This is a genomic window from Streptomyces sp. NPDC001108 (genome assembly GCF_053598535.1).
Window position 1 is genome coordinate 1 of sequence record NZ_JBSFKL010000002.1, and the last position, 114777, is coordinate 114777.

Genomic DNA, 114777 nt, shown 5'->3' on the forward strand with positions numbered 1-114777 from the left:
ATCGCCAAGGGCGCCGGCTCCGGACTCTCCAAGATCGGTGACATCACCAAGGGCCTCAAGGGCATCTCCAACATCGAGATCCCCAAACTCCCGGATGGATCGGTGCAGTTGCCCGACGGGCGACTCCTGGAACCGAACGGCAACCTGGTCGCCCCGAACGGCGTGGTCGAGACGACTCCGATCCCGCACGAAACGGTCCCGGGCACCTCGGGCCTGCCGAAGTCCTGGCAGCTCCAGCAGCCCGTCCCGGCGGGCGTGCACGCGGGGCACGGCATCCCCGACATGCCGTCGTACCCGCCCGGCGGCGGATTCGACAACGCCTCGTACGGCCCCGGGAGCCACGTCCCGGGCGGCAATCACGTTCCCGGCGGCGGATTCGACAACGCCTCGTACAGCCCGGGGAACCACGTCCCGGGCGGCGTCACCAGCCACGTCCCCACCGACCACTTCCCCACCGCCCCCGGGCACAACCTGCCGCCGAACGGGTTCCACGCCCCCGGCCACGATCTGCCCGGCACCCCGCACACGCCGGACACCCCGCACGCCACGTCCCACGACGGCCCCGGCGCGCACGGACAGGACGGCCCCTCCGGCGGAGGCCCGCACAACGACGGACCGCACAACGGCGGGCACGACAACGGGCACGGCGGGCACGCGGACGACGCGGCCGGCCACACCGACGACGCGGCGCACACCGGCGACCACGGAACCCCCGGCGGCCACCCCGACCCGCACGGCACCCCCGACGACCTCGTCCACGGCGCCGACGACGCCACCACCCCGCCCGGCGCCCACAACGGCCCGGGCGGCGCGGCGCACGGCGGCGCGGGCGACGACTTCACGTACCGGCCGCATGTGTCGGAAGCCGATTTCGACGCCCTCTCCACCGCCGAGAAGCACCGGGTGGCCGCAGCCGAACTCACGGACGGCACCGTGCCGTTCGCCGACGACTTCGACGCGGTCCAGTACGGCCGGGACTACTGGAACGACTACGTCGACAACCTGGACCCCTCCGCGCAGCAGGCACTGCGCGACTACACGGGCGACTCGTTCCCCTCGTACAAGGACATGAACGGCTACCTGCGGAACGATCCCTACTACGGCCCCAGGCCGGAGGTGCTGCACGACATCGCCGAGATGGACCGGGTGATGTCGACCCGTCCGGTGCCGGAGGACGTCATGGTGGTGCGCGGTACGGGCATCGGACACCTGGACCTCGACTCGCCCCTCGAAATGATGGGCGGCACGTTCGGTGACGAGGGCTATCTGTCCACCTCGCTCGGCAACCATCCCGTGCCCAGCTTCGCGGGGAAGGACGCCATCCTCCACCTGCGCGTCCCGAAGGGGACGCCCGCTCTGTGGCTGGAGAAGGTCAGCCATTACGGCGTGACCGAGCGTGAGATCCTTCTCGGGCGCGGCTCGGAGTACCGGGTGACCCGGGTCTTCGTGGACGAGGCCGGGCAGGCCCAGGTGTACGGCGAGATCCTGCCGAAGTGACAGAGGAAGAGTTCATGACCAGAGAAGAGCGTCCCAATCCTCGCTTCGAGGAAGACATGCAGCTCAAGCGGGTCGCCGGACCTCCCCGCTACAACCGCGTCGCGCAGGGCCCCGTGCAGTACGTGCAGATCGCCGACGATGACGGCGGGGTGATCGGCTACGTGTGGGCCAATGACGAGGACGACGCCGCCGGCTGGGTGACACCGCAGGGGCTGGGGGCCGCCGCGATCAACGCTGGAGCCGCATGGCTCAGGAAGCTCAGGGACGCGAAGGCCCGCGGGATCGCCCCCACCGCCCTGCTCGCCGAGCTGGTCCGGGACACGAGTGACATCCGGGGCAGCGGTGTCGTGCCCGGCTCACGGTCCGAGTCCCCGTCGCTCGCCGAGTTCAAGGAGATGGTGACCGGGGGCTGACGGTCCCGCACCGGACCTCGTGCGGTGGGACCGGCGAAGCAACTCACCGGCCCACAGCCGTCCGACGGCCGGAATGGTCCTGAGCAGGAATCCGAGGCAGGAACGAGTGCGGGTGAACAGGGCTGACGCGGTGCGCTACCGCAGTACGACCGACGGTCCCGTCCGGTACCTCACCGTCGTCGACGACGAGGGCGAGGTCATGGGCTACCCCTGGGGTGCCGACGCGGACGATGCCGCCGGCTGGCTGCTGCGGCCCGCCGGGGACGCGGCCGGGGACCGGGCGGGGCTCGCCTGGGCCTCGTGGTTCGCGGACGCCAAGGCGCGCGGGCTGGCGCCCTCGGCTGCGCTCGCCGGGGCGGCGGGCGGGCCCGCGCCGGGGGACGTCGGCCGGATCGTGCCCGGTCTGCCGGGCGCGGCCCCGTCCCTGGAGGCGCTCAAGGGGCTGACCAGTGCCGTCACCGCGGGCGACGACCGGCGGCTGCTGGCCGGGCTCGACCGGGAGAACGCCGACGCGTGGCGGGAGCTGGCGGCGGCGCACGCCGGGCTCGCGGACGCGGACCGCGAGGTGCGGTGGTCCGGGAGCGGCCGGCAGCCGGACGGCACCCTGCGGATCGGCCACCCGGTCCACGGCACACCCCTGCTGCGGCTGGTCCGCGCGCTGTCCGGGGTCGGCGCCGTGACCCTCTCCTATCTGTGGATGCGCAATCCGCCGCCGGCCGTACCCGCCGGGGGACGGCTCGCTCCGGCCGACGCGGTACGGGCGGCCACGGCCGTGGTGCGCGGGGAGCGGTTCGCCGACGGGACGATCGCGCAGGCGGCGGCGAGCGGTCTGCTCGATGCCGTGGCCGAGTCGTTGTGCGCCTGGTACGAAGCGGTGACGGGCAGCCCGCAGGCTCCTTCCTGACGTGCGCGGAAGGCCGTTCGCGAGGGGTGCCCACGGTTCGGCCCCGGCTGTACCGCCCCTCGCGCATGCTCTATGTTTCAGGAGTCAATCAGGGGGATTCCCGTAGTGTGCCGCCGACCGGACGACCGGGGCCGGCACCGCGTACGACCGAAGCGACGCACGACCGAGGCGACGCACGACCGAGGCAACGGACGACGAGACGAATGGCACGGGATTACGACAGCCAACTCCTGGAGTCGGTGGCGGTACGCCGGCGCAGGATGCGTGACGCGCTGCTGTTCGGCGCGCAACGGGCCCGGCGTACCGCCGACGAGCGGCTGGGAAAGGTGTTCGCAGGGATCGCCATCGCCGCCGTGCTGTGCGCGGGGTGTGTGGGATGGTCCTTCGTCCAGAACATGCTGGAGAAGCAGAAGGCCGAACAGCAGAAGCAGCAGCGTCAGGAACAGCAGTACCAGCAGCCGGCGAAAACGGCGCAACCGGATAAGACCGGGGAATCGACGAAGAATCCCCAATAGGTCGGCAACTCTCCAGAATTCCATGAGGATTTCCCCGTGATCGGGGATCGAAAGGCGCCGGTGGCATCGGCACACGGCGCCCGACTCCTCACAACGTCGCGATGATAGGTTCCCGTAAAGTGGTGAGCACAGCAACGACTTCCCGAGCGCAGCTCAGCCGGGTGACTCTGGTCGGTGAGCGGCGCCGGGCCGATATCGTCCTGCCGTCCGACACCCCGATCGGGCAACTGCTGCCGGACATCCTCCAATTGCTGGACGACCGGGCCGCCGCGCGGCCGATGACCCGGCAGTTGATCACCTCGGACGGCTCCGCGCTCCCGCACGACTCCACGCTGTCCTCGGTGGGCATCGCGGACGGTGCGGTGCTCCGGCTGGTGCGGGCCCACTCCGCTCCCCCGGCGCCGGTCGTGCACGACGTCACCGATCTGGTCGCCGACGACCTCGATCTGCAGACCTGGCGCTGGCGTCCCTCCGCGCGGCGGACGAGCGCGGGTGTCGGGTCGGTGGCCTTCGCGGTGGTCGCCGCGCTGCTCGCCCGGCGCGAGTTCGCCCTGGACGCGCTGACCGGCGTGCTCGCCGTCGTCACGCTCCTCCTGATGGCGGCCGGTGCGCTCATCGCGAAGATCGGGCAGGGCAACCGGGGGCTGGCGACCGCGCTGCTGCTGGGCTCCGGCAGCGTCGGGGTGCTCGCCGCCTGGACCGCCGCGGACGCGTACGACTGGCCGGGGACCGCGCGGCTGGCCGCCGTGGCCGCCGCGCTGGTCCTGACGCTGGTGCTGCTCGGCTACTTCTCCCCGTTGGGCCGGGGCGGGCTCATCGGGGCCGCCGCCATCACCGCGATCACGCTGGTGTGGGAGGCGGTCGCCGCCGTCCAGGACGACCTGGCCCGGCTCGGTGCCGTGATGGCCGTCTTCTCCGTCGTCCTGCTGGGGCTGCTGCCCCGGCTGGCGCTGGCGGCGTCCGGGCTCACCGCGCTCGACGACCGCCGCTCCGCCGGTACTTCCGTCAGCCGCCACCAGGTGGGCAACGCGCTGGCCGCCACCCACCGGGGTCTCGCCCTGGCGACGGTGGTCACCGCAGTCTCCGCGGCGGCCGGTGGCTGGCTGCTCACCCTGGCGGACAAGCCGTCCGTGTGGACCGTGGCGCTGCCCTCGCTGGTGGCGCTGGTGCTGCTCTCCCGGGCGCGGGCCTTCCCGCTGGTCGCCGAGGTCGTGGCGCTCTTCGCCGCCGCGGCCGTCCTGACCGTGCGTCTGGTGGTGCTGTGGACGGAACACGCCGGAGGTGCCGGGCCGCTCGCCCTGCTGGTGGTGGCCTCGGTGCTGCCGTTGCTCGTCCTGGCGGTGCAGCCGCCCGAGCATGTGCAGGTCCGGCTGCGACGGATGGCCGACCTGGTCGAATCCATCGGTGTGGTGGGGCTCTTCCCGCTGGCCGTCGGTGTGTTCGGCGTGTACGGACAGCTGCTCAACAAGTTCTGAGTCGACGCGCAGGTGCTCCGGGCGGGGCAGCGGGGCGCAAGAGAAGGGCCGACATGCCGAACGAAGAAAACTGGCAGGGCGATGTGCTGCGCGCCATGAGGAACGGCGCCGCCCAGGAGAACGCGCGGGGCCCCGAGGCCCAGGGGTACGCGGCTCCCGAGCAGGACCAGGGGTACGCCGCCCCCGCGCAGGGACAGCAGCAGCCCTATGCCGTGCCCGCGCAGCAGCAGGCGTACGGCGTGCCGCAGCAGCAGGCCGAGTACGCGGCACAGCAGGAGCAGTACGCGCAGTACGCCGCACAGCAGGAGCAGTACGCCCAGTACGCCGCACAGCAGGAGCAGTACCAGCAGCACCCCGGGTACCAGGAGCAGCACGTGGTGGCCGCCCCGGTCGTCGCTCAGCCCCCGCACCAGCAACCCCAGCCCCAGGCACAACCCCAGCCCCACCAGCCGCAACCACAACAGCAGCCGCTCGCCGAGTACACCCCCTCCACCCGTGCGCCCCACCGCGCCCCCGACTCCCGGCCCGTGGTGGACCGGGGGCTGGCCGGGGTCGGGCGGAAGGCGCGGCGCGGGGAGCCGTTCGCCGCGCGGGCCGCGCGGGCGCTGCGGGTGAGCGTGTCCTCCTCGGCGGCGCGCGAGGTGGCCCGGACCACCGCCACCGCCGAGACGCTCCAGCAGCCGGTGACCACCGGCCGGCAGATCGCCGTGACGTCCATCCGGGGCGGCGCGGGCAAGACGACGGTGGCCGCCCTGCTGGGCGCCACGTACGCGCACTACCGGCAGGACCCGGTGCTCCTCGTCGAGGCCGACCCGGCGCTCGGCTCGCTGCCACTGCGGCTGGGCGCCGAGTCGCTGCGGTGGACCACCGGCGACCTGGCGGGGATCATCGAGCCGCAGATGTCGCTGCTGGACATCACCGGCTATCTGGTGCAGCTCCCGGGCAACGCCTGGCTGCTGCCCGGCAGTCAGGGCCAGATCGGCGCGATGCTGGACAGCCGGGCGTACGAGCGGGTGATGGTGTCGCTGCGCCGCTACTTCGGCGTCACGGTCGTCGACTGCGAGACGCTGCCCGCCGAGGTCGCCCGGGTCGCGCTCTCCGCCGCGCAGGCCCGGGTGCTGACCGCCCCCGCCACGCTGGAGGGCATCACCAGCACGTACGCGGTCCTGACGTGGATGCAGTCGCTGCCCCGGCAGGTGATCGCCGGGACGGTCGTGGTGCTCAGCGAGCTGGTGCCGCACTCCGGGCTCGACCTCGACCAGGCCGCCCAGAAGCTGACGGCCACCGGTGCGAGCGTCCAGATCCTGCCGTACGACCGGCATCTGGCGGCCGGCGGGGAGATCCGTACCGAGCTGCTGGCGCACACGACGCGGGAGGCGGCCACCCGGCTCGCCGCCGACGTGTTCCGGCTGTCGCAGCAGTACCACTGACCGCCTGGCCGCCGGCCGGCCCGATCCCACCGATGCCCCGCCCGACCCCGAGTGACGGACGACGATGAGTACCCGACTGATCCACCGCCCGGCCCGGACCACCCGGCCGCCGGCCGCCTCCGAGGCGCGCACCATCGAGGCGCCGCCGAACCTGCCCGAGGGCAAGTCGGGCAACATCGCCATGTCGCTGTTGCCCGTCGCCGGGGTGATGTCCTCCGTCGTGATGATGACGGTGGTGCGCAACAGCCAGTTCGCCGGGCTCGGGGCGATCATCCTCGTCGTCACCGTGATCGGCTCCCTCACGCTGGTCTTCTCGCAGCGCGGCAAGGCGCAGCGCACCCGCCGCACCCAGCGCGAGGCGTATCTGGCGTACCTGGAGGACCTGCGCGAGAAGCTGTCCGTCGAGGAGCGCGAGCGGGCCGAGCGGGCCGCCGTCCTCAACCCGCCGCCGCACGCCCTGTACGACATAGTCCGCGACCCGGCCCGGCTCTGGGAGCGGCGCCGGACGGACGGCGACTTCCTGCGGGTGCGGGTCGGCACGGGCGAGATGCCGGTCCGTGACCTGACCGTCGCGCAGCAGGGTTCGTCGGTCCTGTCGCCGCCCGACACCTTCATGCTCAACGAGGCGTCCGCGCTGATGGACCGGTTCCGCACCGGGACCGAGCTCCCGCTGACCGTCCCGCTGGACCGGGTCGGCAACATCAGCGTCATCGGGCCGCGCGAGGACGGGCTGCGCGTCGCGCGCGCCCTGCTCGTGCAGACCGCCGCCACGCACGCCCCGGACGACGTGGCGATGGCGCTCGCGGTGCCGGGCGACCGGCTGGCGGAGTGGGAGTGGGCCAAGTGGATGCCGCATCTGCTGGACCCGGACCAGTTCGACGGGCCGGTCGCCGCCCGGCGGATCGCCCCGTCGGCGCCGCAGCTGGCCCGTCAGATCGGTGCGGAGCTGCGCCGCCGGGCCTCGTACGCGGCGGAGGTGCGGCGCGGGCTGTCCGGCAAGGACGCGCTGGCCATGACCTCCCGGCTGCTCGTCGTGACCGACGGGCACGGCGAGGACGCGGTGGAGCTGCCGCGGCCGGACGACGCGGTCGGGCTGCGCGAGATGGGCGTCACCGTGCTGCACCTGCTGGAGCACCGGGTCCAGGAGCCGGGGCACGTCAGCGTCCGGATCACCGTGGACGGCGACGCGGTCGTCATCGAGGACCTGCGCGAGCAGGAGCCGATCAGCGCGCACGGCACGGTGGACGAGGTGTCCATCCCGTTCGCCGAGGGGTTCGCCCGGATGCTGGCGCCGATGCGGCTGTCCGCGGAGTCGATGGTGGACGCGCCGCTGTCCGGTCCGGTCGACTTCGCGGATCTGCTCGGCATCGACGACGTGGCGCAGCTCGACCTGTCGTACCTGTGGGCGCCGCGCGGCGAACGTGCCTTCCTGCGGGTGCCGATCGGTATCAGCGACTCCCACCAGCCGGTGCTGCTGGACCTGAAGGAGTCCTCCGAGCTGGGCATGGGCCCGCACGGGCTCTGTGTCGGGGCCACCGGTTCCGGCAAGTCGGAGCTGCTGCGCACCCTGGTCCTGGCGCTGGTGGCCACCCATCCGCCGGAGGACCTGGCGCTGGTCCTGGTCGACTACAAGGGCGGTGCGACCTTCGCCCCGTTCGCCGAACTGCCGCACGTGGCCGGGGTGATCACCAACCTGGAGAACCAGGCGGGGCTGGTCGAGCGGGTGCACGCCTCGCTCGCCGGTGAGGTCAAGCGCCGCCAGCAGGTGCTGAAGGACGCGGGGAACGTCGCGGACATCGGCCACTACGCGGCGCTGCGCGCGGAGCGGCGGCCCGATCTGGACCCGCTGCCGCACCTCTTCGTGGTGATCGACGAATTCGGGGAACTCCTCACCGCAAAGCCGGACTTCATCGACCTGTTCCTCTCCATCGGCCGGATCGGCCGCTCCATCGGGGTGCATCTGCTGCTGTCCAGCCAGCGCATCGAGGGCGGCAAGCTCAAGGGCCTGGACACCTATCTGTCGTACCGGCTCGGGCTGCGGACGTTCTCCGCCGACGAGTCGCGGACGGTCCTGGACACCACGGACGCCTTCCATCTGCCGCCGCTGCCCGGTTTCGGCTATCTGAAGGTCGACACCAGCCACTACGAGCGGTTCAAGGCGAGCTATGTCTCCGGCGCGTACCGGGGCCCGGTCCAGCGCGACCAGGAGGAGGACACCGGTCCGCTCGCCCTGGAGTACGAGGCGTTCAACACCCTGGCCGAGCCGGAGCGCGCGGAGGAGGAGCCGAAGGTGCGGCGCCGGGAGACCGGGCCGACCGAGATGGGTGTCGTCGTCGACCAGCTGCGCGAGGCGGCCGGTCCGGTGCGCCGGATCTGGCTGCCGCCGCTGCCGCAGGCCGTCGCCCTGGACCGGGTGGCGGGGCCGCTGGACGTGGGGCCGCGCGGGATGCAGCTGGCGAAGCGGCGCGGCCCGCTCCAGGTGCCGCTCGGGCTGCTCGACGACCCGACCCGGCAGTGGCAGGGCGAGTGGTACCTGGACCTCACGGTGGCGGGCGGCCACGCCGCGGTCATCGGCGGTCCGCAGTCCGGCAAGACGACGCTGCTGCGCACCCTGGCGCTCTCCCTGGCGCTGACCCACACCCCGCAGGAGGTCGGTGTCTACGGGCTCGACCTGGTCGGCGGCGGGCTCCAGGCGGTCTCCGGGCTGCCGCACGTCGGCGGCGTCGCGGGCCGCGCGGACCGGGAACGGGCCGGGCGCACCGTCGAGGAGGTGCGCGGGATGCTCGCGGTCCGCGAGGACCTCTTCCGCGAGCACGGCATCGACTCGGTGGAGCAGCTGCGTTCGCTGCACGCGGCGGGCCGGCTGCCGCAGCTGGCGTCCGCGGAGATCGTGCTGGTCATCGACGGTTTCGGGGCGCTGCGCGACGACTTCGACGAGCTGGACGACGCGGTCGTGGACATCCTCAAGCGCGGGGGCGGCTACGGCATCCACGTGGTGGCGGGCATGCTCCGCTGGAACGACGTGCGCATCGCCACCCAGTCGAACTTCGGCACCCGGGTGGAGCTGCGGCTGAACGACCCGAGCGAGTCGAGCATCGACCGGAAGCTGGCGCAGACCCTGTCGCCGGACGAGCCGGGCCGCATCCTCACCGACGGCAAGCTCTTCGCCCAGGTCGCGCTACCGCGTACGGACGGGCTGGGGGACGCGTCGGACCTGGGCTCGGTGCTGGAGCACACCGCCCGTACCGTCCGGGCCACCTGGAGCGGCGAGGTCGCCCAGCCGGTGCGGGTCCTGCCGCACCTGCTGGAGCCGCGGCTGCTGCCCGGCCCGGTCGCCGAGCCCAAGCGGGTGCCGATCGGCCTGGACCAGACGGCGCTGGCGCCCGCGCTGCTCGACCTGTTCCACCACGACCAGCACCTGTTGATCCTCGGCGACAGCGAGTGTGGCAAGACGAACCTGCTGAAGACCGTGGCGCAGGGGTTGATCGAGCGGTACGGCGAGGAGGAGCTGGTCTTCGCCGTCATGGACCCGCGGCGCGGGCTGCGCGGCGCGATCCCGGAGGAGTTCCGCGGCGGGTACGCGTACAACCCGAAGATGTGCGCCGGGCTGTCCGCCGGGATCGCGACCGAGCTGGAGAAGCGGCTGCCGGACGAGCGGACGGACACCGAGGACCTGGAGCCCGGCAGCTGGGGCAGCGGTCCGCGGATCGTGATCCTGGTCGACGACTACGACGTGCTGACCACGGCCGGGCAGTCGCCGCTGGAGCCGTTCCTGCCGTACATCCCCTCCGCCGTCGACATCGGGCTGCACTTCGTGCTGACCCGGCGGGTGGCGGGTGCCTCGCGCGGCATGTACGACCCGCTGGTGCTGGGGCTGCGCGAGTCGGGGGCGTCGGCGCTCCTGATGGCGGGCGACCGCAGCGAGGGCCAGCTCTTCCCCGGCGTGTACGCGTCCCAGCAGCCGCCGGGGCGCGGGGTGTTCATCCGCAGGGGCCAGCCCCACCGCCTGATCCAGACCGTGTACACCGCGGAGTGACGCACCGGGGGCGGCCCGTATCCCGGGCCGCCCCACCGCGCTTCCGCACCCCGGACGAAGAAGGAACGGCCGACCACATGACCAAGGACGTCATCGCCCTCACCTCGCGCATGCCCGATCCGCTGACGGTGCTCGCCGCACTACTTGCGGGCGGCCCGGACAAGCTGGTGGGGACGGCCGGCGAGGAGGCCGTCGTGCAGCTCTGCGACGACCAGGGCCGGCCGCTGGTCTCGATCGAGGCGCCGCTGCTGGTGCAGGTGGCGGGCGAGGCGGAGCGGCTGCTCGGGGCGACCGCGCCGCCGGTCCCGTTCTGGTGGACGGAGGCGCGGGCGACGACGGGCGTCGCGGAGGCCGAGGCGCTCGCGGGCACCTTCGCGGCCCGGGTGGCGCTGCTGGCGGAGGGGTCCGCCTGGCCGCCGGAGGCCGCCCGTTCCGTCGCTGTGGTGAAGACCGACCAGGTGAGCGTGGCGCCCACGCCCGCCGCCGCGCAGCCCGCCGTCGACGTGCTCACCGACAAGGTGGCCGTCATCATCCAGGACCGTCCGGTGATCGCCATGACGGCCTGGCTGTCGGACGCGTTCCGGGCCGCCGCCAACGCGGAGCTGGGCCTCCAGATCGTCACCTCGCCCGGCACCACCCTCTCCCCCGCGGTCCGCAACAGCCTGAGCGGCTGGCCCTCCCGCTGGGTGGTGCAGGACGAGAAGGACGGCTACTACGACGGTCTGTCCGGCGCCGTACTGCGGTGGCAGAACGGGCTGTTCGCCACCGTCGAGTCGCCCGACGCCACCCCCGACGACCCGCGCACGCCGGTGGCCGACGCCTACCGGCGGATCGTGGACGGCGGCGAGCGGCAGCTGGCGATCTCGTACCGCACGGTCCACCCGGCCGACGACCGGCTGGTGCTGGGCGGGGCCCTGGAGACGGTGTGGCAGGAGCTGACGGGGCAGCCGCCGGCCGGGTGGGGCACCTCCGAACCTGCCAACCTGCCGTGGTCGCTGCGCAGGTTGACCGATGTCGCCTTCGACCGGGCGCCCGAACCGACCTGGTTCGTGGTGGTCGGCTCCCCGGACCGGCCGGGGCTGGCCACGGTGCGGATCAGCCGGACGAAGGCGGGCGTGGAGGAGGACGTCACCCTCGCGTTCGGCTACGGGCGGGACGAGGAACCCCCGGTGGAGGCGTTGGAGAAGGTGGCGGAGGCGCTGGTGACCCGCCATCACCTCCAGTCGATGCTGGTCCAGCTCCGCCGAGCCCGCCGGGACCTGGCGGTGCCACCGCACTTCGAGGGGCCGGGGGTGCCGCTGGCCTTCGTGCTCGGCGCGGAGGAGGTCCGCGAGATGCCGGGCGACCGCGCCCGGCGCACCCCGCTGGCGCAGCCGCCGGTGCAGCTCGGCCCGAAGTCCCGTCCGGCGCTCTACTATCCGTTCCCGGGTGACCCCTCCGACCTGTCGGGCTGGCAGGAGTTCGAGCGGCTGATGCGGCATCTGAAGGGCGCGTGAAGCGGGGCGGCGCGGCCTGAGCGCGCGCACCGCCCCGGGGCCCCGCCTCCGAACGGCCCCGTACCGGACCCACCGGACGGGGCCGTCGCCGTGTCCGTACGCGCGACCCGCGCCCGCGGACGCGGACGTGCCGTCCCGGACCGGGAACGCGACAAGGGCTCAATAGCTGATCAAAAGATGGGCACTTGTTCCCGACGATCAAGCACTTTCGGTCACAAATGCCTTCCCTATGACCGGTACAGGGGGTTGACTAGGTGTGACGCATGGTGATGTCGCCGCCCCGCACCGAGGGCGGACACCACCACGGGCCCCTGGGCCCGGCCCCGACGCCCCCGGCTTCCGGCGAAGGAGAGTGAGCAGGAAGTGTCCGTCCCGTCCCGCACGACGCATCTGGCCCCGCGCCTGCGCCCGCGCCCGGTGGACGCGAACCGCCCGACCCGGGGGACTCACCCGATCGGCGCAATCGAATCCGGCCGGATACCCATGCGCCCGCGCATCCGAACCGTTTTGACGAGGGGTATCAATGAGCCAGATCGCGCTGCCGGATTTTCATATGCCGTTCCCGAGCGCCGGCTGCAATCCAGGGATCGCACGGACCAGGGAGGCCGTGTGGGAATGGGCGGACTCCCATGATCTCTCCCTATCCCCCGCGGCCCGGAAGAAGATGATCCGGACCAGGCCCGAGCTCTGGATCTCCCTGATCTTCCCCACCGCCCCACAGCACCATCTCGACCTCTTCTGCCAGTGGCTCTTCTGGGCGTTCCTCGTCGACGACGAGTTCGACGACGGGCCCGCCGGGCGGGATCCGCGCCTGTGCGAGCCGGCGATCGACCGGCTGGTGGCCGTCCTCGACGGCGAGGAGCCGCGCGGCGCCATGGAGCGGTCCCTGGCCGAGCTGCGGAGCCGGACGTACCGGGACCGCCCGGCGCACTGGATCCGGCAGTTCCGCCGGGACACCGTCTCCTGGCTGTGGACCTATTACGCGGAGGCCGTGGACCGGGCCACCGGGCATGTCCCCAGCCGCGCCGAATACATCACGCACCGCCGGGAGTCGGTGGCCATGCAGCCCTTCCTCGACCTCCACGAGATCACCGCCGGGATCGACCTGCCCGAGTCGGCCCGGAGCCTCCCCTCGTACATCGCGCTGCGCCACGCCGTCACCGACCACTCCGGGCTCTGCAACGACATCTGCTCCTTCGAGAAGGAGGCGCTGCTCGGCTACGGGCACAACGCGGTGGCCCTCATCCAGCGCGAGCGCGGCTGCTCGCTCCAGGAGGCCGTCGACGAGGCGGGCGCCGAGCTCGCCCGGATCGCCCGGCGGGTGCGCAGCGCGGAGCGGGAGCTGTTAGAGGAGATCGGGGCGGCCGGCATCGAGGGGCAGACCCGGACCGCGCTGGAGCGGTGCGCGCGGGACTACCGGGGCCTGGTCCGCGGGGACTTCGACTACCACGCGCGGGCGGAGCGCTACACCCGCCCCGATCTCGTCGAGATCGACGACCGCGAGTCCCTGTCGGAGCACTTCGCGGCCTGATCCGCCGCCCCTTCCCCGGTCCCCCGGCCCGAAAGCGGGTACATATCGGTCATCGGCCCCGATGAGGCGCCGCAGAACCGAAGAGGCGCGAAGGCGCAGGCCCCCGGCGCCTCGGAGCCGAGGAAGGGCTGGCCGCATGGACGCCGTACCCGCCGCGATATCCGCCCCGCCGTCCGGGGCACCGCCCCTGGCCGCCACCACCCACGGGAGGGTGCGCGGCGTCTGGGAACAGGGGGTCGCCGTCTTCCGCGGCATCCCGTACGCCGCCCCGCCGGTCGGCCCCCTGCGGTTCGGGGCGCCCGCGCCGCCCGAGCCGTGGGAGGGGGTGCGGGAGGCCGTGGCGTTCGGGCCGACCGCACCCAAACGGCCGTACGCCCCGCCGCTGGACCGGCTGCTGCCGGACCCCGGGGTGCCGGGCGACGGCTGCCTCAACCTCAATGTGTGGACGCCGTCCCCGGGCCGCGACCGGCTGCCGGTGATCGTCTGGATCCACGGCGGGGCGCTGCTGCACGGCTCCTCCGCCGTGGAGCTGTACGACGGGACGGCGTTCGCCCGGGACGGGGTGGTGCTGGTCTCGGTCAACTACCGGCTCGGTGTGGAGGGTTTCGGGGTGTTCCCGGACGCGCCCGCCAACCGGGGGCTGCTCGACCAGATCGCCGCGCTGACCTGGGTGCGGGAGAACATCGCGGGATTCGGCGGCGATCCCGGCCTGGTGACGGTGTGCGGGGAGTCCGCCGGGGCGGTCAGCATCGGCGCGCTGCTGGCGGCGCCGGGGGCCGGGGGGCTGTTCCGGCGGGCGGTGCTGCAGAGCGGTGCGCCGGGTGCGCTGCCGCCGGGCCGGGCGGCCCGCCGCACCACGGAGCTCATCGCCCGGCGGCTCGGGGTGGCGGCGACGGCCGGGGCGCTGGCCGAGGTCCCTCCGCGTGCCCTGCTGGACGCGCAGACCGCGGTCACCGCGGGCGGCTCCCCGCTGACCGGCGGCCACTCCTTCCAGCTGGTGGTGGACGGCGAACTGCTGCCCCGCGATCCGCTGGCGGCGCTGCTGGACGGCGCCTCGGCCGGCGTCGACCTGCTGATGGGGTCGACCACCGAGGAGTACCGGCTCTGGTTCGTCCCCAGCGGGCTGACCGAACGGATCTCCGCCCTCGGGCTCGGGCTCGCCCGCCGGAGGTTCCGGGTGCCGGGCGCCACCGTGCGCACGTACCGGGCGAACCGGCCGGGGGCCACCCCGGGCGAGCTGCTCGGCGCGCTCGCCACCGACCTGCTGCTGCGGGTCCCGCTGAACCGGCTGGCCGACGCCCGGGCCGGGGCGGCGGGGACCACCCGGCTCTACGAGTTCGGCTGGCCGTCGCCGGTGCTGGGGCTCGGGGCCTGTCACGCGCTGGAGATCGCCTTCGTCTTCGACACCCTGGACCGGCCGGACGCGGTGGCACTGGCCGGGGCCGACGCGCCCCGGGAGCTGGCCGCCGCGATGCACGCCGCGTGGGTGGCGTTCGCCTGCACCGGCGACCCCGGCTGGCCCGCCTGGGACGCCTCACGACCGGTGATGGCCTTCGGCCCCGGCGAACCGCGCCTGGTCCGGGCCCCGCGCGACGACGAGCTGCGCGGCTGGCCCCCGTACCGCCGCTCCCGCACGGGTTAGGGTCGAGGGACGATCGAGAGCGGGGGGTACGGGTGGACGGCGCGCTGGCGCGGATTCTGGCGGACGCGGCACAGGGGCGGTTCCCGCCGGCGGACGGCGGGACGACGGTGGTGCGGCAGCCCGGCGCCCGGGACGCGGGCGTGCTGGCGTTCACCGCGCATTCGGTGGTCTTCCTCGACGAGGACCCCGGCTGGGTGCGCTCCGTGCTGGCCGGCACCCCCGGCGACCCGCTCGCCGCGACGATGAACCCGCACTTCCTGGGTGCCCTGCTGGCCCGTACCGGCCGTCACATGAACACCATCGACCTGCTGACGGTCGCCGGTGCGCTGCCCGGGGAGCCGGAGATCGCGCTGCGGGAGATCGAGGACCCGGAGCACCCGAGGGTGGCGCGGGCGCTGGAGTACCGCGACGGCGTACGGGTCTGGGCGGCCGACGGCGGGGTGGTGGTCCTCGGCCGGGGCGTCGCGGGCCGCTGGGAGACCGCCGTCGAGGTGGACGAGGAGGCACGCGGCCGGGGGCTGGGCGTACGGCTGGCACGGGCGGCCCGGCACCTGGTGCCGGACGCGGTGGTGTGGGCCCAGCAGTCGCCCGGGAACGCCCGCAGTGTGCGGACCTTCCAGGCGGCGGGGTACCGGCCGGTGGGCTCGGAGGCCCTGCTGGTCGCACGGTGAGCGGCCGGCCGGGCCCCGGGCCGCTCCGTCAGCGGAAGACCCCGGTGTGGCCGAGCGAGTACCGGCCGGGCTGCGGGTAGACGGCCAGTCCGTGCGGGCCGCTGCCGACCGGGATGCGGGCGAGCTGTTTGCCGGTGGCGGTGTCGATCGCGTACACCTCGGCGTTGTAACGGCCGCTCAGCCAGAGGACCTTGCCGTCGGCCGACACCCCGCCCATGTCGGGGCTGCCGCCGCCGGGCAGGTGCCACTTCTTCACCAGCTTGCGGCCGGCGAAGTCGAAGACGGAGACGGAGCCCTCGCCCCGGTTGGAGATGTACATCTCCTTGGAGTCGCGGCTGACGTAGAGGCCGTGGGCGCCCTTGCCGGTGGGCAGCAGCTTCGGGGTGGTGAACTTCTTCCCGTCCAGCACCCAGACCCCGTCGGCCATCATGTCCGCGATGTAGAAGGTGCTGCCGTCCGGCGACAGTTTGACGTCCTGCGGCATCGCCCCCTTGAGCGGCAGTTTCTGCTGGGCGACGACCTTCTGCGCGGCGGTGTCGACCTTGAGGAGTTCGCCGGAGAACTCGCAGGAGACGATGAAGTAGCGGCCGTCGGTGGTGAAGTCGGCGTGGTTGACGCCCTCGCAGTCGACCGGGACGGCCTTGACCGTCTTCATGGTGTGGGCGTCGCGGAAGACCAGTTGCTTGTCCATCGAGGCCATCACCACGGCGTACTTGCCGTCCGGGGTGAAGTAGAGGTTGTACGGGTCGGAGACCGGTACGGTGCGGCCGGTCTTCCCGGTGGCCGGGTCGATGGCCGTGAGGCTGTCCCCGAGGTCGTTGTTGACCCAGAGGGTCTTCAGGTCCCAGGACGGCACGACGTGCTGCGGCTGCCGGCCGACCTTGATCGTTCGAATGACCTTGTACGTGGCGGGGTCGATCACGGTCACCGTGTCGGAGTTGGTGTTGGGGACGTAGATCCGGGCCGGGAAGTCCTTGACCACCGGCGAGAGTTCGCCCCGGTCGGCCGAGTAGACGTCCTTGGTGTCGAGCACCGGGGGCATCCCGGGGAGCCCGGGCGGCACGGCCGACCGGTCGTGGGCGGACCCGGTGGGCGGATCGGCGGCCTCGCTGCCGACGGCCTGGACGTTGCTCGGGCCGCCGGAGGCGGTGCAGCCGGTGAGTACGGCCAGCAGCACGCCCCCGAGCAGGGCCGCGGTGCGCTTGGTGGTGGGAGGCATCAGGTCAGCAACTCCGTGGTCGTCACCGCACGCAGTCCGCGGCGGTCGATTTCGGTGAGGAGGAGGGGCAGCGCGGCGACCGTGTCCGCGTAGCCGAAATGCAGGCTCACCACCGATCCGTTGCGGATCTCCCCGGTCACCTTGCGGGTGACGGACGCGGCGCCGGGGGAGGTGAAGTCGAGGGAGTCCACGTCGTACGAGAGGACGTGCGGGTAGCCCGCCCGGGCGGCGAGCCGCTGGACGAGCGGGGTGGCGTCCCGGGCCCGCGAGGGCCGGAACCAGGTGCCGATGGAGCCGGTGAGCCGGCGCAGCCGCCGGGCGCAGTCGTCGATCTCGGCGTACGCCCCGGCCTCGTCCCTCGTGGAGATGTCGATGTGGTGCTGGGTGTGGTTGCCGAGTTCGTGGCCGCCGTCGAGGATGCGCCGGGCCAGCTCGGGGTGTTCGTCGAGCCAGGTGCCGACGGCGAGGACGGTGATCCGGGCGTGGGCGCGTTCGGCCTCGGTGAGCAGGGCGCGGGCGATGGCCGGGTCGCCCTGGCCGTGGAAGGTGAGCGCGACCCGGGGGCGGTCGCGCGGGCCGTGGTCGATCTGGACCGGCAGGCCGGGGAAGCGGCGCGGTCCGGGCGCGGGGTGCGGGGACGGGGAGCGGGCGGCCCCGGCGGGGTTCCCCGGGCTCGCCGGGTCCGCCCGGGGGACGGCCCCGCGGGCGGCGGTGTCATGGTCCGCGCATCCGGCGGCGAGGGCACCGGCGAGGACGGCCCCCGCTCCCGCGCGCAGCGCGCCGCGGCGGGGCACCGGAGTGTCGGAGGCGTTCATGTTCAGCCACGCTAGGCGCGGAACAAGAAGAAGATGACATTATGGGCATATGGGTGAAGCAGAGGAATCATTCACTCAACCCCATAGATATTCATGATTTTGCAGGCAAGTGACCCATGCCACCTACGATTCTTCCGGCGAATGTCCTTCTATGTCCACCAATGGGCTATTTGCACTTTTGGTGGAGAGGTCGCCCGTCTGCCATAGTCGGTACCACGACCGCATGACCCGAGCCCGGTCGTCACCAGCGGCCGTGAACACACCCCCCATTTCACGGTCCCCACACAGCAGCCCCCGCAGCGCCGCACCACGGCGGATCCCGGGGGCTGCGGTGCGTCCGGGGGCGGGTCGCCGGAACCGGGAGGACGCCCCGGCCGGGTCAGCGGTCGGAGATCCGCATCTCGAACCAGGTGGTCTTGCCGCGCGGCAGCAGATCCACGCCCCAGCGGTCGGAGAGCTTGTCGACGAGGAAGAGCCCCCGCCCGCTCACATCCATCTCCTGGACCGGCATCAGACAGGGCAGCCCGCGCGAGGGGTCGCGCACCTCGATCCGGACCCAGCCCCGGCGGCGCATCATCCGCAGCCCGAAGACCCGGGCGCCGGTGTGCCGTACCGCGTTGCCGACCAGCTCGGAGACGAGCAGCACGGCGTACTCGGCGATCTGCGGGGAGAGCGCCCACTGCCGCAGCACCACGCAGGAGGTGAGCCGCCGGGCGGTCGCCGCGGACTCCGGCCGGGACGGCAGCCGGACCTCGCCCTCCGCCGGGTTCCCGAACAACTCCAGCGCCTTGAAAGCCTGTTCGTCCTCGAATACCGGCTTACAGCGCGCCGCTGTCGCACCACTGTGCGGTCGCGGCCGATCCACACCCTCCAGGCCCGCCATGAGCACCATCATGGCCGCAAGACCGTCCCCCCGGGGCCGTTCCGAAGGAATACGCCCCCCGTGCGCAACCCCCCGGTCCAGTCGCCCGACATATTCCTGTGGCATGAAACGGCCAGAAAAAGCCCCCCTGACCTGCACCGACATCACGCCCTGTGCGGACCGGGGGGCCACATGCGGAACCGGTCCCCGAGATGCCCCCGGGACCCGGCCAATCCGCCCGCACGGATGAACCGGCGGCAATCTGTACCCAACTTGCGTTCGGTCAGAGGAATTTGGCCTTGCCCGGTCCCTCCTCGACGAAACTGCGCATTCCGCGCTCCCGGTCCTCGGTGGCGAACAGCCCCGCGAACCAGTTCCGCTCGATGGTGAGCCCGGTGTCGAGGTCGGTCTCCAGGCCGGCGTCGATGGACTCCTTGGCGGCCCGCAGCGCCATGGCCGGGCCCTTCGCCAGCGCGGCGGCCCAGGCGTACGCCTGCTCGTACACCTCGGCGGCGGGCACCACCCGGTCCACCAGACCGATCGTCAGCGCCTCCTCGGCGCGGACGTGACGGCCGGTGAAGATCAGGTCCTTGGCCCGGGAGGGGCCGACCAGCCGGGAGAGGCGCTGGGTGCCGCCAGCGCCGGGGATCAGCCCGAGCAGGATCTCGGGCTGGCCCAGCTTGGCGTTGTCGGCGGCGATCCGGAAGTCGGCGCAGAGCGCCAGCTCGCAGCCGCCGCCCAGGGCGTAGCCGGTGACGGCGGCGACGACGGGCTTGGGAATGCGGGCCACGGCGGTGAAGGAGTCCTGGAGCGCCTTGGACCGTACGACCATCGCCGCGTGGTCCATCACCTGCATCTCCTTGATGTCCGCGCCGGCCGCGAACACCTTCTCGCCGCCGTAGAGGACCACGGCGCGCACGTCCTCGCGCCGGGTCGCCTCCTCGGCGAGCTCGCGCAGCCGGTCCTGGGTGGCGACGTCCAGGGCGTTCATGGGCGGGCGGTCCAGCCGGATCGTGCCGACTCCGTCGCGTACTTCGAGATTCGCTGTCATGGAAGGCAGGTTAACCGCCGCTAACGGGGCTGGGGCCCGTGCGGTCGGTCACACGGCGACGGGCCCGGTGCCGCTCGTCGCGGCGCCGGGCCCGTCGTCGTACCGCCGGTATGCGGCTCCAAGGCCTTTCGTTTCGATCATGCCGGGCTCGCGGGGTCCGGCCTGATCCAAACGAGAGACCTAGCGGGTCACTTGGTCCACTCGGCCCAGGACATGTTCCAGCCGTTGAGGCCGTTGTCCGGCTGGATCGTCTTGTCCTTCGAGTTCTTCACGACCACGACGTCGCCGATGAGCGAGTTGTTGAAGAACCAGGCGGCCGGGGTGTCCTTGCTCCAGGCGCCGCGCACGTCCTGGAGACCGACGCAGCCGTGGCTGGTGTTGGTCGTCCCGAAGATGCCGGAGCCGCCCCAGTAGTTGCCGTGGATGAAGGTACCCGAGGTGGAGAGCCGCATGGCGTGCGGCACGTCCTTGATGTCGTACTCGCCGCCGAAGCCGACGGTGTCACCGTTCATCCGGGTCACCTTGAGCTTCTCGCTGATGACCATCTGACCGTTGTACGTGGTGGTCGCCGGGGCGCCCGCGGAGATCGGGATGTCCTTGATCTGTCGGTCGTCGCGGACGACCTTCATCCGGTGGCTGCTCGCGTCGACCGTGCTGACCTGCTTGCGGCCGATGGTGAAGGAGATCGTCTTGGCCTGCTTGCCGTAGACCCCGGGCCGCCCCTCGACGCCGTCGAGGTTGAGCTTGACGGTCACCTTGGTGCCGGCGGCCCAGTAGTCCTCGGGGCGGAAGTCGAGGCGGTCGTTGCCGAACCAGTGGCCCTCGACCGGGACGGACGGCTCGGCCGTCACCTTGATGGCCTTCTCGACCGCTTCGGGGTCGGTGATGCCGCGGGTGAAGTGGATCGAGACCGGCATGCCGACGCCGACCGTGGAACCGTCCTCCGGGGTGTACTGCCCGATGAAGGTGTTCTGCGGGACGAGCGTGGTGAAGGTGGTGTCCTTCGCCGACTCACGGCCCTTGGAGTCCTTGGCGATCGCGTGGACCTTGTACTTCGTCGCCGCGGCCAGGTGCTGGTCCGGGGCCCAGCTCGCGCCGTCGGCCGCGATCTTCCCCTCGACCTCGGCGCCCTTGGGGTCGGAGACCTTGACCGTGGTCAGCTTCCCCTCCGCGGCCGAGATCTTCAGTGCGCCGCTGGTCGCGACGGACTCGGCGCCGTCCTTGGGCGCCACGGTCACCACGGCCGTCGAGGCGGAGGTGTCCCCCGCCTTGCCGCCGCCCTTCCCGGCGCCGCCCGCCTCGTCCTCCCCGCCGCAGGCCGTCACCATCAGCAGCAACGCACCCGTCATCAGGGCCAGTCCGGCGGTCCGCCGCCTGCCCCGCATGCCGTTCGCCCCGGCCGATGTCCCCGATATCGGCTGCCCGTTCAATGTGGTCTTCTCCCCTCACACGGCCTGGCCCCGCCATGGCCCCGGGAACCTCGGTTCCCTCCCCCGCGCGCTGCATGTGCACGCTCGGTGAAAGATAATCACACCGGCTATCGGGAAATGACCCCGCGCATGTCACCGTTCCGTACCAAGGTGGACACCGGCTCAGGTACCAATCCGGGCCGGGGCGCGGGCCCGCTCCGGGCGCCGTGCGGAGGCCCGGTCAGCCGAGGATGCCCCGGTCGTAGCCGATGGCCACGGCGGCGGCGCGGTCCTTGGCGCCGAGCTTGGCGAAGACATGGGTGAGGTGCGTCTTCACCGTGGCCTCGCTGATGAAGAGTTCGGTGGCGATCTCCCGGTTGGAGGTCCCCTTCGCCACGAGTTCGAGCACCTCGCGCTCGCGCGCCGAGAGGGTTTCGCCGCCCGTCACCGGGGTGCGCACCCGGGAGATCAGCCGGGAGGCGACGGCGGGCGAGAGGACGGTGCGCCCGTCGGCGGCGGCCCGGACGGCGGTGAACAGCTCGTCGCGCGGGGCGTCCTTGAGCAGATAGCCGGTGGCGCCCGCCTCGATCGCGGGCAGGGTGTCGGAGTCGGTGTCGTACGTGGTGAGCACGAGGACCCTGGAGCGGGCTCCGCGCCGGGTCAGCTCGGCGATGGCGGCGACCCCGCCGCCGCCCGGCATCCGGAGGTCCATCAGGACGACGTCCGGGTCGAGCCGGGCCGCCAGCTCGACACCCTCCACCCCGTTCGCCGCCTCGCCGAGGACCTCGAAGCCGGGGGACGAGTCGAACATGCCGCGCAGACCGTCCCGTACGACCGGGTGGTCGTCGACGACGACGAGCGTGATGACGCGTGCGGAATCCTGAACCATGGCAGGACAACCGTACGGGTCAGGCGGCGGTGCGGACCAGGGGGACCCGTGCGCTGACCGCCGTGCCCCGGCCCGGCTCCGTCTCCACCTCCACGGTGCCCGCGACGCGTTCGGCGCGGGCCCGCATCCCGCCGAGCCCGAAACCGCCCGCCCCGCTGTACGGAGGCAGCGCGTCCGGGTCGAAGCCGCACCCGTCGTCCCGTACGTCCAGGGTGAGTTCGTCGTCCATGAACGACAGGGTGACGCCGACCCGGGAGGCGTCTGCGTGGCGGGCGGCGTTGGCGAGGGCCTCCTCGCCGATCCGCAGGAGGGTGGCGGCGATCTCGTCGTGGACCGGTTCGACGGTGCCGGTGACGGTGAACCCGGCCCGGACACCGTGGCGTTCCCCCCATCCGGCGACCGTGCGCTTCAGCGCGCCCGGCAGGTCGTCGTGGGCCAGCGCGGCGGGGACCAGGTCGTGGACCGAGCGGCGGGCCTCGCCGAGGCTGTGCCGGGCGAGGGCGGCGGCCCGGTCCAGATGCGTACGGGCCAGCTCCGGGTCGGTGTCGCCGATCGAGGAGACCACCTGGAGCTGGGCGATGATCCCGGTCAGCCCCTGGGCCAGGGTGTCGTGGATCTCGGCGGCGAGTCTGCGGCGCTCGTCGGCCACACCCGCCTCGCGGGCCTGGACGAGGAGTTGGGCGTGGAGTCCGGCGTTCTCCGCGAGGGCCTGTTCGAGGCGGGCGTTGGCCGACTCCAGATCGGTGATGGTGGTCGCCTGGACCCGGGCGTGGTCGGCCTCCCGGTCGCCGATGTTGGCGAAGGTCATGGTGATGGTGGCGTGCAGGACGAACAGGGCACCGAAGGCGATCCAGTTCATCGTGGAGGCGGGCGGCAGACCGCTGCCGGACTGCGCCGCGGCCAGGATGACGGCGGTGGCCAGCAGCCCGGGGCGCACGGCCCGGCCGGGGAGCAACCGGGCGGCGTCGAAGTACCCGAGGCTCGCGAACACCGAGAAGAACGGATTGCACCAGGTCAGGGCGAAGGCGAGCACGGTACGGACGGTGAAGTAGCAGCGCGCCGCCCATCCCTTGTCGGGTGCCCCCGGCCCGCTCCGGCCCCACCAGAGCAGGAGCGCGAGCGTCACCGGGACCAGCACCGCGGCATTGCGCAGGTCGGCGCGGTTCATCAGGAGCGGGGCGCTCAGGGCGGCCAGGGCGGTGCCCAGGCCGAGCATCCCGTAGGGCCCGTACCGGAAGAACCGGTCCCAGCCCACGTCGGGGCTCTTCCCGCACGCCCGTCCGGCCCGTCCCACCACGGGTGCGTTCCCCTCGTCCATGACGGCAGTCTGCCCGGCCTCCCCGGGTCCGGTCACTCCCAGCGGAAGAGCCGGGTCGCGAGGAAAGCCACCAGGGCCGCCCAGAGCGCGGTCACCCCGAGCTGGGTCAGCTCGGGCCAACTGCCGGAGGCCGCCCGGTTCAGCGCCTCGGAAGCGGCGCCGAACGGGGTGAACCGGACGATGGTGCGCAGGGTGTCGGGCATGCTCTGGACCGGGATCCAGACCCCGGCGGTGAACATCGTGACCAGGTAGACGACCGAGCCGAGCGCGGCGGACGCCTTGGCCGTACGGGCGAGGGCGCAGAGCAGCGAGCCGAGCGCCAGCACGCTCGCCACGGCCAGCAGCAGCGCCACGGCGTACCCGGCCGGCTGTCCGGGCAGCGCGACGCCGAAGCCGATCCGGCCGACCGCCATGGCCAGTACGGCGGAGCCGAGCGCGGCGACGGCGTGCAGCGCGATCTGCGCGGTGAGCAGCGCGGAGGGGCGTACCGGGGTGGTGGACATCCGGCGCAGGATGCCGCGTTCGCGGTAGCCGGTGAGGACGGGCGGCATGGCCTGGAGCCCGGCCATGATCATGCCGAGCAGCACCGCCACCGGTACGTAGAGGTCGATGACGCGCCTGCCGCCGAGGTCGTCGGAGTGCTCCCGGAAGGAGGGGACGAGGCCGAGGATCACCAGGAGCACGCTCGGGAAGACCATGATCCAGAAGAGGCTGCCGGGTTCGCGGAGGAAGAGCCGGGTCTCGGCGCGGAGCACCGCCCGGTGCGCGGAGGCCGGGGCCGGGGCCGAAGGCGCGGTGGCGGGGGCCGGGTTCGCGGTGGTCATCTCAGGCCGCCTGTTCCGTCTGGTCGGTGAGGTCGAGGAAGGCGTCGTCGAGCGTGGCCTCCGAGACGCGGAGCCGCTGGGCGGTGATGCCGTGCCGGGCCAGCAGCGAGATGACCGCGTTGACGGTCGTGTCGTCGCCGCCGATGACGATCCGCTCGCCGCCGTCCTCGCGCCGGACGGAGACCGCGCCGGGCAGGGCGGCCAGGTCGGTGTCGTCGAGCGGCCGCGAGGGGGTGAAGGAGATGACCGTGGAGCCGTCGGCCCGGCCGATCAGCCCGGACGGGGTGTCGAGGGCGACGATCCGGCCCTTGTCGATCACGGCGATCCGGTCGCAGAGCTGCTGGGCCTCCTCCATGAAGTGGGTGACCAGCAGGACGGTGACGCCGCCCGCGCGCACGTCCTCGATCAGCTGCCAGGTGTCCCGGCGGGCCCGCGGGTCCAGCCCGGTGGTCAGCTCGTCGAGGATCACCACCCGGGGGTTGCCGACCAGGGCGAGCGCGATGGACAGCCGCTGCTTCTGTCCGCCGGACAGCTTGGCGAACCGGGTGCCGTACTTGGTGTGCAGGCCGAGCCGTTCGGCGAGCTGCCGCCAGTCGGCGGGGTCCGGGTAGAAGGCGCTGTACAGCTCCAGCGCCTCGGCCACGGTGATCTTGGGCTGGAGCTCGCTCTCCTGGAGCTGGGCGCCGAGCAGCCGGGTGACCCGGGCGCGGTCGGCGGCGGGGTCGAACCCGGCGACCCGGATCGTCCCGGCGTCGGGGGCGCGCAGTCCCCCGACGCACTCCACCGTGGTGGTCTTGCCCGCACCGTTGGGGCCGAGGATCCCGAAGATCTCCCCCTCGTCGACGGCGAAGCTCACGCCGTCGACCACGGTGCGCCCGGCGTACGCCTTGCGCACCCCGTTCGCTTCGATGATTGCCATGGCTCCGAGCATCGTGAAGCGCGCGCCGGCGCACCATCGTCCATCGCGCTCGAACCGGCATCGGCCGATCGGTTGATACCGGCTACGACCAGCGCTCCTCCACAATCGCGCGTGCTCGGAGCCGGTGGAAAACCACATGAGCGATGTCAGGGGCGAACCGTAGTCTCGACTGTGATGCCCGAAGAACATGCAGTGACCAAGGAACGGTCCACCGCGCAGTCCCTGATGCGCTTGTGGCCCTACGTGAAACCGGTACGGAAGCGGCTTTCCGGTGCCGCGCTGGTCGCGATCGCCGCGTCCTGCGTCGGCCTGGTGATCCCGCTCGTCCTGAAGTGGATGGTCGACGGTCCGGTGGCGGACCGCGACCCCGGCGGCGTCTGGCTCGGCGCCCTGTATCTGCTGCTGCTCGGCGTGGCCGAGGCGGGGCTCTTCGGGGTGCGGCGGTGGATGGTGGCGCGGCCGCTGGCCGGGGTCGAGGCGGAGATGCGGTCGGATCTGTACCGCCGTCTCCAGCGGCTCCCGGTCTCCTTCCACGACCGCTGGCCCTCGGGGCAGCTGCTCTCCCGCGCGACCACGGATCTGATGCTGCTGCGGATGTTCCTGGCGTTCCCGCTGACCTTCCTGCTGGTCAACGGCGCCACGATCGTGGTCGGTTTCGTCATTCTGCTGGCACAGCAGTGGACGCTGGGACTGATCCTGCTCATCCCGGTCGTGCCGCTGATGATCATCTGCTCGGCCTTCGAGAGCAAGTTCGCCACCGTGGCCCGCCGGGCCCAGGACCAGGTCGGCGATCTGACCACGGTCGTCGAGGAGAGCGTGCTCGGCATCCGGATCGTCAAGGGCTTCGGCCGCCACCGCAGCCAGGCCCTCGCCTTCCGCGCGCTCACGGAGCGGCTGCGGACCATGGAGCTGGAGAAGGCCCGGCTCCTGGCGGGCATCTGGTCGGCCATCACCCTGATCCCGGAGCTGGCGATCGGTGCGGCGCTGGTGCTCGGCACGGTCCAGGTCGCGGACGGCGGTCTGTCGGCGGGCACCCTGGTCGCGTTCCTCTCCACGGCGCTGGCCCTGCGGTGGCCGGTCGAGTCGATCGGCTTCCTGCTGGCGATGTGCCAGGAGGCGGCGACGGCGGCCGACCGCTTCTTCGAGGTGATGGACGAGCCCGAGGAGGCGGACGCGGACACAGCCGCCGCACACGTCCCCGCGACCGGCGGCGAGGACGGCCCGGCCCGCGGCGAGATGGTCTTCGAGGGCGTCGAGTTCCGCTATCCCGACGCGGAGCCGGGCTCCGAGCCCGTACTGTCCCGGATCGATTTGCGCGTCCGCCCCGGCGAGACGATGGCCCTGGTCGGCGGGACGGGCTCCGGGAAGACGACGCTCACCGCGCTGGTCCCCCGGCTGTACGACGTCACCGCCGGGCGGATCACCCTGGACGGCACGGACATCGCCGCCATGCCCCGGGAGCGGCTGCGCGAGCTGGTCTCGGTGGCCTTCGAGGAGCCGACGCTCTTCTCGGCGAGCGTCGGGGAGAACGTGCTGATGGGCGCCGAGGGGGCCGGGGAGGAGGAGCTGCGCAGGGCGCTCTCCATCGCCCAGGCCGACTTCGTGCACGAGCTGCCCGAGGGCGTCGGCACCCAGGTCGGCGAGCAGGGGCTCAGCCTCTCCGGCGGGCAGCGGCAACGGCTCGCGCTGGCCCGCGCGGTGGTCGGCCGGCCGCGCTTCCTGGTCCTCGACGACCCGCTTTCCGCGCTCGACGTGCACACGGAGGCGCTGGTGGAGGCCGCCCTGCGCAAGGTCCTGGCCGAGACCACGGCGATCGTGGTCGCGCACCGGCCGTCCACCGTGATGCTCGCGGACCGGGTGGCGCTGCTCTCCGGGGGCCGGATCACCGCCGTGGGCACCCATCAGGAACTGCTGCGCGACAGCGCCGAGTACGCCTGGCTGATGTCGGGCGCCTCGCGGATACCGGACGGGGTCGGCCCGGACGCATTCCCCGAGCCGTCCCCCGCCGGTGCCCCGTTCGCCCCGGACCTCCCCGCCGAGAAGGGCCTCACCCGATGACCAGTACGACGACGCCCGCCGGGAGTCCGGCGGCCCCGGCGAACGCGGCGGAGCCCGGCGCGGAGGACGGCTTCGACCAGGACGATCTGCCCACCCCGCCCGGGGCGACCGGCACGCTGCTCAGGTCGCTGCTGCGGCCGATGCGGAGCCGGGTGGCGCTGGTCGCGCTGCTCCTCGTGGTCCAGCAGGCGGCGATGCAGGCGGGCCCGCTGCTCGTCGCGTACGCCATCGACAGGGGGGTGCCCGCGTTCCGGGACGCGGAGTACGGAGCGCTGGTCGCGGTGGCGGTCGGGTACGCGCTCTGCTCGGTGGTGTCCGGGGCCACGCAGTACGGGTTCGTCCGGCTGTCCGGCCTGATCAGCCAGAACGCGCTGCTCGACCTGCGGGGCCGGATCTTCCGCCACGCCCAGGAACTCAGCGTGGACTTCCACGATCGCTACACCTCGGGCCGGCTGATCTCCCGTTCCACCACGGACGTGGAGTCGCTGCGGGAGTTGCTGGAGGAGGGGCTCCAGGAACTGATCGGCGTGGTGCTCTCCTTCGTCACCATCTCGCTGATGCTGCTGTGGCTGGATCTCGGGCTGGGGGCGGTCGCCGTGCTGTCGTTCGTCCCGCTGTACCTGCTGGTGCGGCAGTTCCAGCGGCGGGCCGGGGAGATGTACGGCGCGAAGTCCACGGCGACCGCCGGGGTCATCGTGAAGTTCGCCGAGACGATGAACGGCATCCGTCCCGTCCAGGCGTTCCGCCGCGAGCGGGCCAACGAGGCGCGCTTCGAGGAGCTGAACCACACCCACCGCTGGTACAACGGCAGCGCCATGCTGGAGATGGCCCGCTATGTCGTCGGCTCGCGGCTGGTCGCCAACACCGCCGTCGCCGGGATCGTGCTCTGGGGCGCGTACCGGGTGGCCTCGGGGACGCTGGCGCTCGGTGTGCTGGCGGCGGCGGTGCTGTACCTGCGCCGGCTGTACGACCCGATCGACCGGCTCGGCATGTTCCTCAACTCGTACCAGTCGGCGGCCGCCTCGCTGAAGAAGATCGCGGGGCTGCTGGCCCAGACCCCGTCCGTGCCGGAGCCCCCGGCCCCCCGGGAGCTGCCCGCCCGCACCGGCGAGGCCCCGGGCCGGGAGGTCGTCTTCGACGGGGTGCGGTTCGCGTACCGGACGGGCGGCGAGGTACTGCCCCGGTTCGATCTGACGATCCCGGCCGGGCAGACCGTCGCCGTGGTCGGCTCGACCGGCGCGGGCAAGTCGACGCTGGCGAAGCTGCTGGCCCGGTTCTACGACCCGACGGAGGGCCGGGTGCTGCTCGACGGCACGGACCTGCGGGACCTGGCCGTACCGGAACTGCGGCGCGGGGTGGTGATGGTGACGCAGGAGGCGTTCCTGTTCTCCGGGACGGTCGCGGAGAACATCGCGATCGGCAGCCCGGACGCGAGCCGCGCGGACATCGAGCGGGCCGCGAAGGCGATCGGGGCGCACGAGTTCATCAGCGCCCTGCCCGACGGCTACGACACCGACGTGCGCAAGCGGGGCGGCCGGATCTCGGCCGGCCAGCGCCAGCTCGTCGGCTTCGCCCGCGCCCTGCTCGCCGACCCGGCGGTGCTGATCCTCGACGAGGCGACCAGCTCGCTGGACATCCCCGGCGAGCGCGCGGTGCAGCAGGCGATGGACACGGTGCTGCACGGTCGGACCGCGGTGGTGATCGCCCACCGGCTGTCCACGGTGGAGATCGCGGACCGGGTCCTGGTGATGGAGCACGGCCGCGTCGTGGAGGACGGCACCCCCGCCGAACTCATCGCCGCCACCGGCCGCTTCGCGGGCCTGCACCGGGCGTGGCGGGACAGTCTGACGTAGCGGCCGGGGCACCGGCCGGTCCGGCGCGGCGTGTCAGGGACGCGCCGGCGCCGGGTCCGGGCTCTCCCCGGCCCCCGTCCCCGTTCGCGGGTCCGGGACCGTGCCGTGGCCGGCCGTCCGGAGGTCGTCGAGCGCGTCGCGCCAGCGCGCGGGGAGCGTGGCCAGGCCGGGCAGGCCCGATTCCGTCACGAAGCACGCCACCGAGGTCCCGCCGTGGGTGATCATCAGCACGGTGAAGGGAAATCCCTGCGGCAGACACATCAGGGGGTCGATCCGCACCACCTCGGCGCCCAGCACCGCCAGCGGATGACGGAGCGTCAGGTTCGACACGATCGGCATGGTCCGGGACGGGGTGCCGAGCGACCTGAGCTGGAGGGCGGCGAGCCGGTGGGGCATGATCCCGCCGAACCGGTCGAGCAGGAACCGTACGGCGGGGTCGCGCAACGCCCGGGTGGCGGAACGCACCGGCGCCGGGCGCCCGGCCGGGGGCGCGGGCACCCGCACCGGCGCGAGCACCAGCGGGTTGCCGGGCCGGTCGAGATCCCGGTCCGTGCGCAGGTTGGCGGGGACCAGCATGGAGACCTCGCCCCGGCGCACCGGTCCCGCGCCGGACGCGGCGGCCCAGTTCCGTACCGCCCGTGCCGTCGCGGCGAGGAACACGTCGTTGCGGGAACCGCCCTCCCCGTCGGGCGGGTTGAGCCAGTCGGCCGGGACGGCGACGCAGTCGAGATCCCGGGTGGTGGAGAAGCGGTACTCCGGGGCCTGCCACGCCCGGCACCGTCCGAGGAGCCGCAGCGTCAGGGCCCCGGCCCGCAGCCAGTCCCCCGGCCGGGACAGCCGGACCCCCTGGGCCTTCCGGTACACGGCCGACGACTCCTGCGGCGCGACGGGCTCCGCCGAGAACAGCTCCTCCAGCGTGTGCAGCATGCCCGCACCGTCCTGGACGGCGTGGTGGACCCGGTACACCAGGGCGCAGCGGCCGGACTCCTCCTCGCGGAGGAGCGCCATCAGCCAAGGGGGAACGTCCCCGGGGAGCGGCGTCCGCAGGACCTCCCGCGCCGCGTCGCGCAGGGCGTCGTCCCCGGGCGGCACCAACAACTCCTGCACGTGCAGGGCGAGGTCGGGGTCCTTGGTGTGCCAGCGGCCGGTCCGGGCGTCCAGCACGGTGCGCAGGCCGGGGAGCCGGGCGAGCCGCTCCTCCAGGTGGCGGCGGAGGCCGTCGGCGTCCGGCGGGGTCCCGCGCAGATGGAGCACGCACCCGAAGTGCGAGTGGGCGTCGGTTCCGTCCTGCACCGGATACGCCTGGATGGCATGGTCCAGCGGGGTCGCCCGCTTCCGGTCCCGCATCTTCCGCTCCCTACAGACAGTCCACGGTCGCATGTCGATGGGCCATCCTGGCGTCGGCCGCCGGTGCCCGGGGCCGGTTGTCCCGGCGTCACCTGAACGAGGGACTGTCTACCCACGGGACCGGGGGGCTACGGGCGCACGCCGGGAAAGTCCCGGAACGCGGACCGGGCGTGCCCGACCATCGCGCGCACCGCCGGGTTGTGGGCGCTCCTCCAGACCAGGGCCAGCAGCCCCGGCGTCTCGACGTCGACGAGGGTGCGGGCGGTGAGCCGGTCCCGGTGGGCCTCGGCCATGGAACCGCTGAGGACGGCGACGCCGAGGCCCCGGGCGGCGAGGTCGGCCAGTGCCTCCGCCGCGCTGGCCTGCAACGCGATCACGGGCCGGAGGCCCTGTGCGGCGCAGGCCAGGTCGAACACCGCGCGCAGGCCGGTCCCGGGCGGCATGCAGACGATCGGATGGGCCATCAGGTCACCCAGGACGACCCGCCGTCGCCGGGCCAGGGGGTGCCCGGCCGGGACCGCCGCGACGAGCCGTTCGCCGAGGACGGTCAGCGTCTCCAGCCCCTCGTGGGCGGCGGTCGCGGTGCCGACGAGCGCCAGGTCGACGGCGCCGGCGCGTACGTCGTCGAGGAGCCGGTCGGACCGGTCCTCCAGCAGCGAGAGCTCCACGCCCGGGTGCTCCTCGTGGAAGGCGGCGAGGGCGTCGAAGAGCGGGGTGAGGGTGCAGCCCACGACCATCCCCACGGTCAGCGCGCCACGGATCAGGCCGGTCACCTCCCCCACCGCCTGCCCGACCGCTCCGGCCGCGGCGAGCGCGGCACGGGCGTGTTCGAGAACGGCCTTCCCGGCGACGGTGAGCATGACGGTGCGGGCCGACCGGTCGAACAGCTCGGCGCCCAGCTCCCGTTCGAGCCGTCCGATCTGCGCGCTGACACCGGACTGGCTGATGTGCACCCGCTCCGCGGCGCGGGTGAAGTTCCGTTCCTCGGCGACCGCGACGAAGTACTCCAACTGCCTCAGATCCATGACCAGAGATTCTAGTTCTCAGCATTTCCATCTGTTGGACTTCTGATCACCGGGCCACCACCCTGGAAGGACCGAAGCGGCACCGCGGCGGTGCCGATGCCCGACAGCAGGAGGAACCCGTGCCGGAGTACGAGAAGGCCATGCGCCCCGAGGACATCACCCGTCTGTTCGTGGAGCGGTCCAATGCCGGGGACGCGGCCGGGGTCGCCGCGCTCTACGAGGAGGACGCGGTGCTCGCCTATCCTCCCGGCCGGCTGACGGTCGGCCGGGAGGCGATCCGTGAGCTGTGGGCAAAGGTGCTGGCCCACGCCCCGCGTTTCGCGCCGGAGCAGCCGCTGCCCACCCTGGTCAGCGGCGACATCGCGCTCACCTCGACCCCGCCGAAGGACGGCACCGGGGCCCGTGCGCAGGTCGTCCGCCGCCAGCCCGACGGAAGCTGGCTGCGCCTGCTCGACCAGCCGGAGTTCCTGCCCGCCCCGGCCTCCTGAGCCCCAATAAAACGGAATCCGACCTGATGGCGTCCTACAGTCGCGGCACCGGCCGGGGTACGGGACCCCGGCGGGTGACCAAGGGGGCGCCATGCTGCGAGGACTGACCACCGTCAGCTTCTGGACCACGGACCTGACGGCGGCGAAGGAGTGGTACACGGAACTGCTGGGCGTCGAGCCGTACTTCGAGCGCCCCGGGTACGCGGAGTTCCGGATCGGCGACCACCAGCACGAGCTGGGGCTGATCGACAGCCGCTACGCGCCCGCCGGCGCGGAGGCAGGTCCGGGCGGCGCGATCGTGTACTGGCACGTCGACGACGTGCCCGCGACGCTGGAACGGCTGCTGTCCCTGGGGGCGAAGGAGTACGAACCGCTCATGGAGCGCGGCCCCGGCTTCGTCACCGCCTCCGTGACCGATCCCTTCGGGAACGTCCTGGGCGTGATGTACAACCGGCACTACCTCGACATGCTCGACGCACGCCCGTAGACCCTGCCTTCAGACCGCCGCCTCGATGTGGGCGAGCTGGGCGGCGAGGATCTCCTCGAACGCCTCGCGGCGCTCCACCCCGAGGGGGCGGATGTCGCGCGCGAAGTGGGCCAGGGCCGGGAAGCGAGGACGGCTGAGTAGGGCTGATCGCGGCAACGGCGTTGTCGGAGGCGGACGCTAACGTCACGTCCATGAGTTCTCCGATGATCCGGGCCGTCGAGGCGACCGGGAAGACCTGGGACGACCCGTCCGAGGAGGCCCTGCACGACCTCCTGGCCGACATGAGCCTCACCTGGCGGTTCGTCGTCGTGAACCGGCTCGGCGCGGAGCCGGCCGGCCAGCACTACATCCAGGTCTATCTCAACGACGACATGAGTTACCAGGTGGAGTACCGCGAGGGCGGGCCCGACCGGCACTTCCAGGCGACCGTCCCCCGCGACCAGGGCCCCTTCTCGGTGGAGCCGGTGGCCAGGGTGGTCCAGGACTGGGCGGCCGGGCGCCCCGGCTGGCGCGAGGCCCTGCCCTGGGCGCCGTGGTCGCCGTAGCGCCTGTCCTCGAAGCACCACCTGCCGTGCGGGGGGACGTGTACGGGGATACGGCCCGTCGCGGCACGGCATCCGGCCGGCCGGGCATCGGCGTCCCGGACCGGCCGGCCCTCGGGAGCGGCCCCCGGACCGGGCTCTTCCGGTCCGGCGGCCGCTCCCGATGTCCAACGCCCTCAGTCCGGCGGCATGGGGACGACGGGCAGGAGGATGCCCTGGCTCGCACCGGCGACGGTTCGCGCCACGGCGGCTTCGTGGTGGCGGTAGGCCAGGGGGTCGAGGCTGTGCTTCTCCAGCCAGAACTGCTCGGCGGTCCGCCAGGCGACCTCGCGGGCCTCGGAGATGGAGAAGGCGCTGATGGCGTGCTTCAGCGCCTCCGCGTCCCGGGTCGCCAGCTTGGCGATCCTGGGCTCGTACTCGGCACGCACCTCGGCCTCGACGGAGGCGAGGAGGTCGTTGACCTTCTCGTAGTCGTGGTGGACCGGCGGGGTGTCGGGGGTGGTGCGGCGCTCGGCGCAGGTGTCGACGACGGCGACGGGCAGGTCGTGGTTGATGTGGGCGTTCATCCCGGCCAGCGCGAACTGGAGGGGCCAGATGATCCGGTTGTCGCGGGCGGCGAACAGCGGGGCCCAGGCCGTGTCGACCGGATGCCCCGCGTTGTCGGCATCGATGTTGCGCAGGTAGAGACCCGCGAAGATGACGTCCATCCTCTCCAGGAACGCGCTGTCGCCGAAGGTGCCGGCGGTGATGTTCTCCTTCACCAGCTTGGTGACCTTCAGATACATGTGGTTGAAACAGGCGACCCCGTCGCGGGGGTCGAGTTCGGTGTCGATCTGCTCCATGCGGGCGATGACATCGTCGATGGTGGTGAGCAGCGGCTCGGCCGTCGCCATGGTCGTGACTCTCCCAAGTCGATTGGCGGGGCGAGGGGTCCGGGGGCGGGCGGTCGTCGTGGGGGCGGAACGACGCAGCGCTTCCGCCCGGCCCTGGAGCCGAACGGAAGCGCCGGTGTCATGCGGTGTGTTTCGTGTGTCGTGCGGGGTATGGAGGTCTAGTCGTTGTTCCAGGTGGCGCCGGAGCCGTTGAACGAACCGGAGACACCGTTCGCGTCCGACCAGATCCAGAAGCCGGCGTGGCTGACGCCGTCCGCCGCCACGGACGACTGGGCGCTCTCGACGCCCGCACCGTCCTGGTTGACGATGAACTGGCCCTGGCCCCAGTTCGCGTCGGGCCCTTCCTGGGCGCAGGCGGCGCCTGCCGCACCGATCAGGCCGGCCGTAGCGAGGGTGAGAGCGGCGAGTGCCGTCCGAATACGCATAGAGTCTCCCGAGAGGTGATGGTCGGGCCGCCGGGTCGCGACCCGCTCCGGCCGGAAGCTGCCCAGCTCAGCCAGGTGGCGCACCCTCGGAACACGCACGAGTGAATCAGTCACCCGTCTGGCCGTACCGAGGACCTGCCGGGTTGTCGTTCCGCCGGGTTCGGGACGGCTGGGCGTGGGGGCGCCGACGTCGGCGCCCCCGGGTGGGCGGGGGAACACATGGATGAGGGCGCGCTCGACGGTCGCCTCGCAGCGGCGGTACGGGCAGGGGACGCCGGGACCGTTCGGGCTCTGCTGGACGAGGGCGCGCGTCCCGACGCGGTGGACGCGGACGGGCTGCCGTTGCTGTGCTCGGCCGTGGCCGCCTACGACGCCCCGGTGGCCGAGGCGTTGGTGGAGGGCGGCGCGGACCCCGACCGGATGCTCCCCGACGGGACCACCCCGCTGTGGCGGGCCGTCGACGGCGGCTCCCCGGCGGGCTTCTCGGCGGTGCTGGGCGACGAGCCCCGGCTACGGCTGCCGCGGGACACGCGCGAGGCGCTGCTCGCCCTGGCCCGGCGTTGGTACGAGACGGGTGCCCCGGAAGAGCTGCGGCGCCGGACCGGTGCGCCGGGCCCCGCCGTGGCGGTCCCGGTCCAGGACGGCGTGTACTCCTGGGAAACGGTCGGCCAGGTCTCCTTGGGCGGCCTCGTCGCACGGGCCGGGCACGGCGCGATCCTGACGGCGCTGGAGTGGGCCTTCCGCGTCCTCACCCCGGTGGACGAGCTGATCGCCCGCGCCGCGGGGCGGCCGGACGAGGACCAGGCGACCTGGTGGCAGGTCTGCTGGGTCCTCTGCCGGCGCCGCAGCCCCGAGACCTGGTCGGCCCTGGTCGCCCACCGGCACCACCCCGACCCCGAGCACCGCAGCGTCGTCGCGCGCTGTCTGTGGATGCGGAGCATCACCGATTCCACCCCGTCCTTCTTGACGGAGGCGAGCGATCTGCTGGCCGTCTGGGCGGCCGAGGAGACGGACAGGGAGGTGCTGGCGCACGTGCTCGAAGCCTTCACCCAGTACGAGCACCCCGACCTGGAGGCGATCGGGCTCCGCTACGCCGACCATCCCGACCCCCGCGTACGCCGCGAGGTCCCCGCCGCCTTCGTCGGCGACGGTGTTCCCCTCACCGACGCGGCCAGGACCGCACTGGCCGCCCTCGTCCGCGATCCGGACGCCATGGTGAGGATGAACGCGTGCCGGGCGGGCACGGGCGACCCGGTCCTCCTCCCTCGGATCACCGGGGCGCTGTCCCCGTCCGCGACTCGAAGAACCCGGGTGGTCCGGTGCTGAGCGTTCCCGCTTCGTCGTTCGTGGCGGGCGTGAAGGCGGGGGAGTTCGGCACCGTCTGACCCGGCAGATCACCCTGCGGGGGTGCTCGCTCTCCGCCGCTTCCAGTCCCACAGGGCGTTGGCGCGGTGATCGGGATCGAAGCGATTGAGAGGACCGAGCCGGTCGATGGCGTCGGCGGTGCGGGGGTCGTCGCGCAGGGCGAGGCCGTAGGCGGCTTCCAGGCGGGTGATCGGGTCGTCCTCGTCGAGCAGCGTCCACAGGGCGTCGGCGACGGCGGGGCTCCGGTCCGGGGAGGCGGCCAGTCCGGTCGCCGCCGTACCGCGCAGGGCGGTGTCCGGGTCCCCGGCCAGGATCAGGACCACGCCATGCGGGGCGATCAGGTTGGCGGCGACCTGGACGCACTGGCCCCCGTTGCTGGCTCGGCGGGCAGGCGTTGTGGATCGCGGACCGGCTCGACCTCGACACGGGCTGCGGGCACCTCGCCGACCTCCGCGCCTGGTACGAGGACCGGCGCAGCCAGCGCGCCGCACACGAACTCCTCAGGGACGGGTCCCCGTTGCTCGTCGTGGTCCCCGACGCCGACTGCACGTACACCCTGTCGGTACGCTCCACGGAACGCGCTTCGGCGGGCGTGCTCGACCGACTCCAGGGGGAGGGGCTCCGATGCGAGAGCGGCCAGGGCGGCACGGCGAGCGGGGCGTACGGCCGCCCGATCTCCGGGGACCCCTTCGGTATCTGTGGTGGCTGATCGTCTGCCAGCGCCGCCGGGTCGCGGCGGGTTCGGTGCTGGGCAGTGCGTGGATGGTCTGTCTGGCGCTGCCGCCCTATCTGCTCTCCCGGGCGATCGACGACGGTCTGCGGCCGGGGAGTTGGCCCGCGCTGGGCGGGTGGGTCGCGGCGCTGCTGGGGGTGGGGGTGCTGAACGCCTGGCTGGCGATCATGCGGCACCGCACGATGACCCGGGTGCGGCTGGACGCCGTCCTCCGGTCGGTGCGGGCCGTCGTCGCACAGGCGACCCGGCTGGGTGGCGAGCTGCCGCGCAAGGTCACCGCCGGGGAGGTCGTCACCATCGGGTTCGGTGACGTCGCCATGATCGCGAACACACTGACCATCACCGGCCCCGGGGTGGGCACGGTGCTCGCCTTCGTCGTGGTGGCCGGGCTGCTGCTGGCGGTCGATCCGCTGCTCGCCGTCGTGGTGCTGGTCGGGGTGCCGTTGCTGATGGTGCTGGTGGGGCCGTTGCTGGGGCGGTTGCAGGGGGTGGAGGCGGCGTACCGGGAGCGGCAGGGGCTGCTCGCGGGCCGGTTCGAGGACATGGTCGGGGGGCTGCGGGTGCTCAACGGCATCGGCGGCAAGGAGGTGTACGCCGAGCGTTTCCGGCGCTCCTCGCGGGAGCTGTGCGAGGAGGGGTACCGGGTCGGCGCGGTGACGAGCTGGATACGGGCGCTCGGGGTGGGTCTGCCGACCCTGTTCCTCGGGGTGGTGACCTGGCTGGCGGCCCGGATGGCGGCCGAAGGAACCATCAGCGTGGGCGAGTTGGTCGCGGTGTACGGGTACGCGGCGGTGCTGGTGGTGCCGGTCGAGTTCTTCATCGAGGGCGGTTACGACCTGAGCCGGGGGCTGGTCGCCGCCCGCCGGGTCGTCCGCTTCCTGTCCCTGGGGCCCGGCGCGGGGAGCGGGGACGGGATCGGGGCGGACCCGCCCGCCGGGCCCGCCGTGCTGCGTGACCCGGAGTCCGGGGTGGAGGTGGTGCCGGGGCGGCTGACCGCGCTGGCCGGTGCCCGGCCGGGCCGGTCGGCGGCGGTGGTCGAGCGGCTGGGGCGGTTCACCGATTCGGCGGTGACCTGGGGGGACGTACGGCTGGACGAGGTCGATCCGGCGCGGGTGCGGAGCCGGATCCTGGTCGCGGACAACGACGCCGAACTGTTCGCCGGGCCGCTGCGCGAGGTGCTCGGCGGTGCCCGGGACCGGGACGCGGAGGCCATCGAGCGCGCCCTGTACGCGGCCGTGGCCGAGGACATCGTGCGCGGGCTGCCGGACGGGCTGGACGCGCCGGTGGACGCGCGGGGCGGCAATCTCTCCGGGGGCCAGCGCCAGCGGATCCGGCTGGCGCGGGCACTGCTGGCCGATCCCGAGGTGCTGCTGGCGGTGGAGCCCACCTCGGCGGTGGACGCGCACACCGAGGCGGCCGTGGCGGACCGGCTGCGGGCCGCCCGGGCGGGCCGCACCACGCTCGTCACCAGCACCTCGCCGCTCGTGCTGGACCGGGCGGACACCGTGCACTACCTGGTCGAGGGCCGGGTCGCGGCCACCGGGAGCCACCACGAGCTGCTGGAACGGGAGCCCGGCTACCGGCGCCTGGTGTCCCGGGGCACGGACGACGACCCGGTCGGCGGGCCGCCCGGCGCACCGTACGAGGAGGGCGTGCGATGAGCACCGTGACCGGGCGGGAATCCCGGGGGCTGCCCGTCGCCGGGCCGTCCCGTACGTTCCGGGCGGCGGTGCGGCTGGTCCGGCTGGACGGTCGCGCCTTCGCCGCGATGATCGGGCTCAACGCGCTGGCCGCCGGGGCCGGTCTGGTCGGCCCGTGGCTGCTCGGGCGGATCGTCGACGAGGTCGTGGCCGGCGGCGGGGCGGCCGCGGTGGACCGGCTGGCGCTCGCCCTGCTCGGCTTCGCCGTGGCGCAGTTGCTGCTGGTCCGCTGGGCCGGTTCGGTGGGGCACCGCTTCGGCGAACGGGCCCTGGCGCGCATCCGCGAGGAGTTCACCGAACGGACGCTGGCGCTGCCCGCCCGGGTGGCGGAGCGGGCCGGTACGGGCGATCTGCTGACCCGGGGCACGACTGATGTAGCCCTGGTCGGCGCCACGCTGCGGGACGCCGGTCCGGAGGTGCTGATCTCCTCGGTGCAGGCGCTGTTCATCGTCGGCGCGGTCGTCGCGCTCGATCCGCTGCTCGGTGTCTGCGGGGTGCTGGGGCTGACCGGGATCTGGTTCGCCGCGCGCTGGTACCTGCGCCGGGCACCGGCCGCGTACCTGGCCGAGGGGCGTGCCAACTCCGCGCTCGCCCAGCAGCTCGCGGAGACGGCGCGGGGCGCCCGTACCGTCGAGGCGCTCGGGCTCCAGGAGCGGCGGATCGCGGCCTGCGGGGCGGCGGCCGAGGAGTGCCTGCGGACCAGGACGCGGACGTTGTTCCTGCGCAGTGTGCTCTTCCCGGCGATCGACGTCTCGTACGTGGTGCCGGTGGCCGGGGTGCTGCTGCTCGGCGGGGCGCTGCACGCGCGGGGTGCGGTGAGCATCGGTGCGGTGGTGGCCGCGGCGCTGTATCTGCGGCAGCTCTCCCAGCCGCTGGACACGGTCCTCCAGCGGCTGGAGCAGCTCCAGAGCAGCGGGGCCTCCTTCGCCCGGGTCGAGGGCGTGGGCTCCACGGCGCAGGTGCCGGCGCCCTCCCCCGTCCCGGTCCCCGAAGCGGCCTCCGTACCGGCCGACGGCCGGATCGAGGTGCGGGGCGTGTCGTACGCGTACGACGGCGGGGACGACGTGCTGCGCGGGGTCGATCTGACGGTCCGTCCCGGGGAGCGGCTCGCGGTCGTGGGCCCCTCCGGGGCGGGCAAGACGACGCTGGGCAGGCTGCTGGCCGGGCTGGACGCGCCCCGGACCGGGTCGGTGACGGTGGGGCGGGCGCCGGTCGCCGGGCCGGCCGCCGAACGGCCGCGCCGCCAGGTCGTCCTGGTCACCCAGGAGCAGCACGTCTTCCTCGGCACGCTCCGGGACAACCTGAGGATCGCCGCGCCGGACGCCGACGACGCCGAACTGCGCGCCGCGCTGGCCGCGGTGGGCGTCGACGACGGGGCCGAGTGGCTGCCGGACGGGCTCGACACCGACCTGGGCCCCGGGGCGCACCGGCCGGACGGCGCGCGGGCCCAGCAGCTCGCCCTGGCGCGGGTGGTGCTGGCCGATCCGCACGCGCTGGTCCTCGACGAGGCGACGGCGCTGCTGGACCCGGGGACGGCCCGGCACACGGAGCGGGCGCTGGCGGCGGTGCTGGCGGGCCGGACCGTCGTCGCCGTGGCGCACCGGCTCCAGACGGCGCAGGACGCGGACCGGGTGGCCGTGATGGAGAGCGGCCGGATCACGGAACTGGGCACCCATGACGAGCTCGTGGCGGCCGGTGGGACGTACGCGGCGCTCTGGCGGTCCTGGCACGGCGGGGGCGGTCCGTCGCCGGCGGCCTGACCCGGGGGCCGCGCCACGGCATCCCGGCAGCCGGGGCGCGCCAGGCCCGCACCCGCACCTTCACGAACCCGAACCCGGCACCCGGCACCCGGACCGGATCCGCCGGACGCTCCGTGCGTCACGCGCGTCCGCACGGGCCCGAGCTGGTCTACTGGGGCCGGACGGTTCGACGACCCGTCCCAGGGGGGCCCGTTCGCAGATGCCCCCGGAGGGTCGGATGAGCAGCGTTCCCCGTGTGTACCGAGTCGCGCAGGCGGCCGCCGCCGGCGGCCCCCTCGAAGTCGTCGAGCGGGTGGTGTCCGAGCCCGGCCCGGGGCAGGTCCGGGTGGCGGTGGAGGCCTGCGGGATCTGCCACAGCGACACCCTGTTCGTGGAGGACCTGGTGCCGGGGGTGCGGTTCCCGGTGGTGCCGGGGCACGAGATCGCCGGGCGGATCGCGGAGCTGGGCGCGGGCACGGAGGACGCCTGGCAGGTGGGCGACCGGGTGGCGGTGGGCTGGTTCGGCGGGAGCTGCGGGCACTGCGTCCCGTGCCGCCGGGGCGACTTCGTGGTGTGCGTGAACCTGAAGGTGCCCGGGTGGGCGTACGACGGAGGGTACGCGCAGAGCGTGACGGTTCCGGCGGACGCCCTGGCCCGGATCCCGGACGCGCTGACGGCGGCCGACGCGGCGCCGATGGCCTGCGCCGGGGTGACCACGTACAACGGGCTGCGGCGCAGTGCCGCCCGGCCCGGGGACCTGGTCGCGGTGCTCGGGATCGGCGGTCTGGGCCATCTGGGGGTGCAGTACGCGGCGGCGATGGGCTTCGAGACGGTGGCGATCGCACGCGGCGGTGCCAAGGCCGGGTTCGCGCGGGAGCTGGGCGCGCACCACTACGTCGACAGCACGGCGGACATCGCCGTGGCGGACGCGCTCCAGTCCCTGGGCGGGGCCCGGGTCGTCCTGGCCACCGCCGCCAGCTCCGAGGCGATCACGGCGACCGTGGACGGGCTGGCCCCGCGCGGCGAGCTGGTGGTGATCGGGGCGGACGCGGAGCCGCTGGGGATCAGCCCCAACCAGTTGCTGATGTCCGGCCGGGTCGTCCGGGGCCATCCCTCCGGCACCGCGCAGGACGTGCAGGACACCCTCGCGTTCAGCGCCCTGCACGGCATCCGTCCGATGACCGAGACGGTTCCGCTGGACGGGGCCGAGGAGGCGTACCGCAAGATGCTCTCCGGCACCGCCCGCTTCCGGATGGTGCTCACGATCTGACGCCTCCCCCGCCCGCGGCCGGCGTCGCCCCCACCGAGGGGCGGCGCCGGCCGCCGCCGTGTGCCCGGGGAAGCGTGTTGGGGGACGTACACCGCGGAGCGGACGGTGGGAATTCAGCCACATCCGTAGCCCATCTCGGCCAGCCCCGAACTCCTCTTCCCGTGAAGCCTGTTCGAATGCGACGCCCGTGAGCCCACCTCGGCTCCCGCCACCGGACCCGGCCCGTATGTGAGAGCCGCACCGCCCCGGTGGTGATCCGCGAAACGTCCGCTTAACGAACATGACCTTTCCGGCAACGAACGAGTTCCGGCCAAGTTGTTGACGCGCTCCTGACAGGAACGGCCCGCGGCTGACAACCTTCACCCCGTTCTGCGCACTTCTCGCTCACCCCGGACGGCTCGTCTGAGCCGCCGGTACCCCCCTCGCAGAAGGAGTCCGCGTGAGATCCACGCACAGCCGTCGTGCCACCGCGACCGGCGCTCTGATCGCCGCAGCAGCCCTCCTCGCCGTCGGTGTCCAGACCGGCACCGCCACCGCCACCCCCACCGGCTCCGCCGCGGCACAGGCGACCGTCGGGGCCCGGACCGGGGCCCTGCCCAAGCAGCTCTCGCCCTCCCAGCGGGCCGAGCTGATCCGCGAGGCCGACGCGACCAAGGCGGCCACGGCCAAGGGCCTCGGCCTCGGCGCCCAGGAGAAGCTCGTCGTCAAGGACGTCATCCAGGACAACGACGGCACCACGCACACGCGTTACGAGCGCACCTTCGCGGGCCTGCCGGTGCTCGGCGGCGACATGGTCGTCGAGGAGAGCAAGGCCGGCAAGACGCTGGGCGTCACCAAGGCGTCCCGGGTGACCAGCACGGAGCTGAAGGCCGTGGACCTGAAGGCGGACATCGCGCCCGCCAAGGCCGAGAGCCAGGCCCTGGGCCTCGCCAAGGCCGACGGGTCGAAGAAGACCGAGGCCAGCCAGGCTCCCCGCAAGGTCGTCTGGATGGCGCAGGGCAAGCCGCAGCTCGCCTACGAGACCGTCGTCGGCGGCCTCCAGGACGACGGCACCCCCAACGAGCTCCACGTCGTCACCGACGCGGCCACCGGGGCGAAGCTGTTCGAGTGGCAGGGTGTCGAGAAGGGCGTCGGCAACACCGAGTACAGCGGCAAGGTGACCCTGGGCACCGCCCCGTCGTACACGCTGACCGACACCGGCCGCGGCAACCACAAGACGTACAACCTGAACCACGGTACGTCCGGCACCGGGACGCTGTTCACCAACTCCACGGACACCTGGGGCGACGGCACCCCGACGAACGCCGAGACGGCGGGCGCGGACGCCCACTACGGCGCCGCGGAGACCTGGGACTACTACAAGAACGTCCAGGGCCGCACCGGCATCCGGGGCGACGGCGTCGGCGCGTACTCCCGCGTCCACTACGGCAACAACTACGTCAACGCGTTCTGGCAGGACAGCTGCTTCTGCATGACGTACGGCGACGGCTCGGGCAACACCCACCCGCTGACCGCCCTCGACGTCGCGGCGCACGAGATGTCGCACGGTGTCACCGCGTCCACCGCCAACCTGGTGTACAGCGGCGAGTCCGGCGGCCTCAACGAGGCCACCAGCGACATCTTCGCGAGCGCGGTCGAGTTCTACTCGAACACCAGCGCCGACCCGGGCGACTACCTCATCGGCGAGAAGATCGACATCAACGGTGACGGCTCGCCGCTGCGTTACATGGACAAGCCGAGCAAGGACGGCGCGTCCAAGGACTCCTGGTACTCGGGTGTCGGCAACGTCGACGTCCACTACTCCTCGGGCATCGCCAACCACTTCTTCTACCTGCTCGCCGAGGGCAGCGGCGCGAAGGTCGTCAACGGGGTCTCCTACAACTCCCCGACCTCCGACGGCCTGCCGGTGACCGGCATCTCCCTGGCCAAGGCCGAGAAGATCTGGTTCAAGGCGCTCACCACCAAGTTCACCTCCACCACCAACTACGCGGCGGCCCGCACCGGCACGCTCGCGGCGGCCGCCGACCTGTACGGCGCCACCAGCGCCGAGTACAAGGCGGTGGGCGACGCCTGGGCGGCCGTCAACGTCGGCACCCGTGACGGCGGCGGCAACCCGAACCCGGGTACGGTCTTCGAGAGCACCACCTCGGTCGCCATTCCGGACCACGGCGCGGCCGTCACCAGCTCGGTCAACGTCACCGGTGTCACCGGCAACGCGCCGAGCGCCCTCAAGGTCACGGTGGACATCACCCACAGCTGGCGCGGTGACCTGAACATCGACCTGGTCGGCCCGAACGGCACCTCGTACCGGCTGAAGAGCGCCTCGATCAGCGACTCCGCGGCCGACGTCAAGGAGACGTACACCGTCGACGCCTCGGCGCAGGTCGCCAACGGCACCTGGAAGCTCAAGGTCCAGGACATGTACACCGGCGACAGCGGCAAGATCAACGGTTTCAAGCTCACCTTCTGAGCCCGCACCGGTCAGGCACCGGTGACCACCGCCCGGCGGGAGTCCACGCTCCCGCCGGGCGGTTCCGCGTTCCGGCCGGTCAGCGCATCGGCCCGCCGGCCGCCCCGTCGCCCTCCCCCGCCGCCTTCTCCGGGGGCAGCGCCACCAGGCCCAGCTCCGCCCCGGACGCCAGCAGCGGATGGGCCGGGAGCACCCGCACCGTGTAGCCGTACGGGCCGGTGCGGTCCAGGGCGAGCGGCCCCTCGTACAGCCAGCGGCCCTCCAGGTCCTGGCCGCCGGCCGGTTTCAGCGGGAAGACCTGGGCGTCGGAGATGCCGTCCGCCGTGTCCACCCGGCCCGCCACCGCCTGCACCTCCACGTCGCCCGGGTCCAGCTCCCCGAGGGCGGCCCGGACCCGCAGGGTCAGGGTGGCGCCCAGCTCGGCGGAGCCGTCCGCCGCGGTGGACGGCTCGGCCTCCACATGGTCGACGGCCACCTGCGGCCAGGCGGCGCGGACCTTGGCCTTCCACTCCGCCAGGCGGCGGGCCGTCCCGGCGTCCAGGGCGCGTCCGGCGCGTGCGGCGGGCCCGTACAGCCGCTCCACGTACTCCCCCACCATCCGCCCGGCCAGCACCTTCGGCCCGAGCACGCCGAGGGTGCGACGGACCATCTCGATCCAGCGCTCCGGCAGCCCCTCCCCGCCCCGGTCGTAGAAGCGCGGCGCGATGCGGTCCTCGATCAGTTCGTAGAGCGCGGCCGCCTCCAGGTCGTCGCGGCGCTCCTCGTCCACGACCGGTCCGTCGGCGGTGGGAATCGCCCAGCCGAAGTCCGGCTCGTACCACTCGTCCCACCAGCCGTCGCGCACCGACAGGTTGAGGCAGCCGTTGAGCGCGGCCTTCATCCCGCTGGTGCCGCACGCCTCCAGCGGGCGCAGCGGGTTGTTCAGCCACACGTCGCAGCCCGGGTAGAGCCGCTGGGCCATGGCCATGCCGTAGTCCGGCAGGAAGACCACCCGGTGGCGCACCCGGGGGTCGTCGGAGAACCGGACCAGCTCCTGGACCAGCCGCTTCCCGCCGTCGTCGGCCGGGTGGGCCTTGCCCGCGACGACGATCTGGACCGGGCGGTCCGGGTGGAGCAGCAGCCCGGTCAGCCGCTCCCGGTCGCGGAGCATCAGCGTCAGCCGCTTGTACGAGGGGACGCGGCGGGCGAAGCCGATCGTCAGGACGTCCGGGTCGAGCACCCCGTCGATCCAGCCGAGTTCGGCGGGGGCGGCGCCCCGTTCCAGCCAGGAGGCGCGCAGCCGGTGGCGGACCTCGGTGACGAGCCGGGCGCGCAGCGAGCGGCGCAGCTCCCACAGCTCCCGGTCGGGGATCTCGGCGGCGGTGTCCCAGCGGCCGGGGGCGGCGCCGTGTCGGGCGCGGAGCCGGAGGATCTCGGGCGCCACCCAGGTGGGCGCGTGCACCCCGTTGGTGACGGAGGTGAGGGGCACCTCGGCGGCGTCGAAGCCCGGCCACAGCCCGGCGAACATGCGGCGGCCGACCGCGCCGTGGAGGGTGGAGACGCCGTTGGCCCGCTGGGCGAGCCGCAGGCCCATCACCGCCATGTTGAAGACGCCCGGGTCGCCGCCGGGCCAGGTCTCGGTGCCCAGCTCCAGGACGCGTTCGGCGGGGACGCCGGGGAGTGCGCCGTCGTCGCCGAAGTACCGGGCGACGAGGTCGCGTTCGAAGCGGTCGATGCCGGCGGGCACCGGGGTGTGGGTGGTGAAGACGGTGCCGGCCCGTACGGTCTCCGTCGCGGCGTCGAGGCCGAGGCAGGTTCCGGAGAGTTCCCGGACGCGTTCGAGCCCGAGGAAGCCGGCGTGGCCCTCGTTGGTGTGGAAGACCTCGGGCGCCGGATGGCCGGTGAGGCGGCAGTACGCCCGTACCGCGCGGACGCCGCCGATGCCGAGGAGCATCTCCTGGAGGAGCCGGTGCTCGCTGCCGCCGCCGTACAGCCGGTCGGTGACCTCGCGTTCGCCCGGCGCGTTCTCCTCCACGCCGGAGTCGAGCATCAGCAGCGGGACCCGGCCGACCTGGGCCTGCCAGATCCGGGCGTGCAGCGAACGGCCGCCGGGCAGGTCCAGCACCACCCGGCTCGGGGTGCCGTCGGGCTCCCGCAGCAGGGCGAGCGGCAGCTCGTTCGGGTCGAGGACCGGGTAGTGCTCCTGCTGCCAGCCGTCGCGCGACAGGCTCTGGCGGAAGTAGCCGTGCCGGTAGAGCAGGCCGACGCCGATGAGGGGGACGCCGAGGTCGCTGGCGGCCTTGAGGTGGTCCCCGGCGAGGATGCCGAGCCCGCCGGAGTACTGGGGCAGTGCGGCGGTCACCCCGAACTCGGGCGAGAAGTAGGCGACGGCGTCGGGGAGTTCGGCGCCGCGCGCCAGCTGCTCCTGGTACCAGCGGGGCCGCTCCAGGTAGTCCTGGAGGTCCTGGGCGGCCGCGGCCAGCCGGTGCAGGAACGGTTCGTCCCGGGCCAGCTCGCCGAGCCGTCCGGCGGTGACGGCGCCGAGCAGCCGGACCGGGTCGCACTCCCGCGCCGGGTCGTCCTCCTCGGCCTCCGGGGCCACGGCCCGGAACAGTTCTCTGGTCCCGGCGTGCCAGGACCAGCGCAGGTTGCGGGCGAGCTCGCTGAGCGGTCGGAGGGGTTCGGGCAGGACGGGGCGCACGGTGAACCGACGGATGGCCTTCACGCCCTCCACCTTGACAGGGGAGGTACGGATCCCGGCGGACGCGGCACGGGGTGCGTCGCGGCGTACTCCGTCCGGGCGGGCGCCGTTTTCCCTTCCCGCGCCGGGGCCCGCGGCTGCCAGTCGGGTGAAGCGGACGGGTGCGGCCCCGGCCACGCCCTGCCGACCGGCCGCGAAGCGGTTAGAAAGGAGCGAAACCCGTCGGCAGCGGTGCGCGTGTCCCGCGTTCCGCCACCGCGCCACGCCCCCACCACCGGCCCGAGGCCCTGTCCCAGGTGAGTCCATTGATCGGTCGCATCCCCGTGCTCGACGTCCGCCCGCTCGTCGACTGCGGCCAAAGGCCCGCCAAGGCGGTCGTCGGTGAGACCTTCCTGATCACCGCGACGGTCTTCCGCGAGGGCCATGAGGCGGTGGCCGCCAATGTGGTGCTGGTGGGGCCGGACGGGCGGCCCGGCCCGTGGCTCCCGATGCGGGAGCTGGCCCCCGGCACCGACCGGTGGGGCGCCGAGGTCACCCCGGAGGCGGAGGGCCGTTGGACGTACGCGGTGGAGGGCTGGGGCGACCCGGTCACCACCTGGCTGCGCCACGCCGCGATCAAGATCCCGGCGGACCTCGACACCGCGCTGGTCCTGGCCGAGGGCGCCGAGCTGTACGAGCGGGCGGCCGAGGGGGTGCCGAAGCGGGACGGCCGGGAGGCGGTGCTGGCGGCGGCCGACGCGCTCCGTGACACCTCCCGCCCGGCGGCCGCCCGGCTGGCGGCGGCGCTCGTCCCCGAGGCGCGGGCCGCGCTGGAGCGGTACCCGCTGCGCGAACCGGTCTCCTCGTCCGGTCCGCTGCCGCTGGTGGTGGAGCGGCGCCGGGCACTGTTCGGCTCCTGGTACGAGCTGTTCCCCCGCTCGGAGGGGGCCCGGGTGGAGCCGGGGCGCGGCGGGCGGCCCGGCCGGGTGGTGAGCGGCACCTTCCGCACGGCCGCCGAGCGGCTTCCGGGGGTCGCCGCGATGGGCTTCGACGTGGTGTACCTGCCGCCCGTGCACCCGATCGGGACCACCCACCGCAAGGGCCGCAACAACAGCCTGGTGGCCGGTCCGCAGGACGTGGGGGTGCCCTGGGCGGTCGGCTCCGCCGAGGGCGGCCACGACGCGGTCCACCCGGACCTCGGCACGCTGGAGGACTTCGACCACTTCGTGGCGGTGGCCCACGGGCTGCGGATGGAGGTGGCGCTCGACTTCGCGCTCCAGTGCTCCCCCGACCACCCCTGGGTCCAGCGGCATCCGGAGTGGTTCCACCACCGGGCGGACGGGTCGATCGCGTACGCCGAGAACCCGCCGAAGAAGTACCAGGACATCTACCCGATCGCCTTCGACCGGGACATGGACGGGCTGGTCGCCGAGTCGGTGCGCGTTCTGCGGTTCTGGATGGGCCACGGGGTGCGGATCTTCCGGGTCGACAACCCGCACACCAAACCCGTGGTCTTCTGGGAGCGGGTGATCGGGGAGATCAACGGGACCGATCCCGACGTGGTCTTCCTCGCCGAGGCGTTCACCCGGCCGGCGATGATGAAGGCCCTCGCCGCGGTCGGCTTCCAGCAGTCGTACACGTACTTCACCTGGCGCGAGACCCGGCAGGAGATCACCGACTACGTCACGGAGCTGGCGGGCGAGTCCGCCGCGTACATGCGGCCCAACTTCTTCGTGAACACACCGGACATCCTCCCCGGCCACCTCCAGGCCGGCGGCCGGCCGGCCTTCGAGGCGCGGGCCGTGCTGGCCGCGACGCTCTCCCCGTCCTGGGGCGTGTACGCGGGCTTCGAACTGTGCGAGAACACCCCGGCCGGGCCCGACTGCGAGGAGTACCTCGACTCGGAGAAGTACGAGATCCGGCCCCGGGACTGGGCGGCGGCGGAGCGCGAGGGCCGTTCGCTGGCCCCGCTGATCACCGCCCTCAACCGGATCCGCCGCCGCAACCCCGCGCTCCAGCAGCTCCGCGACGTCCACTTCCACCCCACCGACGACGAGGCGGTGATCGCGTACAGCAAACGCTCGGGTTCGAACACCGTTCTGGTGGTCGTCAACCTCGACCCGCACCACACCCACGAGGCCACGGTCTCGTTGGACATGCCGCGACTCGGCCTCGACCGGCACGAGTCCGTGCCGGTGCGCGACGAGCTCACCGGCGACACCTATCACTGGGGCAGGACCTTCTATGTGCGTCTGGAGCCAGACGTCACGCCCGCGCACATCGTCGTCCTGCGACCGTTTCCGTCGACCGGAGGGTCACCCACACCATGATCGTCAATGAGCCCGTCCCCGACATGTTCGAGGACACCCCCGCCAAGGACCGCGATCCCGACTGGTTCAAGCGCGCCGTCTTCTACGAGGTGCTCGTCAGGTCCTTCCAGGACTCCAACGGCGACGGCATCGGCGACCTCAAGGGCATCACCGCCAAGCTGGACTACCTCCAGTGGCTCGGCGTCGACTGCCTCTGGCTGCCGCCGTTCTTCAAGTCCCCGCTGCGCGACGGCGGTTACGACGTCTCCGACTACACGGCGGTGCTGCCGGAATTCGGCGACCTGGCCGACTTCGTGGAGTTCGTCGACGCCGCGCACCAGCGCGGGATGCGCGTGATCATCGACTTCGTGATGAACCACACGAGCGACCAGCACGAGTGGTTCCAGCAGTCCCGCAAGGACCCGGACGGGCCGTACGGCGACTACTACGTCTGGGCCGACGACGACAAGCAGTTCCCGGACGCCCGGATCATCTTCGTCGACACCGAGACGTCCAACTGGACCTACGACCCGGTGCGCGGCCAGTACTACTGGCACCGGTTCTTCTCCCACCAGCCGGACCTCAACTACGAGAACCCGGCGGTGCAGGAGGAGATCGTCTCCGCGCTCCGCTTCTGGCTGGACCTCGGCATCGACGGCTTCCGGCTGGACGCCGTGCCCTACCTGTACCAGCGCGAGGGCACCAACTGCGAGAACCTGCCCGAGACCCACTCCTTCCTCAAGCGGGTCCGCGCGGAGATCGACGCGCACTACCCGGACACCGTGCTGCTCGCCGAGGCCAACCAGTGGCCGGAGGACGTCGTCGACTACTTCGGCGACTACGAGGCGGGCGGCGACGAGTGCCACATGGCGTTCCACTTCCCGGTGATGCCGCGGATCTTCATGGCCGTACGGCGGGAGAGCCGCTACCCCGTCTCCGAAGTGCTGGCCAAGACCCCGGCGATCCCGGGGAACTGCCAGTGGGGCATCTTCCTGCGCAACCACGACGAGCTCACCCTCGAAATGGTCACGGACGAAGAGCGCGACTACATGTACGCGGAGTACGCCAAGGACCCGCGGATGCGGGCCAACATCGGCATCCGGCGCCGGCTCGCCCCGCTGCTGGACAACGACCGCAACCAGATCGAGCTGTTCACCGCGCTGCTGCTGTCGCTGCCCGGCTCCCCGATCCTCTACTACGGGGACGAGATCGGGATGGGCGACAACATCTGGCTGGGCGACCGGGACGGCGTCCGCACCCCGATGCAGTGGACCCCCGACCGCAACGCCGGATTCTCCTCCAGCGACCCCGGCCGCCTCTACCTGCCGACGATCATGGATCCGGTCTACGGCTACCAGGTCACCAACGTGGAGGCGTCGATGTCGTCGCCGTCCTCGCTGCTGCACTGGACGCGGCGGATGATCGAGATCCGCAAGCAGAACCCCGCCTTCGGCCTCGGCTCCTACGACGAACTGCCCTCGTCCAACCCGGCGGTGCTCGCCTTCACCCGGGAGCACGGCGACGACCTGGTGCTCTGCGTGCACAACTTCTCCCGGTTCCCGCAGCCGACCGAGCTGGACCTCGGCTCCTTCACCGGCCGCCGTCCGGTGGAGCTGATCGGCGGGGTGCGGTTCCCGGCGATCGGGCAGCTTCCGTACCTGCTGACGCTGGCCGGGCACGGTTTCTACTGGTTCCGGCTGCACGCGGACGCGGCGGCGGGCTGATCCCGAGGACACCGGCCCGCCCGCACCGGGCGGGCCGTACGGACCAACCCGCCCCGACACGTTCCGCACAGAAGGACATCGACCACAGCAATCCAGGACACTCTCCGCATCCTGTGGTGTGCCCGGGGAAAGGATTCGACGCCATGTCGGAGGCTGTATCCACACGGGCCGCCACGCCGCGCGGCACCGGTCTGCTCCCGTCGCTCGCCCCGCTGCTGCACGGCTGGCTGCCCCGGCAGCGCTGGTTCGCCGGGAAGGGGCGGCCGGTCACCGGCTTCTCGCTGGTGTCGGCGACCGAGATCCTGCCGGTGGGCACCGGGACCGGCGCCGGGCTGCTCCATCTGCTGGTCCGGGTCCACCAGCCGGCCGCCCCCGGGCACTTGCCGGACGACTGCTACCAACTGCTCCTCGGGGTGCGGTCCGTGCTGCCGACCCGGCTCGCCCCCGCGCTCATCGGCCGGGTGCGGGAGGGGCCGCTCGCCGGGCACACCGTCTACGAGGGGCTGCACGACCCGCACCTGGCCGGAGTGCTGCTGGAACGATTCCGTACCCCCGGCACCCTGGGCGACCTGCGCTTCGACGGGAGCGGCCCGGCCGTCCCCGCCCGGCTCGCCCCCCGCCCGCTGGAGACCGAGCAGTCCAACACCTCGCTCGTCTACGGCGACACCTACATCCTCAAGATCTTCCGGCGGCTCTTCCCGGGCACCAACCCCGACCTGGAGCTGCCGCTGGCGCTGGCCCGGGAGGGGTGCGGCCGGGTGCCCGCCCCGGTCGCCTGGTTCGAGGCCCGCACACCCGGACAGCTCACCCTCGGCGTGCTCCAGCCGTTCCTGGGCGGCGCCGAGGACGGCTGGGGGCTCGCGCTGCGCGCCCTCGCGGAGGGCCGGGACTTCGCCGCCGAGGCCCGCGCCCTGGGCCGGGCCACCGCCGAGGTGCACACCGCGCTCGCCGCCGCCCTGCCGACACCCGCCCTGCACCGGGACCAGACCGAGCGGCTGGCCGCCGCGATGGTGCGCCGGCTGGAGTCCGCCGCGCAGGCGGTGCCGGCGCTCGTCCCGTACGTCCCCGGGCTGCGCACCGCCTTCGACGCGGTGGCCGCGCTGGGCGACCGGGGCCGGGGCTGGGCGGCCCAGCGGGTCCACGGCGACCTCCATCTCGGCCAGACCCTCCGCGCCGCCGACGGCTTCTGGTCGCTGATCGACTTCGAGGGCGAACCGGCCCGGCCGCTGCACGAGCGCCGCCGCCCGCAGCTCCCGGTCCGGGACATCGCCGGGATGCTCCGCTCCTTCGACTACGCGGCCCGCTCGCACCGCCCGTGGAACGACGCCTGGGCGGCCCGCTGCCGTACCGCCTACTGCGAGGGGTACGCCGAGACCGCGGGCACCGACCCGCGCGGCGAACCGGAGCTGCTGCGCGCCCACGAGACCGACAAGGCGGTCTACGAGGTGCTGTACGAGGCCCGGCACCGGCCCGACTGGCTGCCGGTCCCGATGGCCGCGATCCACCGCCTGGCCGCCGCCGAGGACTGAGACCCGCACCACGCCCCCCCGGCCGCCGAGGACCGAAGGACCGTTTCGCCCCGACCCGACTCGACCCGCCGAGGAGACCCGCCCCCGTGACCGCCGCCCGCAAGCCCGCCCGCCCCGCGTCCGCCCGGCCCGCCGCCGGGGCGTCCGGCACCGCTCCCTCCCGGCCCGCCGCCCGGTCGTCCCGGGCCGAGCCGGCGCGCCCCCGCCGGGGTGGCCCGCGCGCCGTACGCTCCCTCGACGGCGCCGACCGCGCCCGGCTGCTCGCCGGTGAGCACCACGCCCCGCACGACCTGCTCGGCGCCCATCCGGTGCGGGGCGGGGTGGAGCTGCGGGTGCTGCGCCCGTACGCCCGGTCGGTGACGGTGCTCGCGGACGGGGCGCGGACGCCGCTGCGCGACGACGGCGACGGCTTCTTCTCCGTCCTGCTTCCGGTGGCCGCCCCGCCGGAGTACCGGCTGCTGGTCGCCTACCCGGACGCCGAGGTGGAGACGGACGACCCGTACCGCTTCCTGCCCGCGCTCGGCGAGCTGGATCTGCATCTGATCGGCGAAGGCCGGCACGAGGAGCTGTGGACCGCGCTCGGGGCCCGGCCCATGGAGCACCAGGGGGTGGCGGGCACCCGGTTCACCGTGTGGGCGCCGAACGCGCGCGGGGTGCGGGTGGCAGGGGACTTCAACCACTGGGACGGCACCGCGTACCCGATGCGTTCGCTCGGCTCGACCGGGGTGTGGGAGCTGTTCCTGCCCGGGGTCGGGGACGGGGCGCTCTACAAGTTCGACGTCTGCCGCCCGGACGGTTCGCACACGCTGCGCGCCGACCCGATGGCCCGGCGGACCGAGGTGCCGCCCGCCAACGCCTCGGTCGTGACGGCCTCGCACCACGTCTGGCGGGACCAGGAGTGGATGGCCCACCGGGGCGACGTACCGGCGCACGAGGCGCCGATGTCGGTGTACGAGGTGCATCTGCCGTCCTGGCGGCCGGGGCTCGGCTACCGCCAGCTGGCCGCGCAGCTCCCGGCGTACGTGCGGGCCCTGGGCTTCACCCATGTGGAGCTGATGCCGGTCGCGGAGCATCCGTTCGGCGGCTCCTGGGGCTACCAGGTCACCGGTTTCTACGCCCCGACCTCCCGCCTCGGCTCCCCCGACGACTTCCGCTTCCTGGTCGACTCGCTGCACCGGGCCGGGATCGGCGTGATCGTCGACTGGGTGCCCGCGCACTTCCCGCGCGACGAGTGGGCGCTGGCCGAGTTCGACGGCCGGCCGCTGTACGAGCACCCCGACCCGGCGCGGGCGGCGCATCCCGACTGGGGCACGCTGGAGTTCGACTACGGCCGCCGCGAGGTGCGCAACTTCCTCGTCTCCAACGCGACTTACTGGTGCGAGGAGTTCCATGTCGACGGGCTGCGGGTGGACGCCGTCGCCTCGATGCTGTATCTCGACTACTCGCGCGAGGACGGCCAGTGGACGCCGAACGAGCACGGCGGCCGGGAGAACCCGGACGCGGTCTCCTTCCTCCAGGAGATGAACGCCACCGTCTACCGGCGCAGTCCGGGGGTGGCGACCATCGCGGAGGAGTCCACCGCCTGGGACGGTGTCACCCGCGCCACGGACCTGGGCGGGCTCGGCTTCGGCCTGAAGTGGAACATGGGCTGGATGCACGACTCCCTGGAGTACATGACGAAGGAGCCGGTGCACCGCAAGTACCACCACGACGAGATGACGTTCTCGATGGTGTACGCGTACAGCGAGAACTACGTCCTGCCGATCTCGCACGACGAGGTGGTGCACGGCAAGCGGGCGCTGGTCTCCAAGATGCCCGGCGACTGGTGGCAGCAGCGCGCCAACCACCGTGCCTACCTCGGTTTCATGTGGGCCCACCCGGGCAAGCAACTCCTCTTCATGGGCCAGGAGTTCGCCCAGGGCGCGGAGTGGTCGGAGGGGCACGGCCCGGACTGGTGGCTGCTCGACCCCTCGTACGCGGCACAGAGCGACCACCGGGGGGTGCGCGCCCTGGTCGGCGACCTGAACCGGGTGTACGGGGAGACGCCCGCGCTCTGGCAGCTCGACACCGTCCCGGAAGGGTTCGCCTGGGTGGACGGCGGGGCGGCCGAGGACAACGTCTTCGCCTTCCTCCGCTTCGACCGGCACGGCTCGCCGCTGCTGGCGGTCAGCAACTTCTCCCCGGTGGTGCGGGAGGACTACCGCCTGGGCGTGCCGGAGGTGTCCGGGGACCGGGTGGCCTGGGCCGAGGTGCTCAACACCGATGCGGCCCGGTACGGCGGTGGCGGCGTCGGCACGTCCGGCCCGCTGAAGCCCGAGCCGGTCCCGGCCCACGGCAGGAGCACCAGCATCGCGCTGGCGCTCCCGCCGCTGGCGACGGTGTGGCTGCGTCCGGTCTGACTCAGCCGCCGCAGGTGGTGAACGCGGGCGCGGTCTTCGCCAGGTAGACGCTGGCGTGGCCCTGGTCGTCGCTGACCAGCGGGACGGTGACGGTGTCGTGCGCCTTCCACGGGTAGCCGTTGGCGTCGAAGGTCCAGTCACCGGTGACCTTGGTGGCGAGCTTCGACAGCGCGACCCAGCCGTACTGCTGCTGCGGGACGGTGATGGTCAGGCTGTTGCCCAGCGTCTGGCTCAGGTCGTACGTCACGCTGCCGGAGATGGTGAGGGAGACGCTCGTCTGGACGGGGCTCGCCGCCCCCGTGCCCAGAGTCGACGTGAAGGACACCCCGAGCGTGCTGGACCATCCGCTGGTGGTGGTCAGCGTGAACGTCCACGGCACCGGCGCGCCCGTGCCGTTGTACCAGACGGGCGAGACGCACTCGACGGGCAGCGGCTCGGCCGGGGCCTGGGTCCCCTTCGTCCAGGAGCAGCTGCTCGCGTCCTGCTGGCAGCGCTTGGAGGCGTACTCCACGGCGGCGGCCATCGCGTCGCCCGAGGAGGCGGCCGGAATCCGCCACTGCTGGGCGGCGGAGCCGTTGCAGCCGTAGGTCTGGGTCCACGCGTCGTCGTACTGGGCGTTCAGCACGATGTCGATGCAGCTGTTGTTACCGGCGTTGCGGATCATGAAGGTGTTGGCCGCGCCGGTGACGGGCTGGAAGTACCACCGCTGCGCGGCGGCGCCGGAACAGGACTGCTGCCGCAGCGGCAGCCCGGTCGCCACGCACTTCCCGGTGAAGTCGTTGGCCAGGGTGAACGAGCCGTCGGCCTGCTTGCTGGCGGTCCACTGCTGGTGGTAGCCGGGCGCGGAATTGGTGACGACGTAGACGCCGTCGCCGGTGTTGCCGTTCTGCACGTCCAGGTTGCGGTTGTTGCCGGCGGAGCTGAACGTCAGTCCGGCGAGCCCGGACGTCTCGGCCGCCCGTGCCGTCCCGGTCTGCGCGGTCAGCCCGAGTACGACGGCCAGCGCGGCCACGAGAGCGGCCAGCGCCCTGGGTAAGGCGCCTCTTGCGCGTGAGGTCATGACTGTTCCCCCTGTGCGATCATCGGATTGCGCGGAGTAATGGCGCCGGTCACTTTAGTGCGTCCGTACCCGTCGGTTGGGCCGTTGCGCACGATTCCCCTCCAGGCCCCGCGTCCGCCGGAAGGCGCCCGGGAGGAAACTGTGGGGAACCCGGGAGGAATAGGGCGCTGTGAGGAGAACCGGCTGTGGCTGAGGGCTTGATCGATGTGGTGATCGCGGACGACCAGGAGCTGGTGCGCACCGGATTCGAGATGATTCTGGACGCCCAGCCCGGAATCCGGGTGGTGGGCACGGCCAGCGACGGCGCCGAGTGCGTCGAGCTGGCGCGGCGGCTGCGCCCGGACGTGGTGCTGGTCGATGTCCGGATGCCGCGCCTGGACGGCCTGGAGGTCACCCGTGTGCTGGCGGGCCCGGACGCCGATCCCCGGATGAACGTCGTGGTGATCACGACGTTCGACCAGGACGACTACGTGCGCGACGCCCTGCGGTTCGGCGCGTGCGGCTTCCTGCTCAAGGACGCCACACCCGCGCTGCTGGTGGAGGCGGTACGGGCCGCCGCACGTGGTGACGCGCTCGTGTCGTCGGCGGTGACGGTGCGCCTGCTGCGTCAGCTCGGCGCCGGACCGGAGGCGGGCGGCGGCCGGGCAGGGGCAAAGACGGCGGGGCTGAGCAGCCGGGAGGTGGAGATCGTGCGGCTCGTCGCGGTCGGCCGCACCAACCAGGAGATCTGCGACGAGCTGTTCCTGTCCCTGTCGTCGGTGAAGACGTATCTGGGCCGCATCCAGGCCAAGCTCGGTGTACGGAACCGGGTCGAGGCGGCGGCCTGGGCGTGGGAGCACGGCGTGGTCACGTCGCGGCCGTGACCAGGGGCCGCGGATGCCGGTGCCCCGGGTTCACGTGCCGGGCTGGGGGTGGCGGGGCAGTGCGGCGGAGACCTGCCAGTGCCCGGTGCCGCTGGGCCCGGCCCGGAACGTGCCGTCCAGGGCTTCGACGCGTTCCCGCAGACCGACGAGGCCCAGGCCGCCCTGGCCCCCGGCCGGGCGGGCCGGCTGGTGGCGCGGGACGGTGTTGGTGACCGTGACGTACAGCCAGTCGGCGACGGCGTCCAGGTGGACGGTGGCGCGTTCACCGGGGGCGTGGCGGCGGATGTTGGTGAGGGCTTCCTGCACGACCCGGTAGACGGAGGTCTCGACCTCGGGACTGAAGCGGGTGCTGCGGGCGGCGGCGGTGAACTCCAGCCGGAGCGGCGGCCCGCCGGGGTCGCGACGGGTGAACTCCGCGGTCAGGTCGCCGAGTTCGGCCAGCAGGTCACCGGGGCGCAGGGGGGTGTGGTTCTCCTCGCGCAGGACCCGGACCAGTCGGCGCATGGACTCCAGGGTCTCGGTTCCGGCGAGGGCGATCGCCTCCAGGATCGGTTCGACCTTGTCGGGGGCGGCGGCGTGGATGGTGCGGGCCGCGTTGGCCTGGACGATGATGCCGGTCATGTGATGGGCGACCAGGTCGTGCAGGTCGCGGGCGAGCGCGAGCCGTTCGGCCTGGCGGACGTCCTGCACGGCGCGCCGCCGACGGACCTCCTGGGCGCGGAGCGCGGTGCCGAGGATCACGCAGGCGGTCAGGGCGACAGTGATCATGTAGACGGCGCCCACGGCGGTGTCCGGGTTCCCGTCGCGCAGCGGCATGACGAGCAGCGCGACGACGAGGGCGGCGGCGGTCCAGCCCACGCTCCGTGCGGGACGGACCTGGGCGAGGACCCGGATGACCAGGGCCAGCAGCGCCGTCATCTCCAGGAAGCCCCAGCCGGGCCAGTGCTGCGGGAAGAAGAGGCATACGCAGCTGAGGGCCACGGACATGAGGGCCACGAGCGCGGCGCGCCGGGCGGGGGAGGGCAGCCACCGGTTGTCGGGCAGGGCCAGGACGAGGAGCCTGTCTAACTGATCGTTTCAGAATGACTCCGGCTGAGAGCAGCAGCCCCGTTGGCACTTGTGCAGCTGAGTTGACACCTTGGCCCATGGCCTTGTGCATGCGGCCTGAGCAACAGAAGCAGATTTCGGACCGGTCGGACGTAGGAGTGGGTGGATGGGCGCGGATGCGGAGCGGGAGTGCTGGGAGCTGCGTTCGGGAGTCGGTGCGGGTCCGTTGCAGTTCGGGATGTCTCCAGCCGACGTCGCCCAGGCGCTTCTGGTCTCTGGACCGCAGGAACGGGTTGGTGGTCCCTATGCGCAGGAGGACTTCCCGGATGGGGTGAAAGCGTTCTACGACGCGGGCAAGCTCGCCTGCGTCGCGCTGGATGCGGTCACCGGTCCGCAGGTCTTCCTGTCCGACTTCCCGCTGGCGGGAAGCGATCCGGAGCAGGGCCAGCAGTTCCTGCTGGACCACGCTGCGGAGCATGGGAACTGGGTGCTCTACACACCCGATGACTCGCTTTCCCTGACTGATCTCGGGGTTCTTCTGCGCTCGCAGCAGGTCGGGACAGCGCGCCTGACACGTCCGCTCTTCGTGAAGGAGGAGTGGTTGGATTCGCAGTACTTCCGGGACCACCTTCCGCTGGAGGGTGCCTCAGGCTGAGCGCTCGATCTGGCGAACGACGCCAGGCCCTGCGCTCGAATCGCGATGAGATGTCGCTGGCTCTTGCACTTGACGATCTTGGTCGGCAAGGTGTCCGGGTGCGTGCTGATCTTGTTCCGGACGACTTGTGGGAGCGGGTGGCCCCGTTGTTGCCACCCGCTCCCGAACGACGCGCCGATCTCCACCACGGGCTGCTCGAACTGGCCTGCAGCCTGATACGCCTCCGTCGGCTCCAGCGAACCCAGACGCGAGATCAGTAGCGGAGGCGAGCCTCGGACCCATTGATACGCACCATGCAGTTCTTGAAGAATTGCAACGGAGGCTGCCGACCGTCAACCAGAGCCAGGGTGAGCTCCAAGTCCTGCAACGGCTTGGCCAGGGCGACTAGCCTGGCCCCATCCGGATCCGGGCCTCTGAAGGCCGCCCAGGCATCGAACAACGACCTCACGCCCTCCCAGCCCGGACCTGGGGTGAAACGCGCCAGGAAGAACGGCTGATCACAACCGTACTCACTGAGCTCACCGACCAGGACATCTCCTCGCAAGAGCCGCCACTGCGTCATCTGGTGCCCCCGTCCTCCAGCGTTTGGTCGAGGTCGCATCTTCGCAGCACACATCCGTCTGACCAAGCGCGTCATTCTGAAACGATCAGTAAGGCACCGGTCACCAGGAGGGGCCAATCCCAGAAGGCCGGTCCGCGCCAAGAGCCGATCATCTCCGGCACACCGGGCCCGGCGGATAGAGTCACGCATGACGGCTCCTGGGGTCCGAATCACCCCAGGAGCCGTTCCAAACGCTCCCCGTCACCTACCGGAGCTTGTACCGCCCCCGGGCCGCGCGGCCTTCACCTCGGCCCATACGAATTTCCCCATCGGCCGCTCCCCCAGCCCCCAGGTGGCCAGGGCCTGCACGATGAGCAGCCCACGCCCACGCTCACACTCACGTGAGACGTTCCCCGATCTCCGACGCGGCCGCCGCCGCACTGTGTCGTGCACCTCGACCCGCGTACGCGTGGCATCGGCGTCGAGCGTGAGGAGTACGAAGTCGCCGGGTTCCGTCCCATAGCGAACGGCGTTCGTGACCAACTCCGAGACGACCAGTAGGACATCGTCCACATGGCCTGGCTCCGCGTCGGGCCGGTGGTGGTTCATGAACTGATGTGCGTAGGCACGCGCCCTCCGCACCGAACTGCTGATGCCGTCCAGGACGAGTTGCGGGGGTGGTGGCTCCAGTAACCGACTTTCGCTCGCTGCGCGGTGAGTGGTGCTCGCTTCCTTCATGACCTTCCCCTTACGAGTTCGGACAGCCCTCCCCTCGGGGCGGCGCTGTCGCGGAGATAGGTGAGCTCTGCGAAGCAGCTTGCTCGCATCGAGCTAGACAGTGCAAGCCTCGTAAGGGTGAATTGAGAATTTGCACGATAGATGCAGCAGTGGTGAGTGATGCGGTACGCCATGTGACAGCCCCGGCGTCGGCGCGGCAGACTGGTTGCCGAGCACGATCAGGGAGGGACCAGTGAGCGCGCCCACCGTGCGCCGACGCAGACTCGGCGCGAAACTCCGCGCACTGCGGGGCGAGATGAATCTCGAAGAGGTCGCGGACAAGTCGGGCGGTGTTTTCACGCTCTCCAAGTTGTCGCGGCTGGAGACAGCCAAGAGCGCCGCCAAGCAGGCAGACATCGGACTTCTCCTCGACCTCTACGTGAAGCTCGGCCGAGACATCGACGATGAACTGCGCGCGGCCCTGCTGACCTTGACCAAGGAGGGCTCCCAGCGGGGATGGTGGCACTCCTACCGCGGAGTCCTCACCCCCGTCCACGAGGACCTCATCAGCCTTGAGGCCGAGGCGACCGCAGTCATGACCTGGCAGCTCGGCGCCGTACCCGGGTTGCTCCACACGTCTGAGTACGCACGGGCCATCATCAGCGCCACCGCGATGTCCGAAGCGGTCGAAGCGAGAGTGGACGCACTGGTCGAAGTACGGCTCGCCCGACAGGCGGTGCTCACCCGGGACGAGCCTCTCGCGCTGTGGGCGGTGATCGCGGAAGGGGCCCTGCGGACGAAGGGCGTGGACGAGAGCGTCATGGACGAGCAGCTCGCGCGTCTGCTGACCATGGGGAAGCGTCCCAACGTGAACATCCAGGTATTGAGGTCCGACGCCCCGTTCCACGTGGGCCAACTCGGCTCGTTCAACATCCTGTCGTTCGGTGATCACGCGGACCTCGACGTCGTCCACACTGAGAACCTCACGTCCGCCGTCTACGTCGAGCAGCGTGACCAGGTGTCCATGTACCGCGAAGCCGCACGGAGGCTAGCCTCCGCTGCGGAGTCGGTCGAAGCATCGGCGGAACTGATCACGAAGATAAGGAAGTTGCTATGAACCATGTCGATGACGCGTCCACCCTCCCCGTGGCTTGGTGGAAGTCGTCCCGCTCCGACACCGGGGCCCAGTGCGTCGAGTGCGGCATCGTGAGCGCCGACGAACGGCGCGTCGCCGTCCGGGACAGCAAGAACCCCAACGGCCCGGCGCTGCTGCTCTCCTACACCGCACTCGGCGGACTGGTCACCGCACTTCGGAACGGCGACCTGGGATAACCCCTGTCGCGAGGCCGCTGCGTGGGCGTGGGATGTCCCGCTCACGCAGTGGCGGGCAGCGGTGTGGTCTGCCGGCTGGCCGAGCCATGGAATGCACTGTGTCGGCATACCCCTCGTCTTCGCAGGGTGTCCCGATTGCCCGCGCGGGCGAGATCCGGATCTCGTCTCCGACCGAGGCCGAGGCCGGTGGGCGGACAATCGACCGCAGTGGGTGTCAGGAGCTGACCCATGATCACTCCGATACGGGCAGACACTCGGCCAGCAGGTCGACGATGTCGCGCCAGGCCCGCTGCGCGTGCCGGGGGTGGTGGCCGACGCCTGGAGGCGTGGCGTGGTCGACCGGTGGGTGATGGAAGGCGTGCAGGGCTCCGCCGTAGACCGTGAGGCGCCAGTCGACGCCCGCGGCCCGCATCTCGGCGGTGAACGCCTCCCGCTGCGCGGGCGGCATGATCGGGTCCTCCGACCCGACCCCGGCCCACACCGGGCAGCGAATGCGGGCCGCCTCGCCCGGTCGGCCCGTGATCAGGCCGTTGACCGTCCCGATCGCGCGCAGGTCGACGCCGTCGCGACCGAGTTCCAGTGCGACCGCGCCCCCGGTGCCGTAGCCGATCGCGGCGGTCCGCTCGGGGTCGGCCCGTGGTTCGGCACGCAGTACGTCGAGCGCGGCGTGCCCGATTCCGCGCATCCGGTCGGGATCGGCGAGCAGCGGCAGGCAACGGGCCAGCATGTCCTGCGGGTCCTCGAAATAGCGCCCGCCGTGGAGGTCGAAGGCCAACGCCACGTACCCGGACTCGGCCAGGGCGTCGGCCCGTCGCCGCTCGACATCGCTGAGCCCCATCCCCTCGGGTCCGATCAGGACCGCGGGCCGGCGCCCGGCACCGGCGGGGAGCGCGAGGTGGCCGACCATGGTCAGGCCGTCGGCCGGGTACGTGACCGTACGCGTGGTGACTGTGGTCATGGAACGGGACGGTAGTGAACGCCGAGCCCGACCGGGGCGGTGTTCACCGCCGGCGGACGGTGATCCGCCCCAGCGCTCCAGCCCGGCGAAGCGGCCGTCACGCCGGAGCGGGCCGACGTGCGGCTGCCCCGATCCGGCGGGCCGACGTCTCCGGGCTGGAACCAGTCGGGTCAGGCCGACCTGAAGGCCACCAACCACGCACGCATCTCCTCGGGGGAGTCGCGGTCGAGAAGCCCGTTGATCTCCGCGATGAGCGCCTTGTCACCGTTCTTCTGCGCCCCGGCGAGAATGGTGACGATGGCGACCCGGTCGTCCTCGGCCTGGGCGAGCCGGTATCCCGTCTCCAGCCAAGCGCGCATCTCCTCCGGGGAGTTACGGTCGAGCAGGCCGTTGATCTCGGAGATGACCCGCTTGTCACCGTTCTTCTGCGCCCCGTTGAGAATGGTGAAGATCGCGACCCGGTCGTCCTCGGCCTGGGCGAGGCGATACCCCGTCTCCAGCCAAGCGCGCATCTCCTCCGGGGAGTCGCGGTCGAGCAGGCCGTTGATCTCGGAGATGACCCGCTTGTCACCGTTCTTCTGCGCCCCGTTGAGAATGGTGAGGATGGCGACCCGGTCGTCCTCGGCCTGCGCCAGCCGGTAACCCGTCTTCAAGAAGGCACGCATGTCGTCCACGGTGCCGTTGAGGGCCTCATTGGCCTCTCGGACGACCCCCTTGCCGCTCTTCTCGTCCACCAGGATGGCGGCGATCGCGGCGCGCAGTTCGTCCTCCGACATCTCGTCCACCGGCTTGTCGGACGTCGCCGCGATCGTCGACGTGGCCGCGGGCGCGGCCGTCGAACCGGCGGCGAACGCCGGGGTGGTGAAGAGAAGGGCCGGTGTCAGAGCTGCGGCTACGACGAGCAGGCTTGCGCGGTGCTGTCTCACGGGTGGGCCTCCATGGTCTTGTTGAGAACGTCAGGATTCTCGCCGTTGAGCGCTGCGAAATGCACTGCCGGAAGCGGGCAGTCTTCGTCGACCGCCGTTGCCGTCCGCGCACATCCCGTGCGGGCGACCGGTCAGATCAGGACGATCGGGTTGGTGAGTGCGGCGATGTGGCCGTGGGGATGGCGGACCTCGATGCGGACGAACATCGATTCCTCCGCCGTCGTGTGCCACCGCACCGCGCCTGCCCCGTCACCGGGAAGCGACGCGCGGTGGACCTTCCCGCCATCGGTGTGGAAGCTGATGTCCGCCGCCGGTACGCCACGTACTGCCGCCCGCACTTCGACGCGCCCGCCGTGAGTCGCGAGCTGTTCGCCCACCCCGGCGACACGGCCATCGGCACGGGCGGTGAACGACACGTCCACCTCCGCCGACTCGGCGATCCAGCTGCGGCCCGAGCCGATCCCGGCGAGGATCGCCCGGGTACTCAGCTCCTCGGAGAGGACCACGGTGTGCGGGGTGCCCATCTGCCCCTCCAGGTGTGTGTCGCTGTTGCCCATCGCCGGCCGCCAGGAACCCGTCCGGACGTCCGCGGCGAGGCTCCGCCCCCACTCGGCCAGGGCGGCCTCGTTGTCGGCGTTCCAGGGCCGGTCCGAAGTCCACAGCCCGTTCCACACCTCCACCACGTCGAAACCCCGGAAGGAGAACATGAAGTCGCCCGACGGGTAGGGCGCGTGGGGATGCGCGGCCACGCACAGGCCCCCCATTCGATGGACCTGATCCAGGCACCGGTCGATCCGCCCGTCCCTGACCTGGTGGTTCCAGTCGACGACGTGACCGGGGCCGGTACCGAGCGCAAGCCAGTGCCCGGTCCTCGTGGTCACTTCCTCGCCCAGCACGATCAGGAAGTCGTCGGCAGCCAGGTGCGCCCAGACATCGGGGGCCGCGGCAGCGTTGTGCTCCGTCGTCGCGATGAAGTCGAGCCCGGCGGTCCGGGCCCGCAGTACCAACTCCTCGGGCGTGAGCTCTCCGTCCGAGTGGACGGAGTGGACATGGCAGTCCCCGCGGTACCAGCCCGCCCCGCGCCCCAGTGCCCGTACCGGTGGGAAGCTCGAACTCGACAAGGTACTCCTCGGTCGAAGGTCTGCCGAGCGGACTGCCGCGCGGCGAAGCCGCTCCGTGACACCACCGGGCACCGCCCCCGCGCGAGGCACCAGGCTCTCGTTCCGGCGTCGTCAGCAGCTCCTGTCGCACCGTTCCGGCAGGGACGGGGAGGCTGGCATGATGACCTTCATGACCGTATACCGAAAGGCCGATGCCGCGTAGACGGCCGGGCACGTTGCGTGCCCAACGATGTGGCCCTCGCGTCTGGGAGGAGCTGTCCCCGGACCGGCTCACCGGGTTCTCGGCCCGCACCAGCCTCGCGATCCACCGGGTGGAGTGGGCTTCCGACGAGTACTACGTCTACCCCGGTGCCACGGAACACGCGTTGCGACGGTACCGGGCGTTCCTGGCACGGCCGGGACGCGGCGCTCTCTACCCGCGATACGCGCGGTGCTCGTGTGCCGGGTGTTCCTTCGACGACGTGCGCCACGCACGCGATGTGCTCGAACTGGTCCTGCGGAGACTGCCGGACCGCCCCCGGGTGGAGCTGGGACACCGCGTGGCGTCCCTGGACGCCGGTTACCTCCGGCGTACCCTGCCCGATCCCTTCGCCCGTCATCGGCAGTGGCGCTCCGACCTGTGGTGGCGTCGCCGTCTCGCCGACGGGGAGGAGGGCGGCTGACGACCGCGGGCGCGGGCGGATCACGGGGGGGCGGGACCGGGCCGGGAAGCGGCCCGGTCCGCGGTGACGGTCCCGCTCAGCCCGCCCCGTCGAGCACCTGCTCCAGTTCCGTCAGGAGCTTGCGCCGGGGGCGGGCGCCGACCATCTGCTGTACGGGTTCGCCGTCGCGGAAGACGATCAAGGTGGGCGCCGACAGGACGGCGTACCGGGCGGCGGTGGCGGGGCTGGTGTCGATGTCGAGCTGGACGATCTCCATCCGCCCGGCCAGTTCGGCGGCGACGGCCGAGAGCACCGGGGCCAACTGGCGGCACGGGCCGCACCAGTCGGCGGTGAACTCCACCAGGACGGGGAGCCCGGCCGCGAGCACCCGCTCCTCGAATGTGGCGTCGGTGACCTCCGCGACGCCCTGTGCGGTGTGGATCATCTGTCATCCTCCAAGTTCACAACGGGGTTCCGGTCCGCCGGGCAGCTCGGCGGAGGCTTCCAGCTCGGCGCGGGCGAGCTGCGCGCCCACCTGGTCTCGGACGGTGCGGAGCTGCTCGATCAGCGCGTCCAGTTCGCCGAGCTTGCTGCGGTAGACGGCGAGCGAGGCGGGGCAGGCGTCACCGGCCGGGTGGCCGGCGCGCAGGCACTCGACGAACGGCCGGGTCTCCTCCAGCCCGAACCCGAAGTCCTGGAGGGTCCGGATCTGCTGGACGAGCCTGAGGTCGTCCTCCCCGTAGTCGCGGTAGCCGTTGCCGGCGCGGCGCGCGGGCAGCAGCCCGCGCGACTCGTAGTAGCGCAGCGTCCGCGTGGTCGTACCGGCCCGTTCGGCGAGTTCCCCGATTCGCATGTCGTGAACGGTAGACCTTGACGTCGGCGTCAAGGCAAACGACAGCGGCCGGGGCCGGCACGGAAGCGTCCGTGGCGGCCCCGGCCGTCGTGGTCCGGGAGGCGGCTACGCCTTGGCCGTGGCGGCCTCGGCATCGCGGGGCGCCGGTACGTCGGCGGCGTCGGCCCCGTCCTCCTGGGCGAGCATCTGCTCGTTCCAGGGGAGGGCGCCGGAGAGGACCTGGTCCACCCGCTCCTTGTCGATCTCCTTGGTCCAGGTGCCGACCAGGACGGTGGCCACGGCGTTGCCCGCGAAGTTCGTCAGGGCGCGGGCCTCGCTCATGAAGCGGTCGATGCCGACGATCAGGCCGACGCCGTCGACCAGGCCGGGGCGGTGCGACTGGAGGCCGCCCGCGAGGGTGGCCAGGCCCGCGCCGGTGACCCCGGCGGCGCCCTTCGAGGCGACGATCATGAAGAGCAGCAGCGAGATCTGCTCACCGGCGCTCAGCGGGTCGCCCATCGCGTTGGCGATGAAGAGCGAGGACATCGTGAGGTAGATCGCGGTGCCGTCGAGGTTGAAGGAGTAGCCGGTCGGCACGGTGATGCCGACGACCGGGCGGCTGACTCCCAGGTGCTCCATCTTCGCGATGAGCCGCGGCAGGGCGGACTCGGAGGAGGACGTGGAGAGGATCAGCAGGAACTCGCGGCCCAGGTACTTCAGCAGGGAGATCAGGTTGACCCCGGCGACCAGCCGCAGGATGGTGCCGAGCACCACGAAGACGAAGATCGCACAGGTGAGGTAGAAGCCCACCATGATGATGGCGAGGGACTTCAGCGCGTCGACACCGGTCTCGCCGACCACCGCGGCCATCGCGCCGAAGGCGCCGACCGGGGCCGCCCACATGATCATGGCGAGGATGCGGAAGACCAGGCGCTGGATGTGGCCGATGCCGCGCAGCACCGGCTCACCGGCCGTGCCCATGGCCTGGAGCGCGAAGCCCGCGAGCAGGGCGACCAGCAGGGTCTGGAGGACCTCGCCCTGGGTGAAGGCGGAGACGATCGTGGTCGGGATGATGCCGAGCAGGAAGTCGGCGGTGGACTCGCTCGCCCCGGCCGCCTGCTTCTCGCCCGCGGCGCGCACGGCCTCGGTGAGGTGGAGGCCCTGGCCGGGCTCCAGGAGGTTGCCGACGAGCAGGCCGATGCCGAGCGCGACGGTCGACATCACCAGGAAGTAGCCGAGGGCGAGGCCGCCGACCGCGCCGACCTTGGCGGCCTTGCGGACCGAGCCGACGCCCAGCACGATCGTGCAGAAGATGATCGGCGAGATCATCATCTTGATCAGGTTCACGAAGCCGGTACCGATCGGCTTCAGCTCGACGGCGACACCCGGGGCCGCGAAGCCCACCAGGATGCCGAGCGCCACGGCCGCGATCACGGCCAGATACAGATAGTGCGTGCGGTCCCGCCTGGCGGCTGCCACTCCCACGGGAATTCTCCTCGGCTCGTCCGGGTCACTCCCCCGTCCCTGGGGGCGCAAGGGCTGCTCCGACGGTCCGGGCCGGAAAAACCCCCGGCGAATATCTCGCTCTCTGTGACGCCGGTCACCGTTGCGTGCATTTAGTTCACCGGTTTTCGGCCAGGCACACTGGGGCCATGCGTCTCCCCCGTACCCGTCCGCGCAGCCTCGCCGGTCAGCTCTTCGCCATGCAGGTGGTGCTGATGACGGCGGTGGTGGCGGGGTGCGCGTTCTTCGCGTACGCCTCCGGCAGCGGGCAGGCGAAGGAGACGGCGGCCAAGCAGGTGCGGGCGGCCGCGCTGTCGGTCGCCGACTCGCCGTCCGTACGGGAGGCGATCGGCACCCCGGACCCGTCCGCCGTGCTCCAGCCGTACGCGGAGCGGGTCCGCGCGGACACCGGGATCGCGTTCGTCACGATCATGTCCCCGGACCGGGTCCGCTGGACGCACCCGGACGCCGACCGGATCGGCGAGAAGTTCCTCGGGCACACCGCACGGGCGCTGCGCGGCGAGACGTTCACCGAGACGTACACCGGCACGCTCGGCCCGTCGATCCGGGTCGTCACGCCGGTCCGGGACGGTGACCGGGTCGTCGGCCTGGTCAGCGCGGGCATCACCGTGGACCGGGTCTCCTCGCAGGTGCGGGACCAGCTCGGGGCGCTGGCGCTGGCGGCGGGCGGGGCGCTCGCCCTCGGCGGGATCGGCACGTACGTGATCAACGCCCGGCTGCGGCGCCACACCCACGGGATGAACGCCGCCGAGCTGAGCCGGCTGCACGACTACCACCAGGCCACCCTGCACGCGGTCCGTGAGGGGCTGCTGATGCTCGACGGGCGGCGCCGGATCGCGCTGATCAACGACGCGGGCCGGGAGCTGCTGGGGCTGGCTCCGGGGGCGGTGGGTCGGCGGGTCGACGAGCTGGCGCTGCCCGCCCCGCTGACCGGGGCGCTGCTGGCGGACGGGGAGCGGGTCGACGAGCTGCATCTCACGGCGGACCGGGTGATCGTGGTCAACACCCGCCCGGTGGTCGGCGGGGAGCAGCGCGGCACCGTCGTGACCCTGCGCGACCACACCGAACTCCAGGCGTTGTCCGGCGAGTTGGACTCCGAGCGGGGGTTCACCCAGGCGCTGCGCTCGCAGGCCCACGAGGCGGCGAACCGGCTGCACACCGTCGTCTCGCTGATCGAACTGGGCCGGGCCGAGGAGGCGGTGGGCTTCGCCACCGCCGAACTGGAGCTGGCCCAGGCGCTCACCGACCGGGTGGTGGGCGCGGTCGGTGAACCGGTGCTGGCCGCACTGCTGCTCGGCAAGGCGGCCCAGGCCAACGAGCGCGGGGTGGAGCTGGTGCTCGCCGACGACAGCCTGATCGACGACGGCGCGCTGCCCGCGACGCTCCCGCAGCGGGACCTGGTGACGGTCCTCGGCAACCTGATCGACAACGCGGTGGACGCGGCCTCGGAGGCGGCGACCGGCACGCACGGCGCCGTACCCGCCCAGCGCGGGCCGGACGGCGGTGGCGGCCGGGCCGGACGTGCCCGGGTCACCGTCACCGCGCTCACCGGGGAGGGCGAGCTGCTGCTGCGGGTCGCCGACACCGGGGCCGGGATCGCCCCCGAGGACGCCGCCGAGGTGTTCGACCGGGGCTGGTCGACGCACGGCACCGGCCGGGGCATCGGCCTCGCGCTCGTCCGGCAGGCGGTGCACCGCAACGGCGGGACGGTGGTGCTGGACGCGGGACCGGACGGCGGGGCGCGGTTCACCATACGGCTGCCACTGACCGGCACGGCCCGCCCCGCACCCGCACCGGACACGAAGGAGGCCACGGCATGATCCGGGTACTGGTCGTCGAGGACGATCCGGTGGCGGCTGACGCCCACCGGATGTACGTGGAGCGGGTCCCCGGCTTCGCGGTGGCCGCCGTCGCGCGCTCCCGGGCGGAGGCGGTACGGGCACTGGAGCGCACCCCGGTGGACCTGCTGCTGCTCGATCTGTACCTGCCCGACGGACACGGCCTCCAGCTGCTGCGCGCGCTGCGGGCGGCCGGGCACGCGGCGGACGTCATCGCGGTGACCTCGGCACGGGATCTGGCGGTGGTCCGGGAGGGGGTGTCGCTGGGGGTCGTCCAGTACGTGCTGAAGCCGTTCACCTTCGCGACCCTGCGCGACCGGCTGGTGCGGTACGCGGAGTTCCGGGCGGCGGCCGGGGAGGCGAGCGGCCAGGACGAGGTGGACCGGGCCCTGGGCGTCCTGCGCTCCCCCGAACCGGCCCGGCTGCCGAAGGGGCTGAGCGGCCCCACCCTGGAGGCGGTGACCCGCGCCCTGCGGGCCGCCCCGGACGGGGTGACGGCCCGGGCGGCCGGGGAGGAGCTGGGCATCTCCCGGATCACCGCCCGCCGCTATCTGGAGCATCTGGTGACGGCGGGGCGCGCGGTGCGCAGCCCGCACTACGGGCAGGTCGGCCGCCCCGAGCTGTACTACCGCTGGGTGAGCCGGGACCGCTGAACGGAGCGGGACAACCGGCCGGATTCCCGGGACACCCGGCGTTCCCGGAAGTCTCCACCGAATTCCTAGGATGTTCCTACGATTCCTGGATATCGGTGGAACACACCGTAGTCAGGCAACGCCTTGACTCCTACCGTGGGGCCGTGCCTCCCTCCCCGCCGTTCAACGCCCCCGCCGCGCGCCGGCTGCGCGAGGCCCTGGGGATGCTTCCCGGCCATGTCGCGTACGGCCTCGCGGCCCAGTACGGGCTCCGGATCGAGACCGGGACGGTGGTCGCCTGGGAACGCGGCGAGGCCGCGCCCAGCGCGTACGAACTCACGGCGCTGGCCGGGGTGTTGTGGTGCTCCCCGGACGAACTCCTCACCGCCGCGCGCACCCTGCGCGAGCACCGGACGGCGCGGCGGCTGAGCGCGGAGGAGCTGGCCCGGCTGGTGGGGGTGGGCACCTCCGCGTATCTGCGGATGGAGGAGGCCGGGCGCTGGCGCGGCAACGAACGCCAGTCGGCGGCGCTCACCGAGGCGCTGGGGCTGACACCGGCCGGTTTCGTATCGGTGTGCGGCCGGGACGAGGAGCTGGCCCAGGCGCTGCGGGCCGCGGTGACCACGCGCTGGCAGGCGCAGCTGCGGGCGGTGGCGAAGCTGGTGCCGCTGGAGCGCGGAGCCCTCCAGGACGTGCTGGAGGAGCTGCACTCCGACTACCAGTCGCTGATGGTGTCGACGCTGAGCTGGAGCAGTACCGGCGAGGAGCGGCCCGGGACGACGGGCGACGCGGGGCGGGAGTTCCTGGCGACGGTGCTGGAGCGGTTCTGGCGGGCGGCGGAGACCCCCGGCCCGAAGGCATGACACCGCCTCCGCCGTAAGGGGTCAGCCGGCGGCCACCGGGTCGAAGGAGAACACCTTGCCCCGGTCCGGCCCCGCACAGCCCGTCTGCACCAGCTTGGCGCCGCGCTCCGTGCTCCGGCCCTCCGTGCCGACACAGAGCCGGGTGTGGGCGGGGACGATGCGGTAGCCCTGGACCGGGGTGCCCACGGGCCGGATCAGGAACTCCTCCGCCCTGCCGCGCAGCCCGCACTCCTGGTCCTGGAGCGGGGCCCCGGCGTCGGGTGCCCCGTCGACGACACCGGTGCAGCCCTTTCCGTAGTCCGGGTGGTCGGTCACGATCCGCCAGGTGTCGTCGCCCAGCGGCTGGAGCGAGAAGGCGGGGACCGTCTCCTGCCCGCACGCCACCTGGTACAGCCAGCCGAGCCGCGTGCCCCGTTTTTCGGAGAAGCAGAGCCCGGAGTCGACGGAGCGCAGTTGCACCGTCCGCCCGGCGACCGGGCCGGAGACGGGGCCGCCCGGGCTGCCCCCGTCCGGAACGAGCAGGGCGGCCGTGACTCCGGCGGCGGCGAGCACCACGGCCGCCACGACGGCCGCCACCAGGGCGCGGGGGCGGCGCCGGGGTGCGCCAGGGCCGGGGAGCGGCACGGTCGGCGGCTCGGCGGGGGGCGCGGCGGGATCTTCGACGGAGGCGGACGGGGCGTTGTCCGACGGGTCCGCGGCGCCGGCGCGGGGTCGGCGGGCGGCGAGGTCCGCGCGGACGTCGAGCCAGTCCCGTACGCCCTCGGGGCCGAGGCCGCAGGCGCGGACGAAAGCGGCCAGCAGCTCCTCGCGCGGGACCGAGTTCCGGGCCAGCATGTTGGCGATCGTGGAGCGGGGCAGCACCTCACCGGCCGCCTCGGCGCGCTGCGCCAGCTCGCGGAAGGTCAGCCCGGAGGCGTCCTTCAGGGCCCGCAGCAGGGCGACGAACTCCGGCGCGCCGTGCGCCTCCCGAGGGTCCGGAGCCCTCTCCTCGACCGCCATCCGCCGCGCCCCTCCCCCGTGTCCCGTGCCCGGACAGGACTGGGACATGTCCGGGACAGGGGCAAGCCTTGTTGATCGGCCCCGGCTGCTCAAGAGTGTTTCTGGCACCGCGCCCCGCCCCGGACCGGCCGTCCCGGCGGGCGCGGACACCGGGAGGAACGCCGAGCGGCTCCGACCGTCCACGGGGGGACGGTCGGAGCCGCTCGGCCGGTACGGGGCGGCGCGCCCCGTACGGGTGGGGTCAGAAGACCGACTCGGCCTCCTCCATCCGGTCCAGCGGAACCGTCTTGAGCTGCGTGATCGCGTCGGCGAGCGGCGCCATCACGATGTCCGTGCCGCGCAGCGCCGTCATCCGGCCGAAGTCACCCCGGTGGGCGGCCTCGACCGCGTGCCAGCCGAAGCGGGTGGCGAGCACCCGGTCGTACGCGGTCGGCGTGCCGCCCCGCTGCACATGGCCGAGAATGACCGGCCGGGCCTCCTTGCCGAGCCGCTTCTCCAGCTCGATGGCCAGCCGGTTGCCGATGCCCTGGAACCGCTCGTGGCCGTACTGGTCGATCTCGCCCTTGGCGTACGGCATGGAGCCCTCGGCCGGGTGGGCGCCCTCGGCCACGCAGATGACGGCGAACTTCTTGCCGCGCGCGAAGCGCTCCTCGACCATCTTCACCAGGTCGTCGACCTCGAAGCGGCGCTCGGGCAGGCAGATGCCGTGGGCACCGCCGGCCATGCCGGACTCCAGCGCGATCCAGCCCGCGTGCCGGCCCATCACCTCGACGACCATGACCCGCTGGTGCGACTCGGCGGTGGTCTTGAGGCGGTCTATGGCGTCGGTGGCGACGCCCACCGCGGTGTCGAAGCCGAAGGTGCGGTCGGTGGCGGAGATGTCGTTGTCGATGGTCTTGGGGACGCCGACGACGGGCATCCCGGCGTCCGACAGCATCCGGGCGGCGGTCAGGGTGCCCTCGCCGCCGATCGGGATCAGCGCGTCCATGCCGTAACGGCGGCTCAGCTCGGCACAGTTCTCGGCGGCCTCGCGGAGCCGGTCGCGCTCCAGGCGGGCCGAGCCGAGGATGGTGCCGCCACGGGCCAGGATGCCGCTCACGGCGTTGAGGTCGAGGGGGCGGAAGTGGCCGTCGAGGAGCCCCTTGAACCCGTCCTCGAAGCCGATGACCTCGTCCCCGTGGCCCACCACGGCGCGGTGCACGACCGAGCGGATCACTGCGTTCAGGCCCGGACAGTCGCCGCCTGCGGTGAGAATTCCGATGCGCATCGTGCTGTGTCTCCTGCTCACTAGTGCCGTGCCGCGTCGGGGGACGTGCGGATACCCCCCTTGCCCTGAGCCACGGCGATTGTCCCACGAGAGGTCTGGACCTTGCGTCCCCGGCCGCCCGGCGGCTCCCCCGGGCCGCTTCCCGCGCCGCTCCGGGACCGGTTCTCCCGGCGGGCGGCGGATCGGGGCCCGCGGGTATCGTCAACATGGCAATACCATCCCAAACCGCGGACCGACGGGAGAACACGCGTGACGCGCAGCGTGTACGTGACCGGGATCGACCGGGGAGACGGCCGTCAGGTCGTCGATCTGGGTGTCATGGAGCTCCTGGCGCGTCAGGTGGACCGGGTCGGCGTCTTCCGCCCGCTCGTGCACGACGGACCCGACCGGCTCTTCGAGCTGCTGCGTTCCCGCTACCGCCTCCCCCAGGACCCCGATTCGGCCTACGGGCTCGACTACCACGAGGCGTCCGCCCTCCAGGCCGAGCAGGGCACCGACGAGCTGGTCTCCCGGCTGGTCGACCGGTTCCACAAGGTGGCCCAGAAGTACGAGGTGGTGCTGGTCCTCGGCACCGACTTCGCCGCCACCCAGCTCCCCGACGAGCTGGCGCTCAACGCCCGCCTGGCCAACGAGTTCGGCGCCTCCGTGATCGCGGTGGTCGGCGGGAAGGGCCAGACCGCCGAGTCGGTGCGGGCCGAGACCCGCAACGCCTTCCGGGCGTACGCCGGGCTGGGCTGCGACGTCATCGCGATGGTGGTCAACCGGGTGGCGGCACAGGACCGCGACGCCATCGCGGACCGGCTGACCGCCACCCTGCCCGTCCTCTGCTCGGTGCTGCCCGACGACGCGGCGCTCTCCGCCCCGACCGTCGCCCAGATCACCGCGGCGCTCGACGGCACGGTGCTGCTCGGCGACGACTCGGGGCTCGCCCGGGACGCGCTGGACTTCGTCTTCGGCGGCGCGATGCTGCCCAACCTGCTGAAGGCGCTGACACCGGGCTGCCTGGTGGTGGCGCCCGGGGACCGGGCGGACCTGGTCGTCGGCTCGCTCGCCGCGCACAGCGCGGGCACCCCGCCCATAGCGGGGGTGCTGCTGACCCTCGACGAGCGCCCCGGCGAGGAGATACTCACGCTGGCCGCGCGACTCGCACCGGGCACCCCGGTCGTCTCGGTGGCCGGCGGCTCCTTCCCCACGGCGGGCCGGCTCTTCGCCCTGGAGGGCAAGCTGAACGCCGCGACGCCCCGCAAGGCGGAGACCGCGCTCGGGCTCTTCGAGCGCCATGTGGACACCTCGGCGCTGCTGGAGCGGATCTCGGTGGCCCGCAGCGGCCGGGTCACCCCGATGATGTTCGAGCACGAGCTGCTGGAGCAGGCCCGGGCCGACCGGCGCCGGGTGGTCCTGCCGGAGGGCACCGAGGAGCGGGTGCTGCGCGCCGCCGACGTACTGCTGCGGCGCGACGTCTGCGACCTGACCCTCCTCGGCGAGCCCGACCTCATCCGCAAGAAGGCCGCCGACCTCGGCATCGACCTGGCCGACACCCAGATCCTCGACCCCCAGCGCTCCGAGCTGCGCCGCACGTTCGCCGAGCGGTACGCCCAGCTCCGCGCGCACCGCGGGGTCACGGTGGAGCTGGCGTACGACGTCGTCGCGGACGTCAACTACTTCGGCACCCTGATGGTCCAGGAGGGACTGGCCGACGGCATGGTCTCCGGGGCCGTGCACTCCACGGCGGCGACGATCCGCCCGGCGTTCGAGATCATCAAGACGAAGGAGGAGGCGTCGATCGTCTCCTCGGTCTTCTTCATGTGCCTGGCCGACAAGGTGCTGGTGTACGGGGACTGCGCGGTCAACCCGGACCCGGACGCGGAACAGCTCGCCGACATCGCGGTGCAGTCGGCCGCCACCGCCGCCCGGTTCGGGGTGGATCCCCGGATCGCGATGCTCTCGTACTCGACGGGCACCTCGGGCTCGGGGGCCGACGTCGACAAGGTGCGCGAGGCGACGGAGCGGGTCCGGGCGAGCCGGCCGGACCTGCGGATCGAGGGCCCCATCCAGTACGACGCCGCGGTGGAGCCGAGCGTCGCCGCGACGAAACTGCCGGGCTCGGAGGTGGCGGGCCGGGCCACCGTGCTGGTCTTCCCGGACCTGAACACCGGCAACAACACGTACAAGGCGGTGCAGCGCTCGGCGGGCGCGGTGGCGGTCGGGCCGGTGCTCCAGGGCCTGCGCAAACCGGTCAACGACCTGTCGCGCGGCGCGCTCGTCCAGGACATCGTCAACACCGTGGCCATCACGGCGATCCAGGCGCAGGGCAAGGAGCAGTGAGGAACGGATGACCGCCCCGACCACCGAGAACCCGGGCACCGGGACCACCGAGGAGGGTGCCGCCGCGGACCCCGCCGGGGCGGGCGCGTACCGCGTGCTGGTGCTCAACTCCGGCTCCTCGTCGGTGAAGTACCAACTGCTGGACATGAGCGACCGGACCCGGCTCGCGGTGGGGCTGGTGGAGCGGATCGGCGAGGAGACCTCGCGTCTGGTGCACACCCCGCTGCTGGGCGGCGGCGGCGAGACCCGCGAGCGGACCGGCCGGATCGCCGACCACGAGGAGGCGCTGCGGGCGGCGGCCGAGGAGCTGGCCGCCGACGGGCTCGGCCTGGACTCGCCGCGGCTCGCGGCGATCGGCCACCGGGTGGTCCACGGCGGGCTCCGGTTCACCGAGCCGGTGGTGATCGACGACGCGGTGCTGGAGGAGATCGAGCGGCTGGTCCCGGTGGCCCCGCTGCACAACCCGGCGAACATCACCGGGATCCGCACCGCGCGGGCCCTGCGGCCGGACCTGCCGCAGGTGGCGGTCTTCGACACGGCCTTCCACACGACGATGCCGGAGTACGCGGCCCGGTACGCGATCGACGCGGAGACCGCCGACGAGCACCGCATCCGGCGCTACGGCTTCCACGGCACCTCGCACGCGTACGTCTCCCGCAAGGCCGCCGAGCTGCTGGGCCGCACCCCCGAGGAGGTCAATGTCATCGTGCTCCACCTGGGGAACGGCGCCTCGGCCTCGGCGGTGGCGGGCGGCCGGTGCGTGGAGACCTCGATGGGGCTGACGCCGCTGGAGGGGCTGGTGATGGGGACCCGTTCCGGGGACGTCGATCCGGCCGTCACCTTCCATCTGATGCGGGTCGCGGGGATGTCGGCGGACGAGGTCGACGTGCTGCTCAACAAGCGGAGCGGTCTGGTCGGCCTCTGCGGCGACAACGACATGCGGGAGATCCGGCGCCGGGTGGACGCGGGGGACGAGCGGGCGGCGCTGGCCTTCGACGTCTACGTGCACCGGCTGAAGAAGTACATCGGCGCCTACACGGCGGTGCTGGGCCGGGTGGACGCCGTGGTGTTCACCGCGGGGGTCGGGGAGAACTCGGCACCGGTGCGGGAGGCCGCCGTCGCCGGCCTGGAGGAGCTGGGCCTGGCGGTGGACGCGGGTCTGAACAACGCGCGGTCCGGCGAGCCCCGGCTGATCTCGCCGGAGTACGCGCGGGTCGCGGTCGCCGTGGTGCCGACGGACGAGGAGCTGGAGATAGCGGTCCAGACCTTCGCACTCGTCGGGCCGGGCGGGAAGGCCGCCGGAGGGCCGGGCGCGGTGCCCGCCGGGCGGCCGGGCGGGGACGTCGGAGGGCCCGGCGGGGGCGTCGGAGAGGTCCACAACTGAGCGCCCCCGCGCCCCTTTGTATCTTCCACCAGACGGAATATTCCGTAGCGAAACAAACCGATAGGATCCGCCTCATGCGCCGTTCCAAAATCGTCTGCACACTCGGTCCCGCCGTCGACTCCCACGAGCAGCTCGTCGCTCTGATCGAGGCCGGCATGAGCGTGGCCCGTTTCAACTTCAGTCACGGCAGCCACGAGGAGCACCAGGCCCGGTACGACCGGGTCCGCCGGGCCGCCGCCGAGACGGGCCGGGCGGTCGGTGTCCTCGCCGACCTCCAGGGCCCGAAGATCCGGCTGGCGAAGTTCGCCGAGGGCCCGGTCGAGCTGGTCCGCGGTGACGAGTTCACCATCACCGCCGAGGACGTTCCCGGCGACAAGTCGATCTGCGGCACGACCTACAAGGGGCTGCCCGGCGACGTCGCCAAGGGCGACCCGATCCTGATCAACGACGGCAACGTCGAGCTGAAGGTCGTCGCGGTCGAGGGCCCCCGGGTGCGGACGATCGTCATCGAGGGCGGTGTCATCTCCGACCACAAGGGCATCAACCTGCCCGGCGCGGCGGTCAACGTCCCGGCCCTGTCCGAGAAGGACGTCGATGACCTGCGGTTCGCCCTGCGGATGGGCTGCGACCTGGTGGCGCTCTCCTTCGTCCGGGACGCCGACGACATCAAGGACGTCCACAAGGTGATGGACGAGGCGGGCCGCCGGGTCCCGGTCATCGCCAAGGTGGAGAAGCCGCAGGCGGTCGAGCACATGCAGGAGGTCGTCATGGCCTTCGACGGTGTGATGGTGGCCCGTGGCGACCTGGCCGTGGAGTACCCGCTGGAGAAGGTCCCGATGGTGCAGAAGCGCCTGGTGGAGCTGTGCCGGCGGAACGCCAAGCCGGTGATCGTGGCGACCCAGATGATGGAGTCGATGATCACCAACTCGCGGCCGACCCGCGCCGAGGCGTCCGACGTCGCCAACGCGATCCTGGACGGCGCGGACGCGGTCATGCTGTCGGCCGAGTCCAGCGTGGGCGCGTATCCGATCGAGACGGTCAAGACGATGGCGAAGATCGTCACCGCCGCCGAGGAGGAGCTGCTCTCCAAGGGTCTCCAGCCGCTGGTGCCGGGCAAGAAGCCGCGTACCCAGGGCGGTTCGGTGGCCCGTGCCGCCTGTGAGATCGCGGACTTCCTGGACGGCCGGGCGCTGGTCGCCTTCACCAAGTCCGGTGACACCGCCCGCCGGCTCTCCCGCTACCGCGCGGCCCAGCCCATCCTGGCGTTCACCACGGACGAGTCGACCCGCAACCAGCTCGCGCTGAGCTGGGGCGTCGAGGCCCACATCGTCCCGCACGTGGACACCACCGACGCGATGGTCGACCTGGTCGACGGCGAGCTGCTGAAGCTCGGCCGCTACAACGAGGGCGACACCATGGTCATCACGGCCGGTTCGCCCCCCGGCATCCCCGGCACCACCAACATGGTGCGGGTGCACCACGTCGGCGGCGGCGCCCGCGACTGACACCCCCGGCGAACGACGGCGGGCCGCACTCCCCCTCGGGAGTGCGGCCCGCCGTGTTCTCCGTACGGTCAGTTCCCGCCGGTGAGGTAGTTGTGCAGCCCGGGGACCGTGAGGGTGCCGCCGAACTGGCCGGCCTGCGTGACCTTGACCTTGGTGAAGATGGCAAAGGGCACGTTCAGCGGGGGCGGCGACTGCGGGCTGAACGTCACCGGGATGAGGCCGAAGAGATTGCCCTTCAGCTCCTCGGTGTACATCGTCACCTCGCCGTCGCGGATGGTGGACTTGGAGCCCTTCCGCGCCTGGACATGGGCCGTCGTCCCGGCCGGGCCGACGGTCTTCTGGTGGAGGTTGTCGATGTCGATCGAGCTGGCGGTGAACTTCAGCACCTTCTTGACGGTGCCGTTGTACGTCTCCACCTCGACGATGCCCTTGTAGTCGAGCCCGCTGAGGGTGAGCGCCGAACTCTCCAGGATCCACGGGTCGTCCGGGAGGAGCGGGACGCCCGTGTCCTGCTTGGCCGCGGCCAGCGCCTCGGCGTCGAGGGTCGGGCAGGGGAAGGGCTTCTTCGCCCCGTCCGGGATGTCCTCGTCCTTCTTCGCGTCGAGGCCCTTGACGCTGTCGTCGAGCTCCTCGACCGTCTTCCCGGCCCTGCCGGCCGCCTCGCGGATGGCGTCGGCGGTGCTGTCGGCCGTCCGCTTCGCGGCGTCCGTGCCGTCCGAGGACTTCGGAGCCTGCTTGTCGGCGGGCTTCTCCGCGCTCTTGGACTCCTCCGGCGCGGGGGCCCCGGTGCTCGCGTCGGGGGACGGGGTCTCCGCGTCCTTGTCCGGGATGCCGAAGAGGTCGCGCAGCGCGTCGCCGACGCCCAGCGGGTCGAGCGGGTTCTTCGACTTCGTCGGGGTGGGCGAGGCGCTCGGCCCGGGGGCGTCGGACTCGACGGACTTGGCCGCGGGCTTCACCGCGTCCCCGGCGGCCGGGGTCGTGGCGGGCTCCGGGGCCGTCGCGTCGTCCTTCTTCCCGGCACCGGCACCGGACGTGGCGGCATCGGTGGCGGACGGGGACGGAGACGTCGTCTTCGAGGCGGACGGCGAGGGCGACTCGGCCGGCTCGTCGGAGCGGGTGACGCAGGGGCCGGGCGCGAACGGGATGTCCGGGTTGTCGTCGGCCAGCGCGAGCTTGGGAGTGAGCCCCATGCCCACGAAGACGGCCGTCGGCATGGCGGCGAGCGCGAACGCTTTGCCCGCCGGGATGTGCAGCTTCGTCAGCAGCGACTTCCGGGGGGCCGCGTGGCGCGGTCCGCTCCTGGCGCCGGGGCGGTCCCCGGCCGAGTTCAGTTGCGTCTCGTCACCCCGCACGGCGCCTCCCGCCATCGGCCTCGACTGTCGTGTCGTACTGCTCCGGCTGCTGTGGCACCGCCGCCGTGGTGTGGAACTCGGGTCCGGGCGCCTGCGTCCCGGCGCCGGTCACCCCGGCCTCCTCCGCCGCCGTGTCCTCGGCCACGGGCTCGCCCGGGGCCCACGAGATGGAGAGCGCGCCGCCCAGCAGGGAGAACAGGAAACCGACCAGGAAGCCGCCGATGTTGGCGACCGGAATCGAGATCAGCGCCAGCAGGATCGCGGCGACGCCCGCGAACACCCTCACGATGTGGTGGAACCACATGGTGAGCCCCAGCGTTATCAACAGGACCCCGATGATCAGGGACCCGGCACCGGCGGTCGTGGACATCGCCAGTGTGACGTTGCCGAGGTGCATGTTGGCGTACGGGAAGTACGCGATGGGAAGGCCACCCGCCATGGTGAACAGGCCCGCCCAGAACGGCCGATTACCCCGCCAGGTGCGGAATGCGCGCCAGAACACGCGGAGGTAATGCTCGTTCTGCCCTGTGGACTCGGGGCTCATGAAAGACAGCTCCCTGGAACCGGTACTGCTGTGAGAAGTGAAAGGGTGGGTGGCCGGAGTGCGTTCGGGAACGCCCCGGCCACCCGGCGGGTGCCTAGTAGCACTCCTTGACGCCACTGTGCAGCCGCAGGCTCAGGTTGCTGAGCTTGAACGTGCCGGCCGTGGTCGCCCACGCCGTCTGCTTCACGTTGGTCAGCGTGGCCTTCTCGGCGCGCTGCGCGAAACCGTTCGGGTTCGCCTGGGTGCGGGGCTGGATGCCGATCGAACCAGGCTTGTTCGGGTCCTTGAGGGCACCCGCGGCAACGCCGATGTCGATGTTCTTGAACGACGCGTCGGCGTCGAGCTCGGCGACATCGAGGTACAGGTTGGTCGCCTTGACCGGCTTCTTCGGGTTGGTGCCCGCGTTCAGCTGAAGCGTGACGGTGCCGAGGCCGAACGGCAGGTTCGGCGTGACCACCGACTGGCACATGTTGGTGATCGTGGCCTTGCTGAAGCCGGACACGGCGACGGCGTGGGCCCCGTTCTTGCCCTCGGGGTCCATACCGGTGGCGACCGACCCGTACTGGACGAAGTCCTCACCGACGAGCTTGTCCGCACGCACCTTGAAGCTCTGGCCGGACACGCTGAAGGACGCCGCGAGGGCACCCTGCGCGAGACCGACACCCACCGCCGCGGTCGCGACGACGCTCGGCACCATGACCAGAGCGAAACGCTTCCATCTGGTGCCGCCACGAACCTGGGAACTCATTGTTTTCCTCCTTCTCGGACGTACATCTCCGGTCCGGGCCTGGGCCCGTCCTGGGATGGGAGAAGTGCTACGTCCTCGGAAAGGAGAGCGCCCGCGGACGGAGGCAGGAACCGCGTCCGAATCACCGGCGATCACCCCCGAGCGACAACCACCGGCCGCGCGTGTGCGCGGCCTGTTTCGGACAGGCCCTGCCGGACGACAGGAACCCCCCTGTCCGGAGCCGGCGCCAATGCCACCGGCCCACCCGGTGGGGACCAACGGAACCGCCCGCGCCGACTGGTGGTCGGGCCGGCGTCATTGGACCGAGCGTGGCCGATCGTGGTCCATTCACGCCCGTGACACAAGGGGGTTCGTTACTCGCTAGTAACGGCCCGATAACCCTCGCTCGACCGCCTGATACCGCCCGGCCACACAGGGTGGCTCCGAATCGGACGCCAAAAGGGGGCAAGGGCGGGTGGATGCGGACAGACGTCCGCGCACGATTTACTACGAGTAACAGGCCGCCGCTTTATCAAGATTTGGTAAAGCGGCGGCATCTCTTGTCGTCCGTCCGCGAAAACGGCCGCGATTCCCGGGCGGGAACCGCGGCCGCTTGTCACATCAGAACAAGACGCGTGCCAGCGCCGTCCGCGCGGCCATCACTCGCGGGTCGTCCGGGCCGATCACCTCGAACAGTTCCAGCAGCCGCACCCGCGCCGTGTTCCGGTCGTCCCCGAAGGTGCGCCGCACCGTCTCGACGAGCCGGCCGAAGGCGTCCTCGACATGACCGCCGACCAGATCCAGGTCGGCCGCGGCGAGTTGGGCCTGCACATCGGCCGGATTCGCGGCGGCGGACTCGCGGACCCGCTGCGCGTCCATCTCCTTGACCCGGGAGAGGAGTTCGGCCTGGGCCAGGCCGAGCTTGGCCTCCTCGTTGGCCGGATCGTCGGACAGAACGTTCTTGTACGCCTGGACGGCACCGGCGAAGTCGTCCGCGTCCAGCGCCTGTACGGCCGAGGCCAGCAGGGCGTCGTACGGGCCGGCCGGCACCTCGGCGGGCTCCGGGGCCCCGGCGGCGTCCTGGTCGACCGCGATGCCGGTGAGACCGAAGCGCTCCTCGCCGACCTGGATCAGCTGGTCCAGGGTCTGCCGGATCTGGGCCTCGGGGGCCACGCCCTGAAAGAGCGGGAGGGCCTGTCCGGCGACGACGGCGAAGACCGCCGGAATGCCCTGGATGCCGAACTGCTGCATCAGCATCTGGTTGGCGTCGACATCGACCTTGGCCAGCACGAAGCGGCCGTTGTACTCACGGGCCAGCCGCTCCAGGAGCGGGCCCAGCTGCTTGCACGGCTCGCACCACTCGGCCCAGAAGTCGATGACGACCGGCACCTCGGCGGAGCGCTGGAGGACATCGCGCTCGAAGCCCGCCTCGTCGACATCGATCACCAGGGCGGAGGGCGGTACGGCACCGCCGCCACCCTGCCGGGCGGCCTCGGCACGGGCCTGCTCCGCCTTCACCTTGGCCTCGCCGGCCGCCTTCACCGCGGCGAGGTCGACGACGCCGCTCATGGACATGTTCCTAGGCTGCATGCGTACATCCTCCCCCCTCGGTGCGCCGATCCGGAAAGCGATACCGGAACCGGGCCCGTCCGGCCGCCCCGCCGGTGTGCGGGACGCGCGGACAGACACGGCCCTGGGCCCCTGAAAGGCCCTGTGCGGCACCGGGTCCCCACCCGGAGCCTGTGGCTGTCGTTCGGTCGCGGCGTTCACGACGGCACGACCGTCGTCCTTACGCTACGACCCGTAGCGTAACTGTCCCGCCCCCTTCGCGCACAGGTGCGACCGGTGATCTGTCTCACGCCTCCCGGGGCCGGTCCGTCGTACTTACTCACCGGTATGGTCGCGGCATGCCGAGCCCCGCCCGCCCCGAACCCCCTCGAACGGGACGCCCTCGCAGTGCCGCCGCCGACGAGGCGATCCTGGAGGCGACCCGGGCCTCCCTGGTCGATCTCGGCTGGTCGAAGCTGACGATGGGCGATGTGGCGGCGCGGGCCGGGGTCGCCAAGACGACCCTGTACCGGCGGTGGGCGGGCAAGAACGAGCTGGTCGTGGACGCCGTCGCGGTCCTCTTCGACCAGCTGGAGCTGCCGGACCTGGGCAGCCTGTCGGCCGATGTGCAGGCGGTGGTCCTCCAGTTCGCCGCGCTGCTGGACCGGCCGGAGACCCGGACGGCGCTGATGGCGGTGGTCGCGGAGTCGACCCGCGACGAGGCACTGCGCCACCGGATCCGAGGCTCGATCGTCGAACGGCAGAAGCGGCTGGTGCTCCAGGGTCGGCAACGGGCCCAGCGGCGCGGGGAGTTGCCCGTCGAGAAGGACGCGGAGACCGCCGCGACCACCGCCGACCTGATCTTCGACGTGATCGCGGGCGCGGTGGTGCACCGGACGCTGGTGAGCGCCGAGCCCGTCGACGAGGACTGGGCCCGGCGTTTCACCGTGCTGCTGCTGGCGGGGCTGGGGGCGGCGGCGGCCCGGTAGACCGACGCCGTTCCCGCGGGAGGCGGGCGGCCGTCCGGGGCAACCGCGAGGGCCCCGATCACGTCCGCCCCCATGAGAGCCGCACCCCGTCCCCGCGCCTCGTGTCCGGTGGGGGCGACCCCTGTCCGCCCGCCGCCACGGAAGCCCCTCTTGATACCCACGCCCCGTACCCCGCGCCCGTCCTCCCGTGCCACTTCCACTTCCACGGGAACCACAACGCCGTCCGCCCGGCTCCCGGCGGGCGGACCGCTCCGCCGGGGACCCGTCTGGGCGGTACCGGTGCTGTGGACCGTCGCCCTCGGGCTGTGGGGGCTCTCGCGGCAGGACAGCGTGTGGCGGGACGAGGCCGCGACCTGGCAGGTCGCCCAGCGCTCCACGGCCGAGATCTGGCACATGCTCGGGAACATCGACATCGTGCACGGCTGCTACTACCTGCTGATGCACGCGCTGTTCGAGTGGTTCGGCCCCGGCACCACCACGCTCCGGCTGCCCTCGGTCCTCGCCATGGCGGTGGCGGCGGGCTGCGTGGCGGTCATCGGCCGCCGACTGGCCGGTCCGTGGGCGGGCCCGGCCGGAGGGATGGCCCTCGGGCTGCTCCCGGCCGTGCAGTTCCACCTCCAGGAGGGCCGGCCGTACGCGCTGGTCGCGGCCGGGGCCGCGCTCTCCACCCTGCTGCTCGTGACGCTGCTCCAGGGCGACGGGCGAACGCCGCGCTGGGTGGCCTACGGCGCCGTCGTCGCGCTGTGCGGGCTCCTGAACTGGCTCTCGCTCCTGATCCTCCCGGCGCATCTGGCGACCCTGGTCCGGAGCCGGGCCCCCCGCCCGGTGCTCGGGCGCTGGGCCGTCGCGGCCGGGTGCGCGACGGCCTGTGTGCTGCCGCTGATCCTCTTCAGCCGGACCCAGTCCTCGCAGGTCTCCTGGATCCCGCCGCTGACCTGGCACATGCTCATCGCTCCGGCGGTCCTGCTGGCGATCGGCGGGAGCTGCGCGCTGCTGGACCGGCCCCGGGAGGGCCGGCTGTCGGTCGCGGCCGTCGCGCTGCCGCTGCTGGCGGTCCCGCAGCTCGGTCTCGTCGCGGTCTCGCTGGTCCGGCCGCTGTTCCTGGACCGGTACGTCCTCTTCAGCCTGCTGGGGCTGGCCCTGCTGATCGGCACCGCGGTCGCGGCGGCGGCCCGGGCGGTGCGGAGCCGGTACCCGGCGGCGGCGGGGGCGGTCCTTCCCCTGACGCTCGCGGTGGCGATGGCGGCCCTGCTCCCCCAGTCCCTGGCCAAGCGGTCCCCGTCGAGCCGGGTGGACGACGTCCTGGCGGTGTCCGCGGAGGTGCGCCGGCTGAAGAGGGCCGGGGACGCGGTGGTCTTCGTGCCCTCGTTCCGCCGGGACACCAGGGCGGTCTCCCCGGACGCCTTCTCCGGTCTGCGGGACATCGCCCTGGAGCGGAGCCCGGAGGAGTCCGGGACGCTCGGGGGCGTGGAGAAGAAGCCGGACCGGATCCGTGCGGCGCTGCTGGCCCGGTGCCGCGTACTGCTCGTCACGGACGCGCCCCGGGCGGCGCGCCCGCCTGCCACCGAGCGGGACCGGACGAAGAGCTCCGTGCTGCGGAAGCACTTCCGGGCCGTGGCCGACGCGCAGGTCCGCGGCCGACGGGTGACGGTGTACGAGAGGTGCCCGGCCGGCTGACCCGGCCGGGCATCCCGGGCCGCCGGGCCCGGTACGGATCAGAAGCCGGGCGGCTCCGTGTAGGTGCCCCACTCGTCGCGCAGCACACCGCAGATCTCCCCGAGGGTGGCCTCGGCGCGGACCGCGTCGAGCATGGGGGCGATCATGTTGGAGCCGTCCCGGGCGGCGGCCAGCATCGCGTCCAGCGCGGCCTTCACCCGGGCGTCGTCGCGGGCCTCCTTGCGGGCGGCGAGGACCCGGACCTGCTCGCGCTCGACCTCGTGGCTGACCCGCAGGATCTCCAGGTCGCCGGTGACCGAGCCGTGGTGGACGTTGACGCCCACGACGCGCTTGTCGCCCTTCTCCAGCGCCTGCTGGTAGCGGAAGGCGGACTCGGCGATCTCGCCGGTGAACCAGCCGTCCTCGATGCCGCGCAGGATGCCGGAGGTGATCGGGCCGATGGGGTGCTGCCCGTCCGGGTGGGCCCGGGTGCCGCGCTCCTTGATCTGGTCGAAGATCTTCTCGGCGTCGGCCTCGATGCGGTCGGTGAGCTGCTCGACGTACCAGGAGCCGCCCAGCGGGTCGGCCACGTTGGCGACGCCGGTCTCCTCCATCAGCACCTGCTGGGTGCGCAGCGCGATCTCGGCGGCCTGCTCGGAGGGGAGGGCGAGGGTCTCGTCGAGGGCGTTGGTGTGGAGCGAGTTGGTGCCGCCGAGGACGGCGGAGAGGGCTTCCACGGCCGTGCGCACGACGTTGTTGTACGGCTGCTGGGCGGTGAGCGAGACCCCGGCGGTCTGGGTGTGGAAGCGGAGCCACTGCGCCTTGTCGGTCTTCGCGCCGTAGACCTCCTTCATCCAGCGGGCCCAGATCCGGCGGGCGGCGCGGAACTTGGCGATCTCCTCGAAGAAGTCGAGGTGCGCGTCGAAGAAGAAGGAGAGGCCGGGCGCGAAGGTGTCGACGTCGAGCCCGCGGGAGAGGCCGAGCTCCACGTAGCCGAAGCCGTCGGCGAGGGTGTAGGCGAGCTCCTGCGCGGCCGTCGCCCCGGCCTCGCGGATGTGGTAGCCGGAGACCGAGAGCGGCTTGTACGCGGGGATGCCCCGGGCGCAGTGCTCCATCAGGTCGCCGATGAGGCGCAGATGCGGCTCGGGCTGGAAGAGCCACTCCTTCTGCGCGATGTACTCCTTGAAGATGTCGGTCTGGAGCGTGCCGTTGAGCACCGCCGGGTCGACGCCCTGGCGCTCGGCCGCGACCAGGTACATGCAGAACGTCGGGACGGCCGGTCCGCTGATCGTCATCGACGTGGTGACGTCGCCGAGCGGGATGTCCTTGAAGAGGACCTCCATGTCGGCGGCGGAGTCTATGGCCACGCCGCAGTGGCCGACCTCGCCGAGTGAGCGGGGGTCGTCGGAGTCGCGCCCCATCAGCGTCGGCATGTCGAAGGCGACGCTGAGGCCGCCGCCGCCCGCGGCGAGGATCATCTTGTACCGCTCGTTGGTCTGCTCGGCGTTGCCGAAGCCGGCGAACTGGCGGATGGTCCAGGTACGGCCCCGGTAGCCGGTGGGGTGGAGCCCTCGCGTGAAGGGGTACTCACCGGGCCAGCCGATCCGCTCGAAGCCCTCGTACGCGTCCCCGGGGCGGGGGCCGTAGACGGGCTCGACCGGATCGCCGGAGAGCGTGGTGAAGTCCGCGTCACGCTTGCGGGCCTTGTCGTAACGGGCCTGCCAGCGGAGGCGGCCTTCCTCGATCGCGTCAGCGTCCATACGATCGAATTTACTAGGACGTCCTACTAAATGTCGATGGGAAACCGCCCGGCGCTTCGCGCGGGGCGGTTTCGGGGGGTCCGGAGCTCCGGGCCGGTCAGGCCTTGGCGGTCGCCGGGGCGGCGTCGGCGATCAGCGGCTCGACCTCGCGGACGACCTTGCGCTCGACGAAGAACGCGGCCGTCGGGATCGTGCCGGAGATCAGCACCCAGAGCAGCTTGCCCATCGGCCACTTCGCCTTGGAGCCGAGGTCGAAGGCGAAGATCAGGTAGATGATGTAGAGGACACCGTGGATCTGGGAGACGACGAGCGTCAGGCTCTCACCGGTGTCGAAGCCGTACTTGAAAACCATGCAGGTGCAGAGCACCAGCAACATGACGGCGGTGACGTAGGCCATCACCCGGTACCGGGTCAGCACACTGCGTTTCATGGCATCGAGCCTAACCGGACACCCGGGGCGATCTTGCGGCGGGCCGGTCTCTCGAAGCGCCGTTCTACGCCCCGTGTTTCCCCGGCTACGCCCGCCCTTCCCCCGGGGCTACGACTCCTCGAAATCGTGCGCCGCCACCCGCAGCGGACGCAGCAGCGCGAAGATCTCCGCGCACTCCTCGGCGTCGTACACCCCGAGCCCGAACTCCATGGCGACCAGATCCTCGGTCGCCGCCTCGACGACCTCGCGGCCCTTGTCGGTGATGGAGGCGAGGGTGCCGCGGCCGTCGTTGGGGTTGGGGCGCTTGTCGACCAGGCCGGAGCGGACCAGCCGGTCCACGGTGTTGGTGACGGAGGTGGGGTGCACCATCAACCGCTCGCCGATCTTGGACATCGGCAGCTCACCGGCCTTGGAGAAGGCGAGCAGCACCAGCGCCTCGTACCGGGCGAAGGTCAGCCCGTACGGCTTGACGACCGCGTCGACCTCGGCGAGCAGGATCTGCTGGGCGCGCATGATCGAGGTGATCGCCCCCATCGAGGGGACGGGGCCCCAGCGCTGCCGCCAGATCTCGTCGGCGCGGGCGATGGGGTCGAAGGGGAGGCTGAGCGGCTTCGGCACGGCATCGACCTTACCCACTGGTCATATGCTGGTCAGCTTCGTCTCGAACTTCGGTCCGAATAACGCGGGATCACCCGGGCCGCACCGGAACGAGAAAGCCGCGAAAGCGGACGAGCCCCGCAGAAGGGGGCTCGTCAGGGGGGTCGGGTGCGGAATACCGGTGCGCGATACCGGTGCGCGGACGTCAGTGCGCGAGGTGGCGCTCGACCGTTTCGACCTTCGAGGTCAGACCGTCGGTGACACCGGGGCGGATATCGGCCTTCAGTACCAGGGAGACGCGTCCGGCGCGGGCCTCGACGGCGGCGACGGCGCGCTTGACGACGTCCATGACCTCGTCCCACTCCCCCTCGATCGAGGTGAACATCGCGTCCGTGCGGTTGGGCAGGCCGGACTCCCGGACGACCCGGACGGCGTCGGCGACGTACTCGCCGACGTCCTCGCCCACGCCCAGCGGGCTGACCGAGAAGGCGACGATCATGCGCCGACCACACCCTCGCGGCGGGCGCGGGCGGCGATGACGCCGTCGGCCTCGTACCGCTTGAGCACCTTGTCGCCGTAGAGCCCGCCGAACGGCAGGACCGCGAGCAGGAAGAAGAAGGCGATGCGCTTCAGCGGCCACTTGGTCTTCGACCAGACGTCGATCAGCAGGACGGCGTAGATCACGAAGAGCACACCGTGCAGCATGCCGAGCGGCATCATCAGGAAGTCGATGTCCGAGATCCGGCTGAGGACCGAGCCGAAGAGGATCAGGGCCGGGAAGGAGAGCGCCTCGGGAACCGAGATGAGGCGCAGCCGGTGCAGGGCGGTAGCGGTCTTGACGTCCACGGGGGCACCTTCGGTGGGAGAACGGTGACGGCTGGCGAAAGCAGGCTTGTGAATCAGGGCACAAGCTCGCCCCATTGTGGCATCGGTACGACGGCCGGCCGCCCCCGGGGCGGTGTGTACCGGCTCACGTGCCGTCGGACCGTACGTCCCGATCGCGTACGGATCCCGTACCGGGTGCGTATCAGGGGCGGTCCGGGGCGGATGTCACGGGGACGGGCCCTGTTCCGGCCGGGGGCCTGCCGTTAACGTCGGCCCGTGGCAATGTTCCGACTCCAAGGCAGCAGAACGCTCGCCGTCGACCTGGCCGGCGACTCCGTCAAGGCGAAGAACGGCTCGATGGTCGCCTACGACGGACGGATGACGTTCAAGAAGATGACCGGTGGCGGCGACGGTCTGCGCGGCATGGTGACGCGCAGACTGACCGGCGAGCAGATGACCGTGATGCAGGTGACCGGCCAGGGCACCTGCTATTTCGCGGACCGGGCGAGCGAGATCAACCTGGTCTCCCTCCACGGCGACAAGCTGTTCGTCGAGGCCAGCAATCTGCTCTGCACCGACGCCGGGCTGCGCACCGGCACCTCCTTCACCGGCCTGCGCGGCGGGGCGAGCGGCAACGGCCTGTTCACCACCACCGTCGAGGGCACCGGGCAGGTGGCGATCATGTCGGACGGCGCCGCGGTGGCGCTGCGGGTCTCCGCGCAGTACCCGCTCTTCGTCGACCCCGGCGCGTACATCGCCCACCAGGGCCGGCTCCAGCAGCACCTCCAGGCCGGGGTGAACTTCCGGACGCTGATCGGCGAGGGGTCCGGGGAGGCGTTCCAGATGCGGTTCGAGGGCGAGGGCGTCGTCTACGTCCAGCCCAGCGAGCGGAACACGATCGGGGGCGACGTCTGATGCCGTTCCGCGAGATCAACCCGAAGATGGTCGAGGCGACGGTGGTGCCCGGCCAGCGGCTCTTCAGCCAGCGGGGCGCGATGCTGGCGTACCGGGGCGAGGTGTCGTTCACCCCCAGCATCCAGGGCGGCCAGGGCGGCGTGATGTCGATGATCGGCCGGCGGGTGGCGGGCGAGGCGACCCCGCTGATGACGGTCGAGGGCAGCGGCACGGTGATGTTCGGCCACGGCGGCCACCACATCCAGGTGATCAACCTGTCCGGCGACACCCTGTACGTGGAGGCGGACCGGCTGCTCGCCTTCGACGGGACGCTCCAGCAGGGGACGATGTTCATGGGCTCGCAGGGCGGCGTGATGGGCATGGTGCGCGGCCAGGTGACCGGCCAGGGCCTGTTCACCACCACCCTCTCCGGGCACGGCGCCGTCGCGGTGATGGCGCACGGCGGGATGATCGAGCTGCCGATCACGCCCGGCCGCGAGGTCCATGTGGACCCGCAGGCGTACGTCGCGCACCACGGCGAGGTTCGGAACAAGCTGTCGACCGCGCTCGGCTGGCGCGAGATGGTGGGGCGCGGCTCCGGCGAGGCGTTCCAGCTGGAGCTGAGCGGGAGCGGCACGGTGTACGTCCAGGCCTCGGAGGAGAAGCTGTGAGCACGCCCGTGGTCCTCGACCCGATGACCCTGCCGTCCGACGACAACGTCAACGCGTACACCTTCTGCGTGGAGCTCAAGGGGAGCCAGTGGTTCCTGCAGAAGGGCAAGATGATCGCCTACTACGGGCGGATCGGGTTCGACGGCGTCGGCCACGGCCGCTTCGAGCGGCTGCTGCGCACGAGCTTCCACTCGCCGCTGCACGCGAGCGACTGGGTGGTGGCCGAGGGCAGCGGCAAGATGCTGCTGGCCGACCGCGCCTTCGACGTGAACTCCTACGACCTGGACGAGGGGAACCTGACCATCCGGTCCGGCAACCTGCTCGCCTTCGAGCCGTCGCTGGCGCTGAAGCAGTCGATCGTGCCGGGCTTCCTGACCCTGATCGGCACGGGGAAGTTCGTGGCCGCCTCGAACGGTCCGGTGGTCTTCATGGAGCCGCCGCTGCGGGTGGACCCGCAGGCCCTGGTGGGCTGGGCGGACTGCCCCTCGCCGTGCCACCACTACGACCACGGGTACCTGACCGGGGTGCTGGGCGGCCTGCGCCAGCTGACGGGGATCGGGGGCACCTCGGGCGAGGAGCACCAGTTCGAGTTCGTCGGTGCGGGCACGGTGCTGCTCCAGTCGACGGAGCATCTGATCGCCGAGCAGCCGACGGGCGCGGTGCCGGATCAGGCGGGGGTGCCGGGGCACGGGGGTCAACCTGGCGCCACCCCCCGGATGCCCGGTCAGCTCGGGGACCTCCAGCGTCGTTTCCGACTGTGAACGGTACTCTGCGGAGTGTGACGCCGCGCGTCCGAGCCCCGCGTCCGGATCCGTTCCCGGGCGGTGCCGACCGTCACACTCCCACTTCGTCCAGCTTTCAACTTCTTAGGTAGAATCCATACATGGAGACCGAGACGGCCACTCGCTGGCTGAACGACGCGGAGCAGTGCGCCTGGCGCACCCATCTGGACGTCAGCAGACTGCTGATGCACCAACTGGAGAAGGACCTCCAGCCGTTCGGCCTGACCAACAACGACTACGAGATCCTGGTCAACCTCTCGGAGTCGGACGACCAGCGGCTGCGGATGAGCGACCTCGCCGCCGCGACGCTCCAGTCCAAGAGCAGGCTCTCGCACCAGATCACCCGCATGGAGAACGCCGGGCTGGTCCGCCGGGAGAACTGCGAGTCCGACCGGCGCGGACTGTACGCGGTCCTCACCGAGGAGGGCGCCGAGACCATGCGCCGGGTGGCGCCGCACCACGTGGCCTCGGTGCGCAAGCACTTCATGGACCTGCTGACCCCCGAGGCGCTGGAGAACCTCCAGGCGGCGCTGGGCCCGGTCGCCGAGCACCTGAGGGGACGGCGCGGCCGGATCTGACGCCCGGCGGGCGGGCGGCGGTCTCAGTCGGCTCCGGGCAGCCGGAGCTCGAAACGGGCGCCGCCCTCCCGCGCCTCGCCGACCGTCAGGGTGCCGCCGTGCCGGACGGCGACGTCCCGGGCGATGGCCAGGCCCAGCCCGGCACCGCCGTCGTCCCGGCTGCGGGCGTCGTCGAGCCGTACGAACCGCTCGAAGATCCGCTCCCGCTGGCCGGGCGGGACCCCCGCCCCGTCGTCGTCGACGGAGACGACCACCCCGCCCCGGCCCGCCGCCCGCACCCCGACCTCCACCGCGCCGCGTGCGTGACGCTCCGCGTTGTCCAGCAGATTGCCGAGCGCCCGCGCCAACTGCCCGCGCGAACCGGTCACTTCGAACCGCTCCCCCTCGGGAACCGACACCGTCACCGCGATCCGGTCCCCGGTCCGCCGGGCCACCTCCTCGCGCACCAGCCGCCCCAGGTCCACCCGCGTACCGCCGGGCCGCTCCCCCGCGTCCAGCCGGGCCAGCAGCAGCAGGTCGGCGGCGAGCGTCTGGAGCCGTACGGTGTCGGCGACCGCGCCCGGCAGGTCCAGCAGCTCCGGATGGGCGGCGGCCACCTCCAGCTGGGTGCGCAGCGAGGCGATCGGGCTGCGCAGTTCGTGCGAGGCGTCGGCGACGAACCGCCGCTGCCGCTCCACCGAGGACTCCAGGGCCGCCAGGGTCTCGTTGGTGGTGCGGGCCAGCCGGGCGATCTCGTCGCGCGCGTCCGGCTCGGGCACCCGCCTGCCCAGGTCCTCGGAGGCGGTGATCGCGGCCATCTCGCGCCGGATGCCCTCGACCGGGCGCAGCGCCCGCCGGGTCACCAGCCAGGTCACCCCGGCGACGACCAGCAGCAGGACCGGCAGCCCGGTCAGCATCGAGTCGCGCACGGTGCCCACGGCCTGCTGCTCGGCGGCGAGCGGGGCGCCCGCGTGGACGGTCAGGGTCTCGCCTGCGGGGGTGGTGGCCCGGACAGAGGCGAAGCGGTAGTCGGCGCGCTCGCCGTCGACGGTGGCGGTGCCGTTGGAGAAGTCCGCGTCGTCGGGGTCGGTCTCGCCCCGGCCGGGGGCGGCGGAGTCGTCGTCACCGTCGCCGTCGTCGCCGTCGTCGGAGGAACCGGAGGAACCGGAGGAACCGGAGGAACCGGTGACGGACGGGCGGACCGGGACGACCCGGTCCGTGCCGGTGCCGCTGATCGCCTGGAGGTCCTTGGACACGGCGACCACCCGGCCCTCCTCGTCGGTGACCTGGACCGGGTGGTCCTCCTCGTCGCGGGTCTCCAGGCCGTCGTACGGCACGCCGAGGGCCAGCTGTCCGGCCACCTCCCGGGCCACCACCTCGGCCTGGAGCCCGGCCTGGCCGGTGAGGTTGGCGCGCAGCACGAGCAGCACGGCGATCCCGGCGCCGACCAGGGCCAGCGCCACCACGGCGGTGGCGCCGAGCGCGGCCCTGGCCCGTACCGAGCTCACCGCGCCTCCAGCCGGTATCCGGCGCCGCGCACCGTGCGGATGGTCGCCGCGCCGAGCTTGCGGCGCAGGGTGCTCACGTAGACCTCGACGATGTTCGGGTCGCCGTCGTAGGCGAAGTCCCAGACGTGTTCCAGGATGTCGGCCTTGCTCACCACCTCGCCGGGGCGCAGCGCGAGCTGTTCCAGCACGGCGAACTCCTTGGCGGTGAGGGAGATCTCGGCGCCGTCCAGGTGGACCCGGCGGGCGGCGGTGTCCATCCGCAGGGCGCCGGCGGTGAGCACCGGGGAGCCGGAGCCGCTCCCCCGGCGCCGCAGCAGCGCCCTGATCCTGGCCAGCAGCACGACGTACGAGAAGGGCTTGGTCAGGTAGTCGTCGGCGCCGGTGTCCAGCCCCTCGGCCTCGTCGTACTCCCCGTCCTTCGCGGTCAGCATGAGGATCGGGGTGTCGTCCCCGGCGGCGCGCAGGGCGGCGCAGACCCGGTAGCCGTTCATCCCGGGCAGCATGATGTCGAGGACCAGCAGGTCGTAGCCGCCCCCGCCGGCCCGGTGCAGTCCTTCGAGGCCGTCGTGGACCACGTCCACGGCGAAGCCCTCGGCGGTGAGCCCCGCGGCCAGGGCCGTCGCGAGCCGCTTCTCGTCCTCCACGATCAACAGGCGCATGCCCCACAGGTTCGCAAACCGGAGCTGAAGACGGCTTCAGGTGGCTTCAGGCTGTGTTCAGCATCGCCCCGGCAGAGTGGTTCCCGTCGCAAACCGGCGCACCCGTTCGGGAGGAAACCCATGAAGCGCAAGATCGTCATCGCCGCCGTCACGGCCGCCGTGCTGGCGGGCGGCGGGGCCGCCACCGCGGTCGCCTTCGCCGACGACAGCGACCACGACCGCGAGGTCGGAAGCAGTCTGGCGAGCGACCGGGCCGCCGAGGTGGACGTGAAGGAGGCGGTGGCGGCGGCCCTGAAGGCGGTCCCGGGCACGGCCACCGAGGCGGAGCTGGACGACGAGGACGGCGGGCTCGTCTGGGAGGTCGACGTGTACGGCTCCGACAAGGTCCGGCACGACGTGACGGTGGACGCGGGCAACGGCAAGGTGCTCGACCGGCACGCCGACAAGGACGAGGACGACGACCACGGCGACGACCACGGCGGGCGGGCGTCCGGCCCGGCCCGGGTCTCCCTGGACGCGGCCGTCGACGCCGCGCTGAAGGCCCGCCCGGGGACGGTGACCTCGGTGGACCTGGAGCACGACCGGGACGGCCGGGCGCAGCACTGGGAGGTCGAGGTCGACGCCAAGGACGGCAGGGAGCACGAGCTGACGGTCGACGCGGCCACCGGCAAGGTGACGGCCGACCGGGTGGACGACGACCACGACGACCACGACGACCACGACGGCCACGACGACGACTGAGTACGGACCGGGGCGGGTCCGGGCCGGGCGGTGGGCCGGGAGCCGCCCCGGGGCCGTCTCAGGGCGCGTTGCCGGAGAGGACCGTGCCGTCGGCGAAGCCCAGGTACAGCACATCGCCCTGGACGATCAACGAGACCGTGGCCGGGTCGACCCGGTCGCCCGGTGGTGCGGGCCAGCCCGTGTAGAGCTTGGAGCCGGTGCTCTCCGCGTTCCCGGTGGCGGGCGCCGCCAGGTCGAGGGCCTCGGCCCCCTGCCCGCCGAGGACGACGACCCGGTCGCCGGCCAGCGCCGGGGCGCCCGCGATCTCCAGCCCCTCGCCCAGGTCCTCCGTCGACCAGACCGGGCCGCCGTCGGAGAGCCGGAGGGCGCGCACCTGCTTCGTGTCGCCGATCACGACCGTGCCGTCCCGGGAGACGGCAGGCCGGTAGGCGATGTCCACGCCGGGGGCGTAGGACCGGCGGCTGTCCGGGGCGGTGACATCGACGACGGTCAGCCCGTCCGGGCCGGAGCAGAGCAGGTCCTTGCCCGTCAGGACGGGGGTGCGGCAGGTGACGGCGCCCGGGGCGACCGTGGCCAGTGGGGTGCCGTCGGCGCTCTTCAGGACGGTGATCCCGGCGCCGGCCGCGACGAGCCGGCCGTCGGCGAGGGCGAGCTCCGCCGTGCTGGACCGGTCGTTCCACGGCTTGTCCCAGACGGCCCGGTGGCTGCCGGTGAGGCGGTGGGCGAGGAGCCGGGAGGCGCCGGTGCCGGTGGACCGGACCGCGTAGTACAGCACCCCGTCCGACAGGACGGCGGCCGTGGCCCGGGTGCCGGAGGGCAGCGGCTCGCGCCACTTCTCGGCGCCGTCGGCGAGGCCGCGCGCCACCAGGGCGCCGCCCTCGAAGGCGTGGACGGTGGTGCCGACGACACCGCCCACCAGGGCCGGGCCGCCGGCCGGGGCGGTCCGCCAGCGCCGCTCGCCGGTCGCCGCGTCGAGCGCGGTCACCCGCTGCGGGCCGCCGCAGACCAGCGTGGCCCCCGCCTGTACGCAGGCCACCGGGCCGTCCCCGATCCGGGTCTTCCAGGCCCGCCAGCCCGCCGGTTTCCCGGCGATGTCCGCACCGGCCGCGCCGAAGTCCCCGGTGTGCCCGGCGCCGGCGCCGGGGACGACGACGGGCCCGGACGCCGTCCGTACCGGCCGCGAGGCGGAGGCGCTCGGCCCGGCCGCCGCGTCCCCGCCGTCCCCGCCCTCATCGGCGAAGAGCCCCGGCAGCAGCACCGCGCCCAGCGCCCCGCACACCACCACGGCCGCGGCCGCCCACGCGATCCGCGCTCCCCGCCGCCGCCCCGGCTCGTCCCGTACCGTCACCGGGTCCGGCACCGGGGTCGCCGCGAGGGCGGGGCCGAAGCCCGGGGCCCCGGCCGGTGCCGGTGGTACGGCGGCGGCCGGGCCCGCCGTCCGGGCCGCGTCGCGCGCCCCCGCCGCGTGGGCGTCGAGTTGGTCGCGTACCGCCTCCGGCCAGGGGAACCGCCCGTCCGGCACGTCCCCCGGCAGCAGCAGATCGGCCAGTTCCCCGGGGGCGGGCCGGGCCGCGGGGTCGCCGCGCAGGCACTCCTCGATCACCGCGCGCAGCCGGGGCGGCACCCCGGAGAGTTCGGCCTCGCCCTGGGCGATCCGGAAGATCACGGCGGCCATGTCGGGGTCGTCGAACGGCCCCCGCCCGGTCGCCGCGAAGGCCAGCACCGCGCCCAGGCAGAAGACGTCCGAGGCGGGGACGAGCGCCCGGGAGCCGTTGACGTGCTCCGGCGAGATGTAGCCGGGGCTGCCCACGACCACGCCGGTCCGGGTCAGCTGGGTGGCGTCGAAGGCCTGAGCGATCCCGAAGTCGATCACCTTCGGCCCGGCGGCGCCGAGCAGGACGTTGCCCGGTTTGAGGTCGCGGTGGAGGACCCGGACCGCGTGCATGTCGGCCAGGGCGCGGGCCAGCCCCGCGCCCATCGCGCGGACCACCGATTCGGGCAGCGGACCGCCCCGGACCACCGCCTCCGCGAGGGAGGGGCCGGGGACGTACTCGGTCGCCAGCCAGGGCAGCCGCCCGTTCGCGTCACCGCCGACCAGCGCCGCGGTGTGCGGGGAGCGCACCGCGCCCGCCGCCGTGATCTCCCGCCGGAACCGGACCCGGAAGCCGTCGTCGAGATCGAGGTCGGCCCGGACGGTCTTCAGCGCGACCAGGCCCTCGTACGGGTCCGGCGCACCGGCCGGGCGGGCCAGGTACACCTCGCCCATGCCTCCGGCGCCCAGCAGCCCGAGGAGTTGGTAGGGGCCGATCAGCCGGGCTCTGCCGGCCGGAAGCGGCTCGATCACTCGTGGGTCCTCTCACGCCTTCACTCGGGCAGCGGCACGGAGAGCGTCGTGCCGTCGTCGTAAACGATCTGGACGACGCCGCCGAGGGGCAGCACCTGCGGGTCGTTCAGTTCCTTGTCCAGCTGGATGCCGTCGACGGCGTCGTACGTGGGGGCCGGGACCGGTCCGGGGGCGCCCGGGAGGCGGGTGCGGACCAGGTCGCCGAGGGTGCCGTCGGAGCGGACCGGGACGGTGTACAGCGTCGTGCTGTCCGCCCAGACGACCGTGTCGGCCGCGATCAGCGGGGCGGAGACCGCGTTGCTCCGGCCCCCGCCCGCCTTCAGGGCGAGCGGGAAGCGGTGCAGGACCCGGCCGTCGTCGCGGCCGACGACGACGATCTCGTCGGGCGCTGTCGGCACGTACGGGTTGCCCCGGCGCAGGACCGCCACCCGGTCGTCGATCGCGGTGACGGTGGTCTCCAGGGTGAGTTCGGAGGCCAGCGGCACCCGGCCCTCGTCCTTCAGCGTGGCCGCGTCCAGCCGCACCAGCCCGGTGTCGGTGCCGAAGCCGGAGCCGTCCGAGGCGGGGCGCGCGACGGAGCAGTAGGCGGACCGGCCGCGCAGCCGCAGCTCGTCGCAGGACGTGCCGTCGCCGCCCGCCGTGCCCAGCTCCGTGCCGTCCTCGGCGCGGAACGCCTTCGGCCCCGCCGTGCTGATCGCGTAGACCACCGTGCCGTCGGTGGCGACCGGCCAGAGGTTGCCCTGCCCGCCCTTGGCGATCACCTGCGGGGCCAGCGACTCGTGCCACTTCCGCTCGCCGGTGCGCAGGTCGTACGCGGCGAGCTCGGCGCCCTCGGCCGACCAGGTGGTGGCGGCCAGGACCAGTCCGTCGACGACCATCGGGGCGCTGGCCAGGTTGTGCGCCCCGCCGCCGCGGACCTCCCAGCGGACCTTGCCGGTCCGGGCGTCCAGCGCCTGGAGCCGTTCGCCCGCGGCGAGCAGGACGGTGTCGTCGTGCACGGTGGGGAGGGTGGCGTGGGCGGGCATGAAGAACTGCCCGGTCGGCCCGTAGCCCGCCACCTTCGAGGTCTCCCCCGTGTCCAGCGTCCACATCCGGTGCCCGTCCGCCGCCGACAGGGCCTCGTACGTGCCGTCCGCCTTCCGGCAGACCAGCACGGAGCGCCCGGCGGAGCAGCCGATCGGCGCGCCGGTGAGCTTCCCCCGCCATGGCTTGGTCCAGCCGTCGGGGCGGACGTCGCGGCCGTACGGGACGGTGCCCGAGGCATCGGGGCCGCCCGTGACGCCGACGCCCGCGACGATCCGGCCGTGCCCGGCCGGGGCCTTGCCGGGGCCCGCCGCGTCGGTGGCGCCCCGGCCGCCCCGCCAGACCAGGTACCCCCCGCCGGCCGCGCCCGCCACCAGCAGCGCGGCCAGCGCCAGGGCGAGGCGTCGGCGGGCGCGGCGCGGCTCCGGGGGGCGGGTGGCGCCGTCGGTACTTCCGGCGGCGGGCCCGGGGCCCCGGGTCGGGGCGCCGTGCACGTCGGGGACGCCGGGCGGGTACGGGGCCGGGGCGGCGGCCCCGGTGGGGAGCTGGTGGAACGAGGGGCGGCTGTCGGGGGTCGCCTCGGTCGGGGTGTAGCCGGGGAGCAGGGGGCCGGGCAGCGCGGCGACCCGGGCCAGTTCGCGCCCGTGCTCGGCGATGTGGCCCGCCACCTCGGCCGGCCATGCCCCGGCCGCGCCGGGGTCGAGCAGCCCGGCGAGCGCGGCGGCGTCCGGGCGGGCGGCCGGGTCGGCGGTCAGGCAGCGCTCCAGCACGGCGCGGAGCCCGTCCGGCACCCCGTCGAGGTCGGCCTCGACGTACTTGACCCGGTAGAGCACGGCGGCCACCGGCCCGTCCCCGAAGGGGTCGCGTCCGGTGACGGCGAAGCAGAGCACCGAGGCGAGGCAGAACACGTCCGACGCGGGCACCACGCGCCCGCTGCCCGCCACGTGCTCCGGGGACATGAAGGACGGGCTGCCGACCATGCGGCTGGTGGTGGTGAGCGGGGCGGCCCCGGCGTCGCGGGCGATCCCGAAGTCGATGAGGCGCGGCCCGTCCGCGGCGAGCATCACGTTGCCGGGCTTCACGTCGCGGTGGACGATCCCGGCCGCGTGGACGGCGGCCAGGGCGCGGGCCAGGGCGGCGCCGAGCATCCGTACCGCGGCCTCGTCCATCGCCCCGGCCCGGCGGACGGCGGCGGAGAGGGTCGGCCCGGCGACGTAGCCGGTGGCGAGCCAGGGCACCTCGGCGTCGGCGTCGCCGTCGAGCAGCGGGGCGAGGTGGGGGCCGGTGACGGAGCGGGCGACGGTGATCTCGCGGCGGAAGCGGTCGCGGAAGCCGGGGTCCTTGGCCACGTCGCGGCGGACGGTCTTGACCGCGGCCGGTTCGCCGCCGCCGTCCCGGACGCCGAGGAAGACCTCGCCCATGCCGCCCGCGCCGAGTCTGGCCCGTACCGTGTACGGCCCGATCCGTCTCGGCGAGTCCTCCCGCAACGGCCCCAGCATGCGCCTCTCCCCCCGTCGTGCGCGGGGACCGGCGGCGCCGCGCGGGTGCCGGTCCGGTCCGGCGGTCATCCTGCCACGGACACGTCAGACGCGTGTACCGCCGTGGACCGCCGGACACCGCCCCGGGTCAGGGCCCGTCGGTGAGCCCCGCCACCAGCTCGTCGGCGGCCGTGTACGGGTCGAGGCCGCCGGCCACGACGCGTTCGGCGAGCGCGCCGAGATGGCGGTCGCCGTGCAGGTCGCCGATGCGTTCGCGGAGCCGGGTGACGGCGATGGTCTCGACCTCGCGGGCGGCGCGGGCCCGGCGCCGTTCGGCGAGCACGCCGTGCTCCTCCATCCAGGCCCGGTGCTTCTCCAGCGCCTCGACGACCTCGTCGATGCCCTCGCCCCGGGCGGCGACCGTCTTGACGATGGGCGGCCGCCAGTCGCCGGGGCCGCGCGCCTCGCCGAGGCCCAGCATGTGGTTGAGCTCGCGGGCGGTGGCGTCCGCGCCGTCCCGGTCGGCCTTGTTGACCACGTACACGTCGCCGATCTCCAGGATTCCGGCCTTCGCCGCCTGGATGCCGTCGCCCATGCCGGGCGCCAGCAGGACGACGGAGGTGTCGGCCTGGGAGGCGATCTCCACCTCGGACTGGCCGACCCCGACCGTCTCCACCAGGATCACCTCGCACCCGGCCGCGTCCAGCACCCGGATCGCCTGCGGCGCCGACCAGGCGAGCCCGCCGAGATGGCCGCGGGTGGCCATCGAGCGGATGTAGACGCCCGGGTCGGAGGCGTGCTCCGACATCCGGACCCGGTCGCCCAGCAGCGCCCCGCCGGAGAACGGCGAGGAGGGGTCGACGGCGAGGACGCCGACCCGCTTCCCGGCCCGCCGGTACGCAGAGACCAGCGCCGACGTGGAGGTCGACTTGCCGACCCCCGGCGAGCCGGTCAGCCCGACCACGTAGGCGTTGCCGGTCAGCGGCGCCAGCGCCGCCATCACCTCGCGCAGCTGTGGGGACGCCCCCTCCACCAGGGAGATCAGCCGGGCCACGGCCCGCGGCCGGCCCGCGCGCGCCTGCTCCACCAGGGTGGGGACGTCCACCATCACCGCTCCGTTCGCTCGTTGCGTGCCACGTACTACTTGCCCGGTACGCGGACGATCAGCGCGTCGCCCTGACCGCCGCCGCCGCACAGCGCCGCCGCGCCGACCCCGCCGCCGCGCCGCTTCAGCTCCAGCGCCAGGTGCAGGACGACCCGGGCGCCGGACATGCCGATCGGGTGGCCGAGCGCGATGGCGCCGCCGTTGACGTTGACCTTCTCCGGGGTCACGCCGAGGTCCTTCATGGACTGGACGGCGACCGCGGCGAACGCCTCGTTGATCTCGATCAGGTCCAGGTCCTCGACGCCCAGGCCCTCCTTCTTCAGGGCGTGCCGGATCGCGTTGGACGGCTGCGACTGGAGCGAGTTGTCCGGACCGGCCACATTGCCGTGGGCGCCGATCTCGGCGATCCAGTCCAGGCCCAGCTCCTCGGCCTTGGCCTTGCTCATGACGACGACCGCGGCGGCGCCGTCGGAGATCTGCGAGGAGGTGCCCGCGGTGATCGTGCCGTCCTTGGCGAAGGCCGGGCGAAGCCTGCCCAGGGACTCCACGGTGGTCTCCGGGCGGATGCCCTCGTCCTGGGCGAAGAGGACCGGGTCGCCCTTGCGCTGCGGGATCTCGACCGGGGTGATCTCGGCCTCGAAGACGCCGTTCTTTTGGGCGGCGGCGGCGCGCTGGTGCGAGAGGGCGCCGATCTCGTCCTGGTCGGCGCGGGTCAGCCCGAGGCGGGCGTTGTGCTTCTCGGTGGACTCGCCCATCGGGATGTTCTCGTAGGCGTCGGTCAGGCCGTCGTACGCCATGGAGTCGAGCATCTCGATCGCGCCGTACTTGTGGCCCTCGCGGGACTTCGGGAGCAGGTGCGGGGCGTTGGTCATGGACTCCTGGCCGCCCGCGACGACCACGTCGAACTCGCCCGCGCGGATGAGCTGGTCGGCCAGGGCGATGGCGTCGAGCCCGGAGAGGCAGACCTTGTTCACGGTGAGGGCGGGGACGTTCATCGGGATGCCCGCCTTGACCGCGGCCTGGCGGGCCGGGATCTGGCCCGCGCCCGCCTGGAGCACCTGGCCCATGATCACGTACTCGACCTGGTCGCCGCCGATGCCGGCCCGGTCCAGCGCCGCCTTGATGGCGATGCCGCCGAGGTCGGCGCCGGAGAAGCTCTTCAGCGAGCCGAGGAGGCGGCCCATGGGCGTCCGCGCGCCCGCGACGATCACGGAGGTGGTGTCGGTCGTTCCAGACATGAGGAGCGCCCCTTGGGTGAGAAGTGAACGAGGGTTTACCCGAATGTACTGAGCGGCCCCGCGCCCGTCATCCGGCAGCGGGTGTGACGGCGCGCACGTTGCGTAACCGTCTCCGCGGCGCTGCACTGGTTCCATGCTGACGCGCATCGATCACATCGGAATCGCCTGTTTCGACCTGGACCGGACCGTCGAGTTCTACCGTTCGACGTACGGCTTCGAGGTCTTCCATTCGGAGGTCAACGAGGAGCAGGGCGTACGGGAGGCCATGCTCAAGATCAACGATACGTCCGACGGGGGCGCCTCCTACCTCCAGCTCCTGGAGCCGACCAGGGAGGACTCGGCCGTGGGCAAGTGGCTGGCGAAGAACGGCGAGGGCGTCCACCACATCGCCTTCGGGACCGCGGACGTCGACGGGGACGCCGAGGCGATCCGGGGCAAGGGCGTCCGGGTCCTGTACGACGAGCCCAGGACCGGCTCGATGGGCTCCAGGATCACCTTCCTGCACCCCAAGGACTGCCACGGGGTCCTCACCGAACTGGTCACGTCCGCAGCGGAGCACTGACCTCCGGATACCTGGCCCGGTAGAGTGGGCGGTTCCGGGCCGGGGCCGGATCGGGGCCGCGCCGCGTCCTCGTCGTTTGTCTGTCACCATTCCCCGGGGGACCGCTCGCCGGCGAGCGGTGCTCATTGCGACCAGGGTTGGGGTCTTCCCTGCTCAATGGGTCATCCCCTGCTCGAACGAAGGTGAGAGCTCGGGAAGAAGTTGAGAGCTCGGGGAAGGATGGGACCGCGCAGTGCGGGGCTACGAACGCCAGGAGAGCCACCGAGCTGAAGACGACCATCTCTCGCGGTTCGAGGCCGAGATGGACCGGCTGAAGACCGACCGGGAGAAGGCCGTCCAGCACGCCGAGGACCTCGGTTACCAGGTCGAGGTCTTGCGCGCCAAGCTGCACGAGGCTCGGCGCAATCTCGCGAGCCGTCCCGCGTACGACGGCGCGGACCTCGGCTACCAGGCCGAGCAGATGCTCCGCAACGCGCAGGTCCAGGCGGACCAGCTGCGGACCGACGCGGAGCGGGAGCTGCGCGAGGCCCGGGCGCAGACGCAGCGGATCCTCCAGGAGCACGCCGAGCACCAGGCACGGCTCCAGGCCGAGCTGCACAACGAGGCCGTGCAGCGGCGCCAGCAGCTCGACCAGGAGCTGGCCGAGCGCCGTCAGACCGTCGAGTCGCACGTCAACGAGAACGTCGCCTGGGCCGAGCAGCTGCGGGCCCGTACGGAGGCCCAGGCCCGCCGGCTGATGGAGGAGTCCCGGGCGGAGGCCGAGCAGTCCCTGGCGTCGGCCCGCGCCGAGGCGGCCCGGCTCGCGGAGGAGACCCGGCAGCGGGTCGGCTCCGAGGCGCAGGCGGCCCGCGCCGAGGCCGAGACGATCCTGCTGCGCGCCCGCAAGGAGGCCGAGCGGCTCCTCGAAACCGCCTCCGCCCAGGCCCGCGAGGCCACCAGCCACGCGGAGCGGCTCCGTACGTCGACGACGGCGGAGACCGAGCAGACCCGGCAGCGGACCGCCGAGCTGGGCCGGGCGGCCGAGCAGCGCATGCAGGAGGCCGAGACCCGGCTGCGCGAGGCGCGGCTGGCGGCCGAGAAGGTCACCGCCGAGGCGAAGGAGGCCGCCGTCAAGCGGCTGGCCGCCGCCGAGTCGGAGAACGACCAGCGCACCCGTACCGCCCGGTCGGAGATCGCCCGGCTGGTCGGCGAGGCCACCAAGGAGGCCGAGGCCCTGAAGGCGGAGGCCGAGCAGGCGCTCGCCGACGCCCGCGCCGAGGCGGACCGGCTGAAGTCCGAGGCCGCCGAGAAGGCCCGTACCGCCGCCGCCGAGGATGCCGCGGCCCAGCTCGCCAAGGCCGCCCGGAGCGCCGAGGAGGTGCTGACCAAGGCGTCCGAGGACGCGCGGGCCACCACCCGCGCGGCGGGCGAGGAGGCCGAGCGGATCCGCCGCGAGGCCGAGGCCGAGGCGGACCGGCTGCGCGGCGAGGCCGCCGAGCAGGCCGACCAGCTCAAGGGCGCGGCCAAGGACGACACCAAGGAGTACCGGGCCAAGACGGTCGAACTCCAGGAGGAGGCGCGGCGGCTGCGCGGCGAGGCCGAGCAGCTGCGCTCCGAGGCGGTCGCCGAGGGCGAGCGGATCCGCGGCGAGGCGCGCCGCGAGGCCCTCCAGCAGATCGAGGAGGGCGCGAAGACCGCCGAGGAGCTGCTGGCCAAGGCGAAGGCGGACGCGGAGGAGCTGCGCTCGACGGCGGGCGCCGAGGGCGAGCGGGTCCGCGCCGAGGCGGCCGAGCGTGCCGGGGCGCTGCGCAAGCAGGCCGAGGAGGCCCTGGAGCGGGCCCGTACCGAGGCCGAGGAGGTGCGCAAGGAGGCCGAGGAGCTGGCCGCCTCGACCACCGCCGCGGCCGAGGCGGCGGCGGCCGCGCTGCGCGAGGAGACCGAGCGGGCGGTCGCGGCCCGGCAGTCGGAGGCGGCCGAGGAGCTGACCCGGCTGCGCTCCGAGGCGGAGACCAAGGTCGCCACCGCCGAGCAGACGCTCACCGACGCCCGTACCGAGGCCGAGGCGCTGCGCCGGGAGACCGGCGAGGAGACCGAGCGGCTGCGCACGGAGGCCGCCGAGCGTGCCCGTGCGCTGCGCGAGCAGGCCGAGGCGGAGGCCGAGCGGCTGCGCGACGAGGCGGCTTCGGACGCCTCGCAGGCGCGGGCGGAGGGCGAGGCCGTCGCCGTACGGCTGCGTTCGGAGGCCGCGGCGGAGGCCGAGCGGCTCAAGACCGAGGCCCAGGAGGCGGCGGACCGGCTGCGCGCCGAGGCCGCGGCCGCGGCGGAACGGGTGGGCACGGAGGCCGCCGAGGCGCTGGCCGCCGCGCAGGAGGAGGCGAACCGGCGCCGCCGGGAGGCCACCGAGACCCTGGACGCGGCGCGCGCCGAGGCGAACCAGGAGCGCGAGCGCGCCCGCGAGCAGAGCGAGGAGCTGCTGGCCTCCGCCCGCAAGCGGGTCGAGGAGGCGCAGGCCGAGGCGCAGCGCCTGGTCGAGGAGGCGGACGCACGGGCGACCGAGCTGGTCTCGACGGCGGAGCAGACCGCCCAGCAGGTACGGGATTCGGTCAGCGGGCTCCAGGAGCAGGCCGAGGCGGAGATCGCCGGGCTGCGCTCGGCCGCCGAGCACGCCGCGGAGCGGACGAAGTCCGAGGCGCAGGAGGAGGCGGACCGGGTCCGCTCCGACGCGCACGCCGAGCGGGACCGGGCCGGTGAGGACGCGGCCCGGATCCGCGAGGAGGCGCGGGAGCAGGCCGACGCCGCGAGGGCCACGGCCGAGCGGACCGTCGCCGACGCGGTCGCCGAGTCGGAGCGGCTGCGGGCGGACACCGCCGAGTACAGCCAGCGGATGCGTACGGAGGCGTCCGACGCGCTGGCCTCGGCCGAGCAGGACGCCTCGCGGAGCCGCGCCGAGGCCCGCGAGGACGCCAACCGGATGCGTTCCGACGCCGCGACCCAGGCCGACCGGCTGGTCGGCGAGGCGACCGGCGAGGCCACCCGGCTCGTCGAGGAGGCCACGCAGCAGGCGGCCGCTCTGGTCGAGGAGGCCACCCAGCAGGCGGCCCGGCTGTCGGGCGAGGCGGCGGACGAGGCCGAGCGGATGCGGGCGGAGGCGGCGGCCACCGTCGGCTCGGCCCAGGAGCACGCGGCCCGTACCCGCGAGGAGGCCGAGCGGGTCCGTACCGAGGCGGAGGCGGCGGCCGAGCAGCTGCGCACCGAGGCCCGCGAGGAGGCGGACCGGCTGCTCGACGAGGCGCGGGAGGCCGCGGCGAAGCGCCGGGCCGACGCGGCCGAGCAGGCCGACCAGCTCATCGAGAAGGCCCGCGAGGAGGCGCTGCGCGTCGCCACCGAGGCCGAGGAGCAGGCCGACACGATGGTCGGCGCGGCCCGCAAGGAGGCCGTGCGGATCACGTCGGAGGCGACCGTCGAGGGCAACTCCCTGGTGGAGCGGGCCCGTACGGACGCGGACGAGCTGCTGGTCGGCGCGCGCCGGGACGCCACGGCGATCCGCGAGCGGGCCGAGGAGCTGCGGGCCCGTCTGGAGGGCGAGATCGAGGAGCTGCACGACCGGGCCCGGCGGGAGACCGCCGAGCAGATGAAGACGGCGGGCGAGCGCGTCGACAACCTGATGAAGGCGGCGACGGAGCAGCGCGACGAGGCGGCGGCCAAGGCCAAGGAGCTGCTGGCGGACGCCAATTCGGAGGCGAGCAAGGTCCGGATCGCCGCGGTGAAGCGGGCCGAGTCGCTGCTGAAGGAGGCCGAGCAGAAGAAGGCCACGCTGGTCCGCGAGGCCGAGAAGCTGCACGCCGACGCGGAGGCCGAGGCGAAGCGGATCGTCGACGAGGGCCGGCGCGAGCTGGATCTGCTGGTGCGCCGCCGCGAGGACATCAACACCGAGATCTCCCGCGTCCAGGACGTCCTGGAGGCGCTGGAGTCCTTCGAGACCCCGGCAGGCGGCGGCAAGGGAACGGGCGGCTCCTCCGGCGGCGTCAAGGCCGGAGCCGGTTCCTCCACTCGATCGGGTGGCAAGTCGTCGGAGAGCTGAGGGATGTTCAACTGCCCCCGGCAGGACCGTTCCGCCCTCCGGGTGGCAAGGGATGCCGGGGCCGGCCACTCAAAAGAGGTGTCATTCTCCAGATCAAAAAGGCATCCACTCGATGACACGCCGTTCAGGCCCCTAGGATTCCCCCTATAACACCTCACCGGTCTCATCCGACAGGAACCCCATGAGCGACCCTTCCTCCCCCTTCGGCTTCGAACTCGTCCGACGTGGATACGACCGCGGTCAGGTGGATGACCGCATTACCAAGCTCGTCGCCGACCGTGATAGTGCCCTGACCCGCATCACGTCTCTGGAAAAGCGCATCGAGGAGCTCCACCTCGAAACGCAGAACGCCCAGGCCCAGGTGAGCGACGCGGAGCCGTCGTACGCCGGTCTCGGTGCCCGTGTCGAGAAGATCCTCCGGCTGGCCGAGGAGGAGGCGAAGGACCTGCGTGAGGAGGCCCGTCGCGGTGCCGAGCAGCACCGCGAGCTCGCCGAGTCCGCCGCCCAGCAGGTGCGCAACGACGCCGAGACCTTCGCCGCCGAGCGCAAGGCGAAGGCCGAGGACGAGGGCGTCCGGATCGTCGAGAAGGCCAAGGGTGAGGCCGGCTCGCTGCGCGCCGAGGCGCAGAAGGACGCGGCGCAGAAGCGCGAGGAGGCGGACGCCCTCTTCGAGGAGACCCGCGCCAAGGCCGCCCAGGCCGCCGCGGACTTCGAGACCAACCTGGCCAAGCGCCGCGACCAGTCGGAGCGCGACCTCGCGTCCCGTCAGGCCAAGGCCGAGAAGCGCCTCGCCGAGATCGAGCACCGCGCCGAGCAGCTCCGCCTGGAGGCCGAGAAGCTCCGTACGGACGCCGAGCGCCGGGCCCGTCAGACGGTGGAGACCGCGCAGCGCCAGTCCGAGGACATCGTGGCCGACGCGAACGCCAAGGCCGACCGGATCCGCAGCGAATCGGAGCGCGAGCTGGCGGCGCTCACCAACCGCCGCGACTCGATCAACGCCCAGCTGACCAACGTCCGCGAGATGCTGGCCACGCTGACCGGTGCCGCGGTCGCCGCCGCCGGCGCTCCCGCCGACGACGAGCCGGTCACCCGTGGTGTCCCGGCCCAGCAGGGCCGCTGACCCTTCGGCAGTACGCCTCTCAACGCGCCCGGTTCCGCCTTTGTGGTGGCGCCGGGCGCGCGGCCGTTCTAGCGTGAACGCATGATCGAGCTCGATGGCCTCACGAAACGCTTCGGCAACAAGGTTGCCGTCGACCGACTCTCCTTCCGGGTGAAGCCCGGAATGGTGACGGGTTTTCTGGGACCCAACGGGGCGGGCAAGTCCACGACGATGCGGATGATGCTCGACCTCGACAATCCGACCAGTGGTTCGGTACGGATCGACGGCAGGCCCTACCACGAGCTCGACGAACCCCTGAAGCACATCGGGGCGCTGCTGGACGCCAAGTCGATGCACGGCGGGCGCAGCGCGTACAACAATCTGCTCTGCCTCGCGCAGAGCAACCGCATCCCGGAGGCCCGGGTCGCGCAGGTGCTGGACACCGTGGGGCTGACGGCGGTGGCGAAGAAGAAGTCGAAGGGCTTCTCGCTCGGCATGGGGCAGCGGCTCGGGATCGCGGCGGCGCTCCTCGGCGACCCGCAGGTCCTGCTCTTCGACGAGCCCGTCAACGGCCTGGACCCCGAGGGCATCCACTGGATCCGCCATCTGATGAAGGCGCTCGCCGCGGAGGGCCGGACAATCTTCGTCTCCAGCCACCTCATGAGCGAGATGGCGCTCACCGCCGACCATCTGATCGTGATCGGCCAGGGGAAGCTGCTCGCGGACACGTCGATGGCCGACTTCATCCAGCAGAACTCCCGCAGTTACGTACGGCTGCGCTCGCCGGAGCCGGAGCGGCTGCGGGACGTGCTGCACGCGGAGGGGCTGGTCGTGGTCGAGACCACCGGCGGGATGCTGGAGGTCGACGGTGCCACCACCGAGGCGCTCGGTGAGCTGGCCGCACGGCACCGGATCACACTGCACGAGCTGAGCGGCCAGCGGGCCTCGCTGGAGGACGCGTTCATGCAGATGACGGCGGGCTCCGTGGAGTACCACGCGCACGCGGACCACATGACGGCGCCACCGCCCGAGGGCCCGCAGTGGGGCGACCAGTGGAACGCGCGGACCGGTGACAGCCCGGCCGCCGACGGCAAGGAAGCGTGACGACGATGGCATCGGTACCCGCGGTCCTGACCTCCGAGTGGACCAAGATCCGTACGGTCTCGTCGACCGTCTGGACGCTGATCTCGGCGTTCGTCGTCACCGTCGCGATGGGCGCGGCGCTCTGCGCCCTGATGAACGCCCAGTTCAACGAGCTCCCGGAGCTGGAACGGGGCACGTTCGACCCGACGCTGATCAGCTTCTCCGGCATGACCCTCGGCCAGCTGGCGATGGTCGTCTTCGGGGTGCTGGTGGTCGGTACGGAGTACAGCTCCGGCATGATCCGCACCTCGCTGGCGGCGGTGCCCCGGCGTGGCGCGTTCCTGTTCAGCAAGGTCGCGGTGGCGGGGGTGCTGGCCCTGCTGGTGGGGCTCGCGACCAGCTTCGTCTCGTTCTTCCTCGGGCAGGCGCTGCTCGGCGACCACCGCACGGACATCGGCGCGGAGCATGTGCTGCGGGCGGTGGTCGGCGGCGGGCTCTACATGGGTCTGATCGGGATCTTCTCCATGGGGGTGGCGACGATGCTCCGCAGCTCCATGCTGTCCCTCGGCATCCTGATGCCGTTCTTCTTCCTGGTGTCCCAGATCCTCTCGGTGGTCCCGGGGGCGAAGAAGGTCGCCCGCTACTTCCCGGACCAGGCGGGGTCCAAGATCATGCAGGTGGTGCCCGACGCCATGGGCAGCGCCCCGGCCCCGTACGGGCCGTGGGGCGGGTTCGGCATCCTGCTCGCCTGGGTCGCGGCCGCGCTGGTCGGCGGCTACCTGGTGCTGCGGAAGCGGGATGCCTGAGATCGTCCTGGAATCGACGCACGTGTGTAACGGCTTGGCCGGAACCGTCAGCGGCTCGTTATCCTCCTAACTCTTACGGGGGCGTACGGCCACGCGGCCGGGGCCCCGACGACAGAGTTTGAGTCGATGGGGCTGAAGCATGATCGAGGCAGTCGGCCTGACGAAGCGCTATGGCGCCAAGACGGCCGTGCACAACCTTTCCTTCCAGGTGCGGCCGGGGGCCGTCACCGGGTTCCTCGGTCCCAACGGGTCGGGCAAGTCCACCACCATGCGCATGATCCTCGGCCTGGACCGGCCGACGTCGGGCAGCGTGACGATCGGTGGACACCCCTACCGCAGCCTGCCGAACGCCCCGCGTCAGGTGGGTGCGCTGCTGGACGCGAAGGCGGTGCACGGCGGGCGCAGCGCCCGTAATCACCTGCTCTCGCTCGCCCAGCTCGCCGGAATCCCGGCCGCCCGGGTCGACGAGGTGCTCGGTGTCGTCGGGCTCCAGGACGTGGCCCGCAGGCGGTCCAGCGGCTTCTCGCTCGGCATGGGGCAGCGGCTCGGGATCGCGGCGGCGCTCCTCGGCGACCCGCAGGTCCTGCTCTTCGACGAGCCCGTCAACGGCCTGGACCCCGAGGGCATCCTCTGGGTCCGCAACCTGATGAAGATGCTGGCGGCCGAGGGCCGCACGGTCTTCGTCTCCAGCCACCTCATGAGCGAGATGGCGCTCACCGCCGACCACCTGATCGTGATCGGCCGGGGGCAGCTGCTCGCCGACATGGACGTCAAGGAGTTCATCTCGGCGAACTCCGCCGACTTCGCCCGGGTCCGGGTCGCCGACGGCCCCGCCGAGGAGCGCGAGAAGCTGATCGCCGCCCTGACCGGGGCGGGCGGGCAGGTGCTGTCGGAGCCGGACGGCGGGCTGCGGGTCACCGGGCTGCCGCTCCCCCGGATCAGCGACGTGGCGCACGGTGCGGACGTCCGGCTGTGGGAGCTGTCGCCGCACCAGGCGTCGCTGGAGGAGGCGTACATGCGGATGACCCAGTCGGTCGTCGACTACCGCTCGACGGCCGACCAGAAGGCCGGTCTCGTGCCCCCGCAGGAGCCCGGACAGCCGGGCTACGGACAGCCCGGCCACCCGGCCGGCCACGGGCAGCAGCCCGTCCCCGAGGCACCGCAGCAGAACTGGTACGCCCCGCCGCCGCCCGGCCAGAACCCGTACGCGGCGCCCCAGGCCCGGCCCACCGCAGACCTGACCACGCACGACACCAGCGAGGACGCCCGATGAGCACGCCGCCGATCCCGCAGGCACCGTCCCCGCACCACGGCCCGCAGACCGCCTTCGTCTCGCCGATCCCGGTGCGCGCGGCGACCCTCGGCGACGCGCTCGCCTCCGAGTGGACCAAGATCCGCTCGGTGCGCTCCACGATGTGGACGCTCGGGGTGATGATCGTGCTGCTCGTCGGAATCGGGGTGCTGGCCGCCGTCGCCGTGAACGCGACCGGCGCCGGCCTCGAATCGACCCCGGTGCTCAGCTTCGGCTTCTTCGGGGTGCTGCTGGGCTCGCTCTGCGTGATCACGCTCGGGGTGCTGACCATCGCGTCGGAGTACGGCACGGGCATGATCCGTACGACGCTGACGGCCTGCCCCAGCCGCGCCCGGGTCCTCGCCGCGAAGTCGATCGTCTTCTTCCTGCTGACCTTCGTGGTCACGACCGTGACCACGGCGGTGGTCGCGATGCTGCAGACCGCGATCATCGGCGGGGCGGACGCCGACGGCTCCCAGTGGCTGAGCGCGACCGTCGGGGTCGGCCTCTACATCGCGACGCTGGGGCTGCTCTCGCTCGCGGTCGGCGCCCTCGTCCGGCACTCCGCCGGGGCGATCACGATCATGATCGGTGTGGTGCTGCTGCCGCTGGTGCTGGCCATGTTCATGCTCTCGCAGTCCCTCGAGGACCTGCGGATGTGGCTCTTCGAGTACTCGATCCCCAGCCAGCTCAGCGTCCTCTACGAGACCGCGCCCACCACGTCCGGGCCGTCCGGCTGGGAGCCGGTCTGGATCATGCTCGGCGTCACGGCCGTGGCGCTGTTCTTCGCGTTCCTCTCGCTGGACCGCCGGGACGTGTGAACCGGCCTCAGTAGCGAGGCGCGTTCCGGGACCGCTGCACCTGTGTGGTGCGGCGGTCCTTCGCGTTCCAGCAGGCCTTGTGCCAGTGCCGGCGGTCGTCGATCCCCGCGTACTCGGACCAGGCCACCAGATGCGGGGTGCCGGGTGGGATCTCCTGGTCGCAGCCGGGGCAGCGGTAGCGCTTGCCGGCCGCGCTCGCCCCGCTGACCGGACGGACCGACCACTGCTCGCCCTGCCACTCCTCGGCCCGCCCGCCGCCGCCGTACCGGGCACCCGGCTCCGGCATGCTCTCGTGGGGACTCTCGCCGCCTCGGGGGCGGTTGCGGCGCGGGGACACGTGTACACCTCTCGGGGCAGTCCGGACGGGTCCCGTCCAGCGTAGGGCCATTCGGCGGACCCCGGTCCCCGCACCGCACGGCCGCCCCCACCGAAGAGGGTGAGTTACCGGAAAATCGCAACAACTTGCCCCGGGCCCGTGCCCTTGGCACGTGTCGGACGTTGTTGCTCTACAGGGGAGAGCCGCGTCGGCCGCAAGGAGGCAATAGGCGATGCGCGTGGGAACGTTCGTACTGGCGGCCCAGTTTCCGGGCCAGGGGGCGGCGGAGGCACTGCACCGCGCGGTCCGGTCCGCCGAGGTCGCGGAGGAGTCCGGGCTCGATGCGGTCTGGCTGGCGGAGCACCACTTCGTGCCGTACGGGGCCTGCCCGTCCGCCGTGACGCTGGCCGGGCTGCTGCTCGGCCGGACCCGCAGGATCCGGGTGGGCACGGCGGTGAGCGTGCTGCCGACCCAGCACCCGGTGGCGCTGGGCGAGCAGGCCGCGCTGCTCCACCTCACCAGCGGCGGCCGGTTCAGCCTCGGCGTCGGCCGGGGCGGCCCCTGGGTGGACCTGGAGGTGTTCGGCGGCGGGCTGGAGGCGTACGAGAAGGGCTTCCCGGAGTCGCTGGGGCTGCTGCTGGACTGGCTGCGCGAACCCCGGGTGGCGGGGCGCGGCGAGCGGTACGCCTTCCGCGAGGTCGCCGTGGTCCCCCGCCCCGACGAGCTCTTCGTCGGCGACGGGGCGGCGGCCTGCGACGGCCCCGAGGTGATCGTCGCGTGCACCTCGCCGGGGACGGTCCGGCTCGCCGCCGAGCGGGGTCTGCCGATGCTGCTCGGGATGCACTGCGGGGACCAGGAGAAGGCGGACATGGTCGCGCTCTGGCGCTCCACCGCGCTCGACGCGGGCCATCCGCCCGAGCACGTCCGGTCGGCGGGACACGTCTCCGCCGGGGTGGCCCAGATCGCCGACCGCCCCGAGGAGGCGGTGGAGACGTTGGTGAAGGCGATGCCGGGCTGGCTGCGGCAGGGGCTGGCCGCGCATGTGACGGTCGACGGCCGGCACCGGGTGATGCGTGATCCGGTCGCGTACACGGAGCTGCTGTGCGGGCTGCACCCGGTGGGCCCGCCGCGCCTCGCCGCCGACCGGCTCGCCGCCACCGCCGAGCGCACCGGCATCACCCGGTTCGCGCTGCTCACGGAGGGCTCGGGAGAGCTGGCGGGCACGGAGGAGAACGTGACGCGACTGGGCACCGAAGTGCTCCCGCTGCTCACCTGACGCACCGGAGACCGGGCACGCCTTTCCCGGAGGCCGCGGTCCACCGCGGGTACGGAGCTGCCGCCCCGGAACCGGTCGCGCCACCGCGGCCCGGAACGGCAGCCGCCGTCAGCAGTCCCGCAGCTCCGGCGACTGGTTGAGCAGCTGGCCGCGCACCGAGGTGAACCGGGCCAGCCGCTCGTCGGACGAGGCGTCCAGCGGGAACACCGCCACGCGGTGGCAGTTCTGGAACGCCAGACGCACCCCGAAGTGCCGCTGGAGCGCACCCCGGATCGCGTCGCTCGCAAGGGCGCGCAGCAGCTGACCGCGCGCCTGCTCGTTGGGCGGCGGCGTCTGGTTGTCGGCGAACTCTCCGCCGTCCACCTTCAGTTGGGCCACCAACGAACTGATCATCTCCCATGCGTAGGGCAGGGAGGTCCGGACGCAGTCGACGAAGTCGGCTTCGTCGACCTCGCCTCGCTCGGCCTGTTCCAACAGCGCCGGTGAGACGTCGAGCGACATGGGGTTCTCCTCTCGCGACCCCGGCGCCGGGCCGGGGCCTTACGGGCTGGGACGGAGAGCGGCGACGCACCGTACACGCGCGACGACCTCCTGCTTCCACGGTAAGGGTGCAGTCCGGCCCGCACCAGGAGATTGGGAACACAACCGGCCATCAGCGAAGGCACCCAAAGGGGGGCAACCCCGAGGGGCACCGCACAGCGGTGACCGCAGATGCGGGTGTGACGGGGGAGAATCGCGTGGAGCCCCTCTCGTCGAGTAGCGTTGCCGACCATGCGTCTCGTCATCGCCCGCTGTTCCGTGGACTACGCCGGCCGTCTCACGGCCCACCTGCCCTCCGCTCCCCGTCTGATCCTGGTGAAGGCGGACGGGAGCGTCTCGATCCACGCCGACGACAGGGCGTACAAACCACTCAACTGGATGTCGCCGCCCTGCACCCTCAAGGAAGGCACCGGCGACAGCGCGGGTGTCTGGACCGTGGTGAACAAGGCGGGCGAGAAACTGATCATCACGATGGAGGAAGTCCTCCACGACTCGTCCCACGAACTGGGGGTGGACCCCGGCCTCATCAAGGACGGCGTGGAGGCGCACCTCCAGGAGCTGCTCGCCGACCGGATCGAGACCCTCGGCGAGGGCTACACCCTGATCCGCCGGGAGTACTTCACCGCCATCGGCCCGGTCGACATCCTGTGCCGGGACGCCGACGGCCGGACCGTGGCCGTGGAGCTGAAGCGGCGCGGCGACATCGACGGCGTGGAGCAGCTGACCCGTTATCTGGAGCTGCTCAACCGCGATCCCCATCTCGCCCCGGTGCGCGGCATCTTCGCGGCGCAGGAGATCAAGCCGCAGGCGCGGGTGCTGGCGACGGACCGCGGCATCGGCTGCGTCGTGCTCGACTACGACGCCCTGCGCGGCATCGAGGACGACAAGCTGCGCCTGTTCTGACCCTCCGGACCCGCCGCGCTCTCCACGCCCGTTCCCTTCCGGGGCGGGCGTGGATCATCATGCCCGGATGGATCCCCGTTTCCTCGGCATACCCGAACTGACCACCGAAGCCCCGTCCGTGGCGGTCGTCGTCGACGTCATGCGCGCCTGCACCGTGGCCGCCTGGGCCTTCGCCCGGGGGGCCGAGAGGATCGTGCTCACCGACACGCTGGACGAGGCGCTGGCGCTCAAGGCCCGCCACCCTGACTGGGCGGCGCTCAAGGACGGCCCGCCCGCACCCGGCTTCGACCTGGTCAACTCCCCCGGACAGCTCCGCTCCGCCGACCTCGGCGGGCGGACCGTCGTGCAGAAGACCACGGCCGGGACGGTCGGTGCCCTCGCCGTGCGGGACGCGTCGCTGGTGCTGTGCGCCGGTTTCGTGGTCGCGGAGGCGACCGCCCGGGTGCTGCGGGAGCGCGCCCCTGACGAGGTCACGTACGTGGTCACCGGCGAGGACGGGCGGGCCGACGAGGACCTCGCCTGCGCCCAGTACATCGCCGGACGGGCCGCCGGGGGTTCACCGGACCCGGCCGGGTACCTCCGCCGCGCCGCCGCCTCGCGCGCCGCCGCCGAGCTGACACAGGGCGTGCGCCGGGGCAGCCACCCCGACGACGTCGCCCTCTGCCTGGAGCTCGACCGGTTCCCCTTCGCCATGGTGGCGGCGGAGGAGGACGCGCTGCTGGTCCTCCGCCGGTACGACGGGAATCCCTGAGGGCCGTCCGGTGGTCCCGCGTCCGCCGGGGATCGCCGGGACGGCCCTCAGACGATCTCCGGGCCGTCGTCCCCGCCCGCCGACGCCGAGGTGGACGTGGCGGAGGGGCCGCTCGCCGAGTCGGAGGTGTCCGGCTCGGTGGGGCCGGGGTCGGTGGCCGTGTCGGAGGGGGTCGGGGAGTCGGACTCCGTCTCCGTGGGGGTCGGCTTCGGCGACTTCGTCGGCTTCGGCGGCGGGGAGGACTTCGTGCCGCTCTGCGTCCCGGTCGGCCGGGGCGAGGACGGCCCGGTGCTGGAGGGGGCGTCCGACGAGGCGCTCCCGCTCGGTCCGTCCGGGTCGCCGGACGGGTCGGTGCTGCCGCTCGGGGTGGGGCCGCTGTCGGACGGGCCGGGCGTCATGCCGTTGTCCGACCGCGTGGAGCCGGGCGTGGAGCCGTCCGCCGGGCCGTCGGCCGGGCTCTCGTCCTCGTCCTCCTCCTGGCCCTGCGTCTGCTCGGTCACGATGTCCTTGTGGCCCGGGACGTCGTCGTCGCCGGAGGTCAGACCCAGCGTCACCACGGTGCCGAGCACCCCGGTCAGCAGGATGCCCGCGAGGGTGGCGACCAGGTTGCGGCGGGCTCCGGCGAGCAGCGCCGAGCCGCCCCGAGCGGCCCCGGCCGGGGCCTTGGGGGTGCCGCCGTGCTGCGGCAGGGCGGCGGTGGTCCCGTACGGGCCGGGCGCGGGCCGCGACGCCACCGGCACCGCGCGGGTGACCGGTTCGTCCGCGCGGGGGGTGAGGGCGGGCAGCGGGGCCGTGACGGCGGCCGGGAGCTCCCCCTCCAGCGGGGCGAGGCTCGCCGGCAGCGCGCCGCCGGCCCGGTCCGCGACCAGGGCGAGGGCGC

Annotated in this window: 98 protein-coding genes and 1 pseudogene (1 of these 99 only partly in view); 54 read left to right on the forward strand and 45 right to left on the reverse strand. The window is 72.7% G+C overall.

Annotation, left to right across the window (positions count from 1 at the left end):
• The 11 genes from ACWC97_RS04850 to ACWC97_RS04900 all read left to right on the forward strand — a co-directional run.
• Positions 1-1497, forward strand: a 1497-nt coding sequence (locus ACWC97_RS04850; RefSeq protein WP_450647483.1) for an ADP-ribosyltransferase, incomplete at its 5' end; no start/stop codon positions are given.
• Positions 1498-1511: 14 nt separating this feature from the next.
• Positions 1512-1910, forward strand: a complete 399-nt coding sequence (locus ACWC97_RS04855; protein WP_450647485.1) for a hypothetical protein — start codon at positions 1512-1514, stop codon at positions 1908-1910.
• Between the two features lie 112 nt (positions 1911-2022).
• Complete coding sequence (locus ACWC97_RS04860) at positions 2023-2814, forward strand: DUF6508 domain-containing protein (protein ID WP_450647487.1); 792 nt, start codon at positions 2023-2025, stop codon at positions 2812-2814.
• Positions 2815-3074: 260 nt separating this feature from the next.
• Complete coding sequence (locus ACWC97_RS04865) at positions 3075-3329, forward strand: hypothetical protein (RefSeq protein ID WP_277426097.1); 255 nt, start codon at positions 3075-3077, stop codon at positions 3327-3329.
• 101 nt (positions 3330-3430) lie between these two features.
• Positions 3431-4804, forward strand: coding sequence for a type VII secretion integral membrane protein EccD (gene eccD, locus ACWC97_RS04870; RefSeq protein WP_392280740.1), 1374 nt, complete (start codon positions 3431-3433; stop codon positions 4802-4804).
• A 53-nt stretch (positions 4805-4857) separates the two neighbouring features.
• The gene (locus tag ACWC97_RS04875) at positions 4858-6234 is read left to right on the forward strand and encodes a MinD/ParA family ATP-binding protein (RefSeq protein ID WP_450647489.1); all 1377 of its coding nucleotides are present in this window, start codon (positions 4858-4860) and stop codon (positions 6232-6234) included.
• A 64-nt stretch (positions 6235-6298) separates the two neighbouring features.
• Positions 6299-10270, forward strand: a complete 3972-nt coding sequence (gene eccCa, locus ACWC97_RS04880) for a type VII secretion protein EccCa (RefSeq protein ID WP_352277331.1) — start codon at positions 6299-6301, stop codon at positions 10268-10270.
• A 77-nt stretch (positions 10271-10347) separates the two neighbouring features.
• A complete protein-coding gene (locus ACWC97_RS04885) occupies positions 10348-11766 on the forward strand; it encodes a DUF6177 family protein (RefSeq protein ID WP_352277330.1) in 1419 nt (472 codons plus the stop codon).
• Positions 11767-12430: 664 nt separating this feature from the next.
• Positions 12431-13297 carry a terpene synthase family protein gene (locus ACWC97_RS04890; protein ID WP_450647492.1) on the forward strand — a complete coding sequence of 289 codons (867 nt, stop codon included), beginning with the start codon at positions 12431-12433 and terminating at the stop codon, positions 13295-13297.
• 136 nt (positions 13298-13433) lie between these two features.
• Positions 13434-14939, forward strand: coding sequence for a carboxylesterase/lipase family protein (locus tag ACWC97_RS04895; protein WP_450647494.1), 1506 nt, complete (start codon positions 13434-13436; stop codon positions 14937-14939).
• 32 nt (positions 14940-14971) lie between these two features.
• Complete coding sequence (locus ACWC97_RS04900; protein ID WP_352277327.1) at positions 14972-15610, forward strand: GNAT family N-acetyltransferase; 639 nt, start codon at positions 14972-14974, stop codon at positions 15608-15610.
• Between the two features lie 28 nt (positions 15611-15638).
• Here ACWC97_RS04900 and ACWC97_RS04905 read toward each other — a convergent pair whose 3' ends face one another.
• From ACWC97_RS04905 to ACWC97_RS04945, 9 genes are all read right to left on the reverse strand, one after another.
• Complete coding sequence (locus ACWC97_RS04905; protein ID WP_352277325.1) at positions 15639-16829, reverse strand: YVTN family beta-propeller repeat protein; 1191 nt, start codon at positions 16827-16829, stop codon at positions 15639-15641.
• Positions 16829-17644 (reverse strand): polysaccharide deacetylase family protein, encoded by an 816-nt coding sequence (locus ACWC97_RS04910; RefSeq protein ID WP_352277324.1) that lies wholly within the window; start codon positions 17642-17644, stop codon positions 16829-16831. The genes ACWC97_RS04905 and ACWC97_RS04910 overlap by 1 nt, the downstream gene beginning before the upstream one ends.
• A gap of 379 nt (positions 17645-18023) precedes the next feature.
• Complete coding sequence (locus ACWC97_RS04915; RefSeq protein ID WP_352277322.1) at positions 18024-18539, reverse strand: ATP-binding protein; 516 nt, start codon at positions 18537-18539, stop codon at positions 18024-18026.
• 250 nt (positions 18540-18789) lie between these two features.
• On the reverse strand, positions 18790-19557 hold the full coding sequence (locus ACWC97_RS04920; RefSeq protein ID WP_352277321.1) for an enoyl-CoA hydratase/isomerase family protein: 768 nt from the start codon (positions 19555-19557) through the stop codon (positions 18790-18792).
• Between the two features lie 188 nt (positions 19558-19745).
• Positions 19746-20987 carry a L,D-transpeptidase gene (locus ACWC97_RS04925; protein ID WP_450647497.1) on the reverse strand — a complete coding sequence of 414 codons (1242 nt, stop codon included), beginning with the start codon at positions 20985-20987 and terminating at the stop codon, positions 19746-19748.
• 220 nt (positions 20988-21207) lie between these two features.
• Complete coding sequence (locus ACWC97_RS04930) at positions 21208-21855, reverse strand: response regulator (RefSeq protein ID WP_450647499.1); 648 nt, start codon at positions 21853-21855, stop codon at positions 21208-21210.
• 19 nt (positions 21856-21874) lie between these two features.
• Complete coding sequence (locus ACWC97_RS04935) at positions 21875-23173, reverse strand: sensor histidine kinase (RefSeq protein WP_450647501.1); 1299 nt, start codon at positions 23171-23173, stop codon at positions 21875-21877.
• Positions 23174-23205: 32 nt separating this feature from the next.
• The gene (locus ACWC97_RS04940) at positions 23206-23997 is read right to left on the reverse strand and encodes an ABC transporter permease (RefSeq protein ID WP_392280748.1); all 792 of its coding nucleotides are present in this window, start codon (positions 23995-23997) and stop codon (positions 23206-23208) included.
• Between the two features lies 1 nt (position 23998).
• Entirely contained in the window at positions 23999-24916 is a 918-nt protein-coding gene (locus tag ACWC97_RS04945) for an ATP-binding cassette domain-containing protein (RefSeq protein WP_450647503.1), read from the reverse strand.
• Positions 24917-25090: 174 nt separating this feature from the next.
• Here ACWC97_RS04945 and ACWC97_RS04950 point away from each other — a divergent pair, with 174 nt between their 5' ends.
• Both ACWC97_RS04950 and ACWC97_RS04955 read left to right on the forward strand, forming a co-directional pair.
• Positions 25091-26974: an ABC transporter ATP-binding protein gene (locus tag ACWC97_RS04950; RefSeq protein ID WP_450647505.1), complete on the forward strand. Its 1884-nt coding sequence runs from the start codon at positions 25091-25093 to the stop codon at positions 26972-26974.
• Positions 26971-28827 carry an ABC transporter ATP-binding protein gene (locus tag ACWC97_RS04955; RefSeq protein ID WP_450647507.1) on the forward strand — a complete coding sequence of 619 codons (1857 nt, stop codon included), beginning with the start codon at positions 26971-26973 and terminating at the stop codon, positions 28825-28827. The genes ACWC97_RS04950 and ACWC97_RS04955 overlap by 4 nt, the downstream gene beginning before the upstream one ends.
• A 33-nt stretch (positions 28828-28860) precedes the next feature.
• Here the strand turns inward: ACWC97_RS04955 and ACWC97_RS04960 are convergent, their stop codons facing one another.
• Together ACWC97_RS04960 and ACWC97_RS04965 are read right to left on the reverse strand one after the other, a co-directional pair.
• Positions 28861-30174 (reverse strand): wax ester/triacylglycerol synthase domain-containing protein, encoded by a 1314-nt coding sequence (locus ACWC97_RS04960; protein ID WP_450647509.1) that lies wholly within the window; start codon positions 30172-30174, stop codon positions 28861-28863.
• 128 nt (positions 30175-30302) lie between these two features.
• Complete coding sequence (locus ACWC97_RS04965; RefSeq protein ID WP_450647510.1) at positions 30303-31199, reverse strand: LysR family transcriptional regulator; 897 nt, start codon at positions 31197-31199, stop codon at positions 30303-30305.
• Positions 31200-31318: 119 nt separating this feature from the next.
• On the opposite strand from ACWC97_RS04965, the gene ACWC97_RS04970 reads away from it, so the two are divergent.
• Positions 31319-31687: a YybH family protein gene (locus ACWC97_RS04970; RefSeq protein WP_450647512.1), complete on the forward strand. Its 369-nt coding sequence runs from the start codon at positions 31319-31321 to the stop codon at positions 31685-31687.
• A gap of 91 nt (positions 31688-31778) precedes the next feature.
• Positions 31779-32174 carry a VOC family protein gene (locus tag ACWC97_RS04975; protein WP_385215281.1) on the forward strand — a complete coding sequence of 132 codons (396 nt, stop codon included), beginning with the start codon at positions 31779-31781 and terminating at the stop codon, positions 32172-32174.
• A gap of 9 nt (positions 32175-32183) precedes the next feature.
• On the opposite strand, the pseudogene ACWC97_RS04980 reads toward ACWC97_RS04975, so the two are convergent.
• Positions 32184-32297: pseudogene (locus tag ACWC97_RS04980) on the reverse strand (TetR/AcrR family transcriptional regulator); the annotation flags it as partial.
• 68 nt (positions 32298-32365) lie between these two features.
• Between ACWC97_RS04980 and ACWC97_RS04985 the strand changes: the two are divergent.
• Positions 32366-32719, forward strand: coding sequence for a hypothetical protein (locus tag ACWC97_RS04985; RefSeq protein WP_450647514.1), 354 nt, complete (start codon positions 32366-32368; stop codon positions 32717-32719).
• Between the two features lie 173 nt (positions 32720-32892).
• Here the strand turns inward: ACWC97_RS04985 and ACWC97_RS04990 are convergent, their stop codons facing one another.
• Both ACWC97_RS04990 and ACWC97_RS04995 read right to left on the reverse strand, forming a co-directional pair.
• On the reverse strand, positions 32893-33609 hold the full coding sequence (locus ACWC97_RS04990) for a DUF5995 family protein (RefSeq protein ID WP_450647516.1): 717 nt from the start codon (positions 33607-33609) through the stop codon (positions 32893-32895).
• A gap of 158 nt (positions 33610-33767) precedes the next feature.
• Complete coding sequence (locus ACWC97_RS04995) at positions 33768-34034, reverse strand: hypothetical protein (RefSeq protein ID WP_352277296.1); 267 nt, start codon at positions 34032-34034, stop codon at positions 33768-33770.
• 219 nt (positions 34035-34253) lie between these two features.
• Between ACWC97_RS04995 and ACWC97_RS05000 the strand changes: the two genes are divergently transcribed.
• Positions 34254-35360, forward strand: coding sequence for an ankyrin repeat domain-containing protein (locus ACWC97_RS05000; protein WP_450647519.1), 1107 nt, complete (start codon positions 34254-34256; stop codon positions 35358-35360).
• A 68-nt stretch (positions 35361-35428) separates the two neighbouring features.
• Here ACWC97_RS05000 and ACWC97_RS05005 read toward each other — a convergent pair whose 3' ends face one another.
• Complete coding sequence (locus ACWC97_RS05005; RefSeq protein ID WP_352277294.1) at positions 35429-35722, reverse strand: HEAT repeat domain-containing protein; 294 nt, start codon at positions 35720-35722, stop codon at positions 35429-35431.
• Positions 35723-35793: 71 nt separating this feature from the next.
• Here ACWC97_RS05005 and ACWC97_RS05010 point away from each other — a divergent pair, with 71 nt between their 5' ends.
• The 5 genes from ACWC97_RS05010 (at position 35794) to ACWC97_RS05030 (ending at position 43311) form a co-directional block, all read left to right on the forward strand.
• Complete coding sequence (locus ACWC97_RS05010; RefSeq protein ID WP_450647521.1) at positions 35794-36108, forward strand: hypothetical protein; 315 nt, start codon at positions 35794-35796, stop codon at positions 36106-36108.
• On the forward strand, positions 36024-37793 hold the full coding sequence (locus tag ACWC97_RS05015) for an ABC transporter ATP-binding protein (RefSeq protein ID WP_450647523.1): 1770 nt from the start codon (positions 36024-36026) through the stop codon (positions 37791-37793). The genes ACWC97_RS05010 and ACWC97_RS05015 overlap by 85 nt, the downstream gene beginning before the upstream one ends.
• On the forward strand, positions 37790-39592 hold the full coding sequence (locus ACWC97_RS05020) for an ABC transporter ATP-binding protein (RefSeq protein WP_450647525.1): 1803 nt from the start codon (positions 37790-37792) through the stop codon (positions 39590-39592). The genes ACWC97_RS05015 and ACWC97_RS05020 overlap by 4 nt, the downstream gene beginning before the upstream one ends.
• 217 nt (positions 39593-39809) lie before the next feature.
• Complete coding sequence (locus tag ACWC97_RS05025) at positions 39810-40841, forward strand: alcohol dehydrogenase catalytic domain-containing protein (protein WP_352277288.1); 1032 nt, start codon at positions 39810-39812, stop codon at positions 40839-40841.
• Positions 40842-41280: 439 nt separating this feature from the next.
• Positions 41281-43311, forward strand: coding sequence for a M4 family metallopeptidase (locus ACWC97_RS05030; RefSeq protein WP_352277286.1), 2031 nt, complete (start codon positions 41281-41283; stop codon positions 43309-43311).
• 79 nt (positions 43312-43390) lie between these two features.
• On the opposite strand, the gene glgP is transcribed toward ACWC97_RS05030, so the two are convergent.
• Positions 43391-46015 carry an alpha-glucan family phosphorylase gene (gene glgP / locus ACWC97_RS05035; RefSeq protein WP_450647528.1) on the reverse strand — a complete coding sequence of 875 codons (2625 nt, stop codon included), beginning with the start codon at positions 46013-46015 and terminating at the stop codon, positions 43391-43393.
• 281 nt (positions 46016-46296) lie between these two features.
• Here glgP and ACWC97_RS05040 point away from each other — a divergent pair, with 281 nt between their 5' ends.
• The 4 genes from ACWC97_RS05040 (at position 46297) to glgB (ending at position 53931) form a co-directional block, all read left to right on the forward strand.
• On the forward strand, positions 46297-48300 hold the full coding sequence (locus ACWC97_RS05040) for an alpha-1,4-glucan--maltose-1-phosphate maltosyltransferase (protein ID WP_450647530.1): 2004 nt from the start codon (positions 46297-46299) through the stop codon (positions 48298-48300).
• On the forward strand, positions 48297-50003 hold the full coding sequence (gene treS / locus ACWC97_RS05045) for a maltose alpha-D-glucosyltransferase (RefSeq protein WP_352277282.1): 1707 nt from the start codon (positions 48297-48299) through the stop codon (positions 50001-50003). The genes ACWC97_RS05040 and treS overlap by 4 nt, the downstream gene beginning before the upstream one ends.
• 143 nt (positions 50004-50146) lie before the next feature.
• The gene (locus ACWC97_RS05050; RefSeq protein WP_392280767.1) at positions 50147-51532 is read left to right on the forward strand and encodes a maltokinase N-terminal cap-like domain-containing protein; all 1386 of its coding nucleotides are present in this window, start codon (positions 50147-50149) and stop codon (positions 51530-51532) included.
• 86 nt (positions 51533-51618) lie between these two features.
• Positions 51619-53931 (forward strand): 1,4-alpha-glucan branching enzyme, encoded by a 2313-nt coding sequence (glgB, locus tag ACWC97_RS05055; protein ID WP_450647533.1) that lies wholly within the window; start codon positions 51619-51621, stop codon positions 53929-53931.
• 1 nt (position 53932) lies between these two features.
• Here the strand turns inward: glgB and ACWC97_RS05060 are convergent, their stop codons facing one another.
• Positions 53933-54991 carry an RICIN domain-containing protein gene (locus tag ACWC97_RS05060; RefSeq protein WP_450647535.1) on the reverse strand — a complete coding sequence of 353 codons (1059 nt, stop codon included), beginning with the start codon at positions 54989-54991 and terminating at the stop codon, positions 53933-53935.
• 185 nt (positions 54992-55176) lie between these two features.
• Between ACWC97_RS05060 and ACWC97_RS05065 the strand changes: the two genes are divergently transcribed.
• Complete coding sequence (locus ACWC97_RS05065) at positions 55177-55854, forward strand: response regulator (RefSeq protein WP_450647537.1); 678 nt, start codon at positions 55177-55179, stop codon at positions 55852-55854.
• A 30-nt stretch (positions 55855-55884) separates the two neighbouring features.
• Here the strand turns inward: ACWC97_RS05065 and ACWC97_RS05070 are convergent, their stop codons facing one another.
• Positions 55885-56841, reverse strand: coding sequence for a sensor histidine kinase (locus ACWC97_RS05070; RefSeq protein WP_450647538.1), 957 nt, complete (start codon positions 56839-56841; stop codon positions 55885-55887).
• 226 nt (positions 56842-57067) lie between these two features.
• On the opposite strand from ACWC97_RS05070, the gene ACWC97_RS05075 reads away from it, so the two are divergent.
• A complete protein-coding gene (locus tag ACWC97_RS05075; RefSeq protein WP_450647540.1) occupies positions 57068-57556 on the forward strand; it encodes a hypothetical protein in 489 nt (162 codons plus the stop codon).
• Positions 57557-58358: 802 nt separating this feature from the next.
• On the opposite strand, the gene ACWC97_RS05080 is transcribed toward ACWC97_RS05075, so the two are convergent.
• Positions 58359-58835, reverse strand: a complete 477-nt coding sequence (locus ACWC97_RS05080) for an ATP-binding protein (protein WP_450647542.1) — start codon at positions 58833-58835, stop codon at positions 58359-58361.
• A gap of 232 nt (positions 58836-59067) precedes the next feature.
• Here ACWC97_RS05080 and ACWC97_RS05085 point away from each other — a divergent pair, with 232 nt between their 5' ends.
• Both ACWC97_RS05085 and ACWC97_RS05090 read left to right on the forward strand, forming a co-directional pair.
• The gene (locus ACWC97_RS05085; protein ID WP_450647544.1) at positions 59068-59931 is read left to right on the forward strand and encodes a DUF5753 domain-containing protein; all 864 of its coding nucleotides are present in this window, start codon (positions 59068-59070) and stop codon (positions 59929-59931) included.
• Positions 59928-60146, forward strand: coding sequence for a DUF397 domain-containing protein (locus ACWC97_RS05090; protein WP_450647546.1), 219 nt, complete (start codon positions 59928-59930; stop codon positions 60144-60146). Before ACWC97_RS05085 ends, ACWC97_RS05090 begins: the two co-directional genes overlap by 4 nt.
• A gap of 232 nt (positions 60147-60378) precedes the next feature.
• Here the strand turns inward: ACWC97_RS05090 and ACWC97_RS05095 are convergent, their stop codons facing one another.
• The 3 genes from ACWC97_RS05095 to ACWC97_RS05105 all read right to left on the reverse strand — a co-directional run bounded on the left by ACWC97_RS05095 (position 60379) and on the right by ACWC97_RS05105 (position 63151).
• Complete coding sequence (locus tag ACWC97_RS05095; RefSeq protein ID WP_450647548.1) at positions 60379-61104, reverse strand: dienelactone hydrolase family protein; 726 nt, start codon at positions 61102-61104, stop codon at positions 60379-60381.
• 170 nt (positions 61105-61274) lie between these two features.
• Positions 61275-62030: an ALF repeat-containing protein gene (locus ACWC97_RS05100; protein ID WP_352277272.1), complete on the reverse strand. Its 756-nt coding sequence runs from the start codon at positions 62028-62030 to the stop codon at positions 61275-61277.
• 131 nt (positions 62031-62161) lie between these two features.
• Positions 62162-63151, reverse strand: coding sequence for a CehA/McbA family metallohydrolase (locus ACWC97_RS05105; protein WP_450647550.1), 990 nt, complete (start codon positions 63149-63151; stop codon positions 62162-62164).
• Between the two features lie 461 nt (positions 63152-63612).
• Between ACWC97_RS05105 and ACWC97_RS05110 the strand changes: the two genes are divergently transcribed.
• Positions 63613-63813, forward strand: coding sequence for a hypothetical protein (locus ACWC97_RS05110; protein WP_450647552.1), 201 nt, complete (start codon positions 63613-63615; stop codon positions 63811-63813).
• 76 nt (positions 63814-63889) lie between these two features.
• Here the strand turns inward: ACWC97_RS05110 and trxA are convergent, their stop codons facing one another.
• From trxA to ACWC97_RS05125, 3 genes are all read right to left on the reverse strand, one after another.
• The gene (trxA, locus tag ACWC97_RS05115) at positions 63890-64237 is read right to left on the reverse strand and encodes a thioredoxin (RefSeq protein WP_385215213.1); all 348 of its coding nucleotides are present in this window, start codon (positions 64235-64237) and stop codon (positions 63890-63892) included.
• A gap of 3 nt (positions 64238-64240) precedes the next feature.
• Positions 64241-64645 carry a MerR family transcriptional regulator gene (locus tag ACWC97_RS05120; protein WP_352277267.1) on the reverse strand — a complete coding sequence of 135 codons (405 nt, stop codon included), beginning with the start codon at positions 64643-64645 and terminating at the stop codon, positions 64241-64243.
• Between the two features lie 105 nt (positions 64646-64750).
• Positions 64751-66109: a cation:dicarboxylate symporter family transporter gene (locus ACWC97_RS05125; protein ID WP_450647554.1), complete on the reverse strand. Its 1359-nt coding sequence runs from the start codon at positions 66107-66109 to the stop codon at positions 64751-64753.
• 167 nt (positions 66110-66276) lie between these two features.
• Here ACWC97_RS05125 and ACWC97_RS05130 point away from each other — a divergent pair, with 167 nt between their 5' ends.
• The 3 genes from ACWC97_RS05130 (at position 66277) to ACWC97_RS05140 (ending at position 69481) form a co-directional block, all read left to right on the forward strand.
• Positions 66277-67968 (forward strand): sensor histidine kinase, encoded by a 1692-nt coding sequence (locus ACWC97_RS05130; protein ID WP_450647555.1) that lies wholly within the window; start codon positions 66277-66279, stop codon positions 67966-67968.
• Positions 67965-68639: a response regulator gene (locus ACWC97_RS05135; protein ID WP_450647557.1), complete on the forward strand. Its 675-nt coding sequence runs from the start codon at positions 67965-67967 to the stop codon at positions 68637-68639. The genes ACWC97_RS05130 and ACWC97_RS05135 overlap by 4 nt, the downstream gene beginning before the upstream one ends.
• Positions 68640-68842: 203 nt before the next feature.
• Positions 68843-69481 (forward strand): helix-turn-helix domain-containing protein, encoded by a 639-nt coding sequence (locus tag ACWC97_RS05140; RefSeq protein WP_352277353.1) that lies wholly within the window; start codon positions 68843-68845, stop codon positions 69479-69481.
• Positions 69482-69502: 21 nt separating this feature from the next.
• Here ACWC97_RS05140 and ACWC97_RS05145 read toward each other — a convergent pair whose 3' ends face one another.
• Together ACWC97_RS05145 and ACWC97_RS05150 are read right to left on the reverse strand one after the other, a co-directional pair.
• On the reverse strand, positions 69503-70480 hold the full coding sequence (locus ACWC97_RS05145; protein ID WP_450647559.1) for a helix-turn-helix domain-containing protein: 978 nt from the start codon (positions 70478-70480) through the stop codon (positions 69503-69505).
• A 241-nt stretch (positions 70481-70721) separates the two neighbouring features.
• Positions 70722-71747 (reverse strand): ATP-dependent 6-phosphofructokinase, encoded by a 1026-nt coding sequence (locus tag ACWC97_RS05150; protein WP_352277259.1) that lies wholly within the window; start codon positions 71745-71747, stop codon positions 70722-70724.
• 249 nt (positions 71748-71996) lie between these two features.
• On the opposite strand from ACWC97_RS05150, the gene pta reads away from it, so the two are divergent.
• The 3 genes from pta (at position 71997) to pyk (ending at position 76961) form a co-directional block, all read left to right on the forward strand.
• Positions 71997-74072 carry a phosphate acetyltransferase gene (pta, locus tag ACWC97_RS05155; RefSeq protein ID WP_450647561.1) on the forward strand — a complete coding sequence of 692 codons (2076 nt, stop codon included), beginning with the start codon at positions 71997-71999 and terminating at the stop codon, positions 74070-74072.
• Between the two features lie 7 nt (positions 74073-74079).
• Complete coding sequence (locus ACWC97_RS05160; protein ID WP_352277256.1) at positions 74080-75456, forward strand: acetate kinase; 1377 nt, start codon at positions 74080-74082, stop codon at positions 75454-75456.
• 74 nt (positions 75457-75530) lie between these two features.
• Complete coding sequence (gene pyk, locus ACWC97_RS05165; RefSeq protein WP_352277254.1) at positions 75531-76961, forward strand: pyruvate kinase; 1431 nt, start codon at positions 75531-75533, stop codon at positions 76959-76961.
• 68 nt (positions 76962-77029) lie between these two features.
• On the opposite strand, the gene ACWC97_RS05170 is transcribed toward pyk, so the two are convergent.
• From ACWC97_RS05170 to ACWC97_RS05185, 4 genes are all read right to left on the reverse strand, one after another.
• Positions 77030-78313, reverse strand: a complete 1284-nt coding sequence (locus ACWC97_RS05170; RefSeq protein ID WP_450648179.1) for a hypothetical protein — start codon at positions 78311-78313, stop codon at positions 77030-77032.
• On the reverse strand, positions 78303-78857 hold the full coding sequence (locus tag ACWC97_RS05175) for a DUF6114 domain-containing protein (RefSeq protein WP_385215192.1): 555 nt from the start codon (positions 78855-78857) through the stop codon (positions 78303-78305). The genes ACWC97_RS05170 and ACWC97_RS05175 overlap by 11 nt, the downstream gene beginning before the upstream one ends.
• A 94-nt stretch (positions 78858-78951) precedes the next feature.
• Positions 78952-79605: a DUF6230 family protein gene (locus tag ACWC97_RS05180; protein WP_352277251.1), complete on the reverse strand. Its 654-nt coding sequence runs from the start codon at positions 79603-79605 to the stop codon at positions 78952-78954.
• 600 nt (positions 79606-80205) lie between these two features.
• The gene (locus ACWC97_RS05185; RefSeq protein WP_352277250.1) at positions 80206-81174 is read right to left on the reverse strand and encodes a tetratricopeptide repeat protein; all 969 of its coding nucleotides are present in this window, start codon (positions 81172-81174) and stop codon (positions 80206-80208) included.
• Positions 81175-81491: 317 nt separating this feature from the next.
• Between ACWC97_RS05185 and ACWC97_RS05190 the strand changes: the two genes are divergently transcribed.
• Positions 81492-82121 carry a TetR/AcrR family transcriptional regulator gene (locus tag ACWC97_RS05190; protein ID WP_352277249.1) on the forward strand — a complete coding sequence of 210 codons (630 nt, stop codon included), beginning with the start codon at positions 81492-81494 and terminating at the stop codon, positions 82119-82121.
• A 279-nt stretch (positions 82122-82400) separates the two neighbouring features.
• Positions 82401-83798, forward strand: a complete 1398-nt coding sequence (locus tag ACWC97_RS05195; RefSeq protein WP_352277248.1) for a glycosyltransferase family 39 protein — start codon at positions 82401-82403, stop codon at positions 83796-83798.
• A gap of 38 nt (positions 83799-83836) precedes the next feature.
• Here ACWC97_RS05195 and ACWC97_RS05200 read toward each other — a convergent pair whose 3' ends face one another.
• The 5 genes from ACWC97_RS05200 to ACWC97_RS05220 form a co-directional block, all read right to left on the reverse strand.
• Positions 83837-85537: an acyl-CoA mutase large subunit family protein gene (locus ACWC97_RS05200; protein ID WP_352277247.1), complete on the reverse strand. Its 1701-nt coding sequence runs from the start codon at positions 85535-85537 to the stop codon at positions 83837-83839.
• 97 nt (positions 85538-85634) lie between these two features.
• The gene (locus ACWC97_RS05205; RefSeq protein WP_352277246.1) at positions 85635-85967 is read right to left on the reverse strand and encodes a DUF3817 domain-containing protein; all 333 of its coding nucleotides are present in this window, start codon (positions 85965-85967) and stop codon (positions 85635-85637) included.
• A gap of 108 nt (positions 85968-86075) precedes the next feature.
• A complete protein-coding gene (locus tag ACWC97_RS05210; protein WP_352277349.1) occupies positions 86076-86585 on the reverse strand; it encodes a MarR family winged helix-turn-helix transcriptional regulator in 510 nt (169 codons plus the stop codon).
• Positions 86586-86769: 184 nt separating this feature from the next.
• Positions 86770-87063 carry an MTH1187 family thiamine-binding protein gene (locus tag ACWC97_RS05215; protein ID WP_352277245.1) on the reverse strand — a complete coding sequence of 98 codons (294 nt, stop codon included), beginning with the start codon at positions 87061-87063 and terminating at the stop codon, positions 86770-86772.
• Positions 87060-87410, reverse strand: a complete 351-nt coding sequence (locus ACWC97_RS05220) for a DUF3817 domain-containing protein (RefSeq protein WP_352277244.1) — start codon at positions 87408-87410, stop codon at positions 87060-87062. Before ACWC97_RS05220 ends, ACWC97_RS05215 begins: the two co-directional genes overlap by 4 nt.
• A gap of 261 nt (positions 87411-87671) precedes the next feature.
• On the opposite strand from ACWC97_RS05220, the gene ACWC97_RS05225 reads away from it, so the two are divergent.
• The 4 genes from ACWC97_RS05225 (at position 87672) to ACWC97_RS05240 (ending at position 90314) form a co-directional block, all read left to right on the forward strand.
• Positions 87672-88304, forward strand: a complete 633-nt coding sequence (locus ACWC97_RS05225; RefSeq protein ID WP_352277348.1) for an AIM24 family protein — start codon at positions 87672-87674, stop codon at positions 88302-88304.
• Positions 88304-88954 (forward strand): AIM24 family protein, encoded by a 651-nt coding sequence (locus tag ACWC97_RS05230; protein WP_352277243.1) that lies wholly within the window; start codon positions 88304-88306, stop codon positions 88952-88954. Before ACWC97_RS05225 ends, ACWC97_RS05230 begins: the two co-directional genes overlap by 1 nt.
• Positions 88951-89715: an AIM24 family protein gene (locus ACWC97_RS05235; protein ID WP_450647566.1), complete on the forward strand. Its 765-nt coding sequence runs from the start codon at positions 88951-88953 to the stop codon at positions 89713-89715. The genes ACWC97_RS05230 and ACWC97_RS05235 overlap by 4 nt, the downstream gene beginning before the upstream one ends.
• Positions 89716-89837: 122 nt before the next feature.
• Positions 89838-90314, forward strand: coding sequence for a MarR family winged helix-turn-helix transcriptional regulator (locus ACWC97_RS05240; RefSeq protein ID WP_352277240.1), 477 nt, complete (start codon positions 89838-89840; stop codon positions 90312-90314).
• 23 nt (positions 90315-90337) lie between these two features.
• Here the strand turns inward: ACWC97_RS05240 and ACWC97_RS05245 are convergent, their stop codons facing one another.
• Together ACWC97_RS05245 and ACWC97_RS05250 are read right to left on the reverse strand one after the other, a co-directional pair.
• Complete coding sequence (locus ACWC97_RS05245) at positions 90338-91801, reverse strand: ATP-binding protein (protein ID WP_450647567.1); 1464 nt, start codon at positions 91799-91801, stop codon at positions 90338-90340.
• Positions 91798-92460, reverse strand: a complete 663-nt coding sequence (locus ACWC97_RS05250; protein WP_352277236.1) for a response regulator transcription factor — start codon at positions 92458-92460, stop codon at positions 91798-91800. The genes ACWC97_RS05245 and ACWC97_RS05250 overlap by 4 nt, the downstream gene beginning before the upstream one ends.
• A gap of 120 nt (positions 92461-92580) precedes the next feature.
• Here ACWC97_RS05250 and ACWC97_RS05255 point away from each other — a divergent pair, with 120 nt between their 5' ends.
• Complete coding sequence (locus ACWC97_RS05255) at positions 92581-93201, forward strand: PepSY domain-containing protein (RefSeq protein WP_450647570.1); 621 nt, start codon at positions 92581-92583, stop codon at positions 93199-93201.
• Between the two features lie 58 nt (positions 93202-93259).
• On the opposite strand, the gene ACWC97_RS05260 is transcribed toward ACWC97_RS05255, so the two are convergent.
• The 4 genes from ACWC97_RS05260 to ACWC97_RS05275 all read right to left on the reverse strand — a co-directional run bounded on the left by ACWC97_RS05260 (position 93260) and on the right by ACWC97_RS05275 (position 100389).
• Positions 93260-95545 (reverse strand): serine/threonine-protein kinase, encoded by a 2286-nt coding sequence (locus ACWC97_RS05260; protein WP_352277234.1) that lies wholly within the window; start codon positions 95543-95545, stop codon positions 93260-93262.
• 20 nt (positions 95546-95565) lie between these two features.
• Positions 95566-98067, reverse strand: coding sequence for a protein kinase domain-containing protein (locus tag ACWC97_RS05265; RefSeq protein WP_450647572.1), 2502 nt, complete (start codon positions 98065-98067; stop codon positions 95566-95568).
• A 127-nt stretch (positions 98068-98194) separates the two neighbouring features.
• Entirely contained in the window at positions 98195-99154 is a 960-nt protein-coding gene (gene meaB / locus ACWC97_RS05270; protein ID WP_352277231.1) for a methylmalonyl Co-A mutase-associated GTPase MeaB, read from the reverse strand.
• Positions 99155-99186: 32 nt separating this feature from the next.
• On the reverse strand, positions 99187-100389 hold the full coding sequence (locus ACWC97_RS05275) for an acetyl-CoA C-acetyltransferase (protein WP_352277229.1): 1203 nt from the start codon (positions 100387-100389) through the stop codon (positions 99187-99189).
• Positions 100390-100522: 133 nt separating this feature from the next.
• Here ACWC97_RS05275 and mce point away from each other — a divergent pair, with 133 nt between their 5' ends.
• The 7 genes from mce to ACWC97_RS05310 all read left to right on the forward strand — a co-directional run bounded on the left by mce (position 100523) and on the right by ACWC97_RS05310 (position 110111).
• Positions 100523-100951 carry a methylmalonyl-CoA epimerase gene (mce, locus tag ACWC97_RS05280; RefSeq protein ID WP_352277228.1) on the forward strand — a complete coding sequence of 143 codons (429 nt, stop codon included), beginning with the start codon at positions 100523-100525 and terminating at the stop codon, positions 100949-100951.
• A 232-nt stretch (positions 100952-101183) separates the two neighbouring features.
• A complete protein-coding gene (scy, locus tag ACWC97_RS05285) occupies positions 101184-105011 on the forward strand; it encodes a polarized growth protein Scy (protein ID WP_450647575.1) in 3828 nt (1275 codons plus the stop codon).
• Positions 105012-105192: 181 nt separating this feature from the next.
• Positions 105193-106131 carry a coiled-coil domain-containing protein gene (locus ACWC97_RS05290; protein ID WP_352277224.1) on the forward strand — a complete coding sequence of 313 codons (939 nt, stop codon included), beginning with the start codon at positions 105193-105195 and terminating at the stop codon, positions 106129-106131.
• A gap of 81 nt (positions 106132-106212) precedes the next feature.
• Positions 106213-107214: an ABC transporter ATP-binding protein gene (locus ACWC97_RS05295; RefSeq protein ID WP_352277222.1), complete on the forward strand. Its 1002-nt coding sequence runs from the start codon at positions 106213-106215 to the stop codon at positions 107212-107214.
• Positions 107215-107219: 5 nt separating this feature from the next.
• Positions 107220-107999 (forward strand): ABC transporter permease, encoded by a 780-nt coding sequence (locus tag ACWC97_RS05300; RefSeq protein WP_385215141.1) that lies wholly within the window; start codon positions 107220-107222, stop codon positions 107997-107999.
• A 139-nt stretch (positions 108000-108138) separates the two neighbouring features.
• Positions 108139-109272: an ATP-binding cassette domain-containing protein gene (locus tag ACWC97_RS05305; RefSeq protein WP_352277218.1), complete on the forward strand. Its 1134-nt coding sequence runs from the start codon at positions 108139-108141 to the stop codon at positions 109270-109272.
• Complete coding sequence (locus tag ACWC97_RS05310; RefSeq protein WP_352277217.1) at positions 109269-110111, forward strand: ABC transporter permease subunit; 843 nt, start codon at positions 109269-109271, stop codon at positions 110109-110111. Before ACWC97_RS05305 ends, ACWC97_RS05310 begins: the two co-directional genes overlap by 4 nt.
• A 7-nt stretch (positions 110112-110118) precedes the next feature.
• Here the strand turns inward: ACWC97_RS05310 and ACWC97_RS05315 are convergent, their stop codons facing one another.
• Positions 110119-110448, reverse strand: a complete 330-nt coding sequence (locus tag ACWC97_RS05315; protein WP_352277215.1) for an ATP/GTP-binding protein — start codon at positions 110446-110448, stop codon at positions 110119-110121.
• Between the two features lie 211 nt (positions 110449-110659).
• Here ACWC97_RS05315 and ACWC97_RS05320 point away from each other — a divergent pair, with 211 nt between their 5' ends.
• Positions 110660-111703, forward strand: a complete 1044-nt coding sequence (locus tag ACWC97_RS05320; RefSeq protein ID WP_450647579.1) for an LLM class flavin-dependent oxidoreductase — start codon at positions 110660-110662, stop codon at positions 111701-111703.
• Between the two features lie 108 nt (positions 111704-111811).
• On the opposite strand, the gene ACWC97_RS05325 is transcribed toward ACWC97_RS05320, so the two are convergent.
• Positions 111812-112204, reverse strand: coding sequence for an SCO5389 family protein (locus ACWC97_RS05325; protein ID WP_352277212.1), 393 nt, complete (start codon positions 112202-112204; stop codon positions 111812-111814).
• A gap of 270 nt (positions 112205-112474) precedes the next feature.
• On the opposite strand from ACWC97_RS05325, the gene nucS reads away from it, so the two are divergent.
• On the forward strand, positions 112475-113146 hold the full coding sequence (nucS, locus tag ACWC97_RS05330; protein ID WP_352277210.1) for an endonuclease NucS: 672 nt from the start codon (positions 112475-112477) through the stop codon (positions 113144-113146).
• 67 nt (positions 113147-113213) lie between these two features.
• The gene (locus tag ACWC97_RS05335; RefSeq protein WP_450647581.1) at positions 113214-113897 is read left to right on the forward strand and encodes a 2-phosphosulfolactate phosphatase; all 684 of its coding nucleotides are present in this window, start codon (positions 113214-113216) and stop codon (positions 113895-113897) included.
• A 47-nt stretch (positions 113898-113944) separates the two neighbouring features.
• Here ACWC97_RS05335 and ACWC97_RS05340 read toward each other — a convergent pair whose 3' ends face one another.
• Positions 113945-114777: the end of an ATP-binding protein gene (locus ACWC97_RS05340; protein ID WP_450647583.1), read on the reverse strand. Its footprint extends 1678 nt past the window's final position; only the last 833 of its 2511 coding nucleotides appear in the window; its start codon lies beyond the right edge, outside the window — the gene reads right to left on this strand; the stop codon is at positions 113945-113947.

Coding starts and splice junctions, on each gene's coding strand:
- ACWC97_RS04855 (WP_450647485.1), top strand. CDS start 1,512: ATGACCAGAGAAGAGCGTCCCAATCCTCGCTTCGAGGAAGACATGCAG.
- ACWC97_RS04865 (WP_277426097.1), top strand. CDS start 3,075: ATGCGTGACGCGCTGCTGTTCGGCGCGCAACGGGCCCGGCGTACCGCC.
- eccD (WP_392280740.1), top strand. CDS start 3,431: ATGATAGGTTCCCGTAAAGTGGTGAGCACAGCAACGACTTCCCGAGCG.
- ACWC97_RS04875 (WP_450647489.1), top strand. CDS start 4,858: ATGCCGAACGAAGAAAACTGGCAGGGCGATGTGCTGCGCGCCATGAGG.
- eccCa (WP_352277331.1), top strand. CDS start 6,299: ATGAGTACCCGACTGATCCACCGCCCGGCCCGGACCACCCGGCCGCCG.
- ACWC97_RS04885 (WP_352277330.1), top strand. CDS start 10,348: ATGACCAAGGACGTCATCGCCCTCACCTCGCGCATGCCCGATCCGCTG.
- ACWC97_RS04890 (WP_450647492.1), top strand. CDS start 12,431: ATGATCCGGACCAGGCCCGAGCTCTGGATCTCCCTGATCTTCCCCACC.
- ACWC97_RS04895 (WP_450647494.1), top strand. CDS start 13,434: ATGGACGCCGTACCCGCCGCGATATCCGCCCCGCCGTCCGGGGCACCG.
- ACWC97_RS04905 (WP_352277325.1), bottom strand. CDS start 16,829: ATGCCTCCCACCACCAAGCGCACCGCGGCCCTGCTCGGGGGCGTGCTG.
- ACWC97_RS04910 (WP_352277324.1), bottom strand. CDS start 17,644: ATGAACGCCTCCGACACTCCGGTGCCCCGCCGCGGCGCGCTGCGCGCG.
- ACWC97_RS04915 (WP_352277322.1), bottom strand. CDS start 18,539: ATGATGGTGCTCATGGCGGGCCTGGAGGGTGTGGATCGGCCGCGACCG.
- ACWC97_RS04920 (WP_352277321.1), bottom strand. CDS start 19,557: ATGACAGCGAATCTCGAAGTACGCGACGGAGTCGGCACGATCCGGCTG.
- ACWC97_RS04930 (WP_450647499.1), bottom strand. CDS start 21,855: ATGGTTCAGGATTCCGCACGCGTCATCACGCTCGTCGTCGTCGACGAC.
- ACWC97_RS04935 (WP_450647501.1), bottom strand. CDS start 23,173: ATGGACGAGGGGAACGCACCCGTGGTGGGACGGGCCGGACGGGCGTGC.
- ACWC97_RS04940 (WP_392280748.1), bottom strand. CDS start 23,997: ATGACCACCGCGAACCCGGCCCCCGCCACCGCGCCTTCGGCCCCGGCC.
- ACWC97_RS04945 (WP_450647503.1), bottom strand. CDS start 24,916: ATGGCAATCATCGAAGCGAACGGGGTGCGCAAGGCGTACGCCGGGCGC.
- ACWC97_RS04950 (WP_450647505.1), top strand. CDS start 25,091: ATGCCCGAAGAACATGCAGTGACCAAGGAACGGTCCACCGCGCAGTCC.
- ACWC97_RS04955 (WP_450647507.1), top strand. CDS start 26,971: ATGACCAGTACGACGACGCCCGCCGGGAGTCCGGCGGCCCCGGCGAAC.
- ACWC97_RS04960 (WP_450647509.1), bottom strand. CDS start 30,174: ATGCGGGACCGGAAGCGGGCGACCCCGCTGGACCATGCCATCCAGGCG.
- ACWC97_RS04965 (WP_450647510.1), bottom strand. CDS start 31,199: ATGGATCTGAGGCAGTTGGAGTACTTCGTCGCGGTCGCCGAGGAACGG.
- ACWC97_RS04975 (WP_385215281.1), top strand. CDS start 31,779: ATGCTGCGAGGACTGACCACCGTCAGCTTCTGGACCACGGACCTGACG.
- ACWC97_RS04985 (WP_450647514.1), top strand. CDS start 32,366: ATGAGTTCTCCGATGATCCGGGCCGTCGAGGCGACCGGGAAGACCTGG.
- ACWC97_RS04990 (WP_450647516.1), bottom strand. CDS start 33,609: ATGGCGACGGCCGAGCCGCTGCTCACCACCATCGACGATGTCATCGCC.
- ACWC97_RS04995 (WP_352277296.1), bottom strand. CDS start 34,034: ATGCGTATTCGGACGGCACTCGCCGCTCTCACCCTCGCTACGGCCGGC.
- ACWC97_RS05000 (WP_450647519.1), top strand. CDS start 34,254: ATGGATGAGGGCGCGCTCGACGGTCGCCTCGCAGCGGCGGTACGGGCA.
- ACWC97_RS05015 (WP_450647523.1), top strand. CDS start 36,024: ATGCGAGAGCGGCCAGGGCGGCACGGCGAGCGGGGCGTACGGCCGCCC.
- ACWC97_RS05020 (WP_450647525.1), top strand. CDS start 37,790: ATGAGCACCGTGACCGGGCGGGAATCCCGGGGGCTGCCCGTCGCCGGG.
- ACWC97_RS05025 (WP_352277288.1), top strand. CDS start 39,810: ATGAGCAGCGTTCCCCGTGTGTACCGAGTCGCGCAGGCGGCCGCCGCC.
- treS (WP_352277282.1), top strand. CDS start 48,297: ATGATCGTCAATGAGCCCGTCCCCGACATGTTCGAGGACACCCCCGCC.
- ACWC97_RS05050 (WP_392280767.1), top strand. CDS start 50,147: ATGTCGGAGGCTGTATCCACACGGGCCGCCACGCCGCGCGGCACCGGT.
- ACWC97_RS05060 (WP_450647535.1), bottom strand. CDS start 54,991: ATGACCTCACGCGCAAGAGGCGCCTTACCCAGGGCGCTGGCCGCTCTC.
- ACWC97_RS05070 (WP_450647538.1), bottom strand. CDS start 56,841: ATGTCCGTGGCCCTCAGCTGCGTATGCCTCTTCTTCCCGCAGCACTGG.
- ACWC97_RS05075 (WP_450647540.1), top strand. CDS start 57,068: ATGGGCGCGGATGCGGAGCGGGAGTGCTGGGAGCTGCGTTCGGGAGTC.
- ACWC97_RS05080 (WP_450647542.1), bottom strand. CDS start 58,835: ATGAAGGAAGCGAGCACCACTCACCGCGCAGCGAGCGAAAGTCGGTTA.
- ACWC97_RS05090 (WP_450647546.1), top strand. CDS start 59,928: ATGAACCATGTCGATGACGCGTCCACCCTCCCCGTGGCTTGGTGGAAG.
- ACWC97_RS05095 (WP_450647548.1), bottom strand. CDS start 61,104: ATGACCACAGTCACCACGCGTACGGTCACGTACCCGGCCGACGGCCTG.
- trxA (WP_385215213.1), bottom strand. CDS start 64,237: ATGATCCACACCGCACAGGGCGTCGCGGAGGTCACCGACGCCACATTC.
- ACWC97_RS05120 (WP_352277267.1), bottom strand. CDS start 64,645: ATGCGAATCGGGGAACTCGCCGAACGGGCCGGTACGACCACGCGGACG.
- ACWC97_RS05130 (WP_450647555.1), top strand. CDS start 66,277: ATGCGTCTCCCCCGTACCCGTCCGCGCAGCCTCGCCGGTCAGCTCTTC.
- ACWC97_RS05135 (WP_450647557.1), top strand. CDS start 67,965: ATGATCCGGGTACTGGTCGTCGAGGACGATCCGGTGGCGGCTGACGCC.
- ACWC97_RS05140 (WP_352277353.1), top strand. CDS start 68,843: ATGCTTCCCGGCCATGTCGCGTACGGCCTCGCGGCCCAGTACGGGCTC.
- ACWC97_RS05145 (WP_450647559.1), bottom strand. CDS start 70,480: ATGGCGGTCGAGGAGAGGGCTCCGGACCCTCGGGAGGCGCACGGCGCG.
- ACWC97_RS05150 (WP_352277259.1), bottom strand. CDS start 71,747: ATGCGCATCGGAATTCTCACCGCAGGCGGCGACTGTCCGGGCCTGAAC.
- ACWC97_RS05160 (WP_352277256.1), top strand. CDS start 74,080: ATGACCGCCCCGACCACCGAGAACCCGGGCACCGGGACCACCGAGGAG.
- pyk (WP_352277254.1), top strand. CDS start 75,531: ATGCGCCGTTCCAAAATCGTCTGCACACTCGGTCCCGCCGTCGACTCC.
- ACWC97_RS05175 (WP_385215192.1), bottom strand. CDS start 78,857: ATGAGCCCCGAGTCCACAGGGCAGAACGAGCATTACCTCCGCGTGTTC.
- ACWC97_RS05180 (WP_352277251.1), bottom strand. CDS start 79,605: ATGAGTTCCCAGGTTCGTGGCGGCACCAGATGGAAGCGTTTCGCTCTG.
- ACWC97_RS05185 (WP_352277250.1), bottom strand. CDS start 81,174: ATGCAGCCTAGGAACATGTCCATGAGCGGCGTCGTCGACCTCGCCGCG.
- ACWC97_RS05190 (WP_352277249.1), top strand. CDS start 81,492: ATGCCGAGCCCCGCCCGCCCCGAACCCCCTCGAACGGGACGCCCTCGC.
- ACWC97_RS05200 (WP_352277247.1), bottom strand. CDS start 85,537: ATGGACGCTGACGCGATCGAGGAAGGCCGCCTCCGCTGGCAGGCCCGT.
- ACWC97_RS05205 (WP_352277246.1), bottom strand. CDS start 85,967: ATGAAACGCAGTGTGCTGACCCGGTACCGGGTGATGGCCTACGTCACC.
- ACWC97_RS05215 (WP_352277245.1), bottom strand. CDS start 87,063: ATGATCGTCGCCTTCTCGGTCAGCCCGCTGGGCGTGGGCGAGGACGTC.
- ACWC97_RS05225 (WP_352277348.1), top strand. CDS start 87,672: ATGTTCCGACTCCAAGGCAGCAGAACGCTCGCCGTCGACCTGGCCGGC.
- ACWC97_RS05230 (WP_352277243.1), top strand. CDS start 88,304: ATGCCGTTCCGCGAGATCAACCCGAAGATGGTCGAGGCGACGGTGGTG.
- ACWC97_RS05240 (WP_352277240.1), top strand. CDS start 89,838: ATGGAGACCGAGACGGCCACTCGCTGGCTGAACGACGCGGAGCAGTGC.
- ACWC97_RS05250 (WP_352277236.1), bottom strand. CDS start 92,460: ATGCGCCTGTTGATCGTGGAGGACGAGAAGCGGCTCGCGACGGCCCTG.
- ACWC97_RS05255 (WP_450647570.1), top strand. CDS start 92,581: ATGAAGCGCAAGATCGTCATCGCCGCCGTCACGGCCGCCGTGCTGGCG.
- ACWC97_RS05265 (WP_450647572.1), bottom strand. CDS start 98,067: ATGCTGGGGCCGTTGCGGGAGGACTCGCCGAGACGGATCGGGCCGTAC.
- meaB (WP_352277231.1), bottom strand. CDS start 99,154: ATGGTGGACGTCCCCACCCTGGTGGAGCAGGCGCGCGCGGGCCGGCCG.
- ACWC97_RS05275 (WP_352277229.1), bottom strand. CDS start 100,389: ATGTCTGGAACGACCGACACCACCTCCGTGATCGTCGCGGGCGCGCGG.
- mce (WP_352277228.1), top strand. CDS start 100,523: ATGCTGACGCGCATCGATCACATCGGAATCGCCTGTTTCGACCTGGAC.
- ACWC97_RS05290 (WP_352277224.1), top strand. CDS start 105,193: ATGAGCGACCCTTCCTCCCCCTTCGGCTTCGAACTCGTCCGACGTGGA.
- ACWC97_RS05295 (WP_352277222.1), top strand. CDS start 106,213: ATGATCGAGCTCGATGGCCTCACGAAACGCTTCGGCAACAAGGTTGCC.
- ACWC97_RS05300 (WP_385215141.1), top strand. CDS start 107,220: ATGGCATCGGTACCCGCGGTCCTGACCTCCGAGTGGACCAAGATCCGT.
- ACWC97_RS05305 (WP_352277218.1), top strand. CDS start 108,139: ATGATCGAGGCAGTCGGCCTGACGAAGCGCTATGGCGCCAAGACGGCC.
- ACWC97_RS05310 (WP_352277217.1), top strand. CDS start 109,269: ATGAGCACGCCGCCGATCCCGCAGGCACCGTCCCCGCACCACGGCCCG.
- ACWC97_RS05320 (WP_450647579.1), top strand. CDS start 110,660: ATGCGCGTGGGAACGTTCGTACTGGCGGCCCAGTTTCCGGGCCAGGGG.
- ACWC97_RS05325 (WP_352277212.1), bottom strand. CDS start 112,204: ATGTCGCTCGACGTCTCACCGGCGCTGTTGGAACAGGCCGAGCGAGGC.
- nucS (WP_352277210.1), top strand. CDS start 112,475: ATGCGTCTCGTCATCGCCCGCTGTTCCGTGGACTACGCCGGCCGTCTC.
- ACWC97_RS05335 (WP_450647581.1), top strand. CDS start 113,214: ATGGATCCCCGTTTCCTCGGCATACCCGAACTGACCACCGAAGCCCCG.